At 40.1% G+C, this 115,343-nt stretch carries 105 protein-coding genes, 2 tRNA genes and 1 riboswitch (2 of these 108 cut by a window edge); of the genes, 65 read left to right on the top strand and 42 right to left on the bottom strand.

What is annotated here, in order from left to right; all coding sequences use genetic code 11:
• The 3 genes from F565_RS0110470 to F565_RS0110460 all read left to right on the top strand — a co-directional run.
• Positions 1–2,081 carry the 3' portion of a penicillin-binding protein 1A gene (locus F565_RS0110470; RefSeq protein ID WP_020213177.1) on the top strand. Its footprint begins 232 nt before the window's first position, so 2,081 of the gene's 2,313 nt are visible here — the last part of the coding sequence; its start codon lies off the left edge, out of view; the stop codon is at positions 2,079–2,081.
• A gap of 65 nt (positions 2,082–2,146) precedes the next feature.
• Complete coding sequence (locus tag F565_RS0110465) at positions 2,147–2,845, top strand: CoA transferase subunit A (RefSeq protein ID WP_020213176.1); 699 nt, start codon at positions 2,147–2,149, stop codon at positions 2,843–2,845.
• Positions 2,846–2,923: 78 nt separating this feature from the next.
• A complete protein-coding gene (locus tag F565_RS0110460; RefSeq protein ID WP_020213175.1) occupies positions 2,924–3,583 on the top strand; it encodes a 3-oxoacid CoA-transferase subunit B in 660 nt (219 codons plus the stop codon).
• Between the two features lie 123 nt (positions 3,584–3,706).
• Here F565_RS0110460 and F565_RS0110455 read toward each other — a convergent pair whose 3' ends face one another.
• Positions 3,707–4,165 carry a hypothetical protein gene (locus tag F565_RS0110455; protein ID WP_020213174.1) on the bottom strand — a complete coding sequence of 153 codons (459 nt, stop codon included), beginning with the start codon at positions 4,163–4,165 and terminating at the stop codon, positions 3,707–3,709.
• Positions 4,166–4,200: 35 nt separating this feature from the next.
• The gene (locus F565_RS0110450; RefSeq protein ID WP_020213173.1) at positions 4,201–5,604 is read right to left on the bottom strand and encodes a T9SS type A sorting domain-containing protein; all 1,404 of its coding nucleotides are present in this window, start codon (positions 5,602–5,604) and stop codon (positions 4,201–4,203) included.
• 133 nt (positions 5,605–5,737) lie between these two features.
• Here F565_RS0110450 and F565_RS0110445 point away from each other — a divergent pair, with 133 nt between their 5' ends.
• The 4 genes from F565_RS0110445 to F565_RS0110430 all read left to right on the top strand — a co-directional run bounded on the left by F565_RS0110445 (position 5,738) and on the right by F565_RS0110430 (position 9,714).
• The gene (locus F565_RS0110445; RefSeq protein ID WP_020213172.1) at positions 5,738–6,364 is read left to right on the top strand and encodes a hypothetical protein; all 627 of its coding nucleotides are present in this window, start codon (positions 5,738–5,740) and stop codon (positions 6,362–6,364) included.
• A 2-nt stretch (positions 6,365–6,366) separates the two neighbouring features.
• On the top strand, positions 6,367–6,858 hold the full coding sequence (locus F565_RS0110440; RefSeq protein ID WP_020213171.1) for a hypothetical protein: 492 nt from the start codon (positions 6,367–6,369) through the stop codon (positions 6,856–6,858).
• A gap of 91 nt (positions 6,859–6,949) precedes the next feature.
• On the top strand, positions 6,950–8,719 hold the full coding sequence (locus F565_RS0110435) for a 1-deoxy-D-xylulose-5-phosphate synthase (protein ID WP_020213170.1): 1,770 nt from the start codon (positions 6,950–6,952) through the stop codon (positions 8,717–8,719).
• A 44-nt stretch (positions 8,720–8,763) separates the two neighbouring features.
• Entirely contained in the window at positions 8,764–9,714 is a 951-nt protein-coding gene (locus F565_RS0110430) for a DUF3078 domain-containing protein (protein WP_020213169.1), read from the top strand.
• 118 nt (positions 9,715–9,832) lie between these two features.
• Here the strand turns inward: F565_RS0110430 and dgt are convergent, their stop codons facing one another.
• From dgt to F565_RS22350, 3 genes are all read right to left on the bottom strand, one after another.
• Complete coding sequence (dgt, locus tag F565_RS0110425) at positions 9,833–11,176, bottom strand: dGTP triphosphohydrolase (protein ID WP_035642285.1); 1,344 nt, start codon at positions 11,174–11,176, stop codon at positions 9,833–9,835.
• Between the two features lie 113 nt (positions 11,177–11,289).
• On the bottom strand, positions 11,290–11,514 hold the full coding sequence (locus F565_RS0110420; RefSeq protein ID WP_020213167.1) for a hypothetical protein: 225 nt from the start codon (positions 11,512–11,514) through the stop codon (positions 11,290–11,292).
• 9 nt (positions 11,515–11,523) lie between these two features.
• Positions 11,524–12,054 (bottom strand): RDD family protein, encoded by a 531-nt coding sequence (locus F565_RS22350; RefSeq protein WP_020213166.1) that lies wholly within the window; start codon positions 12,052–12,054, stop codon positions 11,524–11,526.
• A gap of 157 nt (positions 12,055–12,211) precedes the next feature.
• Between F565_RS22350 and F565_RS0110410 the strand changes: the two genes are divergently transcribed.
• Complete coding sequence (locus F565_RS0110410) at positions 12,212–13,051, top strand: hypothetical protein (protein WP_020213165.1); 840 nt, start codon at positions 12,212–12,214, stop codon at positions 13,049–13,051.
• A 65-nt stretch (positions 13,052–13,116) separates the two neighbouring features.
• Here F565_RS0110410 and F565_RS0110405 read toward each other — a convergent pair whose 3' ends face one another.
• From F565_RS0110405 to F565_RS0110395, 3 genes are all read right to left on the bottom strand, one after another.
• Complete coding sequence (locus F565_RS0110405) at positions 13,117–15,549, bottom strand: ribonucleoside-diphosphate reductase subunit alpha (protein WP_020213164.1); 2,433 nt, start codon at positions 15,547–15,549, stop codon at positions 13,117–13,119.
• 79 nt (positions 15,550–15,628) lie between these two features.
• Positions 15,629–16,606: a ribonucleotide-diphosphate reductase subunit beta gene (locus F565_RS0110400; protein WP_020213163.1), complete on the bottom strand. Its 978-nt coding sequence runs from the start codon at positions 16,604–16,606 to the stop codon at positions 15,629–15,631.
• A gap of 247 nt (positions 16,607–16,853) precedes the next feature.
• Positions 16,854–17,444 carry a DUF3109 family protein gene (locus tag F565_RS0110395; protein ID WP_020213162.1) on the bottom strand — a complete coding sequence of 197 codons (591 nt, stop codon included), beginning with the start codon at positions 17,442–17,444 and terminating at the stop codon, positions 16,854–16,856.
• 265 nt (positions 17,445–17,709) lie between these two features.
• Here F565_RS0110395 and F565_RS0110385 point away from each other — a divergent pair, with 265 nt between their 5' ends.
• From F565_RS0110385 to F565_RS0110375, 3 genes are read left to right on the top strand one after another with little or no spacing between them, the layout of a single operon-like run.
• Positions 17,710–18,303: a MarC family protein gene (locus tag F565_RS0110385; RefSeq protein WP_020213160.1), complete on the top strand. Its 594-nt coding sequence runs from the start codon at positions 17,710–17,712 to the stop codon at positions 18,301–18,303.
• A 60-nt stretch (positions 18,304–18,363) separates the two neighbouring features.
• Positions 18,364–18,564 carry a hypothetical protein gene (locus F565_RS0110380; protein ID WP_026299993.1) on the top strand — a complete coding sequence of 67 codons (201 nt, stop codon included), beginning with the start codon at positions 18,364–18,366 and terminating at the stop codon, positions 18,562–18,564.
• 5 nt (positions 18,565–18,569) lie between these two features.
• Positions 18,570–19,178, top strand: a complete 609-nt coding sequence (locus F565_RS0110375; protein ID WP_020213158.1) for an FAD-dependent oxidoreductase — start codon at positions 18,570–18,572, stop codon at positions 19,176–19,178.
• Between the two features lie 530 nt (positions 19,179–19,708).
• On the opposite strand, the gene F565_RS22345 is transcribed toward F565_RS0110375, so the two are convergent.
• A complete protein-coding gene (locus F565_RS22345) occupies positions 19,709–20,548 on the bottom strand; it encodes a helix-turn-helix domain-containing protein (RefSeq protein ID WP_020213156.1) in 840 nt (279 codons plus the stop codon).
• Positions 20,549–20,735: 187 nt separating this feature from the next.
• Between F565_RS22345 and F565_RS0110360 the strand changes: the two genes are divergently transcribed.
• Together F565_RS0110360 and F565_RS0110355 are read left to right on the top strand one after the other, a co-directional pair.
• Complete coding sequence (locus F565_RS0110360; protein WP_026299992.1) at positions 20,736–21,338, top strand: outer membrane beta-barrel protein; 603 nt, start codon at positions 20,736–20,738, stop codon at positions 21,336–21,338.
• 188 nt (positions 21,339–21,526) lie between these two features.
• Complete coding sequence (locus F565_RS0110355) at positions 21,527–23,770, top strand: TonB-dependent receptor (protein WP_026299991.1); 2,244 nt, start codon at positions 21,527–21,529, stop codon at positions 23,768–23,770.
• Positions 23,771–23,841: 71 nt separating this feature from the next.
• Here the strand turns inward: F565_RS0110355 and F565_RS0110350 are convergent, their stop codons facing one another.
• The 3 genes from F565_RS0110350 to F565_RS0110340 form a co-directional block, all read right to left on the bottom strand.
• The gene (locus F565_RS0110350) at positions 23,842–24,228 is read right to left on the bottom strand and encodes an acyl-CoA thioesterase (protein WP_020213153.1); all 387 of its coding nucleotides are present in this window, start codon (positions 24,226–24,228) and stop codon (positions 23,842–23,844) included.
• Positions 24,229–24,231: 3 nt separating this feature from the next.
• Positions 24,232–25,239, bottom strand: a complete 1,008-nt coding sequence (locus F565_RS0110345) for a beta-ketoacyl-ACP synthase III (protein ID WP_020213152.1) — start codon at positions 25,237–25,239, stop codon at positions 24,232–24,234.
• A 127-nt stretch (positions 25,240–25,366) separates the two neighbouring features.
• The gene (locus F565_RS0110340; protein ID WP_020213151.1) at positions 25,367–26,332 is read right to left on the bottom strand and encodes a GlxA family transcriptional regulator; all 966 of its coding nucleotides are present in this window, start codon (positions 26,330–26,332) and stop codon (positions 25,367–25,369) included.
• A gap of 181 nt (positions 26,333–26,513) precedes the next feature.
• Between F565_RS0110340 and F565_RS0110335 the strand changes: the two genes are divergently transcribed.
• From F565_RS0110335 to F565_RS0110260, 16 genes are all read left to right on the top strand, one after another.
• Complete coding sequence (locus tag F565_RS0110335) at positions 26,514–27,047, top strand: SRPBCC family protein (RefSeq protein ID WP_020213150.1); 534 nt, start codon at positions 26,514–26,516, stop codon at positions 27,045–27,047.
• A 5-nt stretch (positions 27,048–27,052) separates the two neighbouring features.
• Positions 27,053–27,517 (top strand): SRPBCC domain-containing protein, encoded by a 465-nt coding sequence (locus F565_RS0110330; protein WP_020213149.1) that lies wholly within the window; start codon positions 27,053–27,055, stop codon positions 27,515–27,517.
• Positions 27,518–27,543: 26 nt separating this feature from the next.
• Positions 27,544–27,975, top strand: coding sequence for a VOC family protein (locus tag F565_RS0110325; RefSeq protein WP_020213148.1), 432 nt, complete (start codon positions 27,544–27,546; stop codon positions 27,973–27,975).
• A gap of 44 nt (positions 27,976–28,019) precedes the next feature.
• Entirely contained in the window at positions 28,020–28,400 is a 381-nt protein-coding gene (locus F565_RS0110320; protein ID WP_020213147.1) for a VOC family protein, read from the top strand.
• A 342-nt stretch (positions 28,401–28,742) separates the two neighbouring features.
• Positions 28,743–29,570 (top strand): prephenate dehydratase, encoded by an 828-nt coding sequence (locus tag F565_RS0110310; protein WP_020213146.1) that lies wholly within the window; start codon positions 28,743–28,745, stop codon positions 29,568–29,570.
• On the top strand, positions 29,567–30,760 hold the full coding sequence (locus tag F565_RS0110305; protein WP_020213145.1) for a pyridoxal phosphate-dependent aminotransferase: 1,194 nt from the start codon (positions 29,567–29,569) through the stop codon (positions 30,758–30,760). Before F565_RS0110310 ends, F565_RS0110305 begins: the two co-directional genes overlap by 4 nt.
• Positions 30,760–31,608 (top strand): prephenate dehydrogenase, encoded by an 849-nt coding sequence (locus F565_RS0110300; RefSeq protein ID WP_020213144.1) that lies wholly within the window; start codon positions 30,760–30,762, stop codon positions 31,606–31,608. The genes F565_RS0110305 and F565_RS0110300 overlap by 1 nt, the downstream gene beginning before the upstream one ends.
• Before the next feature lie 87 nt (positions 31,609–31,695).
• Positions 31,696–32,781: a bifunctional 3-deoxy-7-phosphoheptulonate synthase/chorismate mutase type II gene (locus tag F565_RS0110295; RefSeq protein ID WP_020213143.1), complete on the top strand. Its 1,086-nt coding sequence runs from the start codon at positions 31,696–31,698 to the stop codon at positions 32,779–32,781.
• Positions 32,782–32,877: 96 nt separating this feature from the next.
• Positions 32,878–33,846 carry a ribosome small subunit-dependent GTPase A gene (gene rsgA / locus F565_RS0110290; protein WP_020213142.1) on the top strand — a complete coding sequence of 323 codons (969 nt, stop codon included), beginning with the start codon at positions 32,878–32,880 and terminating at the stop codon, positions 33,844–33,846.
• Positions 33,846–34,298, top strand: a complete 453-nt coding sequence (gene dtd / locus F565_RS0110285; RefSeq protein WP_020213141.1) for a D-aminoacyl-tRNA deacylase — start codon at positions 33,846–33,848, stop codon at positions 34,296–34,298. The genes rsgA and dtd overlap by 1 nt, the downstream gene beginning before the upstream one ends.
• Before the next feature lie 55 nt (positions 34,299–34,353).
• Positions 34,354–36,249 (top strand): DUF3857 domain-containing protein, encoded by a 1,896-nt coding sequence (locus F565_RS0110280; protein ID WP_020213140.1) that lies wholly within the window; start codon positions 34,354–34,356, stop codon positions 36,247–36,249.
• Between the two features lie 294 nt (positions 36,250–36,543).
• Positions 36,544–38,487: a DUF3857 domain-containing protein gene (locus F565_RS0110275; protein WP_020213139.1), complete on the top strand. Its 1,944-nt coding sequence runs from the start codon at positions 36,544–36,546 to the stop codon at positions 38,485–38,487.
• Positions 38,488–38,519: 32 nt separating this feature from the next.
• Positions 38,520–40,526, top strand: coding sequence for a transglutaminase family protein (locus F565_RS0110270; RefSeq protein ID WP_020213138.1), 2,007 nt, complete (start codon positions 38,520–38,522; stop codon positions 40,524–40,526).
• Between the two features lie 216 nt (positions 40,527–40,742).
• The gene (locus tag F565_RS22670; protein ID WP_316931037.1) at positions 40,743–40,991 is read left to right on the top strand and encodes a GIY-YIG nuclease family protein; all 249 of its coding nucleotides are present in this window, start codon (positions 40,743–40,745) and stop codon (positions 40,989–40,991) included.
• 102 nt (positions 40,992–41,093) lie between these two features.
• Entirely contained in the window at positions 41,094–41,420 is a 327-nt protein-coding gene (locus tag F565_RS0110265; RefSeq protein WP_020213137.1) for a nucleotide pyrophosphohydrolase, read from the top strand.
• A gap of 45 nt (positions 41,421–41,465) precedes the next feature.
• Positions 41,466–42,863: a 3-phosphoshikimate 1-carboxyvinyltransferase gene (locus F565_RS0110260; protein ID WP_020213136.1), complete on the top strand. Its 1,398-nt coding sequence runs from the start codon at positions 41,466–41,468 to the stop codon at positions 42,861–42,863.
• 41 nt (positions 42,864–42,904) lie between these two features.
• Here F565_RS0110260 and F565_RS0110255 read toward each other — a convergent pair whose 3' ends face one another.
• Positions 42,905–43,774, bottom strand: a complete 870-nt coding sequence (locus tag F565_RS0110255; RefSeq protein ID WP_154652587.1) for a hypothetical protein — start codon at positions 43,772–43,774, stop codon at positions 42,905–42,907.
• 185 nt (positions 43,775–43,959) lie between these two features.
• On the opposite strand from F565_RS0110255, the gene queA reads away from it, so the two are divergent.
• Positions 43,960–45,009, top strand: a complete 1,050-nt coding sequence (queA, locus tag F565_RS0110250) for a tRNA preQ1(34) S-adenosylmethionine ribosyltransferase-isomerase QueA (protein ID WP_020213134.1) — start codon at positions 43,960–43,962, stop codon at positions 45,007–45,009.
• Positions 45,010–45,608: 599 nt separating this feature from the next.
• Here the strand turns inward: queA and F565_RS0110245 are convergent.
• Both F565_RS0110245 and tenA read right to left on the bottom strand, forming a co-directional pair.
• Complete coding sequence (locus tag F565_RS0110245) at positions 45,609–46,811, bottom strand: retropepsin-like aspartic protease (protein ID WP_020213133.1); 1,203 nt, start codon at positions 46,809–46,811, stop codon at positions 45,609–45,611.
• Between the two features lie 66 nt (positions 46,812–46,877).
• On the bottom strand, positions 46,878–47,525 hold the full coding sequence (tenA, locus tag F565_RS0110240) for a thiaminase II (protein ID WP_020213132.1): 648 nt from the start codon (positions 47,523–47,525) through the stop codon (positions 46,878–46,880).
• A gap of 129 nt (positions 47,526–47,654) precedes the next feature.
• Here tenA and F565_RS0110235 point away from each other — a divergent pair, with 129 nt between their 5' ends.
• On the top strand, positions 47,655–48,221 hold the full coding sequence (locus F565_RS0110235; protein WP_020213131.1) for a thioredoxin domain-containing protein: 567 nt from the start codon (positions 47,655–47,657) through the stop codon (positions 48,219–48,221).
• A 13-nt stretch (positions 48,222–48,234) separates the two neighbouring features.
• Here F565_RS0110235 and thiD read toward each other — a convergent pair whose 3' ends face one another.
• The 6 genes from thiD to F565_RS0110200 all read right to left on the bottom strand — a co-directional run bounded on the left by thiD (position 48,235) and on the right by F565_RS0110200 (position 53,628).
• The gene (gene thiD, locus F565_RS0110230) at positions 48,235–49,065 is read right to left on the bottom strand and encodes a bifunctional hydroxymethylpyrimidine kinase/phosphomethylpyrimidine kinase (RefSeq protein WP_020213130.1); all 831 of its coding nucleotides are present in this window, start codon (positions 49,063–49,065) and stop codon (positions 48,235–48,237) included.
• Entirely contained in the window at positions 49,062–49,712 is a 651-nt protein-coding gene (gene thiE / locus F565_RS0110225; protein WP_231559612.1) for a thiamine phosphate synthase, read from the bottom strand. Before thiE ends, thiD begins: the two co-directional genes overlap by 4 nt.
• Positions 49,690–50,496 carry a hydroxyethylthiazole kinase gene (gene thiM, locus F565_RS0110220; protein ID WP_020213128.1) on the bottom strand — a complete coding sequence of 269 codons (807 nt, stop codon included), beginning with the start codon at positions 50,494–50,496 and terminating at the stop codon, positions 49,690–49,692. The genes thiE and thiM overlap by 23 nt, the downstream gene beginning before the upstream one ends.
• Positions 50,497–50,554: 58 nt before the next feature.
• Positions 50,555–50,647: riboswitch (TPP riboswitch) on the bottom strand.
• 103 nt (positions 50,648–50,750) lie between these two features.
• Complete coding sequence (locus F565_RS0110215; RefSeq protein WP_020213127.1) at positions 50,751–51,947, bottom strand: retropepsin-like aspartic protease; 1,197 nt, start codon at positions 51,945–51,947, stop codon at positions 50,751–50,753.
• A 340-nt stretch (positions 51,948–52,287) separates the two neighbouring features.
• A complete protein-coding gene (locus tag F565_RS0110205; RefSeq protein WP_020213126.1) occupies positions 52,288–53,088 on the bottom strand; it encodes a TIGR00266 family protein in 801 nt (266 codons plus the stop codon).
• 165 nt (positions 53,089–53,253) lie between these two features.
• On the bottom strand, positions 53,254–53,628 hold the full coding sequence (locus F565_RS0110200) for a YchJ family protein (protein ID WP_020213124.1): 375 nt from the start codon (positions 53,626–53,628) through the stop codon (positions 53,254–53,256).
• A gap of 302 nt (positions 53,629–53,930) precedes the next feature.
• Between F565_RS0110200 and F565_RS0110190 the strand changes: the two genes are divergently transcribed.
• The 6 genes from F565_RS0110190 to F565_RS0110160 all read left to right on the top strand — a co-directional run bounded on the left by F565_RS0110190 (position 53,931) and on the right by F565_RS0110160 (position 59,410).
• A complete protein-coding gene (locus F565_RS0110190) occupies positions 53,931–54,533 on the top strand; it encodes a hypothetical protein (protein WP_020213122.1) in 603 nt (200 codons plus the stop codon).
• Positions 54,534–55,652: 1,119 nt separating this feature from the next.
• A complete protein-coding gene (locus tag F565_RS23220; RefSeq protein WP_231559611.1) occupies positions 55,653–56,024 on the top strand; it encodes a hypothetical protein in 372 nt (123 codons plus the stop codon).
• A gap of 132 nt (positions 56,025–56,156) precedes the next feature.
• Positions 56,157–56,828, top strand: coding sequence for a hypothetical protein (locus tag F565_RS0110175; protein WP_231559610.1), 672 nt, complete (start codon positions 56,157–56,159; stop codon positions 56,826–56,828).
• A gap of 179 nt (positions 56,829–57,007) precedes the next feature.
• Positions 57,008–57,763: a sensor histidine kinase gene (locus F565_RS21450; RefSeq protein ID WP_020213118.1), complete on the top strand. Its 756-nt coding sequence runs from the start codon at positions 57,008–57,010 to the stop codon at positions 57,761–57,763.
• Positions 57,764–57,778: 15 nt separating this feature from the next.
• Positions 57,779–58,453, top strand: coding sequence for a response regulator transcription factor (locus F565_RS0110165; protein ID WP_020213117.1), 675 nt, complete (start codon positions 57,779–57,781; stop codon positions 58,451–58,453).
• Positions 58,454–58,978: 525 nt separating this feature from the next.
• Positions 58,979–59,410, top strand: a complete 432-nt coding sequence (locus F565_RS0110160) for a response regulator (RefSeq protein WP_020213116.1) — start codon at positions 58,979–58,981, stop codon at positions 59,408–59,410.
• A 73-nt stretch (positions 59,411–59,483) separates the two neighbouring features.
• On the opposite strand, the gene F565_RS0110155 is transcribed toward F565_RS0110160, so the two are convergent.
• From F565_RS0110155 to F565_RS0110145, 3 genes are all read right to left on the bottom strand, one after another.
• Positions 59,484–60,782, bottom strand: a complete 1,299-nt coding sequence (locus F565_RS0110155; protein WP_020213115.1) for a T9SS type A sorting domain-containing protein — start codon at positions 60,780–60,782, stop codon at positions 59,484–59,486.
• 36 nt (positions 60,783–60,818) lie between these two features.
• On the bottom strand, positions 60,819–62,138 hold the full coding sequence (locus F565_RS0110150) for a T9SS type A sorting domain-containing protein (protein WP_020213114.1): 1,320 nt from the start codon (positions 62,136–62,138) through the stop codon (positions 60,819–60,821).
• Positions 62,139–62,205: 67 nt separating this feature from the next.
• A complete protein-coding gene (locus F565_RS0110145; protein ID WP_020213113.1) occupies positions 62,206–62,643 on the bottom strand; it encodes a retropepsin-like aspartic protease in 438 nt (145 codons plus the stop codon).
• A gap of 99 nt (positions 62,644–62,742) precedes the next feature.
• Between F565_RS0110145 and F565_RS0110140 the strand changes: the two genes are divergently transcribed.
• The 4 genes from F565_RS0110140 to F565_RS0110120 all read left to right on the top strand — a co-directional run bounded on the left by F565_RS0110140 (position 62,743) and on the right by F565_RS0110120 (position 65,869).
• The gene (locus F565_RS0110140) at positions 62,743–63,510 is read left to right on the top strand and encodes a TatD family hydrolase (protein ID WP_020213112.1); all 768 of its coding nucleotides are present in this window, start codon (positions 62,743–62,745) and stop codon (positions 63,508–63,510) included.
• Between the two features lie 68 nt (positions 63,511–63,578).
• A complete protein-coding gene (locus tag F565_RS0110130) occupies positions 63,579–64,712 on the top strand; it encodes a 1-acyl-sn-glycerol-3-phosphate acyltransferase (protein ID WP_020213110.1) in 1,134 nt (377 codons plus the stop codon).
• On the top strand, positions 64,705–65,730 hold the full coding sequence (locus F565_RS0110125; protein WP_020213109.1) for an asparaginase: 1,026 nt from the start codon (positions 64,705–64,707) through the stop codon (positions 65,728–65,730). The genes F565_RS0110130 and F565_RS0110125 overlap by 8 nt, the downstream gene beginning before the upstream one ends.
• Before the next feature lie 51 nt (positions 65,731–65,781).
• Positions 65,782–65,869, top strand: a tRNA-Ser gene (locus tag F565_RS0110120).
• Between the two features lie 69 nt (positions 65,870–65,938).
• Here F565_RS0110120 and F565_RS0110115 read toward each other — a convergent pair.
• The 5 genes from F565_RS0110115 to F565_RS0110095 all read right to left on the bottom strand — a co-directional run bounded on the left by F565_RS0110115 (position 65,939) and on the right by F565_RS0110095 (position 69,465).
• Positions 65,939–66,937 carry an NADP-dependent oxidoreductase gene (locus F565_RS0110115; RefSeq protein ID WP_020213108.1) on the bottom strand — a complete coding sequence of 333 codons (999 nt, stop codon included), beginning with the start codon at positions 66,935–66,937 and terminating at the stop codon, positions 65,939–65,941.
• 1 nt (position 66,938) lies between these two features.
• Positions 66,939–67,706 (bottom strand): SDR family oxidoreductase, encoded by a 768-nt coding sequence (locus F565_RS0110110; protein ID WP_020213107.1) that lies wholly within the window; start codon positions 67,704–67,706, stop codon positions 66,939–66,941.
• 108 nt (positions 67,707–67,814) lie between these two features.
• On the bottom strand, positions 67,815–68,405 hold the full coding sequence (locus tag F565_RS0110105; protein WP_020213106.1) for a TetR/AcrR family transcriptional regulator: 591 nt from the start codon (positions 68,403–68,405) through the stop codon (positions 67,815–67,817).
• 182 nt (positions 68,406–68,587) lie between these two features.
• On the bottom strand, positions 68,588–68,917 hold the full coding sequence (locus F565_RS0110100) for a DMT family transporter (RefSeq protein ID WP_020213105.1): 330 nt from the start codon (positions 68,915–68,917) through the stop codon (positions 68,588–68,590).
• A gap of 2 nt (positions 68,918–68,919) precedes the next feature.
• On the bottom strand, positions 68,920–69,465 hold the full coding sequence (locus tag F565_RS0110095) for a TetR/AcrR family transcriptional regulator (RefSeq protein WP_020213104.1): 546 nt from the start codon (positions 69,463–69,465) through the stop codon (positions 68,920–68,922).
• Between the two features lie 64 nt (positions 69,466–69,529).
• On the opposite strand from F565_RS0110095, the gene F565_RS0110090 reads away from it, so the two are divergent.
• The 11 genes from F565_RS0110090 (at position 69,530) to der (ending at position 80,543) form a co-directional block, all read left to right on the top strand.
• A complete protein-coding gene (locus F565_RS0110090) occupies positions 69,530–70,870 on the top strand; it encodes an aminomethyltransferase family protein (protein ID WP_020213103.1) in 1,341 nt (446 codons plus the stop codon).
• Positions 70,871–71,127: 257 nt separating this feature from the next.
• On the top strand, positions 71,128–72,111 hold the full coding sequence (locus tag F565_RS0110085) for a helix-turn-helix domain-containing protein (protein ID WP_020213102.1): 984 nt from the start codon (positions 71,128–71,130) through the stop codon (positions 72,109–72,111).
• Between the two features lie 112 nt (positions 72,112–72,223).
• A complete protein-coding gene (locus F565_RS0110080; RefSeq protein ID WP_020213101.1) occupies positions 72,224–73,297 on the top strand; it encodes an alkene reductase in 1,074 nt (357 codons plus the stop codon).
• Positions 73,297–74,220, top strand: coding sequence for an NADP-dependent oxidoreductase (locus F565_RS0110075; RefSeq protein ID WP_020213100.1), 924 nt, complete (start codon positions 73,297–73,299; stop codon positions 74,218–74,220). The genes F565_RS0110080 and F565_RS0110075 overlap by 1 nt, the downstream gene beginning before the upstream one ends.
• Before the next feature lie 26 nt (positions 74,221–74,246).
• The gene (locus F565_RS0110070; protein ID WP_020213099.1) at positions 74,247–75,164 is read left to right on the top strand and encodes an NAD(P)H-binding protein; all 918 of its coding nucleotides are present in this window, start codon (positions 74,247–74,249) and stop codon (positions 75,162–75,164) included.
• Between the two features lie 479 nt (positions 75,165–75,643).
• A tRNA-Met gene (locus F565_RS0110065) sits at positions 75,644–75,716 on the top strand.
• A gap of 270 nt (positions 75,717–75,986) precedes the next feature.
• Positions 75,987–76,880 (top strand): hypothetical protein, encoded by an 894-nt coding sequence (locus F565_RS0110055; protein WP_020213097.1) that lies wholly within the window; start codon positions 75,987–75,989, stop codon positions 76,878–76,880.
• Positions 76,881–77,124: 244 nt separating this feature from the next.
• A complete protein-coding gene (locus tag F565_RS0110050) occupies positions 77,125–77,547 on the top strand; it encodes a lipocalin-like domain-containing protein (RefSeq protein ID WP_020213096.1) in 423 nt (140 codons plus the stop codon).
• Positions 77,548–77,677: 130 nt separating this feature from the next.
• Positions 77,678–78,562 carry a GTPase Era gene (era, locus tag F565_RS0110045; RefSeq protein ID WP_020213095.1) on the top strand — a complete coding sequence of 295 codons (885 nt, stop codon included), beginning with the start codon at positions 77,678–77,680 and terminating at the stop codon, positions 78,560–78,562.
• Positions 78,563–78,644: 82 nt separating this feature from the next.
• Positions 78,645–79,001, top strand: coding sequence for a four helix bundle protein (locus tag F565_RS0110040; protein WP_020213094.1), 357 nt, complete (start codon positions 78,645–78,647; stop codon positions 78,999–79,001).
• A 231-nt stretch (positions 79,002–79,232) separates the two neighbouring features.
• Positions 79,233–80,543, top strand: a complete 1,311-nt coding sequence (der, locus tag F565_RS0110035) for a ribosome biogenesis GTPase Der (protein ID WP_020213093.1) — start codon at positions 79,233–79,235, stop codon at positions 80,541–80,543.
• A 43-nt stretch (positions 80,544–80,586) separates the two neighbouring features.
• On the opposite strand, the gene F565_RS0110030 is transcribed toward der, so the two are convergent.
• A complete protein-coding gene (locus F565_RS0110030; protein ID WP_020213092.1) occupies positions 80,587–82,245 on the bottom strand; it encodes a serine hydrolase in 1,659 nt (552 codons plus the stop codon).
• A 246-nt stretch (positions 82,246–82,491) separates the two neighbouring features.
• Here F565_RS0110030 and F565_RS0110025 point away from each other — a divergent pair, with 246 nt between their 5' ends.
• Entirely contained in the window at positions 82,492–85,326 is a 2,835-nt protein-coding gene (locus tag F565_RS0110025) for an outer membrane beta-barrel protein (protein ID WP_020213091.1), read from the top strand.
• Between the two features lie 98 nt (positions 85,327–85,424).
• On the top strand, positions 85,425–88,241 hold the full coding sequence (locus tag F565_RS0110020) for an outer membrane beta-barrel protein (protein WP_020213090.1): 2,817 nt from the start codon (positions 85,425–85,427) through the stop codon (positions 88,239–88,241).
• Positions 88,242–88,282: 41 nt separating this feature from the next.
• Here the strand turns inward: F565_RS0110020 and F565_RS0110015 are convergent, their stop codons facing one another.
• From F565_RS0110015 to F565_RS0109990, 6 genes are all read right to left on the bottom strand, one after another.
• The gene (locus tag F565_RS0110015) at positions 88,283–90,697 is read right to left on the bottom strand and encodes a DUF5686 and carboxypeptidase-like regulatory domain-containing protein (RefSeq protein ID WP_020213089.1); all 2,415 of its coding nucleotides are present in this window, start codon (positions 90,695–90,697) and stop codon (positions 88,283–88,285) included.
• A 132-nt stretch (positions 90,698–90,829) separates the two neighbouring features.
• The gene (locus F565_RS23315; protein WP_020213088.1) at positions 90,830–91,651 is read right to left on the bottom strand and encodes a TPM domain-containing protein; all 822 of its coding nucleotides are present in this window, start codon (positions 91,649–91,651) and stop codon (positions 90,830–90,832) included.
• Entirely contained in the window at positions 91,651–92,088 is a 438-nt protein-coding gene (locus F565_RS0110005) for a TPM domain-containing protein (RefSeq protein WP_020213087.1), read from the bottom strand. Before F565_RS0110005 ends, F565_RS23315 begins: the two co-directional genes overlap by 1 nt.
• 3 nt (positions 92,089–92,091) lie before the next feature.
• Complete coding sequence (locus F565_RS0110000; protein ID WP_020213086.1) at positions 92,092–92,685, bottom strand: LemA family protein; 594 nt, start codon at positions 92,683–92,685, stop codon at positions 92,092–92,094.
• 12 nt (positions 92,686–92,697) lie between these two features.
• Positions 92,698–93,027: a MerR family transcriptional regulator gene (locus F565_RS0109995; RefSeq protein WP_020213085.1), complete on the bottom strand. Its 330-nt coding sequence runs from the start codon at positions 93,025–93,027 to the stop codon at positions 92,698–92,700.
• The gene (locus tag F565_RS0109990; protein ID WP_020213084.1) at positions 93,027–94,004 is read right to left on the bottom strand and encodes a M23 family metallopeptidase; all 978 of its coding nucleotides are present in this window, start codon (positions 94,002–94,004) and stop codon (positions 93,027–93,029) included. Before F565_RS0109990 ends, F565_RS0109995 begins: the two co-directional genes overlap by 1 nt.
• Before the next feature lie 163 nt (positions 94,005–94,167).
• Here F565_RS0109990 and alaS point away from each other — a divergent pair, with 163 nt between their 5' ends.
• Positions 94,168–96,795 (top strand): alanine--tRNA ligase, encoded by a 2,628-nt coding sequence (gene alaS, locus F565_RS0109985; protein ID WP_020213083.1) that lies wholly within the window; start codon positions 94,168–94,170, stop codon positions 96,793–96,795.
• A gap of 1,136 nt (positions 96,796–97,931) precedes the next feature.
• Entirely contained in the window at positions 97,932–98,309 is a 378-nt protein-coding gene (locus F565_RS0109980) for a GxxExxY protein (RefSeq protein WP_026299987.1), read from the top strand.
• A gap of 151 nt (positions 98,310–98,460) precedes the next feature.
• On the opposite strand, the gene F565_RS0109975 is transcribed toward F565_RS0109980, so the two are convergent.
• Entirely contained in the window at positions 98,461–100,944 is a 2,484-nt protein-coding gene (locus F565_RS0109975; protein WP_035642248.1) for an AsmA family protein, read from the bottom strand.
• Between the two features lie 466 nt (positions 100,945–101,410).
• Here F565_RS0109975 and F565_RS0109970 point away from each other — a divergent pair, with 466 nt between their 5' ends.
• The 3 genes from F565_RS0109970 (at position 101,411) to F565_RS0109960 (ending at position 102,728) form a co-directional block, all read left to right on the top strand.
• Positions 101,411–101,692 (top strand): hypothetical protein, encoded by a 282-nt coding sequence (locus F565_RS0109970; RefSeq protein WP_154652585.1) that lies wholly within the window; start codon positions 101,411–101,413, stop codon positions 101,690–101,692.
• A 112-nt stretch (positions 101,693–101,804) separates the two neighbouring features.
• On the top strand, positions 101,805–102,131 hold the full coding sequence (locus F565_RS0109965) for a hypothetical protein (protein ID WP_154652584.1): 327 nt from the start codon (positions 101,805–101,807) through the stop codon (positions 102,129–102,131).
• A 36-nt stretch (positions 102,132–102,167) separates the two neighbouring features.
• Positions 102,168–102,728, top strand: a complete 561-nt coding sequence (locus tag F565_RS0109960; RefSeq protein ID WP_020213078.1) for a 2'-5' RNA ligase family protein — start codon at positions 102,168–102,170, stop codon at positions 102,726–102,728.
• A 28-nt stretch (positions 102,729–102,756) separates the two neighbouring features.
• Here F565_RS0109960 and F565_RS0109955 read toward each other — a convergent pair whose 3' ends face one another.
• A complete protein-coding gene (locus tag F565_RS0109955) occupies positions 102,757–103,629 on the bottom strand; it encodes a cupin-like domain-containing protein (protein ID WP_020213077.1) in 873 nt (290 codons plus the stop codon).
• A gap of 304 nt (positions 103,630–103,933) precedes the next feature.
• Here F565_RS0109955 and F565_RS23310 point away from each other — a divergent pair, with 304 nt between their 5' ends.
• A complete protein-coding gene (locus F565_RS23310) occupies positions 103,934–104,062 on the top strand; it encodes a hypothetical protein (protein WP_020213076.1) in 129 nt (42 codons plus the stop codon).
• Between the two features lie 61 nt (positions 104,063–104,123).
• Here F565_RS23310 and F565_RS0109945 read toward each other — a convergent pair whose 3' ends face one another.
• The 4 genes from F565_RS0109945 to F565_RS0109930 form a co-directional block, all read right to left on the bottom strand.
• A complete protein-coding gene (locus F565_RS0109945) occupies positions 104,124–105,986 on the bottom strand; it encodes an OmpA family protein (RefSeq protein ID WP_020213075.1) in 1,863 nt (620 codons plus the stop codon).
• Between the two features lie 3 nt (positions 105,987–105,989).
• Complete coding sequence (locus tag F565_RS0109940) at positions 105,990–106,925, bottom strand: PorP/SprF family type IX secretion system membrane protein (RefSeq protein WP_020213074.1); 936 nt, start codon at positions 106,923–106,925, stop codon at positions 105,990–105,992.
• A gap of 394 nt (positions 106,926–107,319) precedes the next feature.
• The gene (locus F565_RS0109935) at positions 107,320–108,987 is read right to left on the bottom strand and encodes a tetratricopeptide repeat protein (protein ID WP_020213073.1); all 1,668 of its coding nucleotides are present in this window, start codon (positions 108,985–108,987) and stop codon (positions 107,320–107,322) included.
• Positions 108,988–109,130: 143 nt separating this feature from the next.
• Positions 109,131–109,562, bottom strand: coding sequence for a tellurite resistance TerB family protein (locus F565_RS0109930; RefSeq protein ID WP_020213072.1), 432 nt, complete (start codon positions 109,560–109,562; stop codon positions 109,131–109,133).
• A 159-nt stretch (positions 109,563–109,721) separates the two neighbouring features.
• Here F565_RS0109930 and F565_RS0109925 point away from each other — a divergent pair, with 159 nt between their 5' ends.
• From F565_RS0109925 to F565_RS0109900, 5 genes are all read left to right on the top strand, one after another.
• On the top strand, positions 109,722–110,309 hold the full coding sequence (locus F565_RS0109925; RefSeq protein ID WP_020213071.1) for a HupE/UreJ family protein: 588 nt from the start codon (positions 109,722–109,724) through the stop codon (positions 110,307–110,309).
• A gap of 63 nt (positions 110,310–110,372) precedes the next feature.
• Positions 110,373–110,804, top strand: a complete 432-nt coding sequence (locus tag F565_RS0109920) for a deoxycytidylate deaminase (RefSeq protein ID WP_020213070.1) — start codon at positions 110,373–110,375, stop codon at positions 110,802–110,804.
• The gene (locus F565_RS0109915; protein WP_020213069.1) at positions 110,804–112,390 is read left to right on the top strand and encodes a S41 family peptidase; all 1,587 of its coding nucleotides are present in this window, start codon (positions 110,804–110,806) and stop codon (positions 112,388–112,390) included. Before F565_RS0109920 ends, F565_RS0109915 begins: the two co-directional genes overlap by 1 nt.
• Positions 112,391–113,256: 866 nt before the next feature.
• Positions 113,257–115,017, top strand: coding sequence for an aromatic amino acid hydroxylase (locus F565_RS0109905; RefSeq protein WP_020213067.1), 1,761 nt, complete (start codon positions 113,257–113,259; stop codon positions 115,015–115,017).
• An 86-nt stretch (positions 115,018–115,103) separates the two neighbouring features.
• A protein-coding gene (locus tag F565_RS0109900) for a hypothetical protein (protein WP_020213066.1) crosses the window boundary here: on the top strand, positions 115,104–115,343 show its 5' end (the start). The gene runs 861 nt beyond the window's last position; the window shows 240 of its 1,101 coding nt (coding positions 1–240); its start codon is at positions 115,104–115,106; its stop codon lies beyond the right edge, outside the window.

Below are 115,343 nucleotides of genomic sequence, written 5' to 3'. Positions count from 1 at the left end.
ACCGTACACCGGTTAAGTATGCAGAGTTGCCAAAATACCTTGTAGATGCACTGGTATCTACCGAAGATGAACGTTTTTATGACCACTCCGGCATTGATGGCCGCGGCACCCTTAGGGCAGCTTTAAGCCTGGGCAGCAGTGGTGGTGCAAGTACCATAACACAGCAGCTTGCAAAAAACCTTTTTCATGGTGAGGGCTCTAAAAACCTTTTAATGCGTATTGTACAAAAAGGCAAGGAGTGGATTATAGCTACCCGCCTGGAACGCCAGTATACTAAAGAAGAAATTATTGCCATGTACCTTAACACGGTAGATTTTGTTAATAACGCTGTAGGTATACGATCGGCTACTAAAACTTATTTTGGCAAAGAGCCTAAAGACCTTACGGTAGATGAAGCTGCGCTTATAGTGGGGATGCTTAAAAACCCGTCGCTATATAATCCGGCAAGGGAATCTAAAAGAAAACTGGTAACCGACAGAAGGAATACCGTTTTAAGCCAGATGGTTAAAAATGAAAAACTTACCGAGGCCGAAAAAGCTAAATATGAGGGAGAGCCTTATAAACTGCGTTTTTCGCCAGAGAGCCACCAGGACGGTATAGCTACCTATTTTAGGGAATACCTAAGGGGTTTTATGGATAAATGGGTTAAAAGCCACCCTAAAGCAGACGGTAGCGAATACGATATTTATACCGATGGCCTTAAGATATATACTACTATCGACTCGCGCATGCAAAAATATGCCGAGGAAGCAGTAGATTCGCACTTAGCCAACCTTCAGGAAGAATTTAATATTGAACAAAAGAAAAACACCAATGCACCTTTTGTAAATATCTCTGAAAAGGAAACACAAGGCATTATCAACAGGGCCATGCGAAACTCTGAGCGCTGGAGAATACTAAAAGACCAGGGAAAAGACGAAGATGATATTATAGCATCGTTTAGTAAAAAGACAGACATGACCGTATTTACATGGCATGGCGACCGCGATACTATAATGACCCCTATAGATTCTATACGTTACTACAAGCACTTTTTACAGTCGGGTGTAATGAGTATGGAGCCACAAACAGGTTTTGTAAAAGCATGGGTGGGTGGTATAAACTACAAGCACTTTCAGTACGACCACGTAGCACAGGGCGCAAGGCAGGTAGGCTCTACCTTTAAGCCATTTGTATATGCAACGGCTATAGAGCAGCTGCACATGTCGCCATGCGATACTATACTCGATGAGCCATTTAGCATGCCTAAAGGTAAATATGGCATAGATGCCGACTGGAACCCGCAAAACTCTAACGGACAGTTTAGGGGTATGGTTACACTTAAACAGGCACTGGCAAACTCAATTAATACGGTATCCGCCAAGCTTATAAATAAAGTAGGGCCAAAAGCGGTTGTAGATATGACCCATAATCTTGGGGTATCATCTAAAATTCCTGAGCAGCCGGCTATTGCACTTGGCGCGGTAGAGATTACCGTAAGCGATATGGTTGCTGCATACAGCACCTTTGCTAACCAGGGTATGTATGTAAAACCAAGCGTTATTACAAAAATAGAAGATAAAAACGGTGTTGTATTGTACCAGAATACCCCGGAAACACACGAGGTTGTGAGTAAAGATATTGCTTATGCCATTGTAAAACTGCTTGAAGGCGTTACCGAAACCGGAAGTGGCGCACGCCTTAAGTGGGGCGGCGGCGGTGGTACCGGTTACGATCGTATGACGGGTTACCCCTATAAAATTGTAAACCCAATTGCCGGTAAAACCGGAACCACACAAAATCAATCAGATGGTTGGTTTGTAGGTATGGTACCTAACCTTGCTACGGGCGTATGGGTAGGTAATGAAGACAGGTCAGCTCACTTTAAACGCCTTGTTTATGGTCAGGGTGCTACAATGGCTTTACCTATATGGGGTATTTACATGAGAAAGATTTATGATGACGACAGTATGGTGTTTAAAGTTTCTGAAAAACCTTTTGAACGCCCTGCCAACCTCTCTATAAAAGTAGACTGCTGGAAACCTCCGGTAAGGGACACTACCAAAGTTGATAGCCTAAGCATTGACGAATTTGGAATATAATTTAAAAAGACCTTCAATTGAAGGTCTTTTTTTATATATTTATATGCCAATTTAAAATAAATTGTATGATTAATAAAAAAGTACAAAATGTGGGCGAAGCCCTTAAAGATGTAAATAACGGCATGACCATCATGCTGGGCGGGTTTGGCCTTTGTGGTATCCCCGAAAATAGTATTGCCGAACTGGTTACTAAAGGCGTTACAGATCTTACCTGTATCTCTAACAATGCCGGTGTAGACAACTTTGGCCTTGGGCTGCTTTTGCAAAAAAAGCAGATAAAAAAAATGATATCGTCTTACGTGGGTGAAAACGCCGAGTTTGAACGCCAGATGCTTAGCGGCGAGCTCGAAGTAGAACTTACCCCACAGGGCACGTTGGCCGAAAAATGCCGTGCTGCACAGGCTGGTATTCCTGCTTTTTATACTCCCGCCGGTTACGGTACAGAAGTTGCCGAGGGTAAAGAAGCCCGTGAGTTTAATGGTAAAATGCACATTATGGAGCATGCCTATAAAGCTGATTTTGCCATTGTAAAAGCATGGAAAGGTGATGAGGCCGGTAACCTGATATTTAAAGGGACAGCCAAAAACTTTAATGCCTGTATGGCCGGTGCTGCAAAAATTACCGTGGCAGAGGTGGAAGAGCTCGTGCCTGCCGGAACCCTTGACCCTAACGAAATTCATGTGCCGGGAATTTTTGTAAAAAGAATTTTTCAGGGAGAGAAATATGAAAAGAGAATTGAGCAACGCACGGTAAGGACAAGGTAATTCGTTAATTCGGTTATTTGTTAATTTGAAGGAATACTCCAAATTGACAGATAAACAAACTACAAATCAACATAAAAGATGGCTTTAGATAAAATTGCAATAGCGAAACGTATCGCAAAAGAGGTTAAAGACGGTTACTTTGTTAATCTGGGCATAGGGATACCTACACTGGTGGCTAACTATGTAAGGGAAGATATTAATGTAGATTTTCAGAGTGAGAATGGCGTGCTGGGCATGGGCCCGTTCCCGTTTGAAGGCGAAGAAGATGCTGATATTATTAATGCCGGAAAACAAACCATTACCACACTGCCGGGCGCATCATTTTTTGATTCGGCTACGAGTTTCGGGATGATTCGCGGGCAGCACGTAGACCTTACCATTCTTGGTGCTATGGAAGTAGCCGAGAACGGTGATATTGCCAACTGGAAAATTCCGGGCAAGATGGTAAAAGGTATGGGCGGCGCTATGGATTTAGTAGCATCTGCCGAGAATATTATCGTGGCCATGATGCATGTAAATAAAGCCGGTGAGAGCAAGCTGCTTAAACGTTGCTCACTGCCATTAACCGGTGTAGGCTGTGTTAAAAAAATAGTTACAGAGCTTGCCGTTCTTGAAATTGTACCCGAAGGGTTCAAACTACTGGAACGTGCACCCGGCGTTACTGTAGAAGATATTAAAAACGCTACCGAAGGTACTCTTATTATAGAGGGCGAAATTCCGGAAATGGTTATTGACTAACTTATAAAATACAACCCTGATTTGTAAAATACTATCAATATTTAAGAATATTGTGTGATACAAATCAGGGTAACATTTTTAAACAGACCGGGCTACACTATTTTGCCAATAGTATTAGCTTTACTATCTAATCTCAATATCAAGCTGTCGGCCTTCGTTAAGTGCTTTTTTATCCATACCGGCACCTACTGCTAAACCCATGGCAATACCAAACGGAAAACCTATTCCTAATAGCCCCATGTTACCCAACGATAACGCAATGGCAACCCCTATAGGTAATCCGAAAGCAGACAAGCCCAGTGCGAGCCAAAGATTGCGGTAATAATTTTTGGGCACTACCTTAAGTTGCTTCTCAACCAGTTGTATAATTTTTGTCTGTTTCTTTTTAAGTGCTTTTATCAGTTCTACACCTGTAGGCAGCTCATTAAGGCTTTTTACCTCCTCATTAATATATTCTGCAACAACATCCGGAAGTTCTCTTTTTCTTAATTCGGCAATAAGTGCCCCGAACTGAGTATAACTATTTTTCAGTTTGATATTGTCATTAATGTCGTTTCTTTCTTTTAATTCTATTGTGTTCATAAGGGTGTGGTTTATAGTTAGTGATATATTAAACCTTAATTTTTAAGTATTTTTTGCATGAACAGTGTGCCATTGGTCTCTATTTTAATAAAATAAATACCATTATCATAGCCCGACATATCTACCTGCATAGCTGCAGCATTATGTGCCGCACTATAAATCTGTTTGCCTAAAACATCAGTAACGGTTACAGTGGCATTCGCCGAATTTAAATCCTTTCCGATAATTGTAAGCATGTTTGTTACCGGGTTAGGATACATTGTAAACAAAGCTTTTTGAAACCCTGTTGTGTTTAATGCATTATAATCTAAACGGGCAAGGCTCATTTGTGGTTGTCCATCATAATTCCTGAACCATCCACCCACAAGCAGTTTACCGTCATCCTGCACTTCAAGGTCAAACACTGTACCATCAAAAGGCGCTATAAAAGTATCATCGGTACTGCCATCTTCATTAAGTCGAGATAGGTATACGGGCACGCTGCCATCCGGATTTCCTTCAATATCTTCCATAGCGTCATTAAACATTCCACCCACAAGTATTTTGCCATCGGGCTGTACAATTATATCATAACCCATAATGCCATCTTCGGGAAGGCCGATAGTAGATGTGTAATTAAAAGTTGTATCTAAACTTCCATCGGTATTAAGCCTCGCATTAAGATGCTTCGCTACACCGTTAAAACTTTCAAACGTACCCGAAATTATGTATTTACCATCGGGCTGAACTGCCATTCCCCTAATTGTGCCCGCAGCACCTGTACCCGCATTAAAAGTTGTATCTAAGCTGCCATCTGCATTAAGCCTGATAATATTAGGCACTGCAATGGTATTAAAATATGTAAATGCCCCGGCCAGTATAATTTTACCATTGGGTTGTACCAATACCTGTACATAAGTAGTGTTAAATAATTGTGTTTGGGAAAAAGTAGTGTCTAATGTACCATCATAGTTTAAGCGTGCAACATTAGTATACAGTACACCTGCATTACTATAAATAGTAAAATCGCCGGCTACAATATATTTATCGCCCTGCTTTACAATCCTGTAAGGACCGTAACCGCCAAAAGCAATTCTTGTAAAAGAAGTATCAATAGTTCCATCCGCATTGTAACGGTATAACCCGCCTCCGGATGCTTGTGTAATTAAAAATTTGCCGTCCTCCTCTGTAAGCATGGCTTCAACAGGCCCCGCTAAATTGGTGCTAAATGACGAGTCGTAAGTTCCATCGCTATTAAGGCGCGCGATCCTGCCGGCAACATTGCCGTTATAATTAAAGAAACCTCCGGCAATAAGTATCTTACCATCGGCGAGCTGCCTTACGGCAAGTACCGATTCGTCCGGGCCGGTGCCCGTTGTAAATTGAGTATCAAGCGATACCTGCTGGGCAACTGCCGCAACAGTAGTTGCAAGAAATAGGGCAAGAGTAATTTTTTTCATGGCTGGTTTTTATGTATAAGACGCAAAAATGTTATGTAAGTTACGCAAAGTGTGGTTATTTTTTTTGATGACTCTGTATAAATAGAATTGAGTACAGCTATATTGTGGCATTACAGAAAAAACTATCTGAGGTATGAATACTATAGTAACGATTACCCCCGTTATACTTAAACAACCACTAATTACCTGCTATATGAACACTTATAAGCTTTTTATTCCAGAGCCTTGCCATGAAAGCTGGGAAGGTATGACCCAAAACAACCAAGGCAGGTTTTGCAGCCAGTGCCAAAAAACCGTAACCGATTTTACCGGTATGACCCCTGAGCAAATTAGTACTTATATGCTGCTTAACAGCGGTAAAAAAGTATGCGGGCGGTTTGAAGAAAAACAGTTAGAAAGTGTTGTTATACAAATACCGGCTAAGGTTATGTACTCTCAAACCAGTTTTAGAAAAGTATTTATGCTGGCACTGCTTGTTGTTATGGGCACAACGTTACTTAGCTGCTCTGACGATTTTGGAAACAAACATCCTATAGAACAGGTCGTGGTTGCAGATACTGCTACTTTGGGCAGTATAGACAGCATTAATGTACCATCTGCCAGTAGTGAAAGATTTTTAATGGGTGCAATTGCGATTAGTGAACCTGACACGTTATTACCGCCTCCGCCGCCACCGGTAAAAGCTTATGCAGCGCCTAAGAGCATTATTGATGACGTTGATAATGATCCTCAATTTACAAACACTAATAAAAACAACTAATTATGAACTACACACTTACCATACCTAAGCCCTGTAATGAAAACTGGAATGGCATGACCCCCGATGCACAAGGCAGGTTTTGCAGTAAATGTGCTACCACGGTAGTAGATTTTACCACGATGAATGCTGCCGAAGTGGAGGCTTTTTTAAATACCACTACCGCTACAAAAATTTGCGGGCGGTTAAAGCCGGAACAAATGCTGCGCAAAAACCGCACTGCAAAAATGGCTTTGGCAAGTCTAATCATTGCTGTGTCTGCCACATTTGTAGGATGCAAACCCAAAGATGAAGGATTCCCTTTAGGAGAATTAGCCTATCCGGAAGATACCATAAAAAAAGAACAAACAGCTAAAGATACACCTGCCGTAACCGGTAAAGTGCACAACCACACCGCTGTGCAAAAAGAACAAAAACCTTTGCCGCCACCACCGCAATACACAACAGGCGACGTGGTTGTAACAAAACAACCATCAGACAGCATTCCTAATAAATAAAGCTATCTGTCATTAAGCGTAAAGCGTATAAGGATTTAGGGTTTCGCTATTCGGCACATTGGGTTACATATATTATTGTAAATTTGCTGTAATGGAAAGCAACTTACTCAACACCATACAAACCCCTGCCGATTTACGGAAGTTAAATCCTGCACAATTGCCGCAACTGGCACAGGAACTGCGTGATTTTATTATAGATGTGGTATCGGTTAAAGAAGGGCACCTGGGCGCAAGCCTTGGCGTTACAGAGCTTACGATTGCCTTGCATTATGTGTTTAATACCCCCGCCGACCTCCTTGTGTGGGATGTAGGCCACCAGGCTTACGGACACAAAATACTTACCGGCCGTAAAGATAGCTTTGACACTAACCGACAGTTGGGTGGTATCTCGGGTTTTCCTAAACGCAGCGAAAGTGAGTATGATACCTTTGGCACAGGGCACAGCAGCACGTCTATTTCGGCAGCACTGGGCATGGCAATCGCTTCACAGATAAAAGGAGATTTAGAAAAGACCCACATAGCCGTTATAGGCGATGCCAGTATAGCATCGGGTATGGCATTTGAAGGGCTAAACCATGCCGGCGTCACAGATGCTAACCTGCTCGTAATACTTAACGATAATGCCATAGGGATAGACCCCAGCGTGGGCGCGCTTAAGCATTATCTTACTCAGGTTAAGGAGGGTAAAAACCCGCGGCAGAACAACATGATAAAGTCGCTTAATTTTGACTATACCGGCCCTATAGACGGGCATGACCTCCCCCTGCTGATTAAAGAACTACAAAGGCTGAAAAATAAAAAAGGGCCTAAGTTTTTACATATAACCACCACCAAAGGCAAAGGTCTTAAACAAGCTGAAGAAAACCAGGTTAAGTACCATGCCCCGGGCAAATTTGACAAGCTTACCGGCGAAGTTCTGGCAATTGCCGATGCCCACCTGCCGCCTAAATACCAGGACGTTTTTGGGCTTACGCTTGTAGAACTTGCCGAACAGAACGATAGAATTATAGGTATTACCCCAGCAATGCCAAGTGGCAGCTCGATGAAATTTATGATGGAAGTTTTTCCTGAAAGAGCTATAGATGTAGGCATAGCAGAACAGCATGCCGTTACCCTTGCCGCCGGTATGGCTACGCAGGGTATGGTGGTATTTTGCAATATTTATTCTACATTTTTGCAGCGTGCTTACGACCAGGTTATACACGACGTGGCATTGCAAAACCTGCCAGTTATATTTTGCCTGGACCGTGCCGGCATTGTGGGCGAAGATGGTGCCACTCACCACGGCGTGTTTGATATTGCATACCTTAACTGCATACCTAACCTTATTATTTTTGCGCCGCTTAACGAAGCCGAACTTCGCAACATATTATACACGGCACAGCTTGGGTTGCCCCACCCCATAGCCATACGTTACCCACGCGGCAGGGGCGAAAATGTAAATTGGCAACAGCCGTTTAAAAAAATTGAAACAGGCAAGGCATTGCAATTGCAGCTGGGTACAACAACAGCGATACTTTCTACAGGGACTATAGGCAATAATGTTACCAAAGCATTGGCGCAGGTTGATAATGCTGCTATATTCTCACATTACCATTTTGGGTTTGTAAAACCGCTTGATGAAAACACACTGCATTCTATATTTAAAAACCATGCTAAAATTATAACAATCGAAGATGGTTGTGTTACAGGAGGCTTTGGCAGTACCATAATTTCTTTCGCAGCAAAAAACAATTACAACCTAAAGATAAGCACATTAGGGATTCCGGATGAATTTATAGAACATGGTAGTACAGCTCAGCTGCAACAATACTGCTCTATTGACGTTAATTCTTTAAAAGATATTTTTTCCTTGTGCTAAAAAATGCGATTTTTGCACTCGGAAATTTAACTAAACCGTTATACATGAGAATTAAAGCCTGCCTAATTGCCTTACTACTTGTTGCTTTTGCACATAAGAGCCAGTCTCAGGTACTCATAACCACTACCCTGCCCGATACTATAAGCCATTGGGAAAAGACCAACACCGTAGGCCTGGACATTAACCAGATAGCTTTTGTAAACTGGAGTGTAGGTGGTAATAACTCTGTGAGTATACTTGCTAAAGGCCACTTTATACGCAAATATGCCTTTAAAAATATTAGCTGGAATAATGAGCTAATAACTAAGTACGGGCTTAACAGCCAGGAAGGCCAGGAAACACGTAAAACTGATGACCAGATACAGTTTAACTCTACCTTTGGATACCGCAGGGACACCGTTTCTAACTGGTATTATGGCGCTAAGTTTAACTTTAATACACAGTTTGCAAACGGGTATTCGTATCCTAATACTACCGATGAAATTTCAGGGCCTTTTGCCCCTGCTACAATTTTCCTGGGAGTTGGTGCCGAGTATATTCGTAAAGACCTTGGGCTAAATGCTTACTTTTCTCCACTCACAGATAAAACAACGCTTGTTCTTAACCAGACCCTTGCCGACAGGGGTGCCTTTGGGGTAGAGGCCGCCGTTAAGGATGCCGACGGAAACATTATTATTCCCGGTAAAAATTCGAGAACAGAGGTGGGTATTTTAATTACCAACCAGTTTAAAAGGCAGGTGTTTAAAAACATAATGCTCGATCAGCGTTTAACTTTATATACAGATTACCTTAATAATTTTGGCAATGTAGATGTTAACTTTCAGGTGCAGCTGGACATGACGGTAAACGAATATGTTAAAGCAAATATAGGCACTAACATTATTTATGACGACGATATTAAATCGACCAGGGAAGTTGATGGCGCTGTTGTACAGGGAGGCCCAAAAATTCAGCTTAAACAAATGCTGGGCGTAGGGTTAACCTATACTTTTTAAATTAGATTATTTGATTTTTAGATTGTTAGAGAAAACAATAAAAGAGTCGCCTTTCTTAATTATGAAGAAAGGCGACTTTTATATATCAAATAATCTTACAATCTAATCATTAGGTTTTCTACTTTACCCCTGCCGTAATTGTATTATACAACAGCAATGCTTTACCATCTGTAAGTGTACTCACAAAGTGGCAAATGTGCAGCAGGCGATCGTAAAGATCCATTTTTTCGGTAATGAATTTTTCGGGTAAAAGCTTTAAAATAAGCTTGTCATAGTTACCTTCCGTACCTTCAAATTTGTTGTTATAAGCCGTACAAAAAGTGTCTAAAAGCGTGTTGATAATACGGTAGCCTATTACCTCTTTCTCTATCACTTCACGGCTCTGGTAAATATTTTTAATGCTTATTTTAATTATATCATTCATCTGGGCGGTATAATTACCCCTGTCTGTTAAAGCATACGGATAGTTTCCGGCAAGGATGGCCTCTTCGTTTTCTATAAACACATTTACTGCATCGTTAATAAGCGTACCAATGGCCAGTGCACGCAGGTAGCTTATACGGTCTTCTTTAGTGGCAAGTGTCTTATACTTTTCTACCTGAACATTATCCTTAACCAGTTTTATAAGATATTCCAGCGCATAATCTTCAGATATGAGTCCAAGATTAATACCGTCTTCAAAATCTATAATGGTATAGCAAATATCATCCGCAGCTTCAACAAGATAAGCCAGCGGATGGCGTTCATAACCCACATCTCCATCACCTTTATTAGGCATCATGCCCATATCTTTCGCTATATCCTGAAAAGATGCCACATCGCTCTGAAAGAAGCCATACTTTTTATCGGCAATATTAGCCGTAGGCTTTTTGGGCAGTGACTCTTTAGGGTATTTCATAAACGCGCCAAGTGTAGCATAAGATATCCGTAGCCCGCCCTCTATGCCCGGGCGCGATGCTGTAAGCAGGTTAAAGCCGTTTGCATTGCCTTCAAAGTCTATAAGGTCCTGCCATTGCTTGTCCGTGAGCAGGCCCTTGTATTGCTGCCCGCGGCCTGTTTTAAAATATTCGCCTATGGCTTTCTCTCCGCTGTGCCCAAAGGGCGGGTTGCCAATATCGTGCGCCAGTGCTGCAGCAGCCACAATGGCTCCAAAATCGTTCATGTGGAAACCGTGGATATCGTGCAGGTGCGGGTGCTTTTCTATGATCTTTTTGCCTACGAGCCTGCCCAAAGACCGGCCTACTACCGATACTTCGAGACTGTGCGTAAGGCGGGTGTGCACAAAATCGGTCTTAGATAGTGGTATTACCTGTGTTTTATCCTGAAGGCTCCTGAAAGCCGACGAAAATATTATACGGTCGTAATCTACCTCAAAGCCCAGGCGCGTTTCGTCCTGCTCCCTGCGTAACCGCTTGCTTGTATCGCCTTGCCTTTTTAAAGACAGCAGCTGTTCCCAGTGCATCATTTTTTATTTAGAATTGAGATGTGAGATAATAGACGTTAGATAATAGATAACTGATATCAGACTGAACTATATTCTTCCTGACAACTAATAACTATTAACCAACAACCAAACTACTTCTTAAGGTTGAATAAAAAGAAATCCCTTGATTTTTTAGGATAACGCTCGTGGCTTATATCGCTTGGGTTTTCTATAACCGATTTGATTGTTATTTTATCGCCCTCTTTAAAGCTTGCCATTACATGCTGGTAATCCAACAAGTACTCGCCGCTAAAAAAATTGCCGTTCTCGTCTTTTTCTATAATCCCAGTGTGTACACCTTTTGTATCTTTACTCATTTTGTTCTATTATTTGTCGGCTTCTTGTTCGCCTATCGTATCTATGCTATCCTTTTTGCGCAGTGCGCTGTTGTATTTATTAACGTCTACCACAAGTGTTTTGCTAATTCTGTCGTGCCATCCTACGGCAAACTGCCCAAACAGGAATGACAAAGCCTCAAGAGGTATCTGCCTGCACAGTGTGCGTATAAATATTGCGGTACTATCCGGCTTTGTACCGTCGCGCATTACCACTTTTGTATCGGTTATATATTTGGCAGGTGTTCGCGACAGTAGCGACTCAAACAAACCATAAAATATTATCGATACAAATAATTGTAAAAGATCAAACCTGAAATGATTCTCCCCCATAGTAGTAAAATCGCCCACAGCAAGGCCATTATAACCATACGTATCATAAAGCCAGTTACCCAACAATCCTACTCCTATGGAGATGGTAATGCAAATAATGTAATCTACAACAAGGTTCCCAATTCTCTTGCTCCTGTCGGCCAGCATATCATAGGTAATCTCTACATTCCCGAAATTCTCTTTGGGCATAATTAGTTTGTATTATTCGGTAAAAATAACAAAAAAAGGAGCATTGCTGCTCCTTTTCTTTTATCTATATGTAATGCCATAAGTTTAATTGATTTGTTATAAAATCTAAAAACTATTTATCTCAACACTTTTTTTATATTTATAGAAAATTCTCAGAGTGAAATTTCCTTATTATTCCCTACAGCTTATAAAAGAAACTAATAATCCGCATAACCGATTTATAGCATATCCTACAGGAGACTATGCAAAGATTGTTATTGAAAGTATAACTGTTGAGGATAATAGCGCACATCCTTTTTTGCATTATAGCAAAGAAACATTTTATTTTACATCTTTTGGAAAGATAAAAAAAATCCACACTTTATCCGGGCATCCTGAATTTTTAAAGGAAAACTTTACAGATTATGAATATGACGATTTACATAACAGAATAAAAGAAAATGGAGAATCCTGTCTTTATATATATAATGGAGACGGTAATTTGATGAGTAAATGGTTTGAGAAATCGAATTTAAAATTAACGATTTCATATGATGATAAACAACGCATGATTAAAACTACCACGTTGGAATGTAATCAAATTGAGTCGTACACAGAGTACAAATATGATGGCCTTGACAGGGTTATTGAAATTTTAGAATATGGATATCCTGAAGATGAAGTACAGGAGTATCGGGAAAAAGGCATAGTCCTTAAATACCGGGAAACCATGTCGTATATTGAAGCAGAAAATAATCAAACCGTTTGTACTTATGAAAATCTTGACGTTTTGGAGGATTTTACATCAAGGGAGCAATTTATTATTGATGCCAATGCTTATGTACTTAAGCATCAATATGTAAGGCAAAACGGTAAAGTTTCTACAGAAAAAGTGTATACCTATACATATACCCGCAACAGTGATATTGAAGAAATACTGGAAACGCAAATATCATATCATGACTATGCAGAAGGGCAGGTAGCCAATAAAAATAAACATATTTATACCTATCAGTAATGTTTATTGTAACAAAAAAAGGAGCATTGCTGCTCCTTTAGGTGTTTTTATATGTGTGTGGCCAATTAAGACCCGCACATTTCGCAATCGTCCGGTTCGGCATTGCGGGAACGTTCTATCATTGCCTGAAACTCGGTCATCTCTACGGCAGATACTTCTACAGCAGGAGTAGCAACTTTAGGTTTTACAACACCTGTAGCGGCAACCTCTGCAACCGGCTCTTCTTTTTTATCGTTATTAAGGGTAAATTTAATAGCATCTACAGCGCTCTTAGTCCTTAAATAGTACATACCTGTTTTAAGGCCGCTTTGCCATGCATAAAAGTGCATTGATGTTAGTTTAGAATATGATGCATTTTCCATAAACAGGTTAAGCGACTGGCTTTGGTCTACAAAGTAACCACGCTGGCGGCTCATGTCTATAATATCTTTCATACTCATTTCCCACACGGTTTTATACAGGTCTTTAATATCCTGAGGAATAACGTCTATATTTTGTATAGATCCGTTTGCCCTCATTACCTCCTGCTTAAGGTTCTCACTCCACAGGCCAAGCTCTACAAGGTCGTGTAGTAAGTGTTTGTTTACCACAATAAACTCTCCTGATAGTACCCTGCGTGTGTAAATGTTAGATGTGTAAGGCTCAAACGCTTCGTTGTTACCAAGAATTTGAGACGTACTTGCTGTAGGCATAGGCGCCATAAGCAGCGAGTTCCTTACACCATGCTCCATAACCTCTGTACGTAACGAACCCCAGTCCCAACGGCCGCTCAGGTCACTGTCGTTAAGGCCCCAAAGGTTGTACTGAAATTCACCCTGAGATATAGGCGACCCTGCAAACGATGAGTATGGCCCTTCTTCTTTTGCCATTTCCATAGAGGCGGTAACAGCTGCGAAGTATATGGTTTCGAATATTTCCTGGTTTAGTTTTTTAGCCTCGTCGCTGGTAAACGGTAAACGAAGCAATATGAAAGCATCGGCAAGGCCCTGAACGCCTAATCCTACAGGGCGGTGGCGCATGTTGCTGTTTTCTGCCTCAATAACAGGGTAATAATTCCTGTCGATTACTTTATTAAGGTTTTTGGTAACGCGTTTAGTTACCTGGTATAAGAAGTCGTGGTTAAAGCTGCCGTTATCTACAAACATTGGCAACGATATAGAGGCAAGGTTACACACGGCAATTTCATCTGCCGATGTATACTCCATGATCTCTGTACACAGGTTAGACGAACGGATGGTACCAAGGTTCTTCTGGTTCGATTTCCTGTTAGCTGCATCTTTATACAGCATGTAAGGCAATCCTGTCTCAATCTGAGACTCTAATATTTTTTCCCAAAGCTCACGGGCCTTAATGGTTTTACGGCCTTTGTTTGCCGCTTCGTAGCTTAGGTAAAGTGCATCAAACTCTTCGCTGTGTACACTGTAAAGGTTAGGGCACTCGTTAGGGCACATCAATGTCCAGGTGCTGTCTTCCTGTACACGTTTCATGAACAGGTCGGGAATCCACATGGCAAGAAAAAGGTCGCGTGCGCGCATTTCTTCTTTACCGTGGTTTTTTCTCAGGTCAAGAAAGTCAAAGATATCGGCATGCCACGGCTCTATGTAAACCGCAAAGCTACCTTTACGCTTGCCCCCACCCTGGTCTACATAACGGGCAGTATCGTTAAATACACGAAGCATAGGCACAATACCGTTAGAGGTACCGTTGGTACCACGAATGTAAGAACCTGTAGCCCTTACATTATGTATAGATAAACCTATACCACCGGCAGATTGTGATATTTTTGCCGTGCTCCTTAGCGTATCATAAATACCGTCTATACTATCGTCTTTCATAGAAAGCAGGAAGCAAGACGACATTTGCGGCTTAGGTGTACCGGAGTTAAACAACGTAGGCGTAGCGTGGGTAAAGAATTTTTTAGACATCAGCTCATAGGTTTCTATGGCCGATGCAATATCGTTAAGGTGAATACCTACAGATACGCGCATAAGCATGTGCTGCGGGCGTTCTACAATTTGTCCGTTTATTTTAAGCAGGTAAGAGCGCTCCAGTGTTTTAAATCCAAAATAGTCGTAGTTAAAATCGCGATTGTATATAATTTTAGAATCCAGTTCTGCCGCGTTTTCCATTATCACGTTATACACTTCGTCGCTTAGTAAAGGCGCCTCCTGGTTAGTGCGTGGATTAACATAATGGTACATATCGCTCATGGTTTCAGAGAACGATTTCTTGGTATTCTTGTGCAGGTTACTTACCGCAATACGGGCTGCAAGCTGCGCATAATCAGGGTGCGAAATTGTCATAGACGCAGCAGTTTCTGCCGCAAGGTTATCCAGTTCAGATGTTGTTACGCCATCATATAACCCTTCTATAACACGCATTGCCACTTTAACCGGGTCTACAAGGTCGCTAAGGCCATAGCATAAAATCCTTACTCTGTCGGTAATTTTGTCAAACATTACCGGCTCTCTTCTTCCGTCTCTTTTTACTACAAACATAAGGCAAATATTATTAGTTGGTTAAGGCATCGCCGTGGGGCGCAGCCTGCAAAATCAATTAGTTGGAATCTTTATTCAATTAAAAATCAGCATCAAAGCTAATTTTTTGTGCATCTTCGCCGTTGTTAATAACACCTGCTTTCTGGTATTCTGACACTCTTTTCTCAAAGAAGTTGGTCTTACCCTGCAGCGATATCATATCCATAAAATCGAACGGGTTGCCACCATTGTACTGCCTTTCGCAGCCCAACTCTACAAGAAGCCTGTCGGCTACAAACTCCAGGTACTGTATCATTAATATAGAATTCATACCAATAAGGCTTACCGGTAACGACTCTGTAATAAACTCACGCTCTATAGCAAGCGCGTCTATAATAATTTCTTTTATCCTTGCTTTAGGCACTTTGTTAACCAGATGGTGGTTGTGCAGGTGCACGGCAAAGTCGCAGTGAACACCCTCATCTCTCGATATTAACTCGTTAGAGAATGTAAGCCCCGGCATAAGGCCACGCTTTTTAAGCCAGAAGATAGAGCAAAATGCACCCGAGAAGAAAATACCCTCTACGGCAGCAAATGCAATAAGCCGCTCTGCAAACGAGTCGCTCTCTATCCATTTAAGAGCCCAGTCGGCTTTCTTTTTAATAGCAGGAAACACATCAAGCGCACGGAAAAGCTGGTCTTTTTCTACCTCATCTTTAACATAGGTATCTATAAGGAGCGAGTATGTTTCGCTATGGATGTTCTCCATCATGATCTGGAAACCATAAAAGAATTTCGCTTCGGCATATTGTACTTCGTTTACAAAATTCTCAGCAAGGTTTTCGTTTACAATACCGTCAGACGCGGCAAAAAAAGCAAGAATGTGTTTTATAAAGTACTTTTCGTCTTCGTTAAGCTTGTTATTCCAGTCGTTAAGGTCCTGGTGAAGGTCAATTTCTTCGGCAGTCCAAAAACTCGCTTCCATCTTTTTGTACCATTCCCAAATATCATGATGTTTTATAGGGAAAATTACAAAGCGGTTTTTATTCTCCTGAAGTATTGGCTCGATTGCAGACATAGTATATTGACGTTTATTGTATTAGAAATTGTTGCGTTATTTATAACGCGGATTACAAAGGTTGGCATTTAGAATAGATATTCAAACACATAGTTATCCACAATTGCACATAGTTTTTAACAACGTTAAAAAAATGTGAAAAGCATTATCAAAAATTGCATACTTCTGAAAAACAGATACATACAAAATTTATTAATTACTAATAATTATAAGAAATCCCTGTGATAGCGGGGGTTGCAGCGTGGTTTTAACGCCTCCTTTTTTGCATTGGGTTATCCTTAAGTTCGGCAGCAACTTTTTCGAGTTCCATGTACCAGTCTTCGCCAAAGCGCCTTATCAGGGCTTCTTTTACAAACTTGTAAACGGGCACTTCCAGCTCTTTGCCCAGGGAGCATGCAGGGCTGCAAATATCCCAGCGGTCGTAGTTAACCGCGGCAAAATCGGTAAAATCTTTTACGCGTATAGGGTATAAATGGCACGAAACGGGTTTCTTCCATTTAACCAGGCCCTGGTTGTAGGCCTGCTCTATACCGCAAAGGGCGGTTTTACCATCAAAAATTACGTAAGCACAATCCTTATTGTTAATAAGAGGAGTTTCCAGGTCGCCATCGGTACCTTTTATCCAGGTTCCCTGTGCCTCTATCGCTGCAACACCTTCTTTGCGAAGAAATGGCTTAACAATGGGGTATATCTCCTCCAGTATTTTGGTTTCCTCTTCATTAAGCGGTGCACCGGCATCGCCATCTACACAGCATCCTCCGTGGCAGGCCGAAAGGTTGCACACAAATTCTTTTTCTAAAATGTCTTCAGAGACAATTGTTTTACCCATTTGAAACATGCTGCAAAGATAAATAAACTTACTTCATTTAAAGTATGCACAATTGTCCTTAACATTATTTGAAATGATTATAAAATGAAAAAACGCTTTCGTAAACAATATAAAGATGTTATTACACAAGATGACACAAAGATTCGCAAAGAGAAAAGTACATTTATAACATTATCGGGAAACGTTTATTATCACAATATCCTGATAAATGAAAATTTTATTGGTACATGCCTTATTTATAGGTAATTTTGCACGCACTTTAAACTAAAATAGCATGAGTTACGACTGGATAAGCGGCTTTAACTGGAGACAGGTCTTTACCATAAGCATGGTGCTCTTTGCAGTTATAGATATTGTAGGGAGTGTACCCATTATTGTAGACCTGCGTAACAAGCTGGGGCACATACACTCAGAAAAAGCATCTATCGTGGCTATGATAATCATGGTGGCCTTTTTATTTGTGGGCGAAGAGATCCTTAAGCTTATAGGTATAGATGCATCATCGTTTGCCGTGGCGGGATCGTTCGTGCTGTTTTTTCTTGCGTTAGAGATGATACTGGGCATCCGCCTGTATAAAGATGATAACCCAAGCACTGCATCTATAGTACCCATAGCCTTTCCGCTTATAGCCGGGGCGGGTACCATGACTACCCTGTTATCGCTGCGCGCTGTTTATGATAAAGTAAATATTATTGTTGCCATATTTATAAACATCGTTTTAGTGTATACAGTGTTAAAATCATCGGCTAAAATAGAGAAGGTTTTGGGCAATAACGGCCTTGGCGTAATACGTAAAGTGTTTGGCGTGATACTTTTAGCCATTGCTGTTAAATTATTCGCATCCAATGTTAAACAACTGTTCATATAAAACTTATTATTATTAATTTTGGGCACTGATAACCTGTTTATCAGCTAAACATACTACCTAATGAAGATTTCTATTTACGTCCTGATGGCGCTCGCAACCGGCATCATCATCTTTAACATTACCCAACTGGATTACAATAACTTATTTGAAGGCAACAGTATTATAGGCCTTATAGGTATAGCGGCATCGCTTTGTGCATTGCTAATACTGGCTATATTTAGAAGTGCCCGATTAATTGACGAAAAAACTTCAAGAAGATAAATACTATGTATGATGTGTTAATTGTGGGCGGAGGCGTTTCTGGCGTTTCATGTGCCCTTATTATAGGTTCCGGCCTTAAAAGACCTTATGCCCTTGGCAAAAAAGTAGGCGTTTTTACCCACCAAAAAGCTTCATCGCTGGCTAACGGCGTTTACAATAATGCTTACGGAATCCCTGCCGGTACCCTTGGCGCCGACCTTATGGAAAGTTCGCTTGCACAACTGCAGGCCCTTTACCCGGAAGTGGAACAATTGCCTGCCGAAAAACTTATGAAAGTGGAAGGCGAAGCCGGTAACTTTACCGTTACTACAAATAAAGGCGAATATCAGGCAAAAAATGTAGTTATAGGAATAGGATCTGCCGGTAGCTTTGATATTGAAGGGCTTATGGAGTATGTTATCCCTAACAAAAAAGCCATCCCCGAAAAAAACCGCATACAGCTTGTTAATGACGACCATGTTGTTAAAGAGGGCATATACGTAGTAGGAACCCTTGCGGGCCACAGGAGCCAGCTTGCTATCGCAGCAGGCAGCGGTGCAGCCGTAGGTGGTGATATCCTTACAATATGGAATGAGGGTAAACATGCACAATCTCACGATAGTGTGCCTAAATAATAATTGTAGATTTACACCTATACACCAGAGGCTGTTCAGTAACGAACAGCCTCTTTTATTTTAAGAGAATAATACGTGGACTATTTTCTCTATTACGATAATTAAAAGCTTGGTCATGGTCTTAATTTATTGGTTGATGCAGCAAATATCGATACTTTTAAAATAAAGAAATTGTAAAATTGGGACATTTTGGCAATTAATCTGCAATCATACATTTAATAGCCTGAATAATTTGTCACGCAAAGGCGCAGAGCAGCAACGTTTGTATGCTAAATCAGCAACGTTTTCCAGCGACTGATATACCAAATAAAAAATATAATATAGTTCAAATATTTTTTCACGCAAAGTCGCGAAGCCGCAAAGCTGTACTATTTAATAAGTTGGAACAAAAGCGACGGTTAAGTCGCAAAGCTTTACGACTTATAGTCGTTGGGGTAAACTAATTTATTCATTATCCTGCTTAGCGTCTCTGCGCCTTTGCGTCACATTAGACATTATTAGACACCTGACTATACTATTTCTAAATGGTATTAATCTTCAAAATGCCAGTACACATCCTGGTTACCCAGTTGGGTAAGCTTAGATAAAAGTGCTTTAGGCGACTGTTTGGTTACCGCCTTAAAATGCTTTATGTAATGTGCCTGGTCGTAGTAAAGGCTATACAAAGCCACATCTGTTAATGAATGGCCTGCCTGCTGCGAATAATTGAGTGCATTGCGAAACATTACCAGCTTTTTATATTCTTCTACCGATGCGCATAAATGCTTTTTAAAAAGCCTTAATAGTGTCTTTCTGTTTACGCCTGTAATTTCAGAAAGGTCTTCTACACGTACACTGCCATTGGTATTTAATATTTCTTGAACTGCCTTTTTTACAACAGGCTCATCAAACCCTGCATAGTGTTTCCTGAAAAAGACATCGAGCGTCGCGGCTTTATCTTCGTAACCAGATGGCTTGGATGATTTTATACTATTTTCGAACGCTTCGCCAAAATAAGTAAATTCAGAAAATGAGGGCGTAAAAATATCACTCAATGGTTTATTTATAAAGTGGTTGATACCTAATGGATTAAACACCACCCCAACTTTATAAAACGTACCTGACAGGTTTACATCAAAACTCTGATGGGTATTTACAGAATATAACGCTGTGAATTTATCTGAAGTTGAAGGACGTATTGATGTTCCGGAATCGGAAAGAGAAACATCAGAATTGAGATATACCGTTAAAGCATGTTTGTAATTAGGGTAAAAAGCAAACTTATTATTAAATTCCGGATCATCAGACGTGTGAAAATAGTAGTAGTCGATGTGCTTACCCACTACCGGATCTTTACATTTAACCGTTATAAAATTTCCTTTACGCTCCAATGTTTACAGGTGTTTGGCATAAAAATAAACATTTATATTACATATACTAATGTATAATAGGTTTTAAATGGTAAAATACCTGTACCAAAGGAATATGCCCTAAACCTTTAATATATGTTTAGGGTAGGCTTAACAAAACATTTTAAATCTGTGCAGTAGTTTCGCATAGAAATTAAACCACATCACAATGAAAAAACTAATTTGCTCAATGGCCTTACTGGCTTTCGGATTAACACATGCACAGGAAACAACTACCCTTGGTGTACCTGCAAGCAACGGTTTTAATAACGGCGATTTATTTATTACAGGTTCTATAGGAATAGGGTCTGAATCTACCGGAGACAATAAAACTAACTCTTTTAATATCTCGCCTAAAGTGGGTTATTTTGTAACTCCTAATATTGCTTTGGGCGTTGCCTTAGGTTATACTCATGGAAAAGAAGAAGCTCCTGAAACTGCAGATATTAAATCAACCGAGTTTGCAGTAGGTGTATTTGGAAGGTATTATGTTACTCCTGCAAACAGCTTTTCTGTATTTGGAGAACTTGGTGTAGACTACATACACTCTAAAATTGAAGCGGTTACAGAAGACAACAGCAATGCACTACGCATAGCTTTAGCACCGGGTGTAAGCTACTTTATCTCTAAAAACTTTGCCTTAGAAGCTAAATTTGGGATATTAAGCTACAGGACAGACAATCCTGATGCAGACGGCGTTCAGAACACTGACCAGTTCAATTTTGGATTAAACCTAAGCGATATCAACATCGGGGCAATATACAGATTTTAATACGCAAATTCATTCTGCATTATAGCATACAAAAAGTCCTTACGAAAGTAAGGGCTTTTTTTTGTTGCCATACATAACCAATCTCAATACAAAACAACATTAACCTAATTTTAAAATTAAATTTATCATAAATTATTTTTAGTCTAATCTAAATTTATACTTTTGTAAAACTAATTATAAACTTAGAGATGAAACTATTTTACGCGATCGTGTTGTTATTCAGCTTTTCAGCCTATTGTCAAACGGGCAGTATAACCGGTACAGTGACCGATGGTAATGGCCCCGTCCCGGCAGCACACATAATTGTGAGTCCGCTTGGCAAAACTATTGCCGCAGATGAAAATGGCATGTACGCGGTAAATGACGTGCCTTACGGTAGCTATGAAGTTATTGTAAGCACTGTGGGTTTAAAGACCGTGAGAAAAAAAGTAAGTGTTAGCAACGCCACGCCGGTAACCCTGAATATCGTTTTGCAGGAAGACACGCAGGCACTGGAGGAAGTAGTTATAACCGGAACCATGAAAGAGGTAAGCCGCAGCGACAGCCCCATACCTGTAGAGATAATCACGCCAAAGCTGTTCAGGAAAAACCCAACTCCAAGCCTCTTTGAAGCTGTGGGAATGATAAATGGCGTACAGCCTCAGCTTAACTGCAATGTTTGTAACACCGGAGATATACACATTAACGGTATGGAAGGGCCTTACACTATGATATTAATAGATGGCATGCCCATAGTAAGCTCATTATCTACTGTATATGGCCTTAGCGGGATACCGAATAGTATCGTAGAACGTATAGAAGTGGTAAAGGGGCCGGCATCATCGCTATACGGGTCTGAAGCTATGGGTGGTATTATTAATGTTATTACCAAAGCGCCCTATAAAGCGCCCCGCATAAGTGCCGATTACTTTTTTACGAGCTGGGGCGAGCAAAGTGTAGATGCTGCCATAAAATTTAAGGCGGGAAAAGCAACGTCGTTACTGGGCGTTAACTATTTTAATTACAATGTAAAGGCAGATAAGAACAGGGATAACTTTACCGATGTTACCCAGCAAAACCGTATCTCTGTTTTTAATAAATGGAATTTTGACCGTAAAGAAAACCGACAGTTTAGCCTTGCCGGCCGTTACGTGTATGAAGACCGTTGGGGTGGCGAAATGAACTGGACAAAACAGTGGCGTGGCAGCGACAGTATTTATGGAGAAAGCATTTATACCAAACGTGCCGAGCTTATAGGGCTGTACCAGCTGCCCACTACAGAGCGTATTTTTACGCAGTTCTCTTACAACTGGCACGACCAGGATTCTTATTATGGCAACACGCCTTACATGGCTACACAGCAGGTAGGTTTTGTACAGGCGTACTGGGACAAGCAATTTGGCAGCAGCCATAACTTTTTGTTAGGTGCCGCCATGCGATACACCAAGTATGATGATAATACTCCGGCTACGGCAAGAGAGAACGGCACTAACATGCCGCAAAAAACGCCGCTTCCGGGCTTTTTTATTCAGGATGAGTGGACAATAACCCCTAAACACATGCTGCTTGGCGGTTACCGTTTTGATTATGACAGGAACCACGGCGGCATACATTCGCCACGGGTGGCCTATAAGTTTGCGCCCAATAAAAATAATACGGTGCGGGCAAGTTTTGGTACGGGTTTTAGGGTGGTAAACCTTTTTACCGAAGACCATGCCGCACTTACCGGTGCCCGGGATGTTATTATTGCCGAAGCACTAAACCCCGAAAGGTCGTACAACAGTAACCTTAATTACGTACTTAAAATCCCTACCGAAACAGTATTGATCAATTTTGACATTACCGGTTTCTATTCTTACTTTACCAATAAGATCGTGGGCGATTTTGATACCGACCCTACAAAGATTATTTACGACAACCTTAATGGGCATGCTATATCGCAGGGGGTATCGTTAAATACCGACCTTGTTTTTCCCTTTCCGTTAAAGGTTATGGCGGGCATATCCTATATGGATGTTTTCCAGAAAGAAAAAGATGCATTAGGTATGGAGACTAAAACACAGCAGTTGCATGCACCAAGATGGTCGGGTAATTTTATAGCAAGCTATAACCTGCCCAATAATTATAGTGTAGATGTTACCGGAAACTGGTACGGCCCTATGCGTCTGCCGGTATTGCCTAATGATTATCGCCCGGCATACTCACCGTGGTTTTGTATTGCTAACGTGCAGTTTACAAAAAAAATGGATTTCGGGCTGGAATTTTATGGCGGTGTAAAAAACGTTTTTGATTTTGTACCCAAATATGCTTTAATGCGCCCGTTTGACCCGTTTAATAAAAACGTAAACGACCCGGTAAATAACCCTAACGGTTATACGTTTGATACCAGCTATAACTATGCATCATTACAGGGAAGAAGGGTATTTTTAGGGGTACGCTATAATTTGCTCTAAATAAGCACAGTTTTCAGTCGCCGTTTTTAGTGCTATGAGCATGCAAACTGCAACTGAAAACTGCCAACTAATTACTTGCTTATAGCAATAGGTTCTTTATTCTCGTTTATAGCCACAAAGGTAAAGTTACCGGTTATGGCTTTTTCGCGCTTAAGCGAGTACATATCTTCTACATAAATTTCTACGTGAACCTGCATACTGGTATTACCTATGTGGCCCACTTTACCTATAAATTCGGCAAAGGTGCCGGCAGGAATAGGCTTTTTAAAATCTATACGGTCGCTGCTCACGGTAACTACGCGCTGGCGGCTAAAACGGGTAGCGGTAATAAAGGCCACCTCATCCATTAAATGCATTGCTGCCCCACCAAAAAGGGTATCGTAATGGTTTGTAGTATTAGGGAAAACGGCTTTAAATATATGTGTCTCTGCAGCGGCGATCTTTTCTTCTAATGTCATTCTTTAGTTTTGCTGTGTTCTTAAATTACCCCAAATTGCATAGCTGGCTCCCCATGTAAATCCTGCACCAAAGGCAGTAAATAACACTTTATCGCCGGCTTTAAAATCATTTTGGTAATCCCATAGAACAAGCGGTAAAGTAGCAGCAGTAGTGTTGCCATAACGCTGAATATTTACTTTTACCTTTTCTTTTGCCACGCCAAGATTTTGGCCTACAGCATCTATAATACGCAGGTTTGCCTGGTGTGGCACTACCCAGTCTATATCATCGGCAGTAAGGTTGTTGCGTTGCAACACGTCGTTACAAGCAGAAGTCATGCCTTTAATAGCACTTTTAAATACAGTGCGGCCGTCCTGCTGCACGTAATGTTGTTTATGATGAACAGTATCTTCGGTAGAACCTAAAGACGACCCTCCGGCAGGAACCGAAAGGAACTGAACGCCCTTACCGTCTGTCCTGAAAATATTATCTTTAATACCCAGGCCTTCCGTATTCGCTTCTAAAAGCACAACACCGCTGCCATCGCCAAAAAGGATACAGGTATTACGGTCTTCATAATTTACAATGCTGCTCATTTTATCGGTACCGGCAACCAGTACTTTTTTGTACCTGCCCGACTCTACAAAGGCAGCCCCTGTACTAAGGGCATATAAAAAGCCGCTGCATGCCGCATTAAGGTCGAAACCAAAGGCATTAGTAAGCCCGGCTTTTTCGCAGGCTACTACAGCAGTTGGGGCAAGCACCCTGTCGGGTGTAGAAGTTGCAAGCACAAGGCAGTCAATCTCTGTAGGATCTATGCCTGATTTTTCTATAAGGTCTTTAATTGCAAGGGCTGTCATGTCAGATGTTGCCATGTTTGGGTCGCTGGCAATCCTTCGTTCATTTATACCGGTGCGCGCCACGATCCATTCGTCGGTAGTTTCTACCATCTTCTCAAGCGCAGCATTATCTAAAATAGTATCGGGCACATAACCCCCTATGGCAGTAATAACTGCATGTGTTGTATTCATTATTGGGTATTGTTGGAAATGCAAATATACCAACATTCTTAGTTAAAAGAAAGATAAAACAGTTTTGAAACGATTTGTATGTAAAATTTCTGCCTTATTTTGTAGAATCGGGGGGATAAAAAGCCGCTTACACAACCTGCCCGCTAAACTTTTCCCGGTACATAGTTGGTGTCATGCCCACCATCTTTTTAAAGAGAGCCCTAAACGTTTTAAGGTCGTTATACCCACTCTCCAGCATAACCTCCAGGATACTGCAGCCTGATTGTTCCAGCATTTTCTTGGCAGCTTCTATACGTGTTTTCTGTAAATATTCTATAGGTGTAATACCGGTAACCTGCTTAAAGCGGCGCACCAGGTTACGGCGGCTGGCGGGCACATCGGTAATCAGCTCTTCTATAGTATTAACGCGGCTAAAATTCTTTTTAATCTCTTCCTGTGCCTGTTTTACTAAAGTATCGCCATGATCCTGTGCCGGTGCAAAGGTGCCAAAGTAAGTCTGCCGGCTACGGTCAAGGTCTATGCTAAACACTTTTGCGGCGCGCACGGCTACCTGTTTACTACAGTATATTTCGAGCAGCAGCATAAGCAGGTGAAATGTATTGGTAGCCCCGCCGCTGGTATAAATCCTGTCCTGCGCCGTTACAACAGCATCTGCCTGCAACTGAACCAGCGGAAACAATTTTGCAAAAGCACCTTCGGCATTAATGTGTGTAGTTGCAGGGCGGTTGTTTAGCAAGCCGGTAGCCGCCAGTAAAAATGCCCCTGTGCAAAAGCTTGCCACGGCAGCACCATTGGCATACTGGTTTTGCAGCCACGGTATCCACGACATGTTTTGCTGTAACGCTTCGCCTATAGCTTCATGGTTAAAAGAGGGTATAAGCAGCAGGTCGTACTGCACATCATCGTTCAATATTTTAGGGTTGTAATTTTCAAACAAAGGCTTTTCCTGATTGTGCTGATAAAGTACGCTTATGGTAAAAGGCGCAGTTTCGTTATCGTCTTCATAAAAACGATTGGCAGTCTCAAAAACATCCAGTAGTGCAGCAGCGCTAAGCAGGCGGTGGCCCTGTGTTAAAATAACTCCTATTTGCATAATATGGTAAATGTTTGCTTAACAAATATAGAAATGTTTTTTGTCCTGAATACCCCCTCATAATGACTTTTTAGCAAGACCTAAAATATAACGTATTGATTTATATTTGTATTTACAGAAAGGTACTGAGGACCTTAGTAACTTAGGCTATTAAATTTTAAACACATAATCCACACAAACAATGACCATCCTGACCATCATTCTAATTGTAATTGCAACCATAATTGCCATACCTCTTGCCATAGCACTTTTTGTAAAAAAAGCATATTATATAGAACGCAGCATTATTATAAATAAACCCGTAGCCGACGTTTTTAATTATGTAGCACACATAAAAAACCAGGTGCATTATAATATATGGGTACAGGCCGACCCCAACCTGAAACAGGAATTTATTGGGACAGATGGTACCGTTGGGTTTATAAACACATGGAACGGCAATAATAAAGCGGGCGAAGGCAGGCAGGAAATTACCAACATTGTACCAAACGAACGTGTTGATTTACAACTGCAATTTATCCGCCCGTTTAAAAGCACAATGCTTGGCAGCACACTAACACAAAACGTACAGGGCAACAGCACTAAAGTAACATCTATAGTAAATGGTAAGAGCAAATACCCTATGAATTTAATGAACCTGGTTATGGACAAAATGCTGGGCAGGGATATGGACACCAACCTTTATAACCTGAAAACAATACTCGAAAAACAATAAGACCTATGGAGAATATAATATTACCAACTAATCCTGATCATGTTATAGAAAACTACAGGGAAGTTGAAGCAAACATACATACCTTATACAAAGCCATTACAAACCCCGCACACCTTGCGAGATGGTGGGGCCCAAAAGGCTTTACCAATACCTTTAATGAATTCGATTTTAAGCCCGGCGGGCGCTGGAGTTTTGTAATGTACGGCCCCGATAAAAGCAACTACGATAACGAATGTATCTTTTTAAAAATAGAAGAGCCCAGCCTCATTATATTCAACCATGTTTCGCCACCGGAGTTTCAGGTAGTACTATCATTAACCGAAATATCACCTTTAAAAACGGAGATAACTTTTCAGCAGGTGTTTAAAACAGCCACTGCCTGCGCAAAGCTGAAAGATTTTTGCCTCGAAAAAAATGAGGAGAACCTTGACCGGCTCGAACAGGAATTGTTTACAATGCAAAAGCAATAATTACGAACAAACAAAAACCTATAATTATGACCTTAGTAAACCCCTATTTAAATTTTAATGGCACTACCGAAGAAGCGTTCAATTTTTATAAGTCGGTTTTTGGTGGAGAGTTTGCCATGGTAATGCGCTTTAAAGATACGCCCGGCTGCGAAAACATGCCCGAGGTAGAGCAGAACCATATTATGCATATAGCCCTGCCCATAGGCAGCAATGTAATTATGGGTACAGATGTGCCTAAAAGTATGGAGCAGGTAACATTTGGCAGTTCGGTTTCATTGTCTGTAAGTGTAGACAGCCGCGAGGAGGCCAACCGTGTGTACAACGCGCTTGCTGATGGCGGCAAAGCAACCATGCCCATGAACGATATGTTTTGGGGTGACTACTACGGTATGCTCACCGATAAATTTGATATACAATGGATGATAAGCTACAGCGAAAAATATGCTAACCCTGCGTAATGTTCCTGTTTTGTAACATAAAAGTTAAACCTAAAACTACTACAATGTTTAAAGATGTAAAAGCATTTAGTGGCTATTCTGCCAACGATATTGGCGAAGCCACAACGTTTTATCGTGATATTTTAGGCCTTACTGTAAAAGAGGGCATGGAAGGTATCTTAGAACTGCATATTGCAGGTAGCACACCTCTTATTATTTACCCAAAGCCTAACCATGAGCCTGCAACCTTTACGGTACTTAACTTCCCGGTGCCAGATGTAGAGGAAGCTGTAGCCGAACTAAAAAGCAAAGGAGTAACCTTTGAAAGCTACGACCTGCCGGATTTTAAAACCGACGACGACGATATTTTTCGCGGTGGCGGCCCGGTTATAGCATGGTTTAAAGACCCTGCAGGTAATATATTATCGGTTTTAGAGGAATTGTAATATAGTTTTCAGTCGCAGTCACAGTTTTCAGTCGCGGTTTTTTAATTTCGGACCGAAGCGCAGCGGGTAATCTTTAATAATTAAAGAGCGGATTTCTACTACATCGAAGTATAAAACAACATTAAACAAAAAAATCAAAATTTATTTGGCTGCATTAAAATAATTACTACATTAGCCAAATAACAATTACGCAGTAATGAACACGACAATATTTTTTAACACCTATTTTTATTTCTTCTGGAATGAGGACAGGGGTTGTATTGTTGTATAAGAACTTAAAAAGAAAATAAAACAATAGATATAATCCCGATGTAAGTCGGGATTTTTTTTTGCTCAAAATTTATGGAAACAAAAATTGCTATACAAGGTATAAAAGGGTCTTTTCACCATCAGGTGGCAGGCGAGTATTTTGGCACAGATACCATCCTGGAAGAATGCATGTCGTTCCCCATCCTCGTACAAAGCCTATTACAAAGCCGCACCGGGCTTGGCATTATGGCACTCGAAAATTCTATTGCCGGGTCCATAATTCCTAACTATGCGCTTATAGACCACAACAACCTGCACATTATAGGCGAGCATTACCTTAACATCCACATGAACCTTATGGCGCTGGAGGGGCAAACCGTAGAAGATATTACAGAGGTGCACTCCCACCCTATGGCATTGTTGCAATGCAGCGATTTCTTTGCACGCTACCCGCACATAAAACTGGTGGAAAGTGTAGATACCGCCGAAACTGCCCAACGCATACACAACAACAAAATAAAAGGCATGGGCGCCGTGGGAAGCCCCATTGCCGCAGAGATGTTTGGCTTGCCCATACTGGCAGCGGGCATACATAATATTAAGAATAACCAAACGCGCTTTGTTATCCTTAAAACGGTAAACAAGGCAATACCAAAAGAGGAGATCAATAAGGCATCGATAAAATTTGAGCTTGACGATACTCCAGGCAGCCTGGCAACATTGCTTAATGTAATGAACAACTGCAAGCTTAACCTTACCAAGATACAAAGCATGCCCATTGCCGAAACGCCTTTTAAATACTCATTTTTTGTAGATGTAACTTTCGAGAAATACAAGCACTACGAAAAGGCAAAAGCAATAATAGAACTAATGACCACCCACTTTAAAGTACTGGGCGAATATAAAAAAGGAAACGCATGATAGCACCCGCACAAAGGCTTGAAGAAGTAAAAGAATACTACTTTTCGGCAAAACTAAGGGAAGTACGCCAAATGGTAGCCGATGGCAAAAAGGTAATCAATATGGGTATCGGCAGCCCCGATATGCCACCATCTGAAGCAGTGATAAATGCCATAAGTGCATCCCTGCACGATGCTAAAGCCCACGAGTATCAAAGTTATCAGGGATTGCCGGAACTGCGCGAAGCTATCGCAGCGTTTTACAGCACGCACTTTGGCGTAAGCATTAACCCGGCAAACGAAATATTGCCACTAATGGGAAGTAAAGAAGGGATTATGCACATATCTATGGCTTTTTTAAACGAAGGCGATAAGGTGCTGATACCTAACCCGGGTTACCCAACGTATACATCGGCCACAAAACTGGTGGGTGCAGAACCGATTTTCTATAACTTATCTGCCGACAACAACTGGGAACCTGATTTTGAGGCTTTGGAAGCATTAGATTTATCATCGGTAAAAATAATGTGGGTTAACTATCCGCACATGCCTACAGGTGCTAAAGGCAGCAGGGCAATGTTTACAAAGTTAGTGGCATTTGCTACAAAACACAACATACTATTGGTAAATGACAACCCGTACAGCTTTGTGCTTAATGATGAGCAGTTATCTGTTTTCCAGACAGACGGTGCAAAAGATGTAGCGTTAGAACTGAACTCGCTTAGCAAGACCTTTAATATGGCCGGATGGCGCGTAGGTATGGTAAGCGGTAGTGCAACGTTGATAGATGCAGTACTAAAAGTAAAAAGCAATATGGACAGCGGTATGTTTTACGGCATACAAAAGGGTGCCATTGCTGCCTTGCAAAGCGGGCCGGACTGGTTTGCATCGCTTAACGCTGTGTATACCAAAAGGCGCGACCTTATTTTTAAACTGGCCGATTTGCTTGGCTGCACGTACGACCGTAATACGGCAGGGCTTTTTGTATGGGCAAAACTACCGGAAGGTATAGAAGATGCCGAAAAATATGTAGACAGCATATTGTATGACAAGCACATTTTCCTTACACCGGGAACGGTTTTTGGAAGCGCGGGAGAATGTTACGTACGCTTTTCACTGTGTGCCGATGAAAATATAATTTCTCAGGCTATCGCAAGGTTTGCGGTTTCAGAACCTGAAACTTTAAACTTTAAACCTGAAATTAACGACTAATGAAAGTATACGTAATAGGCTTAGGCTTAATAGGAGGTTCGCTTGCGCTGGACGTTAAAAGGGAATTCCCTGAAGCAGATATTTTTGGTATTGATGCCAATGCACAGCATGTTGAGGAAGCGACCTCGCTTGGTATAATTAGCAAGGCTGCTGTAATAGAAGACCTTATACATGCCGACTGGGTAATTGTTGCTGTACCGGTTAATTATATTGCGCAATTGCTGCCACAAATACTGGATAACATAAGCGAACATACCATAGTTTTTGATGCAGGCTCTACAAAGGCAGCCATTTGCAAAGCGGTAGAAAACCACCCTAACCGCAGGAATTTTATTGCCATGCACCCCATTGCAGGAACAGAGTTTTCGGGGCCATCGGCAGCGATAACGGGATTGTTTAACGGCAAGACCAACATTATTTGCGAGGTAGAAAAAACAGCCTTTAAGCTACAGGAAAAAGCACTGGCATTGTTTAACGCCATAGGCATGAGGATACGTTACATGGATCCAATTTCGCACGATACGCATATTGCTTATGTATCGCACCTGTCGCACATTAGTTCGTTCATGCTGGGCAAAACAGTTATAGAAAAAGAGAAAGACGAGCGCGACATTTTTGATATGGCAGGCAGCGGTTTTGCCAGTACGGTGCGCCTTGCCAAGAGTTCGCCCACCACATGGGCATCAATATTTAAAGAAAACAAAACAAACGTAAGCCAGGCATTGCAGCAGTATATTGCTAATTTACAAAACTTTCAGCAATTGCTGGATAATGAAGATTACAACGGCATGTTTGATGAAATGGAAAATACCAACAGGATAAAGAATATACTGAACGGGATAAGTTAAGACAGACAAAAAGATGATAGACGTTAGACAGAAGACGTTAGATGATAGATAATAGACATTAGATAAAAGATATAAAAATAAAGCATTATGGAAAATAGCACCGCACTACGCACATGGTTAGACGATTTCAAACTGGAACACCCTCTTGTAATTGCCGGGCCATGCAGCGCCGAAACCGAAGAGCAGGTATTAAAAATTGCACACGAACTTAAAGACAGCGATGTAAGCATATACCGCGCAGGCATCTGGAAGCCCCGCACCCGCCCGGGAGGGTTTGAGGGTGTAGGCGCCATTGGCCTTAAATGGCTGCAAAAAGCAAAAGCAGAAACAGGCCTGCTTATGGCTACAGAGGTGGCAAATGCTACCCATGTAAAACTGGCTTTAGAGCATGATATAGATGTATTGTGGATAGGTGCGCGCACTACGGTTAACCCTTTTGCAGTTCAGGAAATTGCCGATGCCCTGCAGGGAACAGATAAAATTGTACTGGTTAAAAACCCGGTAAACCCTGATTTGGCTTTATGGCTGGGGGGTGTAGAGCGTTTGTACAATGCAGGCATTACAAAGATTGGCGTTATACACCGTGGGTTTTCTACGTACGAAAAAACAAAGTACAGGAACATCCCGGAATGGCAACTGGCTATTGAGCTGCAAAATAAATTCCCTGATTTGCCGCTTATCATCGACCCGAGCCATATTACCGGCCGCAGGGACATGATTCAGGAGGTGTCTCAGCAGGCACTCGACCTTAACTACGACGGACTTATTATAGAAACCCACACCGACCCTGATAATGCATGGAGCGATGCTGCACAGCAGGTTACCCCTACCCGCCTTAAGCAAATTTTTGAAGACCTTAAAGTGCGTAAAGAAACCGGGCAGGGTGCTGATTATGACAGTAAAATGGCGGCATTGCGTGTAAGTATTGATGATTATGACAACAAAATAATAGAGATACTGGGCAAGCGTATGGCTGTAGCCGGCCATATAGGAGCTGTAAAAAAAGAATTTAATGTTGCCGTTTTACAAAACAAACGCTGGAACGAGATACTTGATAAAATGACGGCACAAGGCGCAGAGAAAGGTCTTACCGAAGATTTTATTGTAGATATTTTTAAGGCCATTCACCAGGAGAGTATTACGCATCAGGAAAAGGTGATAAACCAAAAATAATATTTTCTTTACAATAAAGATTACCCGCAACGGTAGCCTTTATTTTTTTAAAATTATTTAGCAATAAGGCTGTATCTATATTATTATCTTTGCAGTATGACAGGATTGGTATATAAATCTACGGGGAGCTGGTATACCGTAAAAACAGATGATGGTACTGCATACGAATGCCGTATAAAGGGTAAGCTGCGCATGAAGGGCATTAAAAGCACGAACCCCGTTGCCGTGGGCGACATAGTAGACTTTGACCTTGAAGAAACTACCGATACTGTTACCGGTATTATTACCGGCATACAGGAGAGGGAAAATTACATTGTACGAAAATCAGTGAACCTGTCTAAGCAAATGCACATTATTGCGAGCAATATAGACAAGCTTTTCCTATTGGTCACCATAAACAACCCGCCTACAACTACCAGTTTTATAGACCGCTTTCTTGTTACTGCCGAGGCTTATGGCATAACCGCTATTCTTGTTTTTAATAAAATTGACACGTATACCGAAGAAACGAAATACGAGCAAATGTACCTTGAGCACGTTTACAGTAAAATAGGCTATAAAAGCTTGAAGGTGTCATCTGAAACCCGCGAGGGGATTGAGGCGCTAATGGCAGAGATGAAGGATAACGTGAGTATGTTCTCCGGCCATTCGGGTGTGGGCAAAAGCACACTGGTAAACACCATTCAGCCGGAATTTAACCTTAAGACCAAAAAAATATCCGAACAGCACAGCCAGGGGCAGCACACCACTACTTTTGCCGAAATGTTTGACCTTGATTTTGGCGCAAAAATTATAGACACTCCCGGTATTCGCGGTTTTGGTATGGTAGATATGGAAAAAGCCGAGATAGGCCACTATTTCCCTGAGTTTTTTGCCATAAAAGACCAGTGCAAATACCACAACTGCCTGCATAAAGACGAACCCAATTGTGCTGTTAAAGAAGCCCTGGAAAATGAAGAAATAGCATGGTCGCGCTACCGCAGTTACCTGCAAATGCTGGATGGCGAAGACGAACATTACCGTACCGATATTTATGCTGACGGCAGAAACAATGATGCTGAATAATGAAAGCCGTACTGCAAAGGGTTAGCGAAGCATCTGTAACTATAGATGGCCATAAAGTAGCAGCTATACAAGCCGGCCTGCTTATACTTATAGGTATAGAAGATGCCGATACACAAGATGATATTTTATGGCTTACACAAAAAATTGCTAAGCTCAGGATCTTTAATGACCATGATGGCGTTATGAATGTATCGGTTCAGGATACCGGCGGCAATATTATTGTAGTTAGCCAGTTTACACTACATGCAAGTACTAAAAAAGGCAGCCGCCCTTCATACATTAAGGCTGCCCGCCCGGAAGTTGCAATTCCTCTTTATGAAGCATTTATAACACAAATGGGACACGAAACAGGAAAAAAAATACAAACAGGCCGCTTTGGTGCCGATATGAAAGTGGCTCTTGTAAATGATGGTCCTGTAACTATTATTATTGACACAAAAAATAAAGATTAAAAACGTTGTAGTTTATTAAATTCTTCTATTTTTGACCCAAAATAGAAAAATTAACATGATTTTAAGAACTGCTCTTCTTTTCATCGCGCTACTGCCTTTTAACGTTTTTGCACAGGAAAATTATAGCGTTGCCACCATACCTGCAAACCTTACAGAAAACACCAATGCTGTAATACGTACGGACCAGACCGATATAATTATAACGTCGAGAAAATTGATGGTTATAAAAACGGTACGTGCCGTTACGGTACTCAATAAACTGGGGCTACAGTATATGGATGATGGCGAATATTTTGATAAATCCACCACCATAAAAGCCATAGAGGTAAATATATATGACGAAAATGGTGCGCCCATTAAAAAAATAAAGCGCAAGGACTTTAAAGAACGAGCATTATCTGAAGGTTCTATAACCGATACTAAAATATTGTACATGGACTACACACCGGTGCAGTACCCTTTTACGATATTGTTTAACAGTGAGGTAGAAACATCAAACACTGCATTTATACCGCGCTGGTCGCCACAAAAAGGTTCGTTTGTAAGCACACAAAAATCGGGCATCAGTATAACCTGTCCGCAGGATCTTGGCTTCAAATATAAAGACTACAACTTTGGCGATGTTGCACTTAACAAAACACAGGCGGGCAATACCTTAAACCTGAGTTCAGAAAACATTCCGGCATTTCGCAGCGAAGATTATTCGCCATCGTTTTACAAAATCACACCGCACGTGCTTTTTGGGTTAGAAAAATTCCATCTGGAAGGTGTAGATGGCGAGGCAGCAACCTGGGGTAGCTTTGGGGCATGGGTATACGCCAGCCTGCTAACCGGTACAGACGAACTGCCGGTAGAAACCCAGAATAAAATAAAAAGCCTTGTAAGTACCGAGACTGATGTGCTTAAAAAAGCAAGTATAGTTTATAAATATGTGCAAAGCAAAACGCGCTACGTTAGCATACAACTGGGCATAGGCGGCTGGAAACCCATGCTGGCTAAAGATGTAGACCGCCTGGGCTATGGCGATTGTAAAGCCCTTAGTAATTATACCCGTGCACTGCTTAAGGTTGTGGACATAGATGCTTATTATGCCATTATTTATGGCGACACAAACAAGCGCGACATTCGCGAAGATTTTGTGAGCATGCAGGGCAACCATGCCGTGCTTGCAATACCTTACAACGGGCAACTGGTGTGGCTGGAATGCACAAGCCAAACGGCCCCTTTTGGTTTTCAGGGTGATTTTACCGATAACCGCATGGCACTGCTTGTAAAACCGGAGAAAGGCGAAATTGTGCGCACCCATGTATATAATGCAACAGGCAACACCCAGATAGCTAAAGGTGCTTATACTATTACAGATGCCGGCCTGTTAAGCGGCGGTGTGCAAATAGTAAGTAAAGGGTTGCAGTATGATGATAAGTATTATATGGAAAGAGAATCGGCAGAGGAGCTGGACAAGGCATATAAATCGCGTTTTAGGAATATCAACAACCTTAAGCTTAAAAAAACGGGCATTGTAAACAACAGCGACACTCAGGAACTTACCGAAGATATTACCCTTGAAGCAGAAGGCTATGGTAATAAAAGCGGCAACAGGATACTTTTTGCCATTAATGCCTTTAACCAGAGCAGTAGTGTACCGCAGCGTTACCGCAGCCGCAAACTTCCTTTTGAGATACGTACCGGCTTTTATGACCAGGATGAAATTACTATAAACCTGCCGGCAGGCTTTACTATGGAGGCTAAACCGGAAAACACGACCATTACAGAGAAATTTGGCGAGTATAAAACCGAGTACAAAGTAATAAGCCCTACCCAAATGGTTTATAAGCGCACACTGATTGTTAACGATGGTTCTTATGCCAGCAGCGAGTATGAAAACTACAGGCTGTTTAGGGAAAAAATTGCGCGTAATGATAATGCCAAAGTGGTACTTGTTAAAAATTAATACCCCTTAAGCTGATTGCAATTACTGTTGCTAAAGTTTTTACCACAAAGAGCACAAAGTTTTCACAAAGAATACAAAGCGATGTAATAAATATAATATGCACATGCCGCTGTGAGCGGAAGGACACAAAGCTAATACACAAAGCCTTGTGTTCTTCAATCCTGATAATCAGGATTGTCATGTATACCAAAGAATTGAGTTTGACTTAGTGTCCCCTCGTGAAAACTCAGTGCCCTTTGTGGTAAAAAAATTAAAGCAGATAAAATAAACTATTGTATGGTAATAACTGATAAGATGAAAAAGACGGTAATAGCACTCCTGCTCATAATTAGCATGCAGGGTTATGCACAGGTAGTTATTCCGGAAATACCTAAAATAACAAAAGAAGACCTTGCCGAAAAAGTGCATCCGCAGGATAGTGCCGCCAGCGCGGCTTATTTATATCGTGCCGGTAAAACATGGTTTGAGCTTAGTGGCAATACCTGGTTTATGAAAACCGAAATATTTACACGCCTTAAAATATATAAAAAAGAGGGCTACAGCTATGCCAACCCCCAGATTACATTTTACAGCGGAGACCGTTTAGCCACAGGATATTTTGGCGAAGCCAACACCTACAACCTTACGGGCGGTATCCTTGAAAAAGCGGCACTAAAAAAAGACAGTGAGTTTGCAAAAGAAGTGCGTAAAGATGTTACAGAGAAAAAAATAACACTGCCCAATGTAAGGGAAGGCAGTATTATAGAATATAAGTATACCATAACAACACCCTATTTTTCTGACCTGCGGGATTTTTATTTTCAGTTTAATATTCCTGCAAATAATGTACGGTATGATGTATGGGTACCCACTTACTTTTATTACAACATCTTTATAAAGAACCCCAAAGTAGTTGTAGAATCGGAAAGTAAAAAGGTTTACAACAACCGGACAGATAGTAATGAAACGTACCGCTATTATACCTCAAAAAATGTGAAGGCCATTAAGGATGAAGCCTATGTAGATAATATAGAGAATTATACGGCTACCGTACAACATGAACTTGCGGCAGTATCATTGCCCAACCAGGAAGTAAAGTATTACAGCAACGACTGGAAAACAGTTGCCAAAAAAATATACGAGAACAACAGTTTTGGCTGGGAGCTAAGGTATGATTCTTATTTTGAAGATGATATAGACCCATTGCTTACTAAAGGCATGAGCAACACAGACAAAGCTACCCTGATATTTAACTATGTAAAAGCCCGCATGAACTGGAATGGCGAATTTGGCTACCTGTGCGATACCGGTGTAAAAAAAGCCTATGCTGCCAAGGCAGGCAACGTAGCCGAAATTAACCTTATGCTTACGGCAATGCTGCGCCACGCAAAGCTGGATGCCAACCCTGTATTGGTAAGTACCCGTGCTAATGGTGTGGCTATGTACCCTACCCGATCTGCCTATAATTATGTAATTGCTGCGGTTAAAATAGATGATAAGATGGTGCTTTTGGATGCCACTGCTAAATATACCCAACCTAATATTTTACCCATCAGGGCTATTAACTGGGTAGGCAGGCTTATAAAAAGAAATGGTGAAACAGAAGAGATAAACCTTGTACCTAAAACGGTAGCTAAAGAGGCTGTAACCTTAATGTGCACCATTAACCCCGATGGTACGGTAGCCGGTAAAATACGCGACCAGTACATGGACCATAATGCCTATTTATTTAGAGATAAATATACCGGTATGCAGCAGGATAATTACCTGGAAAATATGGAAGATAAATATAAGGGCATTACCATAAACGATTACAAGATAACCAATGAGAAAGATGTAACCAAACCACTTATAGAGGAGTACAGCTTTACCCATAATAATGTTGCCGATGTTATAGGCAATAAAATTTACCTTAGCCCTATGCTGTTTTTTAAGCGGCACGAAAATCCTTTTAAACAGGAAACGAGAGAGTACCCTGTAGATTTTGCTTTCCCGTACCAGGATAAGTATGCTATTAACTTAAAAGTGCCCGATGGTTACACCATAGAGTCTTTGCCAAAACCCATATCAATTACTATGGAGGAGAACATTGGCAATTTTAAATACAACATCCTTGTTACCGGCAATAACATACAGCTATCTGTAACTTTCGAGATAAACCTCCCTAATGTATCGGCAGATTATTACAAGACCCTAAAAGATTTCTACCAAAAAATGTTAGAAAAACAAAATGAGCAAATAGTGCTTGTAAAAGCATAAAACCAAACAATTACACCAACAAACCACCACCCATGAAATCGATTAATTTAGTAGTGTTGTTACTACTTGCAGGCTTTGCAGCCCATGCCCAAAAGTATGAGCTGGGCGTTGTTACAAAAGAAGAACTTGAAGAAAAAGCACATCCGCTGGAACCATCTGCCGGTGCTGCAATTTTATACAGCAAAGGCTTGTCAAGAATGGTATATTCCGACAGGGATGGCTTCAACCTTATTACAGAGGTGGAAATGAAGATCAAGATCTATAATAAAGATGGCTACGACTGGGCAAATAAATATATAGCCTTTTATAGTTCTGACACCGATAAGGAAAGTGTAGATATAAATAAAGCCGTAACCTACAACCTTACAGGCGGTGCTATTAAAAAAACAAAATTAAAGAGCGAGGGCGAGTTTACAGAAAAAGTAAATAAGAATTGGAAACAAAAAAAGATAATGATGCCCGATGTAAAAGAAGGCAGCATTATAGAAATTGAATATACTATAAGGTCGCCATTTATAAGCGTATTGCCGGAGTGGCGTTTTCAGGAAAGCATCCCCGTTAACCACTCAGAGTATGCAACAAGAATACCTGAATACTATACCTTTAACCCTAACTTTAGAGGCTATTATGTTCCTAAAATTACAAAATCGTCGGGTACTGCCTCTATAACATCCATTAACAAAGAGCGCACAGGGGTATATGCAACTAAAACTACATTTTCTACCGATAAAACAGATTATCAGGAATACACTACCGTTTATTCGCTCGATAAACTTCCATCCATGAAAGATGAAAGCTATGTAAACAACATCGATAATTATTCGGCCAGTATAGAGCATGAGCTATCTATGACAAAATATCCTAATGCACCGGTAAAAACATACTCTAACAATTGGGAAGATGTTGCAAATACCATTTATAAATTTGACGATTTTGGGCCGGAACTTAAAAGGACGGGGTACTTTGAGGCAGACGTTACGGCGCTGCTTGCAGGTATTACATCTCCGGCAGAGAAAGCAGCTGCAATTTTTAACTACGTAAAGAACAGGATGAACTGGAATAAGTTTACCGGTTACTCGTGCGATACCGGTGTTAAAAAAGCCTATACAGATAAGGTGGGCAATACTGCCGAAATCAATCTTATGCTTACGGCAATGCTGCGCTATGCGGGGCTCGATGCTAACCCTGTACTGGTAAGTACCCGTAGTAATAAAATTGCGCTTTTCCCGGCTCGTACTGCTTTTAACTATGTTATTGCCGCCGTTACTATAGATGGTAAAACGCTGCTAATGGATGCCACTACAAAATGGGGTACGCCAAATATATTGCCCATGCGTGCCATTAACTGGAATGGCCGCCTGATAAGAAACGACGGTACATCGGCAGAAGTGGGCCTTACCCCAAATGCAATATCTAAAGAGGTAGTGAGTGTTACAGCAACGTTAGATAAAGACGGTAAAGTAAGCGGCAAAGCGCGCGATACTTATTTTGATTATAATGCATTCCTTTTCAGGGAAAACTACAACGGCCTTAGCCAGGAAAGCTACCTCGAAAAACTGGAAAGCGGCATTAAAGGTTTAGAAATAAGCAATTATAAACTGAGCAACGAAAAAGATCTTAGCAAACCCGTTGTTGAAGATTATGATTTTACAAACAATAATGTGGCCGATATTATAGGCGATAAAATATACATAAACCCTATGTTGTTTTTAGCAAAGGCAGAAAACCCTTTTAAGCAGGAAAAGCGCGAATACCCTATAGATTTTGTTTTTCCGCACCAGGATAAATACACCATAGGCATTAACCTGCCCGACGGTTATACGGTAGAGACTTTGCCACAACCCATTGCCCTTACTATGGAAGACAATATGGGCAGCTTTAAATATAACCTTGTTGCAAACGGAAGGCAAATACAGGTTGCCGTAACTATGGATATAAATTTTGCCACCGTGGGCGCTGATTATTATGCCACACTAAAAAGCTTTTACCAAAAAATGATCGAGAAACAAAACGAAAAGATCGTGCTTAAAAAATCGTAAGGTTTTAAAGAGTATTTTGTCATACTGACGAAGGAAGGATCTCTTAATTATAAATAATGGAGATTCTTCGACTGCGCTGCGCTGCGCTCAGAATGACACAGTGCTTATAACATAGAGTATGTCATTCTGACGAAGGAAGAATCTCAAAATTTTTAAGCTGACATAAGATGTATAAAACTTTAGGTACGCATAACTATTACGTGTATATTTTGACTAATATACATTGGCGTTACAAACGAACTAAGGGAGCGTTTATATACCCATAGAAATCCAGATGTACTTTCTAAAGCGTTTACAGCAAAATATAAATGTTATTATCTTATTTATTGGGAACAATACTCAGATATAGATACAGCAATAGACAGGGAAAAGCAATTAAAAGGATGGACAAGGAATAAAAAAGATAAGCTAATTTTAGACTTCAATCCTACTTTGAAATTTTTAAATGACGAAATTCAAGATTGAAATTCTTCGGCTGCGTTGCACTTCGCTCAGAATGACACCTTAGATACAGTCTCTTTTTATAAGAAATCCTTACTTTTATAACCTCAACATTACACCCATAAAATGAACATACAAAACGCACAACTGGACGTAGACAACTGGATAAAAGAGCATGGCGTACGCTACTTTAACGAGCTTACCAATATGGCTCAGCTTACCGAGGAAGTAGGCGAAGTTGCCCGTATTATTGCACGCCGCTATGGCGAGCAAAGCGAAAAGGAAAGCGACAAGAATAAAGACCTGGGCGAAGAACTTGCCGATGTGGTTTTTGTAGTATTATGCCTCGCTAACCAAACAGGTATTAACCTGCAGGATGCCTTTGATAAAAAGATGGACTTAAAAAGTGGCCGCGACCATGACCGCCACCATAATAACGAGAAGCTTAAATAAATTTCTTATTTTTGGCTTAGCGGCATATTTTGTCCGGAAACGATTATGGATATTACATTACAATTACACAAGCCTGTAGCATCTGCAGCAATTACAATAACGGGAAGCAAATCAGAAACTAACAGGCTGCTGTTACTGCAGGCGTTGTATCCCGGCATAAGCATACAAAACATATCAGAGTCGGATGATAGTATTGCCATGCAAAATGCACTGGCAAGTACGGGTAATGTTATAGACATTCATCATGCAGGTACCGCCATGCGTTTTCTTACAGCTTATTTTGCTTTGCAGCAAGGCCGTACGGTAACCCTAACAGGGTCGCAGCGCATGCGCGAACGCCCAATAGGTGTATTAGTAGATGCCCTGCGCAGCCTTGGTGCCACTATAGAGTATGTAGAAAATGAGGGCTTCCCCCCTCTTAAAATAACAGGGCAGCAGCTTACTAAAAGTAGTGTTGCCATTAATGCCGGTGTAAGCAGCCAGTACATTACCGCGCTATTGCTTATAGCAGGCCGCCTTGAAAACGGACTCGAACTTACTCTTGAGGGCGAGCTAACGTCTATCCCGTACATTAAAATGACATTGGGGCTGCTGAATGAAGTGGGTATAGAAAACAGTTTTGAGGGAAATACCATTACTGTAAAATCAGCAATGGGCAATCAGCAATGGGCAAACCTAAATGAGGATAAATCTCAAAATACAAATACCAAATTACAAACCGAAGAGAAATCTAAAATAGCTGAGAGTGAAGCTCAATCTGACATCTCAAATCTGAAATCTGAAATCTCGAAGGAATCTGAAATAACTGTGGAGAGCGACTGGAGTTCGGCTTCCTACTTTTATTCGATAGTGGCATTGGCTGACGAAGGTACAGCGATAACCCTGTCTTCTTACAGGCAAAACAGTTTACAGGGCGATAGTGCCCTGGCAGAAATCTATAAGGAGCTGGGTGTGGAAACTGTTTTTAGAAATAACTCTATTACGCTAACGAAGCTGAACTATCAACCGGCAACCATCAACTTCGACCTTAACAACACTCCTGATATTGCCCAGACTATTGCCGTAACCTGTTTTGGTTTAGGTACAGGTTGCCACCTAACAGGATTGCACACTTTAAAAATTAAGGAAACCGACCGCCTTGAAGCCCTTAAAACTGAACTGGAAAAATTTGGTGCAACAATATCTGTCACAGACCATAGCCTGGCTTTACAGCCACATAATTTATTCAACCCAAGTGAAGCTCACTCCCTCTCCTTTGGAGAGGGCCGGGGTGAGGCTGCCGTTTTTGTAGCAACTTATAACGACCACCGTATGGCTATGGCATTTGCACCGCTTGCCATTAAAACCCCCGTAGGCATTAATGATGCCGGCGTAGTATCTAAATCGTACCCTACATTTTGGGACGATATGAAGGTGTTGGGGTTTGAGGTTGACACTTTGTAATCGTGTAAGTTGGTAAAGAGAATAATTGTTTGTGGCCCGGGTTATTTTTTTATTTGGTAAAAGCCTTTTTCGGTATTCCAGACTAAGTTGTTATGGTTTTTATCCCAAAAATTTCTCCACCAGTTAGCGTCTTTATTTTCGTCAGTCTTCTCATCGCCAAATAGCATCCCTAAATAAGACAAGGTGTAGGTATCCGGGTTACAATAGTTCGCCGATGATGTTTTGTCTTTTGGCATCTCATCAAGATTGTAAATATTTTTTAGACACTTCTTAATAATATCAGTTTTTAGAGGGTTTTCCTGTAGTGATATTATTAACGCTTTTGTCGCTTCAGGAGCGCTTATTTCAGCAATTTTTGCATTCTTAAATTCCACAGGTTTAAACTCTGTAACAGGTTTATTAGACAAAAAGTCTAACCATTTATTTTTAAGTATAGAAAGTTCTTTTTTGGTTGTGTTAATTGTCACAAAGCCAAAGTTTTTCTTTGTAAGCGATTGCAATATTTGGTTTGACCTGCCTGCCACAGTAAACAAATCATTATCCATAACAAGGCCTTTCCCTTCAAATATGATATCGCCGGTAGTTATCCTGTCCCAAATTATTAAACGGCTCGTTCCTTTTAATTTTGTTTGCTTATCATTGGCAACCTGTTTAGCCAGTTCTTTAAGGTAAAGCGTATCTTTAGTGTAATTATTTATAGAAGCGTTTAATGTTAAAAATACTTCTGCCCAGCTTTCATCATTTACATTCTTTGCCAAAAGCTCCTTTGAAGTTAACTTTTGGGCATCGTTATACATTTCTAACGTATAATTTTCAATATTTTGCTGGCTCCACGACATTAATAACTTTTGGCAAAATAAGTTACTGCTGCACAATAATATCATAACTAAAAGTATACCTTTTTTCTTCATTCTTTTATAATTATAATTATTAGTTTTATCCAAATACCCCAATTAAATAAGCACTTACTGAAGCTTATTACTTAAAAATTATTACGAATTTATTTGTATATAATTTCTTTTATTGTAAATATATTGCAAAACACTTGACAACGCCTCCTTTGCAGTAGTATATTTGCATACATTTAAACGTATATATGAAATTATCAAACTTCAATTTCAACCTGCCCAAAGAGCTACTGGCAGAATATCCCTCAGAAAACAGGGATGAGTCAAGGTTAATGGTTATAGACCGTAAAACCAAAACCATAGAGCACAGGCAGTTTAAAGATGTTATAGATTATTTTGGCGAGGGCGATGTAATGGTGCTTAACAACACTAAAGTATTTCCTGCCCGCCTTTATGGCAATAAAGAAAAAACCGGTGCCCGTATAGAGGTGTTCCTTTTAAGGGAACTAAACTCTGAACAGCGCCTGTGGGATGTTTTAGTAGACCCTGCACGTAAGATACGTATTGGTAACAAACTGTATTTTGGCGACGACGACAGCCTTGTAGCCGAGGTTATAGACAACACTACTTCCCGCGGAAGGACGCTTCGATTTTTATACGACGGTTCTTACGAAGAATTCAGGAACAAACTTACAGAGCTGGGAGAAACCCCAATACCTAAATACATAAACCGTGAGGTAGAGCCTGAAGATGCAGAGCGTTACCAAACTATTTATGCTAAAGAAGAAGGTGCTGTTGCAGCGCCTACTGCTGGCCTTCACTTTTCTAAACACTTACTTAAAAGGTTAGAGATTAAAGGTGTAGACTTTGCCGAAATCACGCTTCACGTAGGGCTTGGTACTTTTAACCCGGTTGAGGTAGAAGACCTTTCTAAACATAAAATGGATAGTGAAGAGCTTATTATTACCCAAAAAGCCTGCGATATTGTAAATAACGCTAAAGCTAAAAAAGGTAAGATTTGTGCTGTAGGTACTACAAGCATGAGGGGCATGGAAAGTTCGGTTTCATCGCAGCGCACCCTTAACCCGTATGTGGGGTGGACTAACAAGTTTATTTTCCCTCCGTACGATTTTAGCGTGGCAGACTGTATGATAACTAACTTCCATACGCCAAAAAGTACATTGCTTATGATGATATCTGCCTTTATGGGCCACGACCTTATGAAAAGAGCTTATGAAGAGGCAATTGCCGAAGGTTATAAGTTTTACACTTATGGCGATGCAATGCTTATACTATAATTACATTTTTATGTAATGCAAAAAAGCGGCTTTAATAAGGCCGCTTTTTTTTGTAATATACTATGTAGTTCTAAAATTTTGAACAAATCTGTGTCATTCTGAGCGGAGTGCAACGTAGCCGAAGAATCTCAATCTCTAAAATAGATTCTTTCTTCGTGTCACGCAAAGGCGCAGAGCCGCGAAACTGTCTGGAGAAATTGTTATTCAGCGACTGCTATGTCGCAAAGCTTTGCGTCTCTGCGCCTTTGCGTGATAAAAATATCCATGTCAGAAATAGCACGAACAAGGCAGCAGCTATTGACTTTGTAAAGTAAGTTATTTATAGGTTTAAATGTCACGCAAAGACGCAGAGACGCAAAGCGGGGAATCAATATACAGGAGTACTTCAGCGACTGTTAAGTCGCAAAGCCTTGCGGCTCTACGCCTTTGCGTAGCAAAAATTGGGAACAATTTATAGTTCTAATAATTTTGAGATTTCTCCACTTCGTTGCACTACGGTCGAAATGGAACACAAGCTCTCACATTCGACGAAGGAGAAATTCATAACAATTAAATACGGCAGTTCTTTATCTGCTTCGTTTTATTTACAGATAACAAAATCAATCCTCCTTACTAACCTCAAGTTCCTTTATCTCGCCGGTGTTTACATCGCGCAATACCAACTTTGCCATCTGGCTTGCCGATTTATGCGAACTCGTTAGTATGCTGCATACATCTACCCCTTCGTAGGTTTTACCATCAAACTGCAAGATCTCGTCGCCGGGTAAAATAATGTTGTTCCATAACTTGCCCCATACAATGCCCACTACCAGCTTGTTATTTTTAACGGTTGGGGTAAAAGGCCAGTCGGTAGCTTCTAAGTCTATCGCTCCTGTTTTATACGGTTCAAAATAAAAGGTTTTGTTTTTATAATCAAGCGTTACCAAACCATGCTTAAATAAATTAGCCCCAATGCGCGAACTGTCGCCATAAGTAGTCTCGGTGGTAATATCTTTAAAAGCAACACCGTTTAGCAACAATTGCGGAGCGGTAACTTTATAGTAATTTTCATCTACGGCAGCACCGTTAAGCCCTATGGTAAAACTCCCTACAGCCTCTGCCTGAAGTTGGAATAAATTTATAGGTTTAAAAACCGTTTGGTAGGCTTGCATGCTCAGGTCATAAAAACTATCCATGCCCGAATCGAACAGCACGTGGTCCCTGCCTTTACTCTTGCCGTTAGACAACGCTATCCACACATACGGGTTGCTTTGCACAGGTGTAAGCTGCATAGCAGATGCATACTTTTTATTAAGTGCCAGTTTTTTAGGGTCATCTGTAAGTGTGAGCGTATGCGTTTTAGACGAAAACTGCACAATAGAGTTGCGCAACAGGTTGCTTCCTATAAGTCCGTCTACATTAAAACACTCAAAAATAGTGGCATCTTTTACAACCACCGTAGGGATATTGTTAAACACCACGCTGCCCAGCTTTATGTTTTGTAGTGCCACCACCTGCAGGTCGTCTACAATACCCGCCTGGTCGCTAACCGGCACATTGCTAAGTACGGCAGGGTGCAGCTCGTTAAATACTTTTGGGGTAATGCTCATACCGGCACCGGTATCTACAATAAAGCGGTAGGGTTTACCCTGTATGGTACATGCCACAATTACTTTACTTTTTACCTCTGTATACGGTATCTGGGTAAAATAATTTTTTTGGCTTGTACCCCCCTGGTTAAGGCTGCCTATGCTTTGTGCCAATAAAATATTCCCTTTAATAAGGAGTATAAAACAACAAAGCCTGAGTAATTTTTTAAGCATAAATAGTTTATAGTAAGTTGTGCGAATGTACTATAACTTATGCCAATAAAAAAAACGCGCGGGCCTTTACCATGTTTCTAATTTGTAGGCACTGTCCCAAAAGGCAAATTCCAGCCTGCTTGCCGTTATAAAAGCTGCCGTCATGGCTTCCTGTTGGGCAGGTGTGGCAATAGCAGCCGCTGCATCGCACAAGGCAATTGCTTTATCTACAATACCTCCAAACTCTTCTCCTGCGTAAGTAGCAATCCAGTCGGCATACGGATTTTCACCTTGCGATTGATGTTGCAGTATATGGTCGCCCACCTTTTTATAGATCCAGAAACACGGCAGCACGGCCGCCATGGCAACAGCGACATCTGCCCCGTAAGCCATGCTTTGCATAAAGTGTACATAGTGGTGGCAGGTGGGCGATATTGGCGCACGCTCAGCTACTTGATACTGTTTAAAATAACCGTCGTGCAGCGCGCGCTCTACTACTATGGCACCTTCGGCAAAGCGCACAAAGTCTAACATAGTGTTTACATCAGTTACTTTTGCTGCAATTACCGATAGTGTACGGGCAAAGTATTCCAGGTAATGCGCATCCTGCTGCATGTAGTATTTAAACTTTTCGAGGTCGAGTGTCCCCGCGGCCAGTTCTTTTATAAAAGGCATTGCCGTAATAGTATTATATATGGGCAGGGCTTCATGCCATGCGGTGTTACTCCATTTCATTAGTTAATTTAGTTTAGTTTAAATATTATTGTACTATATGCAACCATTTTAAAAGTTTTAGCGTCTATAATTATATAACCGGGCCTGTGCTTTTAAGTTTCTTTCTAACCAATTAATAACCAATAAACCATGAAACAATTTCTTATACTGTGCGTTTTTGCATGTTATTTTTGTGCCTGTGCACAACAAACTACTGAAAGTAAAGCAACACCAACCAATGTAAATATTGTAAGCGTTGACAGTAACGATATTTATAAACTGGCACAACAATCTGGCAAAAAGAATACCCTGTTTTACACCTTTGGCATTTGGTGCGAGCCGTGCCGCCTGCATTTACCTACAGCAATTAAAGTGGCTAAAGATTATGATCTGGACTTTTATGTGTTACTGGTCGATCCGCAAAACAGTAATAAAATTATCGGCGCAGTAGATTATCTGCAAAAACTCGACAAGGATATTAAAATCGCTGTTTTAAAAGATGCTGTGTATGGCGATAAAACCCAAAAACGAAACACGAAGTTTGTTGCCGAAATTACACCACCACAGTTTGAAATGATTGATGATTATTCTAAATATATTTTACTTAACAACGCAGGCAAAGTTATAATGGTTACTAATTGGCAGGACAATCCTGATAGTTGGGAAGACGACAGCGATATGGTACAAATTAAGATCGTTCCTTTAATAAAAAATTAAGTTTTAAAAATTATCATTCAACATTAAGTATCATTTTTTGAGGGTTATAAAAGTGGTTCAGCGGGCCGTGGCCTTTGCCTGTGGTAACATCTTTACCGTGTAAAATAGCACCGTGAACATAGTCCTGCGCTAATGCTACGGCCTGTGCTAAAGTTTCGCCACGTGCAATATAAGCAGCTATGGCCGACGACAATGTGCAACCCGAACCGTGCATATTTTTGGTTTCAATTTTATGAGATGTAAAACGCTTGATAGTTCCATCGGCGGCAAAAAGCAGGGAGGTAAGTTGGTTTTGCTGCAGGTGCCCGCCTTTAAGCAAAAGCGCCTTGCAGCCCTGCTCCATTATTATTTTACCTGCTGTTTCCATATCGTTTACGGTTGCTATTGGCATGCCCGCTAATAATGCCGCCTCATCAAGATTTGGTGTAATGAGTGCAGACAGCGGAAAAAGTTCAGATACTAAATGCGTAACGGTTTCCTGCGCTATAAGCCTGTCGCCGCTGGTGGCTACCATAACAGGGTCGAGTATTACGGGTATATCAGGATACTGGCGTAGCGCATTGGCAATTACAACAACCAGTTCAGGGCTGTGTACCATCCCTATTTTTATGGCAAGAGGGCGAATGTCCTGCAATACGGCATCGAGCTGTGCTTTTACAAAGGCTGGCGGTACGCTGTGTATAGCTGTAACTCCAAGGGTATTTTGTGCCGTTAGGGCTGTAATAACGCTCATGCCATAGCAACCTAAAGCCGAGAACGTTTTTATATCGGCCTGGATGCCCGCCCCGCCACCGGAATCAGATCCTGCAATGGTAAGCACCGCAGGGTACGTACATTTTTTCATAATGCTTTTTCTATTTGATTGCGAATGGCTTCGGCGGCATTCGCCGGATCTTCTGCCCCGCATATTGCCGAAACTACTGCAATGCAATCGGCTCCTGCGGTAATAACACCATAGGCGTTATCTGCATTCATCCGGCCTATGGCTACAAGGGGCTTATTTGTCAGCGTTTTTATTTTGGCTATGCCTTCAAGTCCCCACTCTGTAACGGTGTTGGTTTTTGTGGGTGTGCTAAACACCGGGCTAATACCCAGGTGCGTTGCGTGGCTAACCTCATCTTTATACAATTGCTCAATATATTCTATAGAGTAGCCCAGCATTGTACACTTCGGCCATTGCTGCATTACTAATGATGGTGGCAAATCTGTATTGCCCACATGCAGGCCACGGGCACCGCACGCAAGCGCAACATCTATATTGTCGTTTATAATTAAGGGTACGTTGTAGTTGTCTAACATGTTTTTTAACCTGACTGCCACTTTTGCAAAGGCTTCAAAGCTTTTATGCTTTTCCCGTAGCTGTACCACCTGCACACCACCTTTAATGGCTTGTTCTGTTACCCAAACAATATCACGGCCTTTACAATCGGCTTCGCTTATCACTAAATATAACCGGTAAGGGAAGGCACTATTCATTAAGCTGTTGTGCATTTACGGTTTGGTAAAATTCGGTTTCAGTAATATTATAAAGTTTATCGAGTAAATTTACCTGTAAGCTTCCCGGCCCTGATGATTGCTCTTCGGCTAACTGGCCCCCTACACCCAGCAGTGCCATTGCCGCCGCCGTAGCCTTAAAAACATCGTGTGGCTCGTTACCCACAAATGCAGCTACGAGCGCACTTGCTGTGCAGCCCAGCCCGGTAACCTGCTGCATTAGCGTATGCCCGTTTGTAAGTAATATCTGGGTACTGCCATTTATAATAACATCTGTAGCGCCAGATACGCATATTACACTGCCAAAATTTGCATTGAGCCATTTGGCGGCCACAATAGCATCGGTACTAAGGTGCACACTATCTACACCCTTTGTTTTTTGCCGGCTCATTTTGGCAAGAGCCATAATTTCTGAAGCATTGCCGCGAATAACCGTGGGCTTAAAAGCTAACAATGCTGCAATCGTTTCGTCGCGATAGGTGGTTGCGCCTGCCCCAACAGGGTCCAGTACCCAGGGCTTGTTACTTTCATGTGCCTTTTGTGCTGCAAGAAGCATGCTTTGTACCCAGTACTCATCGAGCGTGCCTATGTTTATAACTGTGGCACTGCAAAGGGTAACCATATCTTTAACTTCGGCATGGGCGTGTGCCATTATGGGCGACGCACCCGCTGCCAAAAGAGCATTGGCAGTATTGTTCATTACCACATAGTTAGTAATGTTATGTACAAGTGGAGAATTTTTTCTTACAGAAATGATGGATTGCCAAAGAGACTCTTTCATATTTTTTAAGTTTAAATAAATATGGCAATAGAGCCTCCTGTAAAAATGGAGTTAGGAACGGTGTTCCTGCGCTTTTCCCTACGACGGTACTAACCGCGTCAGGTTCAAAGGGACTCTCTCAATTCTTTTCAGAATACCCCTAAAGCCAAAGTGTAAATATAAGGATTGTTTTTTTACAATGCTAACAACGGTCAAAATCGTGAATGGAAGATATCCATCCTTAACTGCCGGAGGAATTATTGCAGAGAAGAAAGCTACTTCGTTACTTCAAATGTTTTAACCTCGCCTGTTTTAGCATCTTTAAGTACAAGGGTTGCTTTTGTAGCCGTTGAAACCTGCTCTGCAACCATTGCTTCGCATATATCGGCATTTTCATAATTAGTGCCATTAAAAGAAATTATATAGTCGCCCTGATTAATTTTACCCTCCCATTCTTTATCCCATACCAGCCCTACTACTATCTTGCCATCTTTTGCAGTAGGTATAAACGGCCAGCTTTTTTCGGCAAGGTCTTTAGCTTCATTAACAAATGGTTCAAAATAGAATTTGTTATTAATATAATCCAGTGTAACCGTGCCGTATTTAAAAAGTTCGGCACCAATGCGCGACGATGAACCATGTGTAGTGATGGTAGTTACATTTTTAAAGGTGTAACCATTTATTTTCAATTCGGGGGCAAGCAGCCTGTAGCTTTCCTCATCATCAGATATTCCGTGCAAACCAAATGAATAACTCCCTACCGCCTTTGCCTCTATTGTTAACAGGTTTACTGTTGCTAACACTTCTTTAAAACCCTTATAAGAAAGGTCGTAAAAACTGGCCATTCCACTATCAAACAAAAGATTATCCGTTAGGTGCATTTCGCCATTAAGCACGTCAATTTTAATAACAGGGTTGCTTTGCCCCTTATCTGTAAGCATTTTAGAGGCATATTTGCTTTTAAGGTTAAGCTGCTTTGGTTTATCTGTAATGGTTACTAACCGGGTTTGCGATGCAAATTGCACTACAGAGTTGCGCAGCATGTTACTGCCTATAAGCCCATCTACTTTATAACAATCAAACAGTTGTGTTTCTTTTAATACCATTGCAGGTATATCGTTAAAAGTAACATCGCCCAGTTGTACACTATTTAATGATACTATCTGCAGGCTATCTGTCTTGCCACTCTGGTCGATTACCGGAATATGGTTAATAACCTGCGGGTTAAGTTCTTTATACAATTTTGGTGTAATGGTAGTTGCAGCACCGGTATCTACTATAAAACTATAAGGCTTGCCATTTATATGGCATTGCACAATAACTTTTGTTTTAACGTCTTTATAGGGTATGGTTGTAAAATATTTTTTTTGCTTTGTGCCCCCTTTGTTCATTGTGAAATTTTTTTGGGCAGACAAAACAGTGGTGCTTAACAGTGCCGCAACGAAAAAGATTTTAAGTAATAATTGTTTCATAAAGGTGTGGTTAATGTATAGTGGGAATATCAAAAGTTACGCCAAAAAAAACAATTGATTAGTGATTATGGTTTCATCCCAATACGGGTTTTAAGTCCGCAATCCGGGTTAACCCAAAGGTTATACCAATTATTAATATAATCCAGTCTAAATAATTGTCACGCAAAGTAAAATTAAATAGCAGAAAAATCAGGCTAATATATATTCATAAATGGTATTATCTGCCGGGATACGTTTTCTGCAAAAAAAATCCCATTCCGATGAAACAGAAACCCGGTTTTTGCAGAGATTCCTCCTTCGTCGAAATGGAAAAAAAGTATAGTTCTAATATTTCAGAAAATTAAAACCTGTTATCGCCATCGAGCAAGTTACCCAGGCCTCCCAGTATGCTGCCTTCGCCACGTTGCTGCCCGCCGCCCTGCGGTGCAGATGCATATATCCTGCCGGCAAGCCTGCTAAACGGCAACGACTGTATGTATACAATGCCGGGGCCGCGCAGTGTGGCATAAAATAAGCCCTCGCCACCAAAAACAGTATTTTTAATACCGCCTATAAATTCTATATTATAATCTACCGTTTGAGAAAAGCCTACAATACAGCCGGTATCTACCTTAAGCACTTCGCCGCTGCCCAGCTCTTTACGTGCCAGTGTACCGCCGGCATGTATAAAGGCAAGGCCATCGCCTTCCAGTTTTTGCATAATAAAACCCTCACCGCCAAAAAGCCCACGCCCCAGGTTTTTAGAAAACTCTATACCCACGGTTACGCCCTTTGCAGCACACAAAAAGGCATCCTTCTGGCAAATAAATTTACCGTTAAACTGCCTTAAATCTAAGGGTACAATTTTACCGGGATACGGCGATGCAAAACTTACCCTACGCACGCCTTTATCCTGGTTATGGAATACTGTCATGAAAAGGCTTTCGCCGGTAAGGAGCCTTTTGCCCGCCGAAAACAGCTTGCCCATTAAGCCCTCATTCTGGTTAGCGCCATCGCCAAAAATGGTGTTCATTTGTATGCCGTTGTCCATCATCATAAAGCTTCCTGCCTCTGCCACAACAGCCTCCTGTGGGTCGAGCTCTATCTCTACATATTGCATTTCTTCACCATAAATTTGGTAGTCAATTTCGTGTGATGTCATTATATTGGATTTTTAGATTGTATGATTTAAGACTATTAGATGATACCAAGCCGTTTTTGTTACACCTATCTTACCCAAATTTTAGGCAGGCTTACATCATTTGTAAATTTATATTCCAATGCATTTAAGAATGTCACGCAAATATTTGGACGCTTAACTTTGGCATTAATATTCTCCATTTACATAATACCAGCTACCACCCTCTTTTATAAATGCCGATTTTTCATGATGCACTTGTGCATGCAGTAAATTATCAAAGTAATAGGCTTTAAACTCTACAGTGGTTTCGGTTGCATTTAGTACTTCCAGCTTAAGCCACCGGTTGCTTTTTGCCCATTTTAAAATGGCTGCTTTGCTATGGTGCCTGCGTTCTTTTGGCGCCGTGGTTTGCCATAAATAATGGGCATCATGCACGGCATACGCGCTATACCGGGAGCGCATTAAAGCCTCGGCCGTAGGCACAGCAATTACTCCTTTAATATAAGGTTGGCAACAATTATCAAAAAAAATTCCCGAACCGCAGTAACATTGTAAAGCCATATTTTTATATTGTAAAGCAAAGGTATACAGGATTTACATTTAAAACTTATTAGAGTATAGTAAACATTATTGTATCTTATTACATAACGGCAACGCAGATTGTAGCCATTATCTTATAATAAAAATAAGGTAGGCTATTTTGTAAAAAAGTATTATTTATTTTATAGTTATTTTTAAGCAGAAGTGCTGTAAATACAACCATAATTTATTTATTTTGCATCTTTTTTTGGTTTGTAAAACCTTAAATTTGGGAAGAAATTAAGAATATTTATTAAGTTTTTAAATCAAAATAAATCTTATATATGGATATACCTACTATTAAACAAAGTATTGCCAACTGGCATAATGTGTTAAACAATACTCCTAAACTTCTTGAGTATTTTGGACAGGGCAACTGTTTTCTTTACAATTTTGTACAGGCAATGGGCACAGGGTCAGATTATGTGCATGCCTACCCTGCAGTAAAAAACGGGCAGTTCATTTTTTTAATGATACCGTCTAAGTACGATACACCTGCTTATGCTGCCACAATTAATAATTATGTAACCGAATGCGATGTGGCATTGCAGCTAAAAGACAACCGTATATCTAAAAAGGAAGCGTCAAAGCGCATTACTGCATGGAATAATAATTATACTACATGGACACCTGCACAGGTGGCATCGGCAGTAGGAATGTTTCAGGCATTTGCCATACATGTAAGCGATTTTGAGCCTGCTGCTAACCCTACCAGGACAATTAATTTCGGCTTAATAGCTCAGCCAACGCTGGCACAGCAATTTACTGCCGACCTTATTGTTACCAATATAGAAATGACGGCTACCTATTATGATGATATGGTCGAGTCCGTACCGCCTTTTAGCACAAGTGCTGCCCAGTCAAGTTTTTATTTATTACAACTTTAAGTATTAATGACATTCTCTAAATTTGCATCTTATCTGGGCTACGTAAGCAGTATAGCATTAGTTATCGGTTTAGTAATAGGTTTTTTGTTTTACAAAAAATTAGATCGGTTACATAAACGCATCCTAATTTATATGGCACTTATGCTTGCAGTAGATATTGCATGCAGGATTTTGCAATATTACAAACATCCTAATATGATTGTTCTTCCCATATTCAGTTTTGCTGAGTTATTATTTTTTGTATATATATACAATAGCTATTTGCTTAAAAAAGAAAGTAAAATAATAATAGGTTTGGGTCTTTTAGCGCTGGTATATATTATTGCAGAGTTTTTACAATATTTTGTTTTTAATACACTCAATTTAAAACAGTTTCAGCCATATTGCAAAATAACTGATAATTTTGTTATAATTATTATGGCATTAGCCTTTTACTATCAAAAGATGAACAGCTTTAATGAAACCAAGTGGAACAACTTTAGATTGAATACGGCCATACTTATTTACTTTACTATAAATACAATCATTTACATACCCTTCAATTTTATTATAAATGAAAATATCGGCGTGAGGTTCTATATATGGATGGTAAATATTGTAATCATTTTACTATTCTATAGTTACCTGAGTATTTTAATCTGGAAAAACGGCAGGCGAGTCATTGCGAAATCTTAACAAAGCGATAATCAACAAAAGCAGGCTGGTAATTACTTCGCCTGCTTTTTTATGTTTTTTCAACTCATTGTTGAATTTGTCAATGTTTATTGTTTATTTCGCGGCCTGATAAAATTAGGATCTCACCTGTAAGAAAGCAATATGAGTTTGAGAGATTTTTCCCATTACCTTGGGTATGTAAGTACCGCAATATTATGCATTGCCATGCTACGAACAATGTTCTTCCATAAAAAAATGAATAATTTGCATAAAAGCATATCCTGCTATTTATTTTTAATGCTTTGCATAGATGCAACCTGTAAAATAATACCCTATTTTATAGGCTCTAATTTAATTATGCTCCCCATTTTTAGCTTTATCGAGCTTTTGTTTTTCGTTTACTTCTACAATAAACATTTATTATCTAAGCCCAATAAAATAATAATAGGTTTAGGCCTGCTCGGAATGTCGTATATAATTACAGAGTTCTTTCAGTACTTTGTATTTAATACCATTAATGTTAAGCAGTTTCAGCCTTATGCTAAAATTACAGATAACTTTATAGTAATTATTATGGCGTTGGTTTTTTACTACCAAAAAATGAATAGCTTTAACGAAACATGGTTAACAAACTTTAAGTTAAATACAGTAATACTGCTTTACTTTACTGTTAATGCAATTATATTTCTGCCCTTCAACTTTATAATAAATGCATCGGGCAATGCTAAATTTTATATCTGGACAATAAACGTGTTTTTCATAACATCCTTTTATCTTTACTTAACAATCCTTATCTGGAAAAATGGCAGCAATAAGTTGCAAAGTATTTTTGAGTAGATAACTACCGTTTAGCAACTGTTACAAAAACATCTATTTGTATTCATTCCTGTTATATTTTAATTTAACTTTATAGAGGCAAGGTCATGCTTTAAGCATCCTGATTTATTTGCAGTTATATTTAAAGGTAAAATGGATCTAAAACTATTATCTATGGCTATAGGGCACTTGTCCTGTGTCGTGTTATGTATTGGTATAATTTTAGGCATGCTGTTTTATAAAAGGCTAAGCGGCCTGCACAAATGCCTTACGTGTTACCTTGCATTAATGCTGGCGGTAGAAGTTGCAAGTGTTGCAGTAATGATGTATTGCAGCAGTAATTTAATTATACTGCCCATTTTCAGCTTTTTAGAAATGCTCTTTTTTGTTTATTTGTATAACAGGTATTTACTGCCACGGCCAGATAAACTACTGCTTGGGTTAGGGCTTGCAGGTGCTATATTTATTATAGCCGAGTTTTTACAAAACTTTGTTTTTGCCACAGTAGCCATTAAAGATTTTCAGCCTTATGCTAAGGTGGTCGATAATTTTATTATAGTTATAATGGCCTTGTTTTTCTTTTATCAAAGGGCAAACAGCTTTTGCGAAACCATGTTTACTAATTTCAGGCTTAATGCAGTAATCCTTATTTTTTTTACCATAAATGCCATTATGTTCCTGCCCTTCAATTTTTTTATTAACGATAATACGGGCACCCAGTTTTATGTATGGACTATTAATGTTGCAGTAATAGCGCTGTTCTATACATACCTTGTGTCATTAATTTATACATGCGGTATTAAAAATAAATGCCATATTGCTTAATTTTAAAGCATAGGGAGCCAAATGGTTATAGAATAAGCGGCAGGCAGTGTGTTTTATAAAGAGCAGTTTGTGGCAAAATTGTATATTCCCGGTACACATCTGCATCATTTTGTAATCACTTTAACTAATTTATTAAGTACTTTTGCGGCTTAACCATCGATGAAGTTTAGCGTAGTGATATGGAAAAATGGCAGGACCCACAGGTAATTGCCCTATGGATAGCAATTATTGTTGTATTGGTTTTTACCATACTCTTTTTTGTGATATGGATAATGTATACCGGTTATAAACGCATGACCGAGGCTAACCTGCGCGAAGCACAAACGGCGCTGGAACATCAAAAAAAATTACTGGAAACCAACTTACAGGCACAGGAAAAGGAACGCGAGCGCATTGCTGCCGATTTGCACGACAGCCTTATAGGCAAGCTTAGCGTTATACGCCTTAAGAGCCAGACAGGTGTTGCCATTAACGATATAGATGAAATGCTGGGCGAAAGCATTGCCGAAGCCCGCCGTATATCGCATGACCTTACACCACCGCTCATAGCATTTTCTAATATAGAAGACCTGATAGATAATGTGGTAAGCCCGTGGCAGCAAAAGCTTAATATTACCTATTATAAAGATGTGCGCACTGCCGCTGCCTTATCTCCCGAAATTAAAATTCAGCTTATTCGTGTGGCTCAGGAGCTGGTTACAAACATTAATAAACATGCTCAGGCAACAGCTGTGGTTATCCACTTGCGTCATACTAATAAAAATTTTATATTGCTTGTAAAAGATAATGGTCGCGGCTACGAAGCCGGACAATTAAAAAAAGGGCTTGGCCTGCACAGTTTAGAGTTACGAATGCAGTACCTTAACGCAAAATACCGTGTTACATCTGCCCAGGGCAAAGGTACAGCTACTTTAATTGTAGTTCCTGCTACATAAATTTAAAACCTTACCATGGAAGATATTACTATTGCCATAACCGATGATGATGCCCTTATTGTAAGCCTCCTTGAGGCATACCTGCAAAACTGTGCAGGTATGAAGGTGTTATTTACCGCAGGCAATGGTAGCGATTTGTTTTCTCAGCTTGCAGGGGCGGCAGTTAAGCCGCATATATTATTGCTCGACCTGCGCATGGACGGTATGGATGGCATAGAGATAACAACACATCTTAAAACCATTTACCCCGATATTAAGGTTATAGTAATATCATCGCATTACCAAAAAACCTTTATGGGTTTTATGCTTAAAACCGGTGTGGCTGCCTTTTTGCCAAAAGGTATATCGCCCGCGCACCTTACAGATGTTATAAACACGGTGCATAAACAGGGCTTCTATTTTGAAGGCGACCAAATGGAGGTACTTCGTGAACAGATAACATCTAAGTCGCCTAAGCCGGTACTGGATGATGAAGAGGTATTATCTGAAAGGGAACTGGATGTATTAAAACTTATTTGCCAGCAAAAAACGGCTAAAGAAATAGGAGAGATACTTTTTATTACACAACGCACAGCCGAAGGGCATAAAAACAACCTGTTTGCTAAAACAGGTGCGAAAAATATAGCAGGCCTTGTAATTTATGCCATACAGCACACGATTATAAAGGTGGAAGACCTGCCAGTTATATAATAATTACGTTGTTCTTAAATTTGCAAATTACCTTATAATGTTCTGTTGCATTATTTTAAGTTGTATTCTTAAAACTACATCAATTTATAGCGCGTAAAACTACCTGTTTGTATAAATCAGGTAATTTCTACCTATGTACAGCACTTGTTTAAGCGCATCTTTGTATCAGAATAATCGGCGGTAGTAATTACAAAATGATTATTCATGTTAATGCAGTATTAACTGTAATTGGTTAATAGCGAGCATGACATTTTAAAAAAGCCTGTAATGTAAAGACTAATTTAAATTTTTTGGCCCCCTCAAAAAACAATGTTGTCTTACCAAATTATTTCTTTTAACCAACAGGCTTTTTTTTTCTTAACCATGGCATCTTAATTACTAAAGGTATTTTTATTTTTTAGCCCGGGAGCGGCAGGCGTGCTGCTCCCATCTTTTTTCATCGGCAAAACATGAGTTTTTAACGAAATTTTTATAAGATTTTACGCTTGGTTCTTAATGCTTAATTTTTTATTTTATATTTGACTTATGAAAAAGAACGGCGATATCATAATCATTGAAGATGATGCAGATGACAGGGAGATTCTCGCCGAAGTTTTTGAGCAGGTCTTACATGAAAATAACTACAGCAACCGGTTGGTAATGCTCGAAGATAGTGCCAAGGTAATAGATTACTTAAAAGAAACGGGTACAGAACCTTTCCTTATGCTATCTGATATCAATATGCCCAAGGTAGACGGCTTTACCCTTCGCGGCCGTATTTTTAATGACCCTGAACTTAAAGACCGTTGTATACCGTATATTTTTTTAACTACATCCGGCACTAACCAGGATTACATACAACAGGCATATCAAATGTCTGTGCAGGGATATTTTTGTAAACCCGTAAGGTTTGAAGATTACAAAAAGCTTATTTCAGAAATTATTTCCTATTGGAAATCAAGCAAAGCACCATCGTAGTAAACGGGTACTTTGCCCTGATATATAACAAGCAACACCCCACTTTTGTATTTAAAAGTGGGGTGTTGTTTCATTATTCTTTTACAACACGTATTGTCTTACTATTATTGCCTGCCTGTATTTTTACAAAGTAAATACCGCTATTTAGTGCAGCAAAGTTTAAAAATACTTCTGTAGTATTTACAATATTGTTTAGCACCTGCTGCCCAAGCGTATTATATATTGCAATATTGTTTATATCTATTGTATTTTTAATGCTTAACGTGTTTTTAACCGGATTAGGATAATAGGCAAGATTTTGCAATGTATTAGTATTTGTGCCTAATATCAAACTTACGGTAACACCAAGGCGTTGTGAACTGCGAACATCGTTTACATATTGCTCGGCATAATAAGTACTGCCATCTGTTAATAAAGTTGTTATCGGCAACATAATATTTCCTGTGAGTGTGGTATACCATTGTATATTTTCGCCGGTAACCTCAAGGTTAGCAAGGGTTTCTCCGGCTGTAAATGTTTGCAGCCTTTCTCCTGCAGGAGGGTTAGCTGCCACTATCTCAAAAGATAAAACAATTTGATTACCGCAGGCGTCCTGTACCCGTGCCTGATGCGCACCGGGAATAAGGTTAGTAAAAATATTAGACTCCTGATACGGATTAACATCCATAGCATATAAAAAAGGTGCTACACCTGTTGCCACTAAAATAGCAGTCTGATCATTAATCCCCGTTTGCAGGGTTAATACATTTGTGCCTAAATGTTGCGGTACTGCCCTAAAACATGTGGGCACGTTAGGGTTTGATGTTTCGTTTACAACCCTTAACCATACGGTAGATGCCGTGGTAGTGTATGAAGCAGGATCTGTAATAAGATTTTGCTCCATCAGGGCATCATCTTCGGTTGCATAATAACTTACTGTATAAGCAGGGTTAACTAAGTCATTATTCAACGTAAGGTTATATGTAGGCTGCCCCTCGCAGTTAGACGGGTTGAGGGTAGGCAGATTCCCTACTACGGCAGACGGCAGCACCCGCAACGGCAATGTGGTAACAGCATAATTAACGGGGTTTGCAATTTGGGTAACCCTGATATATATTGTTTGTGTGCGTGCAGGCGAAAATATGTTGGTATATGTTTCGGGCTCCTCAATAGCATCCGTATTATCCTGAGCAGATTGTTCGGTTTCATGATAGGTAACCGCATACTCGTTGGGAGGCAGCACGCCTAATACAATCGGGGTATTTACAGTAAGGTCAAACATTGTAACACCATCATTGTTGGGGTCGCATAAAGCAAATTCAGGAAGCGGCTGAACTTCTAACTGGGCAAAAGCTGCCGTGCTGAATAATAAAAAAAGTAGTAGTTTTTTCATTGTATGGGGTATGCTTACTGTAGATTATGTTGCGTATTATTCCTTCACAACCCTTATTGTTTTACTGCTTTCACCCGCCTGTACTTTTACAAAGTAAATACCATTGCTAAGTGAAGATAGGTCAAGATTAGTTTCGGTGGCATTAATTGTATTGTGCATAACCTGCTGCCCAATTGTGCTGTAAACTGCAATGCTGTTTATAGGCGCCGCATTTTTTACATTAAGCATATTCTTTACAGGGTTGGGGTAATACGTAAGCGTTTGCAGAGCATTGCTGTTGTTACTTAAAACCAAATGTACCGTAACAGCAAGGCGCAATGCTCTCAGCCTGCCGCCTGCACGTTCCGCATAATACGTGGTACCGTCTGTAAGCGGCGTAGTTATAGGTAGTACATTGCCTTCCGTAGCTGCATCATACCACACAACGTTATCGCCCGAAACTTCCAGGTCGGCAAGAGTTTGCCCTTCAGTAAAGGTTTGCGAAGTTTCTCCTGTGGGTGGTTCTGGGCTTGCAACTATCATAATAGAATATGTATACATATTGCCACAATAATCTAACACTTGTATGCTATACATACCCGGAGCAAGGTCAGTAAAAACGTTTGATGTTTGAGCAGGCGTGGGATAAGAGCCTTGTTGAGGACCGCTAATTATTGAATAACTAACCGGAGTACCACCTGTAGCTATAAAAGTTACAGTATTACCTGCAACAACTGCACTTAATTGAAGAATGCCATAAGGATTAAGCCGCTGTTGCAAAATTATAAAACAGGCAGGCGCAGTTGCTACCGATGGAACACTTGCTACCCTTACCCATACACTTTGCTCATTAGTAACATAAAAATCTGGATTAGCTATTGCATTTGTTCCAGCACTGGCATCAGTTTCTGTTGAATAAAAAGAAACTTCGTGCAGTGGGTTATGTAGACCATTATTTAAAGTTAAGTCATACTCCGATCCAGTACAATATAAAGAGTTTATAACAGGTAAGGTTACTGCATCAGGTATTGGAACTACCCTTATATCTAAAATTGTACCAGCAAAATTATCTGTATTAGCAATCTCTGTTACCCTTGCAAATAGTTCCTGGGGTGTGGCCGATACATAAAGGGTGTATAAGTAAGGCAGTACGGATGTATTATGCCGTGCATCATCTTCTGTAAGAAAATAGCTTACTGAATATTCTTCAGGGTTGTTGCTTCCTAAAATATAAGCATTATAATCGTTCAGGTCAATTGTTACGGTACCATTGCCATCCTGATCGCAATAATAAGATGGGGGTGGTACGTTAATTTCAATTTGAGCAGTAGCAGTAAAAGCCATAAGGCTTAATAAGAAAAGGTAAAAGTGTTTCATATTGATGATAGTATATGTATTCGCCAAAAATATAAAAACAGCCTTACAATTAGTGTTTTACAGGGTTTTATTTTAAGTAAAAACAAAAATTAGCGTAGTCTATAATGGCTTTCCCTTTTATAAGCACGTCTGCCCCTATAATACCGTGTACGGGTTTTGCTTTATACTGGCGCAGTGCCTCATTAACATGCGACATATCAAAAATAACAAGCCCAAAACTTTTGTTTTTCCAGCGGCCCATTTTCAATGTATTTTTTAAAGATGTTTGTGTTAGCATCCCCGTTCCCCCGGCACCGGCAGCACGGGTATCAGAATCGGCTGCCGAGAGCTCAAAATGGGTTATTCCTGCAAAATCTACACAACTGTTAGAGGCTCCGGTATCAAGTATAAAGTTGCCTTCTATGCCATTTATTTTAGCTTTTACAAGCAAGTGCTGTGTTTTGCTGAGTTTAAATTTTATGCGCCTGTAGCCTTTGCTTTTTAAGCTGCTGTAAAGATCCTGCATGGGGTATAATGTATTGAATCTCAAAAATACTTAAATTATCATATTAAAAATGTAAAAGCGGTGCCAACTTTGTAATTTTGCGGCTTACTTACAAAAGCTATGATATTTACAGATACCCATACCCATATATACAGCGAAGAATTTAGCAATGACCGCGATGCTATGTTTCAGCGTGCGTTTGATGCCGGTGTGCAACGCCTTTTTGTGCCCTCTATAGATTCGGGAACCACCCAAATTATGTACGACCTCGAAGCGCAATACCCGGATAATGTTTTCCTTATGATGGGGCTGCACCCTACGTATGTAAAAGAAAACTATCTGGAAGAGCTTGCCCATGTAGAAGCCCAACTTGCAAGCCATAAATTTTATGCCGTGGGCGAAATAGGCATAGACCTTTTTTGGGACAAAACCCGGCTTAAAGAGCAGCAGCATGCCTTTAAGCATCAAATTCAGCTTGCTAAAAAGTATAACCTGCCCATAAACATACATTGCCGGGATGCTTTTGATGAAACTTTTGAAGTACTGGAAAGCGAAAAAGCAGACAACCTGTACGGAATTTTTCATTGCTTTACCGGAGATTACGAGCAGGCTCAAAAAGCCATTGGCTACAATATGAAGTTAGGCATAGGCGGTGTGTCTACCTTTAAAAACGGTAAGATAGACCAGTTTTTGCACGATATAGATTTACAACATATAGTCCTAGAGACAGATGCTCCCTACCTGGCACCGGTACCTTACAGGGGCAAGCGCAATGAGAGTGCTTACATACCCTTAATTGCACAGAAACTTGCAGATATTTATGGGGTTACCATACAGGAAATTGCTAATGTAACCACGGCTAACAGCAAAAGCGTTTATGGTATTTAACAAAGATTTTGAGTTAATTTCAATAAATTTTTGTTCTTTTGCAGATAGTTTTAACCTTAAAGAAGTACATGTCGAAATTTGATCATATCAGGCCTTTTTATGACAGCGAAGTAAACGAGGCACTACGTAGTGTAGCACACCACCCTATGATGAAAGCCCTCATGAGCTTTACCTTTCCCGATGTTGAAGAACCGGTTTGGATAGAGCAACTTAAAAAAACGCATTCTAAACGCGATTTTCAGGCAAATTTTATATATAATGCGGTACACCAGGTGCTTAAAAAAAGCTCTGATGGGTTTACCACATCGGGTTTTGAGAAACTGGACAACCACACCCCGTACCTTTATATTTCTAACCATCGCGATATTATACTCGATACGTCGTTGCTTAACGTGGCGCTGTTAGACCACGGCCTTATCATGACGGCATCGGCCATTGGCGATAACCTTGTTAAAAAAACATTTTTACAGGTACTGTCAAGGCTTAACCGAAGCTTTTTGGTGCAAAGAGACCTTACCCCGCGCGAGTTGCTGCAAAGCTCTAAACTAATGTCTGAATATATTTACCAGATGCTTAGGCGCGAAAACCGCTCTGTATGGATAGCGCAGCGCGAAGGCCGTACTAAAGATGGTAATGATGCCACACAGCAGGGCGTGCTTAAAATGCTTGCCATGGCAGCAGAAGGCGTGCCGCTTATGGAATACTTTAAGAAAATGAAAATCGTTCCGGTATCTATTTCTTATGAGTATGACCCTACAGATGCGTTAAAGATGCCGCAATTGCTGGCTAAAGCTAATGATGAGGTGTATGTAAAAGAAAAGAATGAAGATTTTAATACGCTTCTTAGTGGTATTATGGGCCAGAAAAAGCGCATTCACCTGCATGTGGGCGATGTACTGGATACCGAGCTTGATGCCATTGCAGCAGAAAGTGAAAATAACAATAAGCAAATACAGTCGCTTGCACAGGTTATAGACGATTCTATATTAAGCACCTACAAGTTGTGGCCTACAAATTATGTGGCTTATGATTTGCTTTACAATACTAATCAGTTTGCTGATAAATATACCGAGAAAGAAAAGCAGATTTTTGAACGCAGGATGGAAATGCGTATAGATGTAGATAATAAGATTTTAAAAGAGGGTATTCTTAACATTTATGCTAACCCGGTGGTTAACAAGCTAAAATACAGCAATGCCTAAACCTAAAATTTTATTGTTATATACAGGCGGTACCATAGGTATGGTTAAGAACTTTGAAACGGGTGCGCTCGTGGTTTTTAATTTTAAGGAACTGCTGCAAAATATACCCGAACTAAAACAGCTTGACTGTGATATCGAAACTTTCTCGTTCGAAAAGCCTATAGATTCGTCTGATATGGATCCTGAAAAATGGGAAAAGATGGCGACTGTAATCAAAGATAATTATACAAATTTTGATGGTTTTGTAATACTGCACGGGTCAGATACCATGGCATACTCTGCATCGGCGTTAAGCTTTATGCTGCAAAATCTTGATAAGCCGGTTGTATTTACCGGGTCGCAATTACCCATAGGCGATTTGCGCACAGATGCCAAGGAAAATCTTATTACAGCCATACAAATAGCATCCCTTACCGAAGGTGGCGAGCCTGTAGTGCGGGAGGTATGCCTCTATTTTGAATATAAGTTATACCGCGGCAACCGTACCACAAAAATTAGTGCCGAGCATTTTAATGCTTTTACATCGCCTAACTATCCTGCATTGGCAGAATCGGGCGTGCATTTAAAAGTAAGTAAAGAGCAATTTTTACCCAGAAGTATAAATAAAGATCTTGAAGTAGGGTTAAATTTTGATGGTAATGTAGCTATACTTAAAATTTTCCCGGGATTAAACGCACAGGTGCTTACTGCCATTATAAACATACCTACCTTAAAAGGCATCGTACTCGAAACCTACGGGTCTGGCAATGCGCCGTCTGCCCACTGGTTTATAGGCATTTTGCAAAAAGGCATAGAGCGTGGCCTGCATATTGTAAATGTTACCCAGTGCTGGGGAGGCCGTGTAAACATGGGGCAGTATGAAACCAGTACTATGCTTAAGGAAATTGGGGTAATATCCGGAGCTGATATTACAACCGAAGCTGCCATAACAAAGATGATGTACCTGTTGGGTCAAAACGTTGCACACAGCGATTTTAAGCAGCTGTTTGAAACCTCACTGCGCGGAGAATTGTCGTAATTAGTTTTAGCAATCCATTATTTAATACTATTTTTGCACCCGCAATACCTTAGAGAGGTGGCCGAGTGGTCGAAGGCGCACGCCTGGAAAGTGTGTATACTCCACAAGGGTATCGAGGGTTCGAATCCCTTCCTCTCTGCAAATACCCTGTAAATTAATTATTTACAGGGTATTTTAATTAGGACATATAGGCTCTTGTATTATAACATTATTTTATTTTAATTACTACTTTACCTTTTGCACGTCCGCTTTCAACGTATTTCAGGGCATCATTCGTTTTTTCAAACGCAAATACTTTATCTATCACTGGTTTAATAATATTAGCTTCAATTAGTTTAGTGATTTCCTGTAGCTGGCTTCCTTCAGCCCTCATAAAAAGGAAAGAATAATCAACATGATTTTTTTTAGCTTTACTTTTTATGCTAAAACTAATTAGTGTCAAAATTATCTTCAGGTACCAGGGCAGCCCAATATCGTTTGCTAATTGGGGTGTAGGAGGGCCTGAAATTGAAATAGCCTTACCGCCCGTTTTTAAAATTTTAAGTGATTTTTCGAGTGTTTTAGTATCCTGGCTGTTAAGTACTACATCATAATCTTTAAGGATGGATTCAAAATCCTGCGTTTTGTAATCTATTATTACATCAGCACCCAGGCATTTAAGTAATTCAAAACTTTTATTACTAGCGGTAGTGGCGACGGTTGCACCCAGATGTTTTGCCAGTTGTATGGCTACAGTACCTACGCCCCCAGAGCCCGCCTGGATAAATATTTTCTGCCCTTTTTTTAAATTAGCCCTTTCTACCAATGCCTGCCATGCTGTAAGTGCGACCAATGGCATGGAAGCTGCTTCTTCCATACTTAGGTTTTTAGGCTTAAATTCCACATACTTTTCATTTATCGAAATATATTCTGTAAACGTACCTATATGGTAATCTGGCGTGCGGGAATATACTTCGTCGCCAATTTTAAACCTGGTAATATTTTTTCCTACTTCGGTAATGATGCCGGCTACGTCATGCCCCAGAATTATAGGGAATTTATAGGGAATCATTAATTTGAACTCTCCTGTTTTAATTTTTGAATCCAAAAGATTAACCCCTGCCGAGTGAACCTCTACCACAACTTCATTTGCGCCAACCTTTGGAGCAGGTAAATCTGCAAGTTGTAGGCTGTCTTTGGTGTATTTATTTATTATAAATGCTTTCATCTTATTTTTTTAAAAGTTGATGGCTTTTCGCCGGATTAATAATCTTAAAGGCAAATTTTGGGAGAAATCTGTTAATTAGGTTAAACAATTTTGCATCTCCCACTCTTATAGTATAATTGTTTTTTTGTAAGCCGTTAATAAGGCCTTTTACCATTTCTTGGGGAGATATTTTTTTATCATCTCTGTCTGCAGTCATTTCTGTAGCAACAAGTGGTGGAATCAGTTCAAATATCTTCACGTTACTGCCAATGATTTTTAAATGCTCACGAAGTGATATGGTATAAAAAGCTAAAGCCGTTTTAGAAGAAGAGTAGGTGGCTTCGATTAATGACGGAGCCTGACTTAATATAGAAGTTGTATTGATTATTGCAGCTTCTTTTTTAGATTGTAGCATGTCCATAAAAATGTTATTTAGCCTTATCACACCCAGATAATTAACTTGTATTTCGTAAGCAGCGCCTTCAATATGTTTCTCGTTGGCTATGCCTAAATTTGATGGAGGAATGAGCACAGCAGCATTGTTATATAAGATATCAATACCTCCCAGTGCTTGTACTTTCGTAAAAAGAGCTTTCGTTTCCGCTTCACTTCCGGCGTCACTTTGTATTACAGTTAAAGCCGGATAGGCTTTTTTAGCAGCATCTAATTTTGCCTGATTTCTTCCGGTAATAATTACTTTAGCACCAATGGCTAAAAATTGTTTGGTGGCTTCAAGGCCTATACCCGATGCACCACCCGTAATCAGGATTGTTTTGTTTTTTAAATCCATGTTATTTTGTTTTGATATTATTACTAATCAGTAAGCGTTCAGGTAGTGTTTTACATAAAAAAATTAGTTTTAAAATATACTTTTTAGTCTATTTTATAATAAAAAAAATCAAACCGTATATTGATCTAATTCTGCCTTTAAATTTTTTATTAATGATTGCATTGGTTTCATGGTATTCATTGTACGGCACATTACAATGCCACCTTCGGTAGCAGCAACAAGTTTAAATGCCATAACAACAGGGTCAAGCTTAGAAGAAAATTCTCCATTTTCAATACCTTCTTTTAATATATTGGTAAGGCCCTCTTGTCCTAACCGGAATACGGTTGCCACTTTTTCTTTGATTAGCGGAAAATTATCATCTACTTCAACTGCAGTGTTAAATATTGGGCAACCACCTGATATATAAGTATCAATTGGGTCTTTATAGAAGTCAAGAAAAGCAAAAACTTTAGCCCTTGCAGTTTTAGCATTTGCTACGGCCTGGTACACTCTATCAGAAACCTTTTTCAGCATCAGGTCAACAACCTGTACGGTAAGATCGTCTTTGTTTTCAAAATGTCCATACAGGCATCCTTTTGTTAATTTAGTTTCTGCAAGCACGTCATCTATATTTACGCCAGAAATACCTTTTTTATTATAAAGAGGTGCTGCTGTTTCAAGTATAAACTGTTTTGTCTTTTCTGCTTTTGTTAACATTGGTAAATATTTACGTTGCAAATATACTAAAAAGTATATTATGGAAGGTGTTTAATAGTGTTTAAAAACAATAAAACAGGTATAAGGTGTTCGACTGGAGTCCCTCTCAGCCTGCAAACACCCTGTAAATTTGTTATTTACAGGGTGTTTTATTTGTTTTAAATATATCTGTTGAAGTTAGATTAATGCGCCGCAGATTTAGAAAAGAAATTTAAAACAACTACCCCAGCTATAATCAGTACAATACCAATAACAGCAGGGAGATCAAGAGACTGTTTAAAAATTACCACTGATGCTCCAACCGTCAGCACAATACCCAATCCTGCCCATATTGCATAGGCTGTGCCCAACGGAATATGTTTTAAAGACATTGATAAAAAGTAAAAACAGGCAACGTAAGAAAGTATTGCTAAAGAAGAAGGTATAATCTTCGTGAATTGTTCACCAGCCTTTAATAAACTTGAGCCAGCCACTTCCAGTATAATAGCCAGTGCTAAAAATACATATTTCATACTTAGAATTTTTTTAGTTGTAAGAGGATATTTTGTTTCTGTTCTAAACTTATAGGGTAAATATTCAACGTATCCGAAAACCACATACCATCAGCAACCAATAGTGTGATTATTGATGTGACACTTGTTTCTGTAAAGTCGGTTACAAGGTTCTCTGTAACCCACTGTTTCCACTTTTGGCACAAATGAACGTTATTAACAGCGCCTTTTAAAATAACATTCATGGTGTTTAAATAGTGGTTGTCCTGTATATCACTAAACACAATTTTTAAATAGGCGTATGCAACATCTATCCCGGGATAATCTTCTGTTTCTTTAGTTATCAATTCAGAAAGTTCTAACAAACTCTGATCAAAAAGATCATCGAGTAATGCCTCTTTAGATGGGAAATGATGAATAATTCCACCCTTGCTTATACCTGTTTTGTTTGCTATTGCCTGAAAAGTCACATTACTCCATGAGTCGTTTGCACCAATTTCAGCAGCGGCTTCAAGAATTAGCTTCTTATTAGCTAAGGGTTCTTTTTTACGTTTATAAGGATTTTCCATTCTACAAAGATACCGAACAATTGGTTTGTTTAAAAATATTTGTTTAATATTGTATAAAAAAATTATGGATACTACTAAACCTGTTAGCATACAACATAGTCCGTATTTACCATTAGATAAAAATGTAGCCGATTATAATATAGCTTTTGAGCATTTATCTCCATACAGTTTTTCCGGCTTTAAAAAGGAATCGCTTTCCTGGAAGAAAACCTGCTACCTTCATGCAGGGCTTAATCCGTCGTACCCGTACAAGATTTCCGGTCCCGATGCTTTAAGGCTATTTTCAGATACCTGTGTAAATGATTTCAAAACATTTTCAGAAGGTACAACACGCCATGCCGTTATGTGTAATGCAAATGGGAACGTAATGTCTGACGGGATACTACTAAGTTTAGGCAATAACGAATACATGAGTTATTTTTTAAGTCCGTACATTAATTATTTTGCAGACAGCGGTAAATATAATGTGCAGGCGGAAGACTTAACCGGTAAAGTATTTCTGTTTCAAATAGGCGGCCCACTTTCACTTAAGGTTCTGGAAGCTGCAACGCAAAGCAGCCTGCGCGATATTGAATTTTTTCATCATCGCCCGAGCCAGATTGTTGATAGTGCAACAGGAAATACAAAATATGATGTGCGAATATTGCGTATGGGTGTTGCCGGCACTTTAGCTTATGAAGTGCATGGTGCAATTGATAATGCAGAAGCTGTTTACAATGCAATACTACAAGCTGGAGAGCAATTTGGGATAGAGCGTTTAGGTATGCAGGTTTACGGTACGAACCATACAGAGAATGGTTTTGTACAGTCTTATATACACTTTACCTGTGCGTTTTATGAAGATGAGGATTTCATGGCCTATATTGGAAATGCTTATAATAATGTACTAAATAATGTGGCGGGGAGTGCAGGGAATGATATTGCCAAAAGATATTTAAATCCAGTTGAAGCAGGTTGGGAAAACCGTATTCATTTAGATCATGATTTTACAGGGCGTGATGCTCTGATAGAGATTTTGAGAAACCCAAAACGTAAAGTAGTAACATTGCTTTGGAATGCTGAAGATATTATAGATGTATATGCCTCTCAGTTAAGGGAAGGCGAAGAATATAACTATATGGATTTGCCGGCTAATGCAATATGGACTGCTAACAACACGGCGGTACATTCTGATGATGTTGTTAAAGATGGTATTGTCGTAGGAATATCCAGCGGGCGTGTGTATACTAATTATTATAAGGCAATGATTTCATTATGCATTATAATTTTAGAACATGCTAATATAGGCAATGAAGTAGAAATTATTTGGGGAGAGCCGGGCACAAAACAAAAAAACATCAGGGCAACCGTTTCAAAATTCCCTTATCTGCATTTGCCTCGTAACAAAGATATTAGTGTTAAGTAGGTGACCGTCTTATGTGTTTCTGATTATTTAATCGTTTCAAAAAACATCAAAACAGGTATAAGGTGTTCGACTGGAGTCCCTCTCAGCCTGCAAATACCCTGTAAATTCATTATTTATAGGGTATTTTTACTTGTAAGAAATTGAATATCATATCTAATAGCATAATTTTAATTCCAAATAATTAAAACATTCGATGCTAAAGCAGGAATACAATTGTTTCCCCGTAATTTAGATTTGAAAATAACCTACTCCAGTATATGATCTTCGAATTTACAACGGCCCCGGGCTTCGACTTCATTACATTTTTTGCAAAGCATATCAATGCTGTTGTAAGAGATAATTTCATGGAAATCCCAACTGAAATGGGAGAAGGTTATGTGCGTAAAGTAGGTTTTGGGAGCGATTTTAAATTAACTATTCATAGCTATATCTTAAAGGAAGATTTAGTTATTAAGCGTAATCCTTCCCCTGAAACCAGCAGTGTGCGGACTTTTTTCTTTTATAATACCCAACAGGATCTTGAAGTTAAATATGAGAGCGAAGAGAATATCCCATTCTCACAAAAAAATGATGCCTCAATACTCTTATCTACAAATGACCTGAAGACGGAAATCTGTTTTCCTGCTAACAGTATTATACAATATGTGGTAGTTGCAATTGCTGCCGACAGACTACGCTCAATACTCTCCATTGAAAACCCCAATAACACAATTCAAACCATTACAGGCGAAAACGCTTCATTTCTCTTTTTCGAAAGCCTGGATACTGAAATGCAATTGCTTCTCAAAAATATAGTTTCAGTTGACATGAACAATTCTATGAATGGTTTCTATATACAAATTAAAGTTCAGGAATTGATGTACCTGCTTTTTAGTAAGCTGTCACTTAGGGAGAACACTACTTTTAAAAGTATAAACAGCAACGATGCAGAAAAGCTTTTGGTAATCCGCAACGAGATTTTACGTGACCTCAGTACGCCACCGGTTTTAAGTGAGTTGGCCATTATTGCATCGATGAGCGAGACCAAGCTTAAACAACTCTTCAAGCAGACATTTGGAGATACAATCTATAATTATTACCAAAAGGCCAGAATGGATGAAGCCGCTTTTTTACTGAAACAGGCTAAGCATTCCGTTTCGGAGGTTGGCTATGAGTTGGGATTTTCAAACCTTAGCCACTTCAGCAGGCTGTTTGAGAAGCGGTATGGCATCACCCCAAAGAAGTTTTCTTATACGGTATAATCTTATAGCCAATATAATTCTCTGCCGTCGGATAGGACTATTCTTGTGTCTTATCCGGTTATTTTACCCATACAGTAACTTCTACATTTGTCTATATAAATAATATGACACAATGAAAAAGTTATTCACTCCTTTTGAGAAAGGCACTTTAAAATTAAAAAACCATTTGGTAATGGCTCCCATGACCCGAAGCAGGGCTATAGGCAACCTTCCTAATGAACTTATAGCAACCTATTATGCGCAACGCTCCGGCGCAGGCCTGATCGTTACCGAAGGTACGTCGCCAAGCCCGGAAGGGCTGGGCTATCCCCGAATCCCGGGAATTTATTCAGAAGCACAGGTTGCAGGCTGGAAAAATGTAACGGAGGCGGTACATCTAAACGGGGCAAAAATTTTCCTGCAACTCATGCACACCGGCCGTATCGCCAATGTAGCGAACCTGCCCGACGGGTTACAGCCGGTAGGCCCATCTAATATTAAGGCGGCCGGCGAAATCTTCACTGACACTCTCGGTATGCAGGAACATTCTGTACCGGTGGCCCTTACACAGCAAGGCATAACAGGCGTGATTGCCGATTTCGTGCAGGCTTCTAAAAATGTCATACGTGCCGGTTTTGATGGTGTAGAGCTTCACGGTGCCAATGGGTATTTATTGGAACAATTCTTAAACCCCAATGTAAATAACAGGGCGGACCACTATGGTGGCGACCTTATAAACAGGAGCCGCCTTATTGTAGAGATTACCGAAGCGATTGCAGCTGCTATTGGCGCAGATAAAATTGGCATCCGGTTTTCTCCTTTTTCTCAATTAAGCGACCAAAAGCCGTACGATACTGAGGAAGTGCACCAGACCTACACGTACCTGAGCAGCGAACTGGACAGGATAGGGCTCGCCTACATCCATCTTTCCCTTAACCCTGACATTCCTGAAAAAACGTATAAATCTATTCGTACAGTATTTAATAATACGATCATATACTGTAATGCCCTGACCAAAGAATCGGCAGAAGAACTGTTGCAGCATAATTCTGCAGACCTTGTTGCTTTTGGCAGAGGATTCCTTGCCAATCCTGATTTCGTTAGCCGTAGTGAAAAAAATGTCCCCCTCAATGATGTCGATTTCGGCACATTGTATACTCCCGGCGAGCAAGGTTATATTGATTATCCACTTTATACTTCAAAATAATGAAGGCCATACAATATAAGGATTATGGAAGCTCGGATGTGATTGAGCAGGTTGAGGTCCCTAAACCATCAATCCAAATTGAAAATGATGTTTTAATCATGGTTAAGGCGGCTGGTGTAAATCCTATAGACATTAAAACACGAATGGGAATTATGAAAAAAACCCGTCCTGTTCAGTTACCATTTATTCCGGGCGGTGAGGCTGCGGGAGTAATTGCTGCTATTGGTAGCAATGTGTCAAAATTTAAAGTGGGTGATGCCGTGATTGCCCTCACCCGTAAAAGTGCTTATACCGAGTATGTTACTGCCAATGAGAACCTCGTTGTACTCAAGCCACAAAGCCTGTCTTTTGAAGCCGCAGCATCAATAGCGGTTACTATAGGGACGGCACAGTCAGTATTGTTTACAGAGGGCAAATTAGAAGAAGGTCAAAAAGTGTTGATCCAGGGAGGCGGTGGCGCAGTTGGGGGTGCTATGGTACAAATGGCAAAAGCTGCCGGGGCCTACGTTATTGCCACGGCATCCGGAAAGGGTGTGGCGCTGGCAAAAAGCCTTGGCTCCGATGATGTAATTGACTATAAGTTTCAGGATGTGGCGGCTATTATCAATGATGTTGACCTGGTAGCCGATACCGCAGGTGGCGAAGCGCAGGTAAATTTATTCCGGGTTTTAAAGCCCGGTGGCACGTTATTGAGCATTGCAACACCGCCATCGCAGGAGTTGGCAAGGCGTTACAATGTGGAAGCCCGGTTTGTAGCTTCCAATATAACATCTGAAACCTTACAAAATGGCATTGACTTAATAGATGCAGGAAAGTTCAGGCCAGTTGTTTCCAAAACCTTTAGGCTGGAAGAAGCAGCCAGCGCTCAGGATTTTGTAACCGCCGGAGGCGTAAACGGCAAGGTTGTGCTGCTTGTAGAATAAAGAAGTAAATACAATTTAAACATAAAATGAATACTAAAAAAGTTATAGTTGCCGGTGCAACCGGAATGCTGGGTAGCCAGATTGTAAAAGAGTTGCTTGGGCAGGGGGCGGAAGTTACGGCCATGGTAAGAGCCAGCAGTAACAGGGATGCACTCTCTAAAATGGGGGTTAAAAATTTTGTTGTGGCGGATATGATGGATGCAGCTTCTTTAAGGCAAGCCTTTTCACCGAAGCACGGTTTTGATGTTGCAGTGGCCAGTGCGGCCGGCTACACGCGTCGGAAAAAAGGGGACAGCGCAGCAACGGACACTATAGGGTACCGGAATTTGGTAGACGCCACTAAAGAAGCAGGGATTCCCCGTTTTGTGCTGATCTCCATCCTCGAATCTGACAAAGCCCGGTCGGTGCCTCATTTTTACAACAAATTCCAGATTGAAGAATACCTGAAAGAAAAAAAACAGCCTTACATCGCCCTTAGGCCGGGAGCCTTTTTGGATCAGACACCTGATTTTATAATTGAGAAAATTAAGAAAGGAATACTGCCTACTTTCCTGACCGGGACGTATGGTATTATCTATACACCACAACTGGCACGATATACCGCCCTGGCGGCTGTAGCGTTACCTGATACAGAGCTGAATACTTCTATAGATGTAGGTTGGGACAGGCCGGTAAACGAAAAAATACTGGTAGCGGCCTTTGCAAGTGTCCTTAAAAAGAAAATTGATGTTAAGCCGGTTATCCCTCCATTTGCCATGAAATACATTCTGCCGATTATAGCCAGGTTTAGTGATAATATTAAAGATATGTATGAAATGATAAAATGGATCGATACGGGCGTGTACATAAGCAAGAATCCGCAACGACAAAAAGAACTTTTTGGTAAGCTCCCAACAGTAGAGGAAAGCGTGGCACGGTATTGCCGTGACAAAGGTCTGATTTAAGTTGGATTTTATGTTATATACAACATGTTGATTACAAGACTAAAATTGGCATTAATATTTTTTGCTGCTTTGTTTTTAAAAAATTATATTTATATATAAAATCTTATTTTCAGTTATTTAATTCCATCAACAAACATCAAAATTGGTATTAGGTGTTCGACTGGAGTCCCTCTTAGCCTGCTAAAGAAAATTATGCTCCTTAAAAAGGAGCATTTTTGCTTTATAGTTCGAATAGGCCGTTGGCATTTAAAAGAACATTTAGGAGTATCTAAAACATCAAACAGTTATGGCCCTTACACCATCAAACATTACCAAAGTTTAATTTATTTTAAAAATTTTCCCTTAAACAATCATCTGTTATACAATGTATAACACCCACTCAGGATTAAATTTTCTTCAAATAAAGCTTAAATTTAAAAACATTTTCGCAAATAGTCTTGTTATATTCAATAATGGTTGTATATTTGCACTCGAAACAACGCGGGATAGAGCAGTAGGCAGCTCGTCGGGCTCATAACCCGAAGGTCACAGGTTCGAGTCCTGTTCCCGCTACTAAGTTTACAAAACGGTTTTAAAGAAATTTAAAACCGTTTTTTTATGTGTTTAATTTACGGCTCTTTATACGTGTTTTACGGCTTTTCAACTTGAAGACTTTTCTGAAGCCTTTAGAGGAGTATGAAGTTCGATGCATAACAACTCAAGTGAGCTTTTTGTAAAGAAATTAAAGGAAAAATATCCAACCCGCGAAGGCTTACTCTTTAATACCAAAAAGAGCGAATGGCCTAAACCCGATGTAATTGCTTTTAAAACGATAGTCTTACAATGAAAAATATGACCCTTTCAAATTTTAAAGAACAGCTTGAGAAAGTCATTCAAAAATTGCATCTTGAACTTTCCGCAAATTCTAGTAATCCAAATATTTTCTACTTAGAAAACGTTAAAGATTTACGCATTGCTTTATTAGAACTTGAAGAGTCAAGCTATTTTATTAATGAATTGAACCCACTGAAGGAGACGGTCATTTATTCCTTAGGATCGGATCTCGAAACGTTATCTACTAATCAGAAAGATACATTAGAAGTTGTGTTATTCAATTTAAGATTTAGACTTGCTAATCTATTGAATTTACTAAATGGGTTTGTTCTAATTCAGTCTGAGGAATCGATAAATATAAAGCTCCCCCCCATCGAGAACTTAAAGGATATATCAAAATACACCAATGATCTGCACAATGCAATTAGTCAAATTGTGATCAATGACGATATTAAAGGCTCTGAAAAAGTTGTTAGTGTGGAGAATGGATCTATATGGTTTAACGTCTTAGTAGGCGGCGGAGGAGTGGGATTGATAAGCAGTGTGGTTTGGGCAGCTTCAGCAGTTTATAATTTTGTTTTAAAATGTAGGATTAGTGAAGAACATTTGCGAACAGTAAGTATTCAAAATGACGCACTACAGCATATTGTGGATCTGAACGAAGCAGCAATAAAAAGAGTGATTCAGACCGAGGCAGAGTATATAAACTCACAAGCTTTCAAGGAAAATGAACCTGAAAATATCGAAAAAATTAAAAATTCTATAAAAACATTTGCCGATATAATAATGAAAGGTGGAGAAGTAAGACCCGCAATTAATGCTCCAGAAGATATAAAAGAACTTTTCCCAAGCAATCCTGCACTCATTGAATCTAAGGCTATAAAAAAGATTGAGAACGAATAAAGATTCGTTCATTTGCAATCTGAACAGGAATAAGAACACTTTTCCTATAATCTTGAAATTTTGAACCCTCTAAACTGGGTGAAAATATAGCATAAAGGGCAGGAACATGGCTTGTTTCGGGTTACGTTAGAACTCATAACCCGAAGGTCACAGGTTCGAGTCCTGTTCCCGCTACTAAGTTTACAAAACGGTTTTATTTTAAGGTAGATCTTAAATACCAAAATCAATAACTAACACCACCATTATGAAAAAGTTTTTAATAGTATGCTTTACCGCATTAGCATTAACAGGATGCGGAAACGATGACGACAGGACAGTTACTCCCACCCCATCGAGCCCTATTATTGGCTCATGGAAACTATCTACCTATACAAATAATGGCACCCCGGAAACATTGAACGACTGCAGAAAGCAAAGCACTATAACATTTAGAGACGAGCAAAAAGCTTTTACTGTGACAGACTATGCTTACTTACAGAGCGTGTGCACCTCCAGTAGTTTTGATGGCACCTGGGTAAATACTGCAGGTAACGCTTACACAATTACCACACAGGGGGGCACACAGGATTTAGAGATTACAGTATCCGGAAATACGCTTAGTATAACGTTTAACGACGGCACAGAGGCAAATCCCTATTATGCTGTATCTGCTTACACGAAGATATAAGACTTAAAGGAGTAACAGGTTTATCGGGTTATTATCCTATCTTTGCCTACAGAATAGTAATCTTTATTGCATTGCTAAATCGAGCCCATCAGTACTGATGGGTTTTTGTTAAACATTTATTTCAGGTTGTATGGCACATAAAGCAGGTTTTGTAAACATTATTGGTAACCCAAATGTGGGCAAGAGCACCCTTATGAACGCCTTTGTAGGCGAACGTTTGTCTATCATTACGTCTAAAGCACAAACTACACGCCACCGTATATTAGGTATTGTAAACGGCGAAGACTTTCAGGTGGTCCTAAGCGATACGCCCGGTATTATTAAACCGGCTTACGAGCTGCAAAATTCTATGATGGATTTTGTAAAATCTGCCTTTGAAGATGCCGATGTACTTATATATATGGTAGAGATAGGTGAGAAAGAGCTTAAAGACGAAGCCTTTTTTAACAAAATCGTCCATGCTAAGATACCTGTACTTTTATTACTTAATAAAATAGATACCAGCGAGCAGGAACAATTGGAGCAGCAGGTAGCATTGTGGACAGAGAAAGTGCCCAATGCCGAAATTTACCCTATAAGCGCCCTTAAAAATTTTAATGTAAAAGAAGTTTTTAACCGTATTATACAACTGCTGCCGGAGAGTGAGCCTTATTACCCTAAAGACGCCCTTACAGATAAGCCCGAACGCTTTTTTGTAAACGAAACCATTCGCGAAAAAATACTTATCAATTACGATAAAGAAATTCCGTATGCTGTAGAGATAGAAACAGAAGAGTTTATTGAGGATGATAACATTATACGCATTCGTGCCGTGATCATGGTAGAGCGCGAAACCCAAAAAGGAATTATTATAGGACATAAAGGATCTGCCATTAAACGTGTAGGCATACAGGCCCGCGAAGACCTGGAGAAATTTTTTGGCAAGCAGATACACATAGAAATGTTTGTAAAAGTAAACAAAGACTGGCGCAGCAACAGTTACCAGCTTAAAAGGTTTGGGTATAATAACAGATAGAATTTCAGATCTCAGAGGGGAGATTTCAGATTTAACTTCACTCTGATGGAATTTAGGTTGAACATTATAACATATTTAACTAATGACGGCAGATCAATTAAAGGTAAGGACTAAATTATATTCCCTGGCAATTATAGATTTGGTTGAAAAGTTACCTATTACCACTGCTTCTAAAATTGTTGCTTACCAAATTGCTAAAAGCGGAACATCTGTTGGTGCAAACTACAGGGCAGTATGCAGGGCAAGGAGCGATAAAGAATTTATAGCCAAAATGGAGATAGTGCTGGAAGAGGCAGACGAGACGCTATTTTGGCTTGAAATAATTATCGATAAAAGCTGGATCAATAAAACAATCACAGAACCTATTTGGAAAGAGGGCAATGAATTAACTGCTATTTTTGTCAGTTCCCTTAAAACAGTAAAAGCAAAATTATTATAAGTTTGTTACGAATTATAGTCCGGCACGGATATACAGTCACTTCAGAATGAGGTTTATTTTGTGTTCATAAATCTGAAGTTCAACTGGTGAAGTTCAATCTGAAATATGAAATACGAATATGAAATCAACATCTCATAAGAGTGTATTTCAATCTGAAATCTAAATTCTGAAATCTGAAATTACTTACTTTCAACATAAAAGACTACTTTTGCAAAAAATTAAAATAAGTTAATGAATAATATTGTAGCCATAGTAGGACGCCCAAATGTAGGGAAATCTACTTTTTTTAACCGGTTGATACAGCGCAGAGAAGCTATTGTAGACTCTGTAAGCGGCGTTACGCGCGACCGGAATTACGGCAAAAGCGAATGGAACGGAAAAGAATTTTCTGTTATTGATACGGGAGGTTACATTAAAGGATCTGACGATGTTTTTGAAGGGGAAATTCGCCGCCAGGTAGAACTTGCCATTGATGAGGCAGACGTTATTATATTTATAGTAGACGTAGAAGAAGGTATTACCCCAATGGATGACGAAGTGGCAAAACTGCTGCGCAAAGTTACCAAGCCGGTGCTTCTTGCTGTTAATAAAGTAGATAACTCTATGCGCGAAAAAGACGCTATTGAGTTTTACAACCTGGGCCTGGGCGAATACTATACCATTGCCGGTATGAGTGGCAGCGGTACGGGCGACCTTCTTGACAAACTGGTAACCTTATTGCCGGAAGCCGAAGCTCCCGATGAAAATGCTGTGGCACTGCCGCGCTTTGCTGTTGTGGGCCGTCCTAATGCTGGTAAGTCATCTATAATCAACGCCCTTATTGGCGAAGACCGTTATATTGTGACTGATATTGCCGGTACCACACGCGACTCTATAGATACTACCTACAACCGTTTTGGTTTTGAGTTTAATCTTGTAGATACTGCCGGTATACGCCGTAAAGCTAAGGTTAAGGAAGATATAGAATTTTACAGTGTTATGCGCTCTGTTCGTGCAATAGAGCATAGCGATATCATTATACTTGTAATAGATGCCACACGTGGTTTTGAAGGCCAGGACCAAAGCATCTTTTGGCTTGCCGAAAAAAACCGTAAGGGTATTGTAATCCTTGTAAACAAATGGGACCTTGTAGAAAAGGATACCATGAGTACCCGCGATTATGAACTTAAAATACGCGAAGAGCTGCAGCCATTTACAGATGTACCTATTCTTTTTGTTTCGGCTGTAAATAAACAGCGTTTGCTTAAAGGCCTTGAAACTGCTGTAGAAGTTTTCGAAAACCGCAAGCAGCGCATTGCAACCTCTAAGCTTAACGAGGTTATGCTGCCTATTACAGAGGCTATGCCACCACCTGCACTTAAAGGCAAGTATGTAAAAATTAAGTTTTGCATGCAGTTGCCTACACCTACCCCTCAGTTTGTATTTTTTTGTAACATGCCGCAGTATGTTAAAGAACCTTACAAGCGTTTTCTTGAAAACAAAATGCGCGAAATATACAATTTTGAAGGCGTGCCTATAGATATTTACTTCCGCCAGAAGTAATAAAAACAAAAAAGCGAATAATTTCTTATTCGCTTTTTTGTTTTTATAGATTTTGTTTTACAAACTCCATGTTCAGGGCTCTCTCATGGTTTAGGGTAAAGCCTGTAATACTACCGGTTTCGCTTTTTATAAAAGTCACTTCGCCGTGGCTGGTAGAAAATACACCTTCGCTATCGGGCGGGCTCGCAACATGAGAATCGGCTTCGTTACCCAATTTATATCGCAGTATGCCATTCTCTGTAAAGAAAGTTATTTTAGAATTTAGCGACTTGCTAAAAAATGTACCGATATATTTATCATACAATGTAAGGTCAGGGGCTTTATCAAGGCGTTTGTAAATGCTGTCTTCACTGGCGGTTACAACTCGCAAAGTTGCAGCTTTACCCGATGTAAAATCGCCAAAAATAATTGTGGCACCTTCAATTGCAAAATGATGTACCTCTTTAACGGGAGGAAAAAATAAGTTAACGCCATCCCACATTTGGGTTAGTTTTAGTTTGCCCTTTTCGTTTGTGATGCCTATTACATAGCCGGGAGTCAGCTCATAGTTACCGGTGTAGCTTTCCAGCAGCGCAGCGTCAATTGTTACAGTTTCGGGTACAGCCACTTCCTGTGTGGCAACATTGGCTTTTGCCTTTGGATATTTATATTTTTCGCCTAACAGCAGGGTTGTAGCTGCACCTAAAATATCGTAGCGCTTAAAATCATCATCGTTAGACAGGACTACTACAGTAACTTTATCATCCGGAAAGTAAGCTGTTATAGGGTGAAAACCCACCACGTCGCCACCGTGGTTAATCATGGTGTGCTTAAGGTATGTAAAATTAAACAAACCTTTAGTGTATGTAAACCCTTTGCCCTGAGCCGGATTTTCGGTTATCATTGTGTTCCAGAAGGCATTGCCAAAAACGCGGTGCGATTCCATTTCATTCATCCATTTTTCAAGGTCTTGTGCCGTACTGTAACCACCTGCTCCACCTATAGAAAATTCGTCTACCTCACTTGCAGTGTAACCTGTGCCGTCAGTCTGGTAACCTATAGCGCGGTTTTTAAGTTTATTATTGGGCCTCGTTACATAGCGGGTATTTTTCATTTTAAGTGGGCGAAAAATATTTTTATCTGCAAATGCTGCCACACTTTGTCCCGATACTTTTTCTATTATCTGGGCCAGGCACCAGTAGCCGGAGTTGCTGTAACTCCAGTTTGCTCCCGGTATATCGTTAAGTTCCTGTGCTGTAAGCAGGTCTTTTATAGCAGCAGCATTATAATTATCAGAATCTTCACCCCTAAGCATTGCAAGTGCGCGGTAGTCTTTTAAGCCACCGGTATGGTTAAGCAACTGGTTAATGGTAATTTTTTCGGCGTATGCAGGAAATTCGGGAATATATTTTCTCAGGTTATCCTCAAAATTTAGCTTGCCCTGTTTTTGCAGTACTACGATACAGGCAGCTGTAAATTGTTTTGATACAGAAGCCAGTGCGAAAACAGACTTATCGGTAATTTTTTCTTTTTTTTCGAGGTTGGCATAACCTGCCTGGTTGCTGTAAACGGTTTTACCATTTTTAGTTACACGTACGCTAAAACCGGGTACGTTTTTGCCCTCATACAGGTGTATAATAGAATCTATGGGTTTAAAATAGTCTTGCGATTGCGATTTAAATGTAACTAAAAACACTACCGAAAGTAACAGAAATTTGATCATTTTTATGATTGATTTTTGATTGTTGATGGGGCAAATATAAAAACATAATATTTTTTGGAATTACCGTTCGTCATAATCCTGAAAAAATGTGAGCATAACTTTCACAAGCATTTTATGCAGACAATTTGAGGGTAATTCTTCTTTTTTTGTGAAAAAAAAAGAAGAATTAGTTGTAACAATAGTAAGGTTTTACATACTAATATAAAAAATATACGTTATTACCTTACAACCATCAATCAATCATTAATGTACAAATTACTTACTCTGCTATTATTAGCCTGCACCACCATGGGCTTTAGCCAAACCATTACCCTTAAAGGAAAGATTACAGACCCTGATAATTTCCCGCTCGAATCGGCTACCGTTTACCTCACATCGGTTAAAGATTCTGCCATGGTAGACTACACGATTACCAATAAGAACGGAAATTGGGAACTGAAAACAAAAGCCATAAATAAAGCTGTTTTCCTTAAAATATCTTTTGTAGGTTTTGCAGATTACAAAGAAAAATTTGACGCTATTACCGAAAGTAAAGACTTTGGCACCATGAAAATGGCCGATAAGTCTACAAACCTTAATGAGGTGGTTATACAGGGAGAAACCCCGCCAATACGAATCAAATCGGACACGCTAGAGTTTAATGCCGAATCATTTAAAGTGCGGCCTGATGCTAATGTAGAGGCACTGCTCAAGCAGCTTCCCGGTGTAGAGATAGATCCCGAAGGTAAAATAACAGTAAATGGTAAAGAGGTAAACCAGATACTTGTAAACGGAAAGCCTTTTTTTGATAAAGATGGTAAGATAGCCATACAAAACCTGCCTGCAGATATTATTAATAAAGTACAGGTTACAGATACCAAGAGTAAGAAAGAAGAACTATCCGGCGATAAAGCCAGTGGCAACAACGCCAGTATAAACCTTACTATAGACGAGGAAAAGAACAAAGGTTTCTTTGGGCGCGTTATGGGCGGCTACGGCACTAACGACCGATACGAAAGCAGTGCTATGGCAAATTACTTTAAGGGTAAAACAAAAATAAGCCTCCTTGCATCGTCTAATAATATTAACTCATCCGGGTTCTCTATGAACGAGATCTTTGATAATATGGGTGGTGGCCGTAACATGAATGTATGGACGGGCGAGAACGGGAGTTTTGGCATAAACGGTATGCAGTTTGGCGGTGGCCAGGGCATTACGCAGTCTAATATTATTGGGCTTAACTATGCCGATGAGTGGGCCAAGGGTTTTGACGGGAGTGCCAACTATTTTTATACATCGGCAAATACAGATAACCGTAACCGCACTAAGCAAACTAACTTTTTACCGCTACGCGAAACAGCGCCAAACTCTGGTACTTTTTTAGATGACAGCTACACGCTGAATTCGCAATCAGTAACTAAAAACGATAAGTATGCCCATAATGTCAATACAGAGTTTAATATCAAGATTGACTCTACATCATCTATTTATATTGCGCCAAAATTCAGCAAAGCAAACAGCTCGGTAAGAAATACCTCATCTCAGGATTCGCGCAGGTTAGCAGATGGTACATTGCTTAATGACAGCGAGGGCCTTCGCCTTGATGATAATGACAATACTGCTTTTTCTAACGGGTTTAACTACAGTAAGGCTTTTAAACGAAAAGGCCGCTCTTTAGATGTATGGATAGAAAACCAGATACGTAAAGATGATGGTTCTAACCTTAACAAAACAGTTACAAACAAATACAATTATGCCGATGACGGCACCCGTACGGTAGAGGTAGACAACCGTAACCAGATACGATATAACAAACAAAAAGATGACAGCCATACCATTGGTATAGAATTTTCTGAACCAGTGCCGGACTCCCTTAGCCTGCGCTTAGGTGTTAATTATGAATACACAAAAAATACACAAGACCGTGATGGTTTTGATTTTGATGCTACTACAGGCCGTTACACCTCTTATAACGATTTACTGTCTAACAACCTGTCTTCTAAAAAAAACACCTTAAAACCATTTGCAGGATTTCAGGTTAACAAAAGTAAATTATGGGCGTACTTTAGGGGTGGGCCAAGCATAGTACATTTTAACAACGATGGCGCATACAGGGGTACTACCTATGCTGTTAATAAAACATATATGCTGCCAAATGTAGAAGGTGGTATGAACTACAGCTTCTCTAAATCAAGATCGTTGTGGGTAGGCTACAATTTTGATGTTAACTTTCCGCAGGCAAGCCAGGTGCTGGATATTGTAGACATAAGCAACCCCCTTAACATACTTACCGGTAACCCTGACCTTAATCCCGAAAAATACCACAACTTAAACATAAGCTACCGCGATTTTGATTATGCCACACGCTCCGGCTATAACTTTTATGCAGGCGGGAATTATTATGAGAGTGCCATTGCAAATTTTACAGTGGTTGATAATAGTGCCATTAGTACAACCAGCTACAAAAATGTATCGGGCAACTACCGGTCATGGTTTTATGCCAGCTGGAGCAAGTCTATAAAAAAAGAAGCCCATACCTACAGGTTTAACATAGGGGTGAACGGTAATTACGATTTTAGAAAAGGCTTTATTAATACCGAATTATTTAGTGCCAAATCTTTAAGTATTAGCCCTAAAGTAAACTTTACGTACGAGTATGGTGAGCTACTTACCATAAACCCGTCGTATAATTTTACATACAGCGACACGAAATATACCAACTACCCTATAAAAAGCGCATCTAACTTTGTACACAAATTTAACCTGCAAACCACAAGTTATTGGCCAAAGCATGTTGTTTTTGGTAACGATTTTGGCTACAACTACAATTCGCAACTTGGTGCCGGCTTTAAAAAAGACTTTTATTTATGGAACAGCAGTATAGGCTACAACTTTTATAATGACAGGCTGCTCTTTAAAGTAAAAGTATACGATTTACTGAACCAAAACCTTGGCACATCAAGAAGCATCTCGCCTACCAGCATTACAGATCAGGAAAACATAGTGCTTAAACGCTACGTAATGTTCTCGCTTACCTTTAAGCTAAATAAATTTGGCGAGAAGAAAAAAGAAGACAACGGTGGTGGCTTCTGGTGGTTTTAGTACAGTAGTTTACAATTCTTAAAATATATTTAAGCCCGCAGGTTAAACCTTCGGGCTTTTTGTTAGTCATAGGGTATACACTACCAACAAATTACTATATGCAAAAAATAGTTACTATACTGCTACTGACCTTTACCACCCTGGGCTTTAGCCAGACTATTACCCTGAAAGGCAAAGTAACAGATCCTGAAAACATCCCCTTAGAATCGGCTACCGTATATTTAACATCTGTTAAAGACTCATCGGTAATAGATTATACCATAACATCAAAAAATGGCAACTGGGAACTTAAAACCCGTTCTACCACGCAGCCAGCAGTACTTAAAATATCTTTTATAAGCTTTGCCGATTATAAGCAGCAGCTTGAAACGGTTACCACCGATAAAGATTTCGGCACACTTAAATTAGCCGAAAAATCGACCAACCTTAATGAGGTGGTCATAGAGAGCGAGACACCGCCAATCCGCATTAAAAAAGATACACTGGAGTTTAATGCGGCATCATTTAAAGTGCGCCCGGATGCCAATGTTGAAACCCTGCTAAAACAACTGCCCGGTGTAGATATAGATGCCGACGGTACTATAACGGTAAACGGTAAAGAGGTAAACCAGATACTGGTAAACGGCAAGCCTTTTTTTGATGCTGATGGTAAAATTGCGCTTAAAAACCTGCCAGCCCAAATTATAAATAAAGTGCAGGTAAGCGATACAAAAACCAAGGAGGAAGAACTTTTAAACAAAAGGGCAAGTGGTAACAATACCAGTATAAACCTTACTATAGACGATAAAAAGAACAAGGGTGTATTTGGCAAGATAATGGGTGGCTATGGTACTAACGACCGGTACGAAAGCAGTGCCATGATTAATTATTTTAAGGGCAAGCAACGCATAAGCATACTGGCATCTGCCAATAATATAAATTCTACCGGTTTCTCTATGGATGAAATATTTGATAGTATGGGCGGCGGGCGCAATATGGCCGGTGGTGTGGGCAATGCCGTTCGGCAGGCCGGCACCGGCACCGGGCAGGGCATTACACAAAGCAACATGATAGGCGGCAGTTATAACGATGAGTGGTTTAAAAACTTTACCAGCAACATAAATTACTTTTATAACAGTGCTAATACGGCTAATGAGAACCGCACCCGCGAAACTACCTTTTTGCCCGATGAAAACGGCCTCGCTGCTAACAGGAGCCTTACTACAACATCATCATCTAAAACAGATAATTCGCGCTTTGTACACAATGCCAACACACAGTTTGAATGGAAAATAGACTCTACAGCAACGCTGGTCATGCAGCCCAAATTTACGTCGGGTAACAGCAGGCAAACATCGGCTTTGAGCCAAAACACGGTAGACCAGGACGGCAACCTTTCTAACGAGAGTGAGAGCAATACGCTTAACGATACAGATAACCGCAGCTTTGCAAATACAATTCAATACCGCAAAAGGCTTTCTAAAAAAGGCAGCATGGTTAGTGCGGTGTTTAGCAACACTAATAATCTTGACGACACTTCTACCTTTAATAACCAGTCTACCATTTTTTATGAAGATACTAATGATGACGGTATCATAGACCAAAGAGCCGATATACGTAACCAGGTAAGGTATAACAAGCAAAGCACCGACTCTTACAACGGCAGCCTCGAATATTTAATGCCAGTTACAGATTCGTTAAGGCTTAGTGTAAAGGCTAACTACAACAATTCTGCAAATACTCAAAATCGTGTGGGATATGATTATGACGATGCCACCGGACAATATTCTATACTTAATGATGCCCTTACAAATTACTTATCATCTACTACAGGTACTTTTAACCCTACTGCCGGTTTCGACCTTAACCTTAACAAATATGACCTTAGCGGCGATTTTGGGCAACGAATTATAAAATTTGACAACCACTCAACGTATCTGGGCGATAATTATGACCTTGCTAAAAATTATGTGCTGCCTTACGCCAGTTTACAGGGAGGCATTCATTTTAGCAAATCAAAAACATTAAGGCTAAATTATAATTACAATACTTCGCTGCCGTCGGCTACACAAATACTCCCTGTAGAAGATATCAGCAACCCCCTTAATACCATTAAAGGTAATCCGGACCTTGATCCTAACAAGTCGCACAACGTAAACTTAAACTTCAGGAATTTTGACTTTGCCACACGGTCCGGCTACAATATTTTTGCAAGTGCAAATTTTAACGACAGCCAGGTAGTATCTTTTACTACCATAGATCAAAGCGCAAAGAGAACCACAACCTACCAAAACATTTCGGGAACATACAATATGAATCTGGGCGGCAACTGGACAAAGACCATAAAAAGAAATGCACATAGCTTTAGGCTTACGGCAGGCCTTACATCCTCTTACGGACTTGCAAAAGGGTTTACTAATGCGCAGTTGTATGAAGCAAAATCATTAAGCTTGATACCCCGCATAAACATTAATTACGATTATGGCGAGCTGCTTACCATAGCACCTAATTACAGCTATACTTATAATCAGAGTAATTATACTAACTACCGCGTTAACCAGGCGTCAAATTACGTGCACCGCATTAATCTTGTTACTACCAGTTACTGGCCTAAAAAAGTAGTTTTTGGCAACGATTTTGGCTACACCTACAACTCTAATATTGCCGATGGTTTTAAAAAAGATTTCTATTTATGGAATATGAGTGTAGGTTACAATTTCCTGAAAGACCATTTAATGTTTAAAGTAAAAGTATACGATGTACTTAACCAAAACCTGGGTACATCGCGCACCATTACCGCAACGAGTATTCGCGACGAAGAAAATATTGTATTAAAACGTTACGCTATGTTCTCGCTTACGTACAGCTTAAAACAATTTGGCCCTGCCAAAAAAGCCGAACGCGGCGGTGGAGGAGGACGTGGCGGAAGGCCTTAACATTTATAGTAATTATTACTATATAGATTCTATGGTAATAATTACTTGATAGAAAACGAAAAGGTAACTTTAAACACCGTATTATCGCTGTCTTTATCATAAGCATAAGCACCATAACGGTAAAACACTCCTGCTCCTATACCCAGATATCCCACATTTAGATAATTCACTTTCAAGATATTATCTAACTGCAAACCCGTTTCGGCAAATAATTTGTCCTTCGTTTTATAGGTAATAAAATAGTGCCCGGCACCGTGGCGCAAATCGCCCCAGCCAAAGTTATTATGCAAAACCAGTTGCGGCTGAAACCACTCAGTTTTAAATAATAAGCCGCCAAAGTTGTGCGATGTAAACAGGTTTACATATCTGTCCGACAAAAACTCATAGGGTTTCATGGTCTGGAAGGTGTTTTTCATTATAAAGGCATAATCTTTATCGTGACTGCCCTCTCCTGTAAACTGCATTCCATAAGGTACTGCTTTGTCTATATAGCCAGCCTCTAACCTGTAGCTTGTCGTGCCTACATTCTTGGTCAGGAACGTTTGTTCTACTGCCGCTTCTATTTTATTATAATCAAAATCAGCGTCAAAAAGGCCTTTAAGTCCGCGGGAATAATACACATACAGCGTTGGGTACTTAGTACCCATGCTTACATTTTGCTTAAAGGCATTTACAATACGCTCTTTAAACGCGAACTTCATGTTTATGCCAAGCTCAGTATTATCGTAACGTGTAAACACCCTGCTATTGCGGGTAAAAGTATAGTCGTAAAGTGGAGTTGTACGCCCACTGGTAAGGCCTATATTCCATTTGGTATACCTAAATGCCCTAAAACCTATCTGGGCACTTGCCTCCTGTATCCTGTCCATTTGGTAGGCAATAATACTGCGGTAATTATACATGTTAGGCTCAGGAAAAGTGTAACCGTGATTGCCCGTTTCTACAAGGTTATCCTGGTATTTGCCTGTAAAGGTAAATTCATGTTTTTTAGAAAGCGTGTATATAGCCTCGCCGCCATACTTCCACTTATAATCTTTAGTGCCATAGCCTGCAAAACCACCCAGAACCAGTTTATCAAAAACCTTTTCATTGGTATAAACACCCAGTCCTAAACGCAAGCCTTCATATTTATTATAAACCAGGGTTTTATTAATGTCTATATCTACAGGGCCTACAGGTATACGGCCATAAGCAATCTTTTCGGTTACGGCTAAAAATTTATCAAAATTATATTTCTGCCCCAGGCTGTCTATATAATGATAGGTGTTTTTCTCGTAGGTGTTTAAAGGCTCTTTACGAATGTTTACCCAATACAAGCTGTCCTTCTTACCGGCATTATCATCCATACGTACGGTTTCGAGGGCAAAATCGCGCTTGCGCAAAGGCACGTTAAGCACTACATTATCTATATAGCTTTTGCCCTGTGCCATCATCCTTCCCACTTTAGGGTTAGGGTGCTGCGCCATACTGAACACATAATTTAACTGCTCCGGAAACCAATGCCCATCTATAAATGCATACTGCTGCTGTATGGTAATGTCCATTTTACCTTTCTCAAAAGGTGTGGCGGTTACATTTTGCACGGCATATTTATTAGTATTTATGTAGAGTAAACCGGTAAGCCCTTCAAAGTTTTTGCGCGGCAATGGCTTATACGAAAGCACATAAACAGTATCCTGATTTTTATACAGCGTGTCCTGAATGGTAAATTTATATTTACTGAGGCTGCCCTTTGTAATGGGGTTAAGATAATTGATGTTAAAAAACGGAATGTTGTCTTTATAAAACGAGAACGGCTGTAAATCTGTAGCCAATGATGCAAAATGCGGGTCTTTAAAACCGGATGCCTTAGTAGCAATTACAACCTCCTCGCTTACATCGGGCTTAATAAATTTACGTTCGGATACTGATTCCATCATGAACAAATGCCCGTTGAGTTTCTTTTTAAGAGCAATGCTGTCTTTGGCATCTTTAAACTTCATATCAAAAACCGTTTTGTTGTAAGAGCGGTAAGTAAATGAGGCTATCCGTTCGGGGTCATTCAGTTCTTTATTGGCAATAACCTTGCGCATTATGGCATTCGCCGGATTTTCGCCATTGGTAATAACCACCTCTTTCAATTCGTTCGATGCAAAGGCAAGTTTGATGTCGAGGTTTTGGCTGTTAGCAGCATTAACCGCAACAACTTTAGCTTCGTAGCCTACATAACTACACGCAAGAGTGGTAATTTTTTTGGAAGATGTAAATGTAAACTTACCATCAATATCAGTAGTGATGCCTGTACTATTATCATTATTAAATACAATACTGGCAAAAGCGAGTGGCTCTTGGGTAGCTGTATCGGTTACTTTTCCGGCAACGCGGTTTTGGCTGTAGGCAAGGGTAGTGCAAAATAGCAGCACCAATAGTGCATAGCTATTTAGGGCTATTGAAGGTTTTGATTGAGTAAGGTGCATGAATGGTGATTTGTATGTTATAGTAACGCCACAAAAATGGATATAGTATTTGCCATAAAATTGTATAATTGGGACAACATGCCATAAAAAAACCCGCAAAATGCAGGTTTTTAATATATAAATTTTGAATTTTTACCAACTACCACCCGAACCGCCGCCGCTAAAGCCGCCGCCGCCGAAGCCGCCGCCAAAACCGCCGCCGCCGCCGGAACTACCGCCACCAAAACCTCCACCGGAGCTTCTGCCCAGGCTGCCTAAAAGCATGCCTGTAAGAATGGATGAGCCTATATCGTTGCTTCTGCCACCGCCAAAACCACCACCACGGCCGCCACCTCCACCACCCCTTCGGGATATAACAGAGATAACTATGATGATGATTACAATAAGAACAAGTACACCTGCCCCACCGCCGGAGCCTTCGCCTTTTCCACTTGGTTTTGCATCGGCCTTATATTTGCCGGCAAGCATTTTTATAATAGCATCGGTACCTTTATCAAGGCCGCTGTAATAATCGCCACCTTTAAATTCGGGAATAATAACCTCCCGTGTCATCTCGCCTACTTCTCCCGCTGTAAGCCTGTCTTCCACACCATAACCGGGAGAGATCCATATTTTGCGTTCCTGCTGTGCAAGGAGTATAAAAACCCCATTATCTTCTTTAGCTGTGCCACCTATGCCCCACTCCTGGGCCCATTTAGGCGTAAGCAGCCCAATGTTCTCCCCTTTAATTGTAGGCACAATGGCAACTACTATCTGTGTAGAGGTACTATCGGCATAGTTTATAAGCTTTTGTTCCAGCTGTTGCTTTTCAGATGCCGAAAGTAAACTTGCATAATCATAAACGCTGGTTTGCAATTCAGGTTTAGGGGGAATATCAAATTGTGCAAATCCTGCCTGCGGAAGCAATAAGCTTATAAACAGGAACAGGAGCCATGCTGTACATATTTTTTTCATTATCCTTTAGATATGGTATCCGGAAGTTCATTTTTATCGTCATTGGCATAGGGAAAGTATTGCTTAAGCCTTTCGCCGGCCCTGAGTATGCCTGCCACAAGCCCATCGGCAAAACGGCCCTGCTTAAAATGGTTTATAGCTGCATCTTTAGTACAATCCCAAAAATCGCTTTCCACCACTTTATCAATGCCCTCATCGCCCACAATGGCAAAAGATTTATCGGTTACACCCACATAAAACAATACCCCATTACGGGCAGTAGTTGCATGCATCCCTAAAGCAAGAAAAACCTCCTGTGCCCTTTCGAGCGGAGGTTTTTCTGCATGGTTTTCTATGTGTACCCGTATTTCGCCAGACGTATTTTTCTCGGCCTGCTGAATAGCGGCAATAACAGCCTCTTCTTCTGCCGGAGTTAAAAATTCGGTTACTTCAGGCATGGGTTACTTAATATTAAAGTTTACATCTACCGGTTTATCTGCACCTTCTACAGCATTAAAATATGGTTTTTCTTTATAATTGCCTAAAAACATAGAATTAGGAAATTTAAGTACGTAGTTATTATAGCTCTCTACACTCTCATTGTAGCGCGTTCTCGATGTCTGGATAGAATTCTCTGTAGAGGCAAGTTCATCCTGCAACTTTAAAAAGTTCTGGTTCGATTTCAGGTCGGGATAATTTTCAACCGTTACCAGTAATCGTGATAATGCCGATGTAACACCTCCCTGTGCTTTGCTGAAAGCTTCAAGTTGTTCTGGTGTAGCGTTAGCAGGATCTACCTGAACCGATGTAGCTTTAGATCGTGCCTCGATAACCGCAGTTAAGGTGCCTTTCTCAAAATTTGCAGCACCTTCTACTGTTTTTACAAGGTTGCCTATAAGGTCATTCCTTCTTTGGTATGACGTATTAACATCGCCCCATGCTTTGGCTACCGCCTGGTTTTGCGTTATAGCGCCATTTTTAATGCCCATAGACCAAAAAAAGCCTATTACAACAAGTGCTACAATAATAAGAACAGGAATAATCCACTTTTTCATTTTCAGTATTTTTTAAAGTTCGTTTTTAATATTTATTAAGTTGGTTTTTATAGCTTCTAATTTACGGATAATTTCAAACTTATCAAGGGTTTTTTTCTGTCCCTCCTTTAAATGAGTTTTGGCTCCCTCAAGGGTAAAGCCACGTTCTTTGACCAAATGGTAAATAAGCTGCAGGTTCTTTACATCATCGGGCGTAAACATGCGGTTGCCCTTGGCATTCTTTTTTGGCTTAAGCACATCAAATTCTTTATCCCAAAAACGTATAAGGGAAGCGTTTACATCAAAAGCTTTGGCAAGTTCGCCTATGCTGTAATATCGTTTTTCGGGGAGTTCTAAATGCATTAATCGAGAGATTGGTTTTCCTGGTTAGCTAATTTAGAAATTAAAATGTATTCTTTAGCAGAAATGTTTCCGTAATAAAAATTTAGCGGGTTTACCACCTCGCCATTTCTATGCACTTCATAATGTAAATGGGGTGCTTCGCTACGGCCGGTGCTGCCTACATAGCCTATAACATCACCACGTTTTACCTTTTGCCCCGCCCTTACTTTGTACTTGCTTAAATGCCCATAAAGCGTTTGGTAACCATAGCCATGGCGTATAACAATGTGGTTGCCATAACCCGATGCTGTGTTATCTGCTTTTTCTACCACGCCGTCGCCGGTGGCATAAACAAGTGTACCTGTGCGCGAAGAAAAATCCATCCCGGCATGAAATTTCCGCACTTTGGTAAACGGGTCTGTACGGTACCCAAAACCCGATGCCATCATTTTTAAATCTTCGTTCTTAACGGGTTGTATGGCAGGAATTGCTTCAAGTAATTTCTCTTTATCTTTAGCCAGCTTGGCAATTTCATCGAGCGATTTACTTTGTATAACCAACTCTTTTGCCAGTACATCAAGGCGTTTTGTTGTTCCTGTAACCAGCTGTGAGTTATTATACCCTTCGAGCCCTTTATAACGGTTTACCCCACCAAAGCCTGCCTTACGCTGCTCTTCGGGTATTGGGGTGCTGTTAAAATAAGTACGGTATACGTTATTATCGCGGTCTTCTACGCTGGATAGTGCTTCCTCTATTAAAGCCGTCTTGCGGTTGAGCAGTTCGTACTGAATTTTCATGTACTCTATCTCTCTGGCCTGCAGCCTGTCTTTAGGCGTTTCGAAAAACGGCGTGTTAAGCAATGCTACAAAACACAGGAAACCAAAAAGGCCTGCTGCCACTAAAAACAGCACTACCACACCTATTTTTTTGCCTTTTTTTGTCTTTATCTTATGAAAGGCCAGCTTTTCGGGATCGTAATAGTATTTTACCTTCGCCATGTTCTTAAATTATTCTATTTTTGCACCTTACAGAAAAAAGCCTGAGGCAACTGTAAAACCATAACGTACAAATGTAACAAATGTTACGGTTTTTAGCTGCTTTTTTGATTTTGAAAGCCAACATCTGTGCCAAATTTAAAACATAAAACTAACTTTCATACCCATGAAAAGCCAGGATATAAGAAAACAATTCCTACAATTTTTTGCCGACAGAGGCCACCTTATCGTGCCATCTGCACCTATTGTTACTAAAGACGACCCTACCCTGATGTTTAACAACAGCGGGATGGCGCAGTTTAAAGAATATTTTTTAGGCAATGCCACGCCTAAAAGCAAGCGTATTGCTGATACCCAAAAATGCCTTCGCGTAAGCGGAAAGCACAACGACCTTGAAGATGTGGGCTTTGATACCTATCATCATACCATGTTCGAGATGCTGGGTAACTGGAGTTTTGGCGACTACTTTAAAAAAGAGGCTATTAACTGGGCATGGGAACTGCTTACAGAGGTATATAAAGTACCTAAAGATATTATATATGTTTCTGTTTTTGAGGGCAGCCCCGAAGAGAACGTACCTTTTGACCAGGAGGCGTATGACATTTGGAAAGAACTGATTGACGAAGACCGCATAATTCTGGGCAACAAGAAAGATAACTTTTGGGAAATGGGCGACCAGGGTCCGTGCGGGCCGTGTTCTGAAATTCACGTAGATATTCGTTCAGCTGACGAGAAAGCATTGATTTCGGGCAAGAGCCTTGTGAATAACGACCACCCACAGGTTGTAGAGATATGGAACAACGTATTCATGGAGTTTAACCGTAAAGCCGACAGGTCGCTTGAAAAACTGCCTGCGCAGCACGTAGATACCGGTATGGGCTTTGAGCGCCTTTGCATGGTGTTACAGGGTGTACAAAGTAACTACGATACTGATGTGTTTACCCCACTTATTGAAAAAATTGAAAGCCTTACCGGCAAAAAATATACTATTAAAGCGGCTAACGACGAGGAAGAAAAAATCAATATCGCCATACGTGTGGTGGCCGATCACGTTCGTGCCGTGGCGTTTGCCATTGCCGATGGGCAGTTACCGTCTAACGGTGGTGCAGGCTATGTTATCCGCAGGATATTAAGGAGGGCCATCCGTTACGGATTTACGTTCCTTGATATTAAAGAGCCGTTTATTAACGAGCTTGTAGGGGTACTCGCTGCACAAATGGGCGAGTTTTTCCCTGAAATTAAATCGCAGCAAAGCCTTGTTACCAACGTAATTCGTGAGGAAGAGGCATCGTTCTTAAGGACGCTTGACCAGGGGTTACAATTGCTGGATAATGTTATTGCTCAAACCCAAGGTAACGAGGTATCGGGTGCTAAAGCATTCGAACTGTATGATACTTTCGGTTTCCCTGAAGATCTTACTGCGCTTATCCTAAAAGAAAAAGGACTGGATTACAACAAGGAAGAATTTGACTTTGAATTACTAAAACAAAAAACCCGTAGCCGCGCAGCGAGCGAAGTAGCTAAAGACGACTGGGTAATTTTAGTTGAAGGCAACACCGAAAGTTTTGTAGGTTACGACCAGCTTGAAAATGAGGTGAAAATAACCCGTTACCGTAAAATAGATTCGGCAAAAGAGGGTGTGCAGTACCAGCTCGTGCTTAGCGCTACGCCTTTTTACCCTGAAGGCGGTGGCCAGGTGGGCGACCGTGGTGTACTTAAATCGGCTAACGAGAGCATCGAAATAGTAGATACTAAAAAAGAAAATAACCTTATACTGCACATTACCAAATCGCTTCCTGAAAATGTAGAGGGTGGATTTACGGCTGTGGTTAATGCTAAGCTTAGGGATGAATCTCAAAGCAACCACACCGCTACGCACTTACTGCACCAGGCATTGCGCAGCATACTAGGCACGCACGTAGAGCAAAAAGGATCGTTAGTTAGCCCTAACTACCTGCGTTTCGACTTTTCGCACTTTAGTAAAGTTACCGAAGAGCAACTTAAAGAGGTAGAAGATTTTGTAAACGCACGCATACAAGAGCACCTGCCGCTTATTGAGCGCAGGAACATTCCGTTTAAGCAGGCGGTTGAGGAAGGCGCTATGGCATTGTTCGGCGAGAAATACGGCGACAGTGTACGTGCCATCAAATTTGGCAATAGCATGGAACTTTGCGGTGGTACACACGTAAAGAATACTGCCGATATATGGCACTTTAAAATTATTAGCGAAGGTGCTGTAGCAGCGGGCATCCGCCGAATTGAGGCTATAACCGGTAATGCGGTTAAAGACTTTTTTGCAGGCCAGGAAAAAGCACTGGACGAAATTAAGGCCACGCTTAAAAACCCGCAGGATACCTTAAAGGCCGTTGTGTCTTTACAGGATGAGAATGCTAAACTTAAAAAACAACTTGAAACACTACTTCGTGATAAGGCTAAGAACCTTAAGGGCGAGCTGGCTACGGAAATTCAGGAAATAAACGGCGTTCAGTTCCTTGCCAAACACGTGCCACTTGACCCTACAGGGGCTAAGGACCTTGCTTATGAGCTAGGTACTTTAGGTACTAACCTGTTTATTGTACTGGCTACTGCCGAAGAAGGCAAACCTATGCTTACCTGCTACATCTCTAAAGAGCTTGTGGCAGCAAAAGGGCTTAACGCCGGTACGGTTGTTAAAGAGCTTGGTAAGTTTATACAGGGCGGTGGCGGTGGCCAGCCGTTCTTTGCTACTGCCGGAGGTAAAAAACCCGAAGGCATTAACGAAGCACTGGAAGCAGCTGTTAATTTTGTGAAGTAAGTCTATCAAATAATTGTCACGCAAAGGCGCAGAGTCGCAAAGCTGTCTGTAGAAATTGTTATAAATATTAGTCGTGTTATAAGGCGCGAAGTTAAAATGCTAAAGCATTTTTAGAAACTGTGTGGCTGGGCGCGTTCTTAAAAATTACGAAGTAATTTGCTTCGCGACTTATTAAGGGTAGAGTGTACGGCAATATAAACACAGACAGCTTTGCGCCTCTGCACCTTTGCGTGACAAAATATGCCTATTAGAAATGGTATGAATAAGACAGTAACTATTGACTTTGTGAAGTAAGTTTAAATGTCGAGCAAAGACGCAGAGGCGCAAAGGTATCCGGATATTGAATACACAAACATGCTTAGATAAGGCGCAAGGTTAAAATGCTAAAGCATTTTTTAGAAACTGTGTAGCAGGGTGCGTTCTTAAAAATTACGAAGTAATTTGCTTCTCGACTTATTAAGGATAGAGTAGTACGGCAATATAATCACAGACAGCTTTGCGACTCTGCGCCTTTGCGTGACAAAATATGCCTATTAGAAATGGTATGAATAAGACAGCAACTATTGACTTTATTAAGTAAGTCTATCAAATAATTGTCACGCAAAGGCGCAGAGTCGCAAAGCTGTCTGTAGAAATTGTTATAAATATTTAGTCGTATTATAAGGGGCGAAGTTAAAAATGCTAAAGCATTTTTTAGAAACTGTGTAGCTGGGTGCGTTCTTAAAAATTACGAAGTAATTTGCTTTGCGACTTATTAAGGGTAGAGTGTACGGCAATATAAACACTGACAGCTTTGCGACTCTGCACTGCGTGACAAAATATGCCTATTAGAAATGGTATGAATAAGACAGTAACTATTGATTTTATGAAGTAAGTTTAAATGTCGCGCAAAGACGCAGAGGCGCAAAGGTATCCGGATATTGAATATACAAACATGCTTAGATAAGGCGCAAGGTTAAAATGCTAAAGCATTTTTTAGAAACTGTGTAGCTGGGTGCGTTCTTAAAAATTACGAAGTAATTTGCTTCGCGACTTATTAAGGGTAGAGTGTACGGCAATATAAACACAGACAGCTTTGCGACTCTGCGCCTTTGCGTGACAAAATATTATATACCAAACAGGATAAAATAGTTATCATGAACGAAAATGAACTTTCTAAAATAATTGTAGACGTATGTTATAAAATGCATGTTAAGCTTGGTCCCGGCCTTTTAGAAACTGTTTATGAAACTATTTTATTTTACGAATTAACCAAATTAGGTTTAACCGTTGAAAAGCAAAAGCCATTACCATTGTTGTGGGACGATCTTAAAATGGATGTAGGATTTAGAGCTGACTTAATAGTTGAAGATAAAGTTATCCTCGAAATTAAATCGGTAGAGCAAATTGCACCTGTTTATGGCAAACAAGTACTTACATACCTAAAAATAACAAATTGTAAATTGGGATTACTGATCAATTTTAATGAAATATTAATTAAAAATGGAATTACAAGAATTGTAAACAATTTATAGGTGTACATTCTAAATTCAAATTTTATATAGCAAAACATATTGGCATTATCCAAAAAGCTCCGGAGGAGCGGCACATTTTTACCCGCCGTTTCTCCGGAGTTTTTTTTGTGTTTGCTGCAGGCAGCTATCAATTACAAATCGACGAAAATTTCTATTCCTTCTCTTTTTTGCCTTTATCCTTACCGCCCAGTTTTACTTTTACTTTACCATCCTCGCCGTCTTCAGCAGTAAGATGTATTACAATACCCCGATTTCTGCGTTTGGCAAGTTCCTCTTTATCTTCAATGTCTTTATCTTTTTTAGGATTTCGAAGCGGCACATCGACATAAATTTTTGTGCCCTTGCCAAAAGAGTATAAACCTTCTATATCCATATTAAGTACACTGGAGTTTATTTGCATAGGGTGTATGGTAACACGTTCTCCCTGTACATCAAACTTGCCTTTAAGGTCGTAAAACTCTATGTTTTTCATATCCCTGAAAGGAAAAGCAAATTTACCCACATTGCGCACCGGCTCAAAATCGTACAGCCTGCCCCTCTTAAGGTCGAAATTTACAGTACCATACATAGAACGCGGTACAAGCTTGCCGCTATCTGTAATGCTTCCTGTAAGGTTTGCTTTTGTACTAAACAGCCCTTTAAGGTTTTTAGAGGTTAGGGTTTCCATACCAAAATTATCAAAGGCTTTCATAAAGGTGCTAATGTCTACATTAGTAACATTAGCATCCAGCTTATATTTATTAAGGTTGCCCTGGGCCATACTGCCATTTATAAGCAGCGTGCCGCCGGCATGGTTAAAACCTGCATTTTTTACAAGTATATTTCCGCTATCAGTAAGCAGTACATTTGCATGTGCATTAGTAGCATAAAAATTGTCATAATAAAGCTTATCCACCTTAAGCTTCATGTCTACATTGCTTTTCTCAAACAGTTCGTTAAGGTCATCAGTATAATTCCCTTTACGGCTCTTTTTAATAGCAGCCTGTGTTTTTTTACGCGTGCCTAAAAAGCCCATAAACTCGCCTAAGTGCAACTGCGGACTGTACATATTCCACTCCAGTACCATTTTTTCCGGGGCGGTATAATACAGGTTTAGGAAGTTTTTAATACTACCTTCCATATTTACAATACTCTTGCCGGTTTTTAAAATGATCTCACTTATATAAAGGTTTTCATTACTGAAATTAAGGGCTACGCTTACATCTTTAAATTCCAGCTTGCGGGGTATATAGCTTACATCGGCATTCTTAACGTTTATAAGGCCGCTAAGTATGGGCTTATTAATTTTATAGTTAACAATATCAGCCTTAAAGTTTACTTTTACGGTGGCAGTACCTTTTGTAAACTTCAATAAATCTTCATCTACCAGGCCGCTTAGTCTTGGCATATCAAACTGCGACGAAAAATCGCCGGTAGCGATAGGTTTTTCGAGGTTAAGAATAAAAGCCTTTTTCATTACAAAAGGCAGGTTGGCATAAGTGCCGTTAAAGTTAAACAGCTTTATGGCCGAATTAGCGTCGTTAAAACCTTTCTCCGGAATATTGTTGTTCGTGAATACCCCAAAAAAGTTACAGTTTGCCACATCGCCGCCGGGAGTGGTAAGCACATTGTCTTTTACAGTAGCATTAACCCTTATAAGCGGATCGCCCTGTGCATTAAAATCGCCCACGATATCGCATTTTACCGCAATAGGTTCGCTAAGGTTAAACATCATTAGCTTACTGGTAATGTTAGGCGAAAGCAAGTTAGCGGCATTTTTCCATAAAATATTTTCATTTTCTATATTTATAGAAAACTTACCCGATTCTCCTACGCCAATGTTCGCCGCAATATCAAAACGTTCTCCACCTATGTACAGCCGTTTTTTATTAAACACTATTGTTTCTTTATCTTCATCGTACACCACATCAAAACCGCCATCAAGACCTTTATCTTTTATAAAACTGCCACGGGCAGTATTAAAAGCCATACTATGCGCTTTAGCCTCTATAGAAACATCGGCCTCCCAACCCGAAAAATTGTAGTCGACAGCGGCTTTAAGGTTGTTTATAGTAAATTTATATAGCTTGCTGGTCTTGCGGTTATCGGCAATAAACGTTACATCATCCAGCGTTAATTTTTTAAGCTTAGGAAAAGTCCCATCGCCTTTTTCTGTTTTTTCTTTTTTTGGTTTTTTTCTAAATATAGAGGTATTACTATAGCCATTAGCATCGGTATACAAATCTATAATGGCATCGCTAATCGCAATTTTTTTTATTACAACAGTACCGCGCAGCAGTGCCATAACATTAATAGACACATCTGCCTGCCCTGCCGTGAGCATTGTTCGTTTATGGTTTGTATAGAGGCTGTCGCGCAATACAACATTTTCCAGCCTTAGTGCCACATTTGGGAAACCGCTTAAAAATGTGGGCTCTATATCACCTATGTTAAGCGTGCCGGCAAGACCATCGTTAAGCTGTGAGGTTAATGTGGCGAGAACTTCTTTTTTATGGGTATTAATGTACCATGCAATTCCTGTAAACAGCAAAATAATAAGGAGGATTAATACGCCGAAACCACGCAGGATAATGCGTGCCCAACGGGATAATTTTTGCGACCAGAAATTTTTTAGGGAAGTGTAGTTTTTGTTCATATAGCTGCATAAGGCGCGGACATCTAATTTAACCATTGCCTTACGGAAAAGACTATATTCTTTGTTAAATTAAACAGGCACTTTTACACTATATATATATAAAAAGAATGCGGGCGTATAAACGCCCGCATTGCCCCCAGAAATAAACACACTAAAATCGACAAATAGTGTATTCTAAAAAAACACATCCCACAATTATTCAAGAATAAAGAGTAAATGGTTTGCTGTGGCAAAAATATGGTTTAATCCCGTGTTTACTGGCTTTAAAAGTATAGACAAAGTATAGACAAGCCAAGATTATGCGTGATTTAACTACTAAAAACACTTAATTTCGCCACGGCTCCCAACCAATACTTTGTAATATTTTACTTATGCTTTAATTTTTTTAATGTATAAACGCATCCTTATTATGCCAGATTTTTTTTACAAATTTAAATTTAATTACCGTTTTTTAAAAAGGGTAATTATGGTAGCCCCAAGAAAGAGTAAACTGATAAAAAAGCTCTACCTGAATTATGCCGATTCTACATTAAATAATAATGGAGGAAGGACTATAAAATACAGATTTAGAAATGCCTTATGGTATACCATAAATGGCGAAAAAACTTTTGATAATGTATTTGCGCTGTCTAAAAATATAAGCGAGGTTTCTTTAGTTGTACATGGGCTTCATGAAACCTGTACGTATATGCTTTTACTAAAACCTGAGTATATAGATATTGTAAAAGTTATCCGCTCTAAACCTTAATAACTGTTTAACAGTTACTTTAAGCAGTATATCGAAAATCTAAATATTTAGCATCCTCATATTTAAATAAGAATTACTTTGGCTTACCTTAATTATTTAATGCATAACGAATATGGAGAATTCAGTAAACAAATTCGACTTTAATTACCACGTTTTTAAAAGAATATGCACAATAATGATGCGCAAAAGCAAAAAGATATCTATGCTATATATAGATTATGCTATAACGGCTTCCGGCAACGATAACGAAGTAGAAATTAAGTACCGGTTTCGCAATGCGCTTTGGTTTACAGCAAATAATAAAAAGACTCTTGCAAACAGGATTGCTTTCCCTAAGCAGCAAGATGGTAAAGAAGTAAAGATAACAGTACAGGGTTTATTTAGGAAACAGGAATATAGCTTCAGGCTTATGAATGACCATATTATAGTACTTAAATAAGCACCCAAAATTATACTTGCCTTAAAACTAAATGGTATGCCGCAACAGAACCTGTACTTTATAGCAATTATCCCCCCCATCGATATTACTAATGAGGTTACCGCATTCAGGACTGATTTTAAAGATAACTATAACAGTAAGGCAGCTCTTAAAAATATGCCGCATATAACGCTTAAAGCTCCCTTTAAAATTGATGCTGCACATCATACAGAAGTTTTGGAGTGGTTTGCATCATTACCTGTTCTTAAAGAGCCGTTTGCTATACAACTACATAATTTTGGTGCTTTCCCAAATCCCAATAACCCCGTGGTATTTGTACATCCTGTAATTACACCGCAACTAAAAGCGTTGCAGTCCCGGATTATAAATAGCTTTGAAACTCTATATCCAAATATACCACTTCATTACCATGAACGCCATTTTGCTCCCCACATGACTATTGCCTACCATGATTTAGCTTTCGACGAATTTAATAAGGCCTGGAAAGAGGTATATTGTGATAAGGAGTACAATGCCCAATTTGAAGTTGCAGGTTTTTACCTGCTGCAACATAATGGTGCCGAATGGAAAGTTGCCGCAGAACATCGTATTGATTAAAACCTGATGATGATGTTTCTTAACCTCTTTATACGGGTAGGTTTAGGTTTTTGTGGGTACGCACTACCGCCTGCCGGTTTTTGTAATCTATCCACTGCTGTCCTTTAAAACGGCGCATGGCATTGTCAAAATAACGCATGATGGTAACATTGTAAACTGCCTTAAGCAAATTAACCGGCCTGCGCGGAAACGCACGCAAGCTCATAGAAAATCCGGGTGTAACGTACTTCATATAATGCCAGTAACCTTCGGGCATGTACAGCATTTCGCCATGCTCCAGGTTTGCCACAAGCCCCTTTGCCTGTTTAAGTGCCGGCCATTTTTGCATATCGGGATTATCAAAATCAATATCCTCGCGGGATATTAGTGCATGAGGCACTTTGTACAAATAGGGTGTCTGGTCAGGAGCAAAAAGCACACAGCGTTTTTTACCGTTAAAATGAAAGTGCAGGATATTACTAAAATCTATGTCGTAGTGAATAAACACTTTAGAATTTTCGCCGCCAAAAAATAACATGGGCAGCTGCTTTACCAGCCTTAGCCCTATATCCGGCCAGCGAAAATCTTCCTTAAGAGAAGGAACCTCTTTCATAAGGTTGTATAAAAATATCCTGTAGTTTGTGGGTTTACTCTCAAGGAGGTCTATATAATCGGCCATTTTCATGGTGGCGTGTGCCTCATTAAAACCATCTTTATGAGATACAGGCCTGTCGTCATACAGCGGTACGGTTTTATCTCCGGCAATATTTTTTATGTAAGCGAGCTTCCACTTTGTATAGGCGGGCCAGTCTTCGGTAAGTTTTTCTATTACAACCGGCTTTTGTTTCTTTACATAATTGTTATAAAAATCTTTTTTAGATATAGATTTTACGCGCTCAATTTCTGTTAAGTGTAATGACATCTGTAGCTGTTTAGCAACACAAAATTAATAAAGCATTAGCAAATTGTAAAATGTATATTTCATAAATTTTACACAATAAATAGTGGTAAAAGTTGTGTATTGCAGCATTTGCAAACATTTTGGCTGCTTTTTTTATGTTGCCGTACAGTATTCTTAGCTATATAAACGTGCTATTCGCCGCCAGTCTTATGCCATCTGCCGATAGTTGATTATTTAAAATATAAATAATAGTAGCTTTGAGTATCTGATAGTAATTCAGGTGTTTATTAACCCCCCAAAGTAAACCTGCTAAAATTATTGTGTTATGAAAATCATTAAAGTTAAAACCCTGCACATCTTCAATAACAATTGCGAGATATTAAGAACTATAAAAGTTGTAACCCTTTTTGGAGTTACATTATTTACAAAAACCGTGGGTGAAACCATGCTATAGTTAATTTTATAAATGCAAACAGCCCCGCAAATTGTGGGGCTGTTTAGTTTACCAATTGCGATTATTTTTTTACTATAATAAAATCTACACGGCGGTTTTGCGCATGCTGCTCATCGGTACAATTATCGCATTTAATAAGAAGCTCGGTCTCGCCATAGCCTTTACCGCTTATACGATCTGGCGCAATACCCTTAGATATTACATACTGCACGGTAGATTTTGCGCGCTCGTCTGACAGTTGAAGATTATACTCGTCGCTGCCACGATTGTCGCTATGTGTTTTTATAGATATTACCATGTTAGGGTACAGCGTCATGGTTTGTACCAGTTTATCCAGCTCAAAAGCAGCCTCCTGGGTTATGTTGCTTTTATCAAAATCGAAGTAAATATTTTTAAGCGCAATCTTGCCATCTACAATAATGTTTGCAAGCGGGTTTAAATTAGCAGTAATATCAATGGTACCGCCTTTTGTTTTAGGCAATGTAACCGAACTGTTCTCATATCCCGTTGCCGATGCCTGCAATATAAATGCCTTATCGCAATCTACACTGTAGTTAAGCTGTCCGGCAGTATTGGTAATTTTAGTCTCAATAACATTATTTTTATCGTCCAGTATGGCAACTTTGGCATTGGCCAATACCTTTTTTGTAGAAGCGTCTATCACGGTAACAATAGCCTCAACTCCGCAAATAGGGATAGCCTTATACATATTATCTTTACCCGCCTTGTTACTGGCAAAAAAGCCTATATTCTTATCGGCATTAAAGGTAAAGGCAAAATCGTCTTTAGGCGAGTTTACCGGAAGCCCCACATTTATGGCCTCGCCATCATGGGCAAGGTCTATATAAAAAATATCGAGCGCCCCGAAGCCCTTACGCCCGTCTGATGCAAAATAAAGCTTGTTGTCATCGGCTATAAAAGGGTAATTTTCATTTCCCTCAGTATTAATTTTCTTGCCCAGGTTTACCGGCTCGCCATAGCTGTTGCCGCCTTTAACATCTACTTTCCAAATATCTGTACCCGCACCTATAGAGCCTTTCCTGTTAGATGCAAAGTACAGCGTTTTACCATCTTTAGATACCGACGGATTGCCGGTAGACCACTTAACATTATTAAATGGCAATGCCACAACATTACCCCATTTGCCATTTTCTTTAGTGGCTTTATACAGGTAAATAAGGCTGTTCTTTTGCCCTTTGGCTTTTTCAGAATCGCCTTCCCTAAAACTTTCACTGGCAAAATACATAATATTACCATCGCCGGTAATGGCAAGAGGACCATCATGGTATTTAGTGTTTAGTTCGCTTAAAGGTTTAGGCTCGCTTATGGTACCGTTATCACTATAAGTTGCAGTGTAAATATCCATAAATGGCTGCTCGTCGCGCCCATACGTTTTGCGCGATGTATTGCGCGAACTGGCAAAGTAAAAGCTGTTATCGTTTAATACCACAGCCCCAAAATCGCCATACTTTTTATCATTAATGTCTAATATTTGTTCGTCAAACAATTTAGTCTGGCTACGCAGTTTAGGCAGGTAATTAGGGTCCTGCTTAAAGGCAATGGCACGCTGATCTTTAGGGGCTATCGATGCAAATTTCGCCATTTGTGTATTGGCTTCTTCAAATTTGCCTTCTGCTTTTAGCATCTGTGCATACTTGTAATATATCTCTGCATCCTGTTTTGTTTCAACAGCTTTGGCATACCATATTATGGCATCTTTACTGTTGTATACATTGTAGTAACTGTCTGCAAGCTGGCGGTATACGTATGGGTCTTTACCCTTTTTTGCCACCTTTAAATATTCTTTGGCGGCATCTACATACTCAAAACGGGCAAAAAGTTTATCGGCAGTTTCGGTAGCGGGGCTTTGTGCCCAGGCATGTGTAGCCACAAAAAAGCCAAGTGCTATATATAAGTTTTTCATGGTTTAGAAATAACGTGGTGAACGTGATACTTTTTTCGGGAAGTTAAGGTCGAACAGCAGCATGAATTCGTGCGATGCAGGGGTGGTTACCTTTAGGTCGCTTGTTATGTGGTCATACGCATAGCCTATTTTAATGCTCGGGGTTATGGCATAGTTTACCATTCCGCCAAAGCTGTCGTCTATCCTGTAGGTGGCACCTATCTCGAACTTATCGAAGAACAGCGCGTTAAGCGAGCCGTCTATTGATGGGTCTACCCCAAAGGCTGACTTTACCATGAACGATGGCTTTAGCTTAAAGTTATCGCCTATCTCGAATACATACCCTCCCGTTAAGAAATAGTGTGATTCTTCAGAGCCGAACTTATAGCCAATGTTATCTCTCCTGTAGTCAAGGTGCTTGCTTTTTAGCATATTGGGCACCGATAGGGCCAAGTAGTATTTTTGGGTGTAGTAAAAGATACCCGTACCTACGTTAAAGTAGGTCCTGCTGATGTTTTGCCCAAAGGCCGGGTCATCGGGGGCCGGTACATAACCATTTGCTATATCGTCAAACAATCCTACCTTATGGAAGGTTGCGCCTGCTTTTAAGCCTAATGCTAAACGGTGCTCTCCGCCCAGCTTAAGGGTGTACGAGAAATCGGCATATACGTTGGTTTCGTTTACCGGGCCTATCTTATCGGTTATGGCCGATAAGCCTAAGCCTACATTTTTACCCACAGGGCTGTGGCCCGAAAATGTCCCGGTGCTTGGTGCTCCCGAGATATCTACCCACTGCTTGCGGTACAAAAGGCCGAAGGACAAGTGCTCTTTTGACCCTGCATACGCCGGGTTAATAACATTCATGTTGTACATGTACTGTGTGTAGTGGGGGTCTTGTTGTGCAAAAGAGTTTGCAACACTAAGCAATGCTACTACTATAGCAAAGTAAATTTTCTTCATTTGTGTTCCTGTTTTGGTTAAAGCATTATAAGACAGCTATAGCAGGCCGGCTAAAGATAATTATTTTTCTCTATTAACTTTTAGTTACGAAAAATTTTAACGGGTGGGAAATACCTAATGGTATTGTGGTTAAGAGTGAAGCTAAGGCCTTAAACTTCGTTGCGTTAAGCAAATTATATGCTGAAGCCTTAAAAATCATTTGCTGTTTGAGCGCAGCGAGTTCAAATGATTTAGCTGAGGCTTATAATTTGTAGCACAAAAAGTTAGAGCCTTGAATTTTTGTTTCTTTTGTTTCAAGACAAAAGAAAAGATAAAGCACCCTTTACATATCCAAGGCAATGCCAAATGAGATTCTTCGACTACTCCACGCTCAAAATTACAAATTATTCTAATATTATATAAACGACAGGTAATCATATAGCGAAGTACCCTCCGGCAGTTCCATTTTTGTAGCGAGTCGTTCTTTACGTTTACGAATGGCTTCGGCAGTAATGTTAAGCATAGAGGCTATTTCTTTAGTATTGAGGTTCATATAAATATAGGTTATAAAACGCACATCGTTAGCTGTAAGAGCAGGTTGCTTTGCTTTAAGGCGGCTAAGAAAGCCCTGGTTTACCTCTTCAAAATGGGTAAGGAAACTGTCCCACTCATCGTTAGTTTTAAGGTGCGTTTTTAAGGTTTTTATATGCCCTGCAAGTGCCGGGTTTTTAGACAGCTCTGTAGTACCCGATACAGATGACAGTATATCTTCTATAAGCTCATTTCGCCCGGAAAGATATAATGCTTTTGCCGATAGCTTTCGGTTACGCGCCTCTATTTCGCCTTTAAGGCGTTCCTGCTCTAAAAGCCCTGTAGTTTCGCGCTCTTTTATTTGCTGCTCCAGCAAGAGGTTCTCATTCTTTTCTTTTTCCAGTTCCAGCGCCATTACCTTTTCGTTGCGCTCTGCAAGCAGCTGCTTTTGCCTGTGCTTTACAGACAGGTTGCGCAATGCAAGGATAATTATGAGCACGACTGCTATGATAACAGCAATGACGTAGTAAAAAAGCTTGCGCTCTGCAGCCAACTTTTCAATATTAATGGCTATCTGGTTTTTATAATCCTGAATTTCAAACTTTACACGGCTGTTGTTGTATAACTGGCTGTTCTTTATTTTATACAGTTTTTTCTCTGCTGCTATAACAGAGTCTTTATATTGCAATGCAGCATTATACTGCCCGCTTTTAGAGTAAGTATCGCTTAAGAGCCCAAATATTGTTTTCTTAATTTCGATATTAGGTTTGGTAGCCAGTATCTTATTGGCAGTTGCTATTGCTTCGGGGTACATTTTGTCTTTTGTATAACTTTCTGTTATAACAAGCATTAACGACAGCCAGATATCATTGGTTTCAGCATTTTGTATCCGGCTCAAAATAGAACTGGCTTTTTCACGGGCCTGGATGCTGTGCCCCATAAGCAGATCGTTCTCTACAAGGCCCGTTTCTGCCATCAGGTACATATCAACATTATCCTTTAAGTAAGGCAGAGACTCAGTAAAAAAGCTACGGGCTTCTTTAAAATTGCCGGCTTCGTTGCATACATTGCCCAGGTTCATGGCATAAAGGCCTATTTTAAAACTGTCTTTGTTTTCTTTGGCAATATCATAAGCCTTTTTAAAGTATTCTTTAGCCTTAGCATAGTCTTCTTCTTTGCTGTATAAAATGGCTATATTGTTAAGCACTACCATTTCGTACTTAGGCTCCAGTTTTTTTACAGCAATGGTATAGCTTTCAAGGTAATAATTTAATGCTTCGCCATAATCTAAGAGCGAGTAATAGTTAGCCCCTATATTATTTGTAGCTAAGAACTGTTGTTTGTACCAACGGTTCTTTTCGGCCATAGAACGCGCCTCAGTAAGAAGTTCGAGCGAGCGTACATGGTTTTTTTTCCACATGGCCTTTATACCACGTTGTATAAGTGTGTCGCAATGCGCAGTATTACCGGTATCTGCACGCAAGCCTGTACAAAAAAACAGGCACAGCAGCAGCAATAGTGCAGGGAAGCTATACGATATTTTTTTAGGCATGCGGCTACGTATTTTTATAGCCAAATATAAGGATAAAATGTAATTTTTAGTTTACGGGTATATTTTGCAACATCTTTATATACAAAACATCCCCGATAAGTTAAAACTCAACGGGGATATTATTATGATAAAGCAGATAACTGCTATTTATTCATGTGTTGCATTTCGTATACAAAAGTGTCGCTGTCTACGTTAAGTACCAGTAGCGATAAAGCTTTGTCTACTATATAGCTCACGTTACCCGGCGTAAACCCAAGGGCAAGTGCAAAACGTGTAAGTATTTCTTTTTGCTTAGGTCCAAGTATATGATCTGCATATACCATACGGCTCAGGTCATACAAACGTTCCAGTCGCTGCGTGTGCAGGTAAGGCGGGTTTATAGGGTAGCTAAAAGGGCTTGCAAGAATCTCTTTATATTCGGCATCGGTTATATCAAGGCGAACAGCAAGTTTGTCAAGAAAGTGTCTTTCTTCTTCACTCAGGTGGCCGTTTTCCATGGCAACCCTTACAATTGAGGCAAAATGGCCTTTATTCCTGTCTTTAAAACCGCTATCGAACAAATCTGAAATGGACATAGTACTATTACGCTAAAAATTTTTGCAAATATACCGTTATATTTTAGGATGTAAATAATTTTGGCAAAAGATTTTATGCTATACTTAACTATAACGTGTTGGTGTTTTATTAATTCTGCAAAATAATGTAAGTTTACGCTTAAATTATATGCTATTGCCATGACCGATTTTTGGTTGTATTTCAATATAGGCCTTCACCACGTTTTAGACATACATGCTTACGACCATGTAATGTTTCTCACGGCACTTACCGTGCCTTACACTTTTAAAGACTGGAAAAACATACTGCTACTCGTTACCCTCTTTACCATTGGGCATACTACCGCACTGGTATTATCTGTTTACGATGTACTTACAATAAACAGTACCTATGTAGAATTTTTAATACCCATAACCATACTGGCTACGGCGTTGTACAACCTGTTTACATCTGCCAAAAAAGCAGCCAGTGCCGGCAGCATTAATTTTATAGCACTTACTACATTGTTTTTTGGCATTATACACGGGTTGGGCTTTAGCAATTACTTTAAAATTATAATAGATAAAGGCGATAGTAAATTGCTCCCCCTGCTGGAATTTGCACTGGGCATAGAGGGCGCACAACTTATTGTAGTGCTTACCGTTCTTGTACTGTCGTTCATGCTGCAACGCTTTGGTAAGCTTAGTAAGCGCGACTGGGTATTGGTAACATCGGCATTTGTAGCGGGTGTTGTATTACCTATGATAATAGAAAGCGAAATTTGGTAATTAATTAACTAAACAAAGGCCTTTGCCACACTAACTTTAGGCAATGGGTTTCCTGATACTATAATGACAGAAAAACTAAATAAATATGACAGGGCTTATTTGCGCATAGCGCGCGAATGGGGGCAGCTGTCGTACTGCGTGCGCAGGAAAGTTGGCGCAATTATTGTAAAAGACAGAATGATAATATCCGACGGTTATAACGGGACACCATCGGGTTTTGAGAATTGCTGCGAGGATGAAGAGAACCTTACCAAATGGTACGTACTGCATGCCGAAGCGAATGCTATATTAAAAGTTGCCCGTTCAACACAATCGTGCGAAGGCGCAACACTATACATTACCATGTCGCCCTGCAAAGACTGCAGTAAACTAATACACCAGTCGGGCATTAAAAGGGTGGTATACCAGCAGTCTTATAAAGATAGCTCTGGTATAGACTTTTTAACGAGGGCGGGCGTAACGGTAGAGTGTGTGCCTGACCTGGACCAGATATAATGAAAATAAATAAAATTTACATTCCCTTGCTCCTGGCAACTGTGCTTGCCATTGGGATGCTTTTGGGCAGTTTTCTTAACTTTCCTGCACAACAGGCAGGGAAGATGGGTATGGCATCTACCGGCTCTCATAAGAACAAGCTTAACAAACTGCTTGATTTTATAGATAATGAGTATGTAGATAAAGTAAACACCGACTCTATTGTAGACCTTACTGTAACCAATATTCTCGAAAAGCTCGACCCACACTCTGTATACATTTCTAAAGACGAAATGGCGGGGGTGGCACAAAGCATGAAAGGCGACTTTGTAGGTATTGGTGTTAACTTTTACATGTATAAAGATTCTGTTGCGGTTATAAAACCCATTCCCGGCGGCCCAAGCGATAAGGCTGGCCTAAAGGCTGGCGATCGTATATTATATGCCAATAACTTTAAACTCTATGGGCGAAAGTTAAACAACGATACGCTTTTCTCTAAACTTAAAGGCGAAGAGGGTTCTAAGCTCACGCTAACTGTTTTTAGAAAAAGCGATAAAAAACAATTTAAGGTAAATGTAACACGCGATGTGGTACCTATAAAAAGTGTTGATGCCGCTATCATGTTAAGGCCTTCCATAGGGTATATTAAAATAAACCGTTTTGCCGAAACTACGTATGACGAATTTCATAAGGCGCTTGTGCAGCTTAAAAAAGACGGTGCAACGTCCTTAGTGGTAGACCTTCGCGACAATGGCGGAGGCTATCTTGAAAAAGCGGTAGAGATTGCCGATGAATTTTTGAAGGACGGGCAACTTATTGTAAAAACAAAAAATAAGAAAAACCGGGTGGATGAAACCGATGCCACAAGCAAAGGTATTTTTGAAACCGGGCAATTATATTTGCTTATAAACGAGAACAGTGCTTCGGCCAGCGAAATATTGGCCGGCGCCATTCAGGATAACGACCGTGGTATTATAGTAGGCCGCCGTTCTTATGGTAAAGGATTAGTGCAGCGCGAAATGCCACTTGGCGATGGTAGTGCCGTGCGCTTAACGGTGGCAAGGTATTATACGCCATCAGGAAGGTCTATACAGCGCAGTTATGCCAATGGCGACGAGGCTTATTTTAATGATTTCCAGAAACGGTATGAAAGCGGCGAGCTGTATGCTGCCGACAGTATAAAAGTAGCCGACACTTTAAAGTTTAAAACGGTAAAAGGCAGGACTGTTTATGGTGGTGGGGGTATTGTACCCGATGTGTTTGTTCCGCTTGAGGGCAAGCACGGCGACGAAGCTATTGCTATGGTAATGCAAAGCGGTATAACAAGCTATTTTATTTTTGAACAGCTTGATAAAGAACGCAAAGAATTTAGTGGCCTTTCGGCAGAAGGGATCGCTAAACAGGTTGCAACCGGCGACACATACTTTAAAGCTTTTAATGCCTACCTTTTAAAGAACGGGCTTGTATTTAAACTGGAGCCGCATAAAGAAAAGGTAAAACGGTACCTCGCTGCAGAATTTGCCCGCCAGGTTTTAAGCGATAAACCCTACTACGAAATGATACTTAAAGAAGACAATATGATTAGGGCTGTATTAGAGAAAAAGTAGTTTGAGTCGCAGTTTGCAAATAAAGCTTTCACCCCGCTCTTTAGGAGAGGGAGCCGGGGTGAGAAACGATAACTATTTAATATCCGTTATGGGGTGGGTTTGTCCATTGATATAGGATTAGTTCAAGATTGTGGTGGAAATTGGGCGTCTTATATTTTACCAGCATTTAATTTAGGATTTTCAGAAGGCACTATCTTTAAAATGGGAAGTATAATACCCAATTAATAATGAATTATGTCTCGTATTGACTGTTATTACATTTTAATATTATATATAATGCAAAAAAACATAACGCGACATCTACAATTATCGATGATTATTTCATTAATATTTTTATTTGGTTGTAAATCAGAAGGAGATTTTACCAGATATATTAATAATATGAAAAAATTAGAATATCAAGGTAATGTTGAAAGAAAGTTTGTAGATAAATATGAACATAATTTTCTTACGATACAACTGTCCAATGGAAGGGAACTTGTTCTATGGCCAACAGAATATTATAGTATCAATACTGGAGACAGTTTGTCAAAAACGAAAAACTCTACAATTTTATCAATTTATAGAAAGAATAAATTGATAAAGATCGATCTAAGAGAAAATATTCGATTCTTTAACGACAAGTCTTAACTAAAAATCTACTCTAATTCTGACTTTTAAACGATTATGACAATATTTTTACTTTAGAACAGCGTTCTGAATTAAATAAAATTCTAATAGATTTTAGAGCTTATACGTATTCATCCTCGCCGAAATAACAAACCCGGTTTGAAGAAATCTTTTAAAGATAATTTATAAGTAATGCCATAAATGCGCTATTACATATTAAATTCGTAATTTTACATTAGTTAATAACAAAAAACAACATGAGCACAGCCATAACAAGTAACCCTCTTATAGACCGTTTGCCCACACATTTAAGGCAGTTTATAAAACCACAGGATTATACCGACTATACTCCCATAAACCAGGCAGTGTGGCGTTATGTAATGCGCAAAAATGTTGATTACCTAAGCCGTGTAGCACACAGCTCGTATCTTGACGGCCTTAAAAAAACAGGCATAGAGGTAGATAATATTCCCAGTATGTATGGCATGAACCGCATACTGCAGGAAATAGGCTGGGCTGCTGTAGCGGTAGATGGTTTTATTCCGCCTAATGCGTTTATGGAGTTTCAGGCATATAATGTGCTTGTAATAGCGTCGGACATTCGCCAGTTAGAACATATAGAATATACCCCCGCACCCGATATTATTCACGAAGGTGCCGGGCATGCGCCCATTATTGCAAACCCTGAATATGCCGAATACCTAAGGCGTTTTGGCGAGATAGGCTGTAAGGCAATATCATCGGCCAGGGATTACGAGATTTATGAGGCAATACGATTATTATCGATACTTAAAGAAGCTGAAGGTACGCCACAGGCTGATATTGATGCTATAGAAAAAAAGGTAGAGGATTTACAGAACGATCCTGTAGAGCCATCTGAAATGGCATTGATACGAAACCTGCATTGGTGGACGGTGGAATACGGACTTATAGGCGAAGTTGAGAACCCTAAAATATATGGTGCCGGTTTGCTGTCGTCTATTGGCGAAAGCGCATGGTGCATGACCGATAATGTTAAGAAAATACCTTACAGCATTGATGCTGCTTACCAGGGTTTTGATATTACAAAATTACAGCCGCAACTTTACGTAACACCCGATTTTGCTTACCTGAGCCAGGTGCTCGAAGAGTTTGCCAATAAAATGGCACTGCGCACCGGCGGGCTTTCAGGTTTGGAGAAACTTATAAAATCTAAAGCTTTAGGAACAATAGAGTTAAGCACCGGTATACAGGTATCTGGTATGTTTACTAATGTTATAGAAGAAAATGGAAAGCCCGTTTATATTCAGACAACCGGTAAAACAGCATTGTCTTATCGCGAAAAAGAACTGGTAGGACATAGCGCCGATTATCATGCCGAAGGTTTTGGCAGCCCTGTGGGCAAGCTTAAAGGCATTAACCTGGCTATAGAAGATATGAGTCCGCTCGACCTTAAAGCTTACGCTATTTACGAAGGCGAAAGGGTAACGCTGGAATTTGAAGGAGGGGTTACTGTAACCGGAGAAATTATTACCGGTACACGAAATATACAGGGCAAAATAATCCTTATCAGCTTTAAAAACTGTACCGTTACTCATAATGATACTGTATTGTTTCAGCCGGAATGGGGTATTTATGATATGGCTGTGGGTAAAAAAGTGATCTCTGCTTATTCCGGCCCTGCCGATGTAAATAGCTTCGATATGATATCGCATGTACCATCGAGCAAAACCATCAAAGCAAAACGTTCTGCCGAACGCGAAGAACTGGAAAACCTGTACCAGACTGTAAGAGATATCAGGGCTGGTAAAACGGCAACGCTTACCCTTGATAGTGTATTTACAGAATTGCAGCAAAACCACAATGACGACTGGCTACTATCGGTAGAAATTGTCGAGTTGCTACATAAAGAAAACAATGCCGATTTGCTTGATAAAGTAATGAAGCACCTTGACGACTTAAAGAACAGGAGGCCTAAAATTGCCCATCTTATAGATGGCGGCCTCGAACTTATATTTGAAAAAGAAAGCGTGAATTAAAGGCTGGCAAATTTTAAATAAATGTTAATAACGGGTTTTGTACATAAACTTAATCCTACATTTATTTAAAATTTGAAAGCTATAGCATGAACGAATTTCTGGATTTTTTTAAAAACCAGCAGCAGGATATATCTTTGGTAATCTTCCTGATGTTTTTTTCCTGCGCTATAGCAATATTTCATACCCTTATTGTGGGCAGCCTTTTAAACATAAAGCTTCGCCCTAAATGGATATTCTTTGCGCTTAATCCTGCAATTATAGGGCTTGCCTCTTTACCGGGTGCGGGTTTTGGGTTGCTTGCTTTTATTGTACTGGTTGCATCGGTA

Origin of the sequence: Flavobacterium rivuli WB 3.3-2 = DSM 21788, from assembly GCF_000378485.1 — a bacterium.
GTDB lineage: Bacteria > Bacteroidota > Bacteroidia > Flavobacteriales > Flavobacteriaceae > Flavobacterium > Flavobacterium rivuli.
This window is presented reverse-complemented; position numbering and strand designations above follow the sequence as displayed.

Bases quoted from the DNA above. Each gene is read 5' to 3' on its own strand.
- der (WP_020213093.1), top strand. From the start codon at position 79,233: ATGAATAATATTGTAGCCATAGTAGGACGCCCAAATGTAGGGAAATCT.
- F565_RS0110215 (WP_020213127.1), bottom strand. From the start codon at position 51,947: ATGAAACAATTATTACTTAAAATCTTTTTCGTTGCGGCACTGTTAAGC.
- F565_RS0110150 (WP_020213114.1), bottom strand. From the start codon at position 62,138: ATGAAACACTTTTACCTTTTCTTATTAAGCCTTATGGCTTTTACTGCT.
- F565_RS0110235 (WP_020213131.1), top strand. From the start codon at position 47,655: ATGAAACAATTTCTTATACTGTGCGTTTTTGCATGTTATTTTTGTGCC.
- rsgA (WP_020213142.1), top strand. From the start codon at position 32,878: ATGACAGGATTGGTATATAAATCTACGGGGAGCTGGTATACCGTAAAA.
- tenA (WP_020213132.1), bottom strand. From the start codon at position 47,525: ATGAAATGGAGTAACACCGCATGGCATGAAGCCCTGCCCATATATAAT.
- F565_RS0110405 (WP_020213164.1), bottom strand. From the start codon at position 15,549: ATGTTTGTAGTAAAAAGAGACGGAAGAAGAGAGCCGGTAATGTTTGAC.
- F565_RS23220 (WP_231559611.1), top strand. From the start codon at position 55,653: ATGTCGTATATAATTACAGAGTTCTTTCAGTACTTTGTATTTAATACC.
- dgt (WP_035642285.1), bottom strand. From the start codon at position 11,176: ATGCACTGGGAACAGCTGCTGTCTTTAAAAAGGCAAGGCGATACAAGC.
- F565_RS0109965 (WP_154652584.1), top strand. From the start codon at position 101,805: ATGGAGAATTCAGTAAACAAATTCGACTTTAATTACCACGTTTTTAAA.
- F565_RS0110350 (WP_020213153.1), bottom strand. From the start codon at position 24,228: ATGACATTAGAAGAAAAGATCGCCGCTGCAGAGACACATATATTTAAA.
- F565_RS0109970 (WP_154652585.1), top strand. From the start codon at position 101,411: ATGGTAGCCCCAAGAAAGAGTAAACTGATAAAAAAGCTCTACCTGAAT.
- F565_RS0110375 (WP_020213158.1), top strand. From the start codon at position 18,570: ATGTATGATGTGTTAATTGTGGGCGGAGGCGTTTCTGGCGTTTCATGT.
- F565_RS0110260 (WP_020213136.1), top strand. From the start codon at position 41,466: ATGGATATTACATTACAATTACACAAGCCTGTAGCATCTGCAGCAATT.
- F565_RS0109980 (WP_026299987.1), top strand. From the start codon at position 97,932: ATGAACGAAAATGAACTTTCTAAAATAATTGTAGACGTATGTTATAAA.
- F565_RS0109905 (WP_020213067.1), top strand. From the start codon at position 113,257: ATGAGCACAGCCATAACAAGTAACCCTCTTATAGACCGTTTGCCCACA.
- F565_RS0110345 (WP_020213152.1), bottom strand. From the start codon at position 25,239: ATGAATACAACACATGCAGTTATTACTGCCATAGGGGGTTATGTGCCC.
- F565_RS0110265 (WP_020213137.1), top strand. From the start codon at position 41,094: ATGAACATACAAAACGCACAACTGGACGTAGACAACTGGATAAAAGAG.
- F565_RS0110255 (WP_154652587.1), bottom strand. From the start codon at position 43,774: ATGAAGAAAAAAGGTATACTTTTAGTTATGATATTATTGTGCAGCAGT.
- thiE (WP_231559612.1), bottom strand. From the start codon at position 49,712: ATGCACAACAGCTTAATGAATAGTGCCTTCCCTTACCGGTTATATTTA.
- F565_RS0109935 (WP_020213073.1), bottom strand. From the start codon at position 108,987: ATGCCTAAAAAAATATCGTATAGCTTCCCTGCACTATTGCTGCTGCTG.
- F565_RS0110125 (WP_020213109.1), top strand. From the start codon at position 64,705: ATGCCTAAACCTAAAATTTTATTGTTATATACAGGCGGTACCATAGGT.
- F565_RS0110030 (WP_020213092.1), bottom strand. From the start codon at position 82,245: ATGATCAAATTTCTGTTACTTTCGGTAGTGTTTTTAGTTACATTTAAA.
- F565_RS0110160 (WP_020213116.1), top strand. From the start codon at position 58,979: ATGAAAAAGAACGGCGATATCATAATCATTGAAGATGATGCAGATGAC.
- F565_RS0110295 (WP_020213143.1), top strand. From the start codon at position 31,696: ATGGAAAATAGCACCGCACTACGCACATGGTTAGACGATTTCAAACTG.
- F565_RS0110190 (WP_020213122.1), top strand. From the start codon at position 53,931: ATGGATATACCTACTATTAAACAAAGTATTGCCAACTGGCATAATGTG.
- F565_RS0110095 (WP_020213104.1), bottom strand. From the start codon at position 69,465: ATGGAAAATCCTTATAAACGTAAAAAAGAACCCTTAGCTAATAAGAAG.
- F565_RS0110005 (WP_020213087.1), bottom strand. From the start codon at position 92,088: ATGCCTGAAGTAACCGAATTTTTAACTCCGGCAGAAGAAGAGGCTGTT.
- alaS (WP_020213083.1), top strand. From the start codon at position 94,168: ATGAAAAGCCAGGATATAAGAAAACAATTCCTACAATTTTTTGCCGAC.
- F565_RS0109945 (WP_020213075.1), bottom strand. From the start codon at position 105,986: ATGAAAAACTTATATATAGCACTTGGCTTTTTTGTGGCTACACATGCC.
- F565_RS0110115 (WP_020213108.1), bottom strand. From the start codon at position 66,937: ATGAAAGCATTTATAATAAATAAATACACCAAAGACAGCCTACAACTT.
- F565_RS22350 (WP_020213166.1), bottom strand. From the start codon at position 12,054: ATGCCCAAAGAGAATTTCGGGAATGTAGAGATTACCTATGATATGCTG.
- thiM (WP_020213128.1), bottom strand. From the start codon at position 50,496: ATGAAAGAGTCTCTTTGGCAATCCATCATTTCTGTAAGAAAAAATTCT.
- F565_RS0110130 (WP_020213110.1), top strand. From the start codon at position 63,579: ATGTCGAAATTTGATCATATCAGGCCTTTTTATGACAGCGAAGTAAAC.
- F565_RS0109960 (WP_020213078.1), top strand. From the start codon at position 102,168: ATGCCGCAACAGAACCTGTACTTTATAGCAATTATCCCCCCCATCGAT.
- F565_RS0110085 (WP_020213102.1), top strand. From the start codon at position 71,128: ATGATCTTCGAATTTACAACGGCCCCGGGCTTCGACTTCATTACATTT.
- F565_RS0110175 (WP_231559610.1), top strand. From the start codon at position 56,157: ATGGATCTAAAACTATTATCTATGGCTATAGGGCACTTGTCCTGTGTC.
- F565_RS0110205 (WP_020213126.1), bottom strand. From the start codon at position 53,088: ATGACATCACACGAAATTGACTACCAAATTTATGGTGAAGAAATGCAA.
- F565_RS0110275 (WP_020213139.1), top strand. From the start codon at position 36,544: ATGAAAAAGACGGTAATAGCACTCCTGCTCATAATTAGCATGCAGGGT.
- F565_RS0110040 (WP_020213094.1), top strand. From the start codon at position 78,645: ATGACGGCAGATCAATTAAAGGTAAGGACTAAATTATATTCCCTGGCA.
- F565_RS0110025 (WP_020213091.1), top strand. From the start codon at position 82,492: ATGTACAAATTACTTACTCTGCTATTATTAGCCTGCACCACCATGGGC.
- dtd (WP_020213141.1), top strand. From the start codon at position 33,846: ATGAAAGCCGTACTGCAAAGGGTTAGCGAAGCATCTGTAACTATAGAT.
- F565_RS0110270 (WP_020213138.1), top strand. From the start codon at position 38,520: ATGAAATCGATTAATTTAGTAGTGTTGTTACTACTTGCAGGCTTTGCA.
- F565_RS0110465 (WP_020213176.1), top strand. From the start codon at position 2,147: ATGATTAATAAAAAAGTACAAAATGTGGGCGAAGCCCTTAAAGATGTA.
- F565_RS0110450 (WP_020213173.1), bottom strand. From the start codon at position 5,604: ATGAAAAAAATTACTCTTGCCCTATTTCTTGCAACTACTGTTGCGGCA.
- F565_RS0110360 (WP_026299992.1), top strand. From the start codon at position 20,736: ATGAAAAAACTAATTTGCTCAATGGCCTTACTGGCTTTCGGATTAACA.
- F565_RS0109920 (WP_020213070.1), top strand. From the start codon at position 110,373: ATGACAGAAAAACTAAATAAATATGACAGGGCTTATTTGCGCATAGCG.
- F565_RS0110455 (WP_020213174.1), bottom strand. From the start codon at position 4,165: ATGAACACAATAGAATTAAAAGAAAGAAACGACATTAATGACAATATC.
- F565_RS0110110 (WP_020213107.1), bottom strand. From the start codon at position 67,706: ATGGATTTAAAAAACAAAACAATCCTGATTACGGGTGGTGCATCGGGT.
- F565_RS0110335 (WP_020213150.1), top strand. From the start codon at position 26,514: ATGACCATCCTGACCATCATTCTAATTGTAATTGCAACCATAATTGCC.
- F565_RS0110000 (WP_020213086.1), bottom strand. From the start codon at position 92,685: ATGAAAAAGTGGATTATTCCTGTTCTTATTATTGTAGCACTTGTTGTA.
- F565_RS0110435 (WP_020213170.1), top strand. From the start codon at position 6,950: ATGGAAAGCAACTTACTCAACACCATACAAACCCCTGCCGATTTACGG.
- F565_RS0110300 (WP_020213144.1), top strand. From the start codon at position 30,760: ATGAAAGTATACGTAATAGGCTTAGGCTTAATAGGAGGTTCGCTTGCG.
- F565_RS0110460 (WP_020213175.1), top strand. From the start codon at position 2,924: ATGGCTTTAGATAAAATTGCAATAGCGAAACGTATCGCAAAAGAGGTT.
- F565_RS0110080 (WP_020213101.1), top strand. From the start codon at position 72,224: ATGAAAAAGTTATTCACTCCTTTTGAGAAAGGCACTTTAAAATTAAAA.
- F565_RS0110090 (WP_020213103.1), top strand. From the start codon at position 69,530: ATGGATACTACTAAACCTGTTAGCATACAACATAGTCCGTATTTACCA.
- F565_RS0110020 (WP_020213090.1), top strand. From the start codon at position 85,425: ATGCAAAAAATAGTTACTATACTGCTACTGACCTTTACCACCCTGGGC.
- F565_RS23310 (WP_020213076.1), top strand. From the start codon at position 103,934: ATGAAAATCATTAAAGTTAAAACCCTGCACATCTTCAATAACAATTGC.
- F565_RS23315 (WP_020213088.1), bottom strand. From the start codon at position 91,651: ATGAAAAAAATATGTACAGCATGGCTCCTGTTCCTGTTTATAAGCTTA.
- F565_RS0110385 (WP_020213160.1), top strand. From the start codon at position 17,710: ATGAGTTACGACTGGATAAGCGGCTTTAACTGGAGACAGGTCTTTACC.
- F565_RS0110075 (WP_020213100.1), top strand. From the start codon at position 73,297: ATGAAGGCCATACAATATAAGGATTATGGAAGCTCGGATGTGATTGAG.
- F565_RS0110145 (WP_020213113.1), bottom strand. From the start codon at position 62,643: ATGCAGGATCTTTACAGCAGCTTAAAAAGCAAAGGCTACAGGCGCATA.
- F565_RS0109915 (WP_020213069.1), top strand. From the start codon at position 110,804: ATGAAAATAAATAAAATTTACATTCCCTTGCTCCTGGCAACTGTGCTT.
- F565_RS0110305 (WP_020213145.1), top strand. From the start codon at position 29,567: ATGATAGCACCCGCACAAAGGCTTGAAGAAGTAAAAGAATACTACTTT.
- F565_RS0110400 (WP_020213163.1), bottom strand. From the start codon at position 16,606: ATGTCTGCAATCGAGCCAATACTTCAGGAGAATAAAAACCGCTTTGTA.
- F565_RS0110050 (WP_020213096.1), top strand. From the start codon at position 77,125: ATGAAAAAGTTTTTAATAGTATGCTTTACCGCATTAGCATTAACAGGA.
- F565_RS0109925 (WP_020213071.1), top strand. From the start codon at position 109,722: ATGACCGATTTTTGGTTGTATTTCAATATAGGCCTTCACCACGTTTTA.
- queA (WP_020213134.1), top strand. From the start codon at position 43,960: ATGAAATTATCAAACTTCAATTTCAACCTGCCCAAAGAGCTACTGGCA.
- F565_RS0110055 (WP_020213097.1), top strand. From the start codon at position 75,987: ATGAAAAATATGACCCTTTCAAATTTTAAAGAACAGCTTGAGAAAGTC.
- era (WP_020213095.1), top strand. From the start codon at position 77,678: ATGGCACATAAAGCAGGTTTTGTAAACATTATTGGTAACCCAAATGTG.
- F565_RS0110070 (WP_020213099.1), top strand. From the start codon at position 74,247: ATGAATACTAAAAAAGTTATAGTTGCCGGTGCAACCGGAATGCTGGGT.
- F565_RS0110395 (WP_020213162.1), bottom strand. From the start codon at position 17,444: ATGTTTCAAATGGGTAAAACAATTGTCTCTGAAGACATTTTAGAAAAA.
- F565_RS0110100 (WP_020213105.1), bottom strand. From the start codon at position 68,917: ATGAAATATGTATTTTTAGCACTGGCTATTATACTGGAAGTGGCTGGC.
- F565_RS0110320 (WP_020213147.1), top strand. From the start codon at position 28,020: ATGTTTAAAGATGTAAAAGCATTTAGTGGCTATTCTGCCAACGATATT.
- F565_RS21450 (WP_020213118.1), top strand. From the start codon at position 57,008: ATGGAAAAATGGCAGGACCCACAGGTAATTGCCCTATGGATAGCAATT.
- F565_RS0110430 (WP_020213169.1), top strand. From the start codon at position 8,764: ATGAGAATTAAAGCCTGCCTAATTGCCTTACTACTTGTTGCTTTTGCA.
- F565_RS0110155 (WP_020213115.1), bottom strand. From the start codon at position 60,782: ATGAAAAAACTACTACTTTTTTTATTATTCAGCACGGCAGCTTTTGCC.
- F565_RS0110015 (WP_020213089.1), bottom strand. From the start codon at position 90,697: ATGCACCTTACTCAATCAAAACCTTCAATAGCCCTAAATAGCTATGCA.
- F565_RS0109930 (WP_020213072.1), bottom strand. From the start codon at position 109,562: ATGTCCATTTCAGATTTGTTCGATAGCGGTTTTAAAGACAGGAATAAA.
- F565_RS0110165 (WP_020213117.1), top strand. From the start codon at position 57,779: ATGGAAGATATTACTATTGCCATAACCGATGATGATGCCCTTATTGTA.
- F565_RS0109995 (WP_020213085.1), bottom strand. From the start codon at position 93,027: ATGCATTTAGAACTCCCCGAAAAACGATATTACAGCATAGGCGAACTT.
- F565_RS0110200 (WP_020213124.1), bottom strand. From the start codon at position 53,628: ATGGCTTTACAATGTTACTGCGGTTCGGGAATTTTTTTTGATAATTGT.
- F565_RS0109990 (WP_020213084.1), bottom strand. From the start codon at position 94,004: ATGGCGAAGGTAAAATACTATTACGATCCCGAAAAGCTGGCCTTTCAT.
- F565_RS0110440 (WP_020213171.1), top strand. From the start codon at position 6,367: ATGAACTACACACTTACCATACCTAAGCCCTGTAATGAAAACTGGAAT.
- F565_RS0110325 (WP_020213148.1), top strand. From the start codon at position 27,544: ATGACCTTAGTAAACCCCTATTTAAATTTTAATGGCACTACCGAAGAA.
- F565_RS0110105 (WP_020213106.1), bottom strand. From the start codon at position 68,405: ATGTTAACAAAAGCAGAAAAGACAAAACAGTTTATACTTGAAACAGCA.
- F565_RS0110140 (WP_020213112.1), top strand. From the start codon at position 62,743: ATGATATTTACAGATACCCATACCCATATATACAGCGAAGAATTTAGC.
- F565_RS0110280 (WP_020213140.1), top strand. From the start codon at position 34,354: ATGATTTTAAGAACTGCTCTTCTTTTCATCGCGCTACTGCCTTTTAAC.
- F565_RS0110340 (WP_020213151.1), bottom strand. From the start codon at position 26,332: ATGCAAATAGGAGTTATTTTAACACAGGGCCACCGCCTGCTTAGCGCT.
- F565_RS0110420 (WP_020213167.1), bottom strand. From the start codon at position 11,514: ATGAGTAAAGATACAAAAGGTGTACACACTGGGATTATAGAAAAAGAC.
- F565_RS0110380 (WP_026299993.1), top strand. From the start codon at position 18,364: ATGAAGATTTCTATTTACGTCCTGATGGCGCTCGCAACCGGCATCATC.
- F565_RS0110310 (WP_020213146.1), top strand. From the start codon at position 28,743: ATGGAAACAAAAATTGCTATACAAGGTATAAAAGGGTCTTTTCACCAT.
- F565_RS0109975 (WP_035642248.1), bottom strand. From the start codon at position 100,944: ATGAACAAAAACTACACTTCCCTAAAAAATTTCTGGTCGCAAAAATTA.
- thiD (WP_020213130.1), bottom strand. From the start codon at position 49,065: ATGAAAAAATGTACGTACCCTGCGGTGCTTACCATTGCAGGATCTGAT.
- F565_RS0110355 (WP_026299991.1), top strand. From the start codon at position 21,527: ATGAAACTATTTTACGCGATCGTGTTGTTATTCAGCTTTTCAGCCTAT.
- F565_RS0110245 (WP_020213133.1), bottom strand. From the start codon at position 46,811: ATGCTTAAAAAATTACTCAGGCTTTGTTGTTTTATACTCCTTATTAAA.
- F565_RS0109940 (WP_020213074.1), bottom strand. From the start codon at position 106,925: ATGAAGAAAATTTACTTTGCTATAGTAGTAGCATTGCTTAGTGTTGCA.
- F565_RS0109955 (WP_020213077.1), bottom strand. From the start codon at position 103,629: ATGTCATTACACTTAACAGAAATTGAGCGCGTAAAATCTATATCTAAA.
- F565_RS0110330 (WP_020213149.1), top strand. From the start codon at position 27,053: ATGGAGAATATAATATTACCAACTAATCCTGATCATGTTATAGAAAAC.
- F565_RS0110445 (WP_020213172.1), top strand. From the start codon at position 5,738: ATGAATACTATAGTAACGATTACCCCCGTTATACTTAAACAACCACTA.